This window comes from Verticiella alkaliphila, assembly GCF_018904615.1.
In the GTDB taxonomy this organism is placed as follows: domain Bacteria; phylum Pseudomonadota; class Gammaproteobacteria; order Burkholderiales; family Burkholderiaceae_B; genus Verticiella; species Verticiella alkaliphila.
This window is the reverse complement of the sequence record NZ_JADCNH010000008.1, coordinates 1-113,900: the sequence shown is the minus strand read 5'-3', so window position 1 is coordinate 113,900 and position 113,900 is coordinate 1. Positions and strand designations below refer to the sequence as shown.

Annotated in this window: 100 protein-coding genes, 1 tRNA gene and 8 pseudogenes (1 of these 109 running past the window's edge); 52 read left to right on the top strand and 57 right to left on the bottom strand. The window is 66.8% G+C overall.

Annotated features, from left to right (window positions below; translation table 11 throughout):
- From IMZ29_RS08240 to IMZ29_RS08185, 13 genes and pseudogenes are all read left to right on the top strand, one after another.
- On the top strand, positions 1-942 hold the 3' end of the coding sequence (locus tag IMZ29_RS08240; RefSeq protein WP_216182661.1) for a methyl-accepting chemotaxis protein. The gene continues 993 nt to the left of window position 1, outside the view; the window shows 942 of its 1,935 coding nt (coding positions 994-1,935); the start codon falls outside the window, past its left edge; it ends in the stop codon at positions 940-942.
- A gap of 19 nt (positions 943-961) precedes the next feature.
- Positions 962-2,680: a methyl-accepting chemotaxis protein gene (locus tag IMZ29_RS08235; RefSeq protein ID WP_216182659.1), complete on the top strand. Its 1,719-nt coding sequence runs from the start codon at positions 962-964 to the stop codon at positions 2,678-2,680.
- Between the two features lie 19 nt (positions 2,681-2,699).
- Positions 2,700-3,545 carry a CheR family methyltransferase gene (locus IMZ29_RS08230; protein WP_216182656.1) on the top strand — a complete coding sequence of 282 codons (846 nt, stop codon included), beginning with the start codon at positions 2,700-2,702 and terminating at the stop codon, positions 3,543-3,545.
- 8 nt (positions 3,546-3,553) lie between these two features.
- Positions 3,554-4,150 (top strand): annotated as a pseudogene (gene cheD / locus IMZ29_RS22660) (chemoreceptor glutamine deamidase CheD); the annotation flags it as partial.
- A gap of 78 nt (positions 4,151-4,228) precedes the next feature.
- The gene (locus tag IMZ29_RS22655) at positions 4,229-5,299 is read left to right on the top strand and encodes a protein-glutamate methylesterase/protein-glutamine glutaminase (protein ID WP_253206966.1); all 1,071 of its coding nucleotides are present in this window, start codon (positions 4,229-4,231) and stop codon (positions 5,297-5,299) included.
- A gap of 46 nt (positions 5,300-5,345) precedes the next feature.
- Positions 5,346-5,735 carry a chemotaxis response regulator CheY gene (cheY, locus tag IMZ29_RS08220; RefSeq protein ID WP_216182652.1) on the top strand — a complete coding sequence of 130 codons (390 nt, stop codon included), beginning with the start codon at positions 5,346-5,348 and terminating at the stop codon, positions 5,733-5,735.
- Positions 5,736-5,760: 25 nt separating this feature from the next.
- A complete protein-coding gene (gene cheZ / locus IMZ29_RS08215; protein ID WP_371820169.1) occupies positions 5,761-6,408 on the top strand; it encodes a protein phosphatase CheZ in 648 nt (215 codons plus the stop codon).
- A 103-nt stretch (positions 6,409-6,511) separates the two neighbouring features.
- Positions 6,512-7,264, top strand: a complete 753-nt coding sequence (locus tag IMZ29_RS23255; protein WP_216182650.1) for a response regulator transcription factor — start codon at positions 6,512-6,514, stop codon at positions 7,262-7,264.
- 166 nt (positions 7,265-7,430) lie between these two features.
- The gene (gene flhB, locus IMZ29_RS08205) at positions 7,431-8,573 is read left to right on the top strand and encodes a flagellar biosynthesis protein FlhB (RefSeq protein WP_216182648.1); all 1,143 of its coding nucleotides are present in this window, start codon (positions 7,431-7,433) and stop codon (positions 8,571-8,573) included.
- Positions 8,570-10,687, top strand: a complete 2,118-nt coding sequence (gene flhA / locus IMZ29_RS08200) for a flagellar biosynthesis protein FlhA (RefSeq protein WP_216182646.1) — start codon at positions 8,570-8,572, stop codon at positions 10,685-10,687. The genes flhB and flhA overlap by 4 nt, the downstream gene beginning before the upstream one ends.
- Positions 10,684-13,185: a flagellar biosynthesis GTPase FlhF gene (flhF, locus tag IMZ29_RS08195; protein ID WP_216182644.1), complete on the top strand. Its 2,502-nt coding sequence runs from the start codon at positions 10,684-10,686 to the stop codon at positions 13,183-13,185. The genes flhA and flhF overlap by 4 nt, the downstream gene beginning before the upstream one ends.
- A complete protein-coding gene (locus tag IMZ29_RS08190) occupies positions 13,182-13,517 on the top strand; it encodes a hypothetical protein (protein WP_216182642.1) in 336 nt (111 codons plus the stop codon). Before flhF ends, IMZ29_RS08190 begins: the two co-directional genes overlap by 4 nt.
- Positions 13,511-14,167 (top strand): MinD/ParA family ATP-binding protein, encoded by a 657-nt coding sequence (locus IMZ29_RS08185; RefSeq protein ID WP_216182640.1) that lies wholly within the window; start codon positions 13,511-13,513, stop codon positions 14,165-14,167. Before IMZ29_RS08190 ends, IMZ29_RS08185 begins: the two co-directional genes overlap by 7 nt.
- Positions 14,168-14,228: 61 nt before the next feature.
- On the opposite strand, the gene IMZ29_RS08180 is transcribed toward IMZ29_RS08185, so the two are convergent.
- The 3 genes from IMZ29_RS08180 to flgA all read right to left on the bottom strand — a co-directional run bounded on the left by IMZ29_RS08180 (position 14,229) and on the right by flgA (position 15,728).
- On the bottom strand, positions 14,229-14,675 hold the full coding sequence (locus IMZ29_RS08180) for a flagella synthesis protein FlgN (RefSeq protein ID WP_216182638.1): 447 nt from the start codon (positions 14,673-14,675) through the stop codon (positions 14,229-14,231).
- The gene (gene flgM, locus IMZ29_RS08175; RefSeq protein ID WP_253206959.1) at positions 14,672-14,950 is read right to left on the bottom strand and encodes a flagellar biosynthesis anti-sigma factor FlgM; all 279 of its coding nucleotides are present in this window, start codon (positions 14,948-14,950) and stop codon (positions 14,672-14,674) included. Before flgM ends, IMZ29_RS08180 begins: the two co-directional genes overlap by 4 nt.
- A gap of 91 nt (positions 14,951-15,041) precedes the next feature.
- Entirely contained in the window at positions 15,042-15,728 is a 687-nt protein-coding gene (gene flgA / locus IMZ29_RS08170; RefSeq protein WP_216182636.1) for a flagellar basal body P-ring formation chaperone FlgA, read from the bottom strand.
- Positions 15,729-15,925: 197 nt separating this feature from the next.
- Between flgA and flgB the strand changes: the two genes are divergently transcribed.
- From flgB to flgL, 11 genes are all read left to right on the top strand, one after another.
- The gene (gene flgB, locus IMZ29_RS08165) at positions 15,926-16,339 is read left to right on the top strand and encodes a flagellar basal body rod protein FlgB (protein WP_216182634.1); all 414 of its coding nucleotides are present in this window, start codon (positions 15,926-15,928) and stop codon (positions 16,337-16,339) included.
- A 12-nt stretch (positions 16,340-16,351) separates the two neighbouring features.
- The gene (gene flgC / locus IMZ29_RS08160) at positions 16,352-16,768 is read left to right on the top strand and encodes a flagellar basal body rod protein FlgC (RefSeq protein ID WP_216182632.1); all 417 of its coding nucleotides are present in this window, start codon (positions 16,352-16,354) and stop codon (positions 16,766-16,768) included.
- 14 nt (positions 16,769-16,782) lie between these two features.
- On the top strand, positions 16,783-17,451 hold the full coding sequence (locus tag IMZ29_RS08155) for a flagellar hook capping FlgD N-terminal domain-containing protein (protein WP_216182630.1): 669 nt from the start codon (positions 16,783-16,785) through the stop codon (positions 17,449-17,451).
- Positions 17,452-17,466: 15 nt separating this feature from the next.
- Positions 17,467-18,753 carry a flagellar hook protein FlgE gene (flgE, locus tag IMZ29_RS08150; protein ID WP_216182628.1) on the top strand — a complete coding sequence of 429 codons (1,287 nt, stop codon included), beginning with the start codon at positions 17,467-17,469 and terminating at the stop codon, positions 18,751-18,753.
- Between the two features lie 3 nt (positions 18,754-18,756).
- Entirely contained in the window at positions 18,757-19,512 is a 756-nt protein-coding gene (locus IMZ29_RS08145; RefSeq protein ID WP_216182626.1) for a flagellar basal body rod protein FlgF, read from the top strand.
- Positions 19,513-19,534: 22 nt separating this feature from the next.
- Entirely contained in the window at positions 19,535-20,320 is a 786-nt protein-coding gene (gene flgG, locus IMZ29_RS08140) for a flagellar basal-body rod protein FlgG (RefSeq protein WP_216182624.1), read from the top strand.
- Positions 20,320-21,033, top strand: a complete 714-nt coding sequence (locus IMZ29_RS08135) for a flagellar basal body L-ring protein FlgH (RefSeq protein ID WP_216182622.1) — start codon at positions 20,320-20,322, stop codon at positions 21,031-21,033. The genes flgG and IMZ29_RS08135 overlap by 1 nt, the downstream gene beginning before the upstream one ends.
- Positions 21,034-21,078: 45 nt before the next feature.
- Positions 21,079-22,179 (top strand): flagellar basal body P-ring protein FlgI, encoded by a 1,101-nt coding sequence (locus tag IMZ29_RS08130; protein WP_216182620.1) that lies wholly within the window; start codon positions 21,079-21,081, stop codon positions 22,177-22,179.
- 10 nt (positions 22,180-22,189) lie between these two features.
- Complete coding sequence (gene flgJ, locus IMZ29_RS08125; RefSeq protein ID WP_216182618.1) at positions 22,190-23,140, top strand: flagellar assembly peptidoglycan hydrolase FlgJ; 951 nt, start codon at positions 22,190-22,192, stop codon at positions 23,138-23,140.
- Positions 23,141-23,218: 78 nt separating this feature from the next.
- Complete coding sequence (gene flgK, locus IMZ29_RS08120; protein WP_216182616.1) at positions 23,219-24,883, top strand: flagellar hook-associated protein FlgK; 1,665 nt, start codon at positions 23,219-23,221, stop codon at positions 24,881-24,883.
- 11 nt (positions 24,884-24,894) lie between these two features.
- Positions 24,895-26,121, top strand: coding sequence for a flagellar hook-associated protein FlgL (gene flgL / locus IMZ29_RS08115; protein WP_216182614.1), 1,227 nt, complete (start codon positions 24,895-24,897; stop codon positions 26,119-26,121).
- Between the two features lie 85 nt (positions 26,122-26,206).
- Here flgL and fliR read toward each other — a convergent pair whose 3' ends face one another.
- The 13 genes and pseudogenes from fliR to fliF form a co-directional block, all read right to left on the bottom strand.
- The gene (gene fliR / locus IMZ29_RS08110; protein WP_216182612.1) at positions 26,207-26,992 is read right to left on the bottom strand and encodes a flagellar biosynthetic protein FliR; all 786 of its coding nucleotides are present in this window, start codon (positions 26,990-26,992) and stop codon (positions 26,207-26,209) included.
- Between the two features lie 13 nt (positions 26,993-27,005).
- Positions 27,006-27,275, bottom strand: a complete 270-nt coding sequence (gene fliQ / locus IMZ29_RS08105) for a flagellar biosynthesis protein FliQ (RefSeq protein WP_216182610.1) — start codon at positions 27,273-27,275, stop codon at positions 27,006-27,008.
- A 10-nt stretch (positions 27,276-27,285) separates the two neighbouring features.
- Positions 27,286-28,032 carry a flagellar type III secretion system pore protein FliP gene (fliP, locus tag IMZ29_RS08100; protein ID WP_216182702.1) on the bottom strand — a complete coding sequence of 249 codons (747 nt, stop codon included), beginning with the start codon at positions 28,030-28,032 and terminating at the stop codon, positions 27,286-27,288.
- Between the two features lie 49 nt (positions 28,033-28,081).
- Complete coding sequence (gene fliO / locus IMZ29_RS08095) at positions 28,082-28,507, bottom strand: flagellar biosynthetic protein FliO (protein ID WP_216182609.1); 426 nt, start codon at positions 28,505-28,507, stop codon at positions 28,082-28,084.
- A 40-nt stretch (positions 28,508-28,547) separates the two neighbouring features.
- Complete coding sequence (gene fliN / locus IMZ29_RS08090) at positions 28,548-28,961, bottom strand: flagellar motor switch protein FliN (RefSeq protein WP_216182607.1); 414 nt, start codon at positions 28,959-28,961, stop codon at positions 28,548-28,550.
- Positions 28,954-29,972, bottom strand: a pseudogene (fliM, locus tag IMZ29_RS08085) (flagellar motor switch protein FliM). Before fliM ends, fliN begins: the two are co-directional and overlap by 8 nt.
- A 2-nt stretch (positions 29,973-29,974) precedes the next feature.
- Positions 29,975-30,457, bottom strand: a complete 483-nt coding sequence (locus tag IMZ29_RS08080) for a flagellar basal body-associated FliL family protein (RefSeq protein ID WP_216182605.1) — start codon at positions 30,455-30,457, stop codon at positions 29,975-29,977.
- Between the two features lie 182 nt (positions 30,458-30,639).
- Positions 30,640-32,076: a flagellar hook-length control protein FliK gene (locus IMZ29_RS08075; protein ID WP_216182603.1), complete on the bottom strand. Its 1,437-nt coding sequence runs from the start codon at positions 32,074-32,076 to the stop codon at positions 30,640-30,642.
- Positions 32,073-32,531 (bottom strand): flagellar export protein FliJ, encoded by a 459-nt coding sequence (gene fliJ, locus IMZ29_RS08070; protein ID WP_216182601.1) that lies wholly within the window; start codon positions 32,529-32,531, stop codon positions 32,073-32,075. The genes IMZ29_RS08075 and fliJ overlap by 4 nt, the downstream gene beginning before the upstream one ends.
- Entirely contained in the window at positions 32,509-33,957 is a 1,449-nt protein-coding gene (fliI, locus tag IMZ29_RS08065; RefSeq protein WP_216182599.1) for a flagellar protein export ATPase FliI, read from the bottom strand. The genes fliJ and fliI overlap by 23 nt, the downstream gene beginning before the upstream one ends.
- A complete protein-coding gene (locus IMZ29_RS08060) occupies positions 33,942-34,688 on the bottom strand; it encodes a flagellar assembly protein FliH (RefSeq protein ID WP_216182597.1) in 747 nt (248 codons plus the stop codon). Before IMZ29_RS08060 ends, fliI begins: the two co-directional genes overlap by 16 nt.
- On the bottom strand, positions 34,681-35,676 hold the full coding sequence (gene fliG / locus IMZ29_RS08055; RefSeq protein ID WP_216182595.1) for a flagellar motor switch protein FliG: 996 nt from the start codon (positions 35,674-35,676) through the stop codon (positions 34,681-34,683). Before fliG ends, IMZ29_RS08060 begins: the two co-directional genes overlap by 8 nt.
- Positions 35,666-37,345, bottom strand: a complete 1,680-nt coding sequence (gene fliF / locus IMZ29_RS08050; RefSeq protein ID WP_216182594.1) for a flagellar basal-body MS-ring/collar protein FliF — start codon at positions 37,343-37,345, stop codon at positions 35,666-35,668. The genes fliG and fliF overlap by 11 nt, the downstream gene beginning before the upstream one ends.
- A gap of 260 nt (positions 37,346-37,605) precedes the next feature.
- Between fliF and fliE the strand changes: the two genes are divergently transcribed.
- The 3 genes and pseudogenes from fliE to IMZ29_RS08035 all read left to right on the top strand — a co-directional run bounded on the left by fliE (position 37,606) and on the right by IMZ29_RS08035 (position 40,865).
- Positions 37,606-37,914, top strand: a complete 309-nt coding sequence (fliE, locus tag IMZ29_RS08045) for a flagellar hook-basal body complex protein FliE (protein WP_216182592.1) — start codon at positions 37,606-37,608, stop codon at positions 37,912-37,914.
- Between the two features lie 34 nt (positions 37,915-37,948).
- Positions 37,949-39,564 (top strand): annotated as a pseudogene (locus tag IMZ29_RS08040) (methyl-accepting chemotaxis protein).
- Positions 39,565-39,608: 44 nt separating this feature from the next.
- The gene (locus IMZ29_RS08035; RefSeq protein ID WP_216182590.1) at positions 39,609-40,865 is read left to right on the top strand and encodes a putative bifunctional diguanylate cyclase/phosphodiesterase; all 1,257 of its coding nucleotides are present in this window, start codon (positions 39,609-39,611) and stop codon (positions 40,863-40,865) included.
- Between the two features lie 28 nt (positions 40,866-40,893).
- Here IMZ29_RS08035 and IMZ29_RS08030 read toward each other — a convergent pair whose 3' ends face one another.
- The 7 genes from IMZ29_RS08030 to fliD form a co-directional block, all read right to left on the bottom strand.
- Positions 40,894-41,634, bottom strand: coding sequence for a flagellar brake protein (locus tag IMZ29_RS08030; protein ID WP_216182588.1), 741 nt, complete (start codon positions 41,632-41,634; stop codon positions 40,894-40,896).
- Positions 41,631-41,960 (bottom strand): EscU/YscU/HrcU family type III secretion system export apparatus switch protein, encoded by a 330-nt coding sequence (locus tag IMZ29_RS08025; RefSeq protein WP_216182586.1) that lies wholly within the window; start codon positions 41,958-41,960, stop codon positions 41,631-41,633. Before IMZ29_RS08025 ends, IMZ29_RS08030 begins: the two co-directional genes overlap by 4 nt.
- Positions 41,957-42,145: a hypothetical protein gene (locus tag IMZ29_RS23250; protein WP_371820171.1), complete on the bottom strand. Its 189-nt coding sequence runs from the start codon at positions 42,143-42,145 to the stop codon at positions 41,957-41,959. Before IMZ29_RS23250 ends, IMZ29_RS08025 begins: the two co-directional genes overlap by 4 nt.
- Complete coding sequence (locus IMZ29_RS23110; protein ID WP_305852512.1) at positions 42,061-43,329, bottom strand: hypothetical protein; 1,269 nt, start codon at positions 43,327-43,329, stop codon at positions 42,061-42,063. The genes IMZ29_RS23250 and IMZ29_RS23110 overlap by 85 nt, the downstream gene beginning before the upstream one ends.
- On the bottom strand, positions 43,326-43,670 hold the full coding sequence (locus IMZ29_RS08015; RefSeq protein WP_216182584.1) for a flagellar protein FliT: 345 nt from the start codon (positions 43,668-43,670) through the stop codon (positions 43,326-43,328). The genes IMZ29_RS23110 and IMZ29_RS08015 overlap by 4 nt, the downstream gene beginning before the upstream one ends.
- A 26-nt stretch (positions 43,671-43,696) precedes the next feature.
- Positions 43,697-44,089, bottom strand: a complete 393-nt coding sequence (fliS, locus tag IMZ29_RS08010; RefSeq protein ID WP_216182701.1) for a flagellar export chaperone FliS — start codon at positions 44,087-44,089, stop codon at positions 43,697-43,699.
- Between the two features lie 111 nt (positions 44,090-44,200).
- On the bottom strand, positions 44,201-45,619 hold the full coding sequence (gene fliD / locus IMZ29_RS08005; protein ID WP_216182582.1) for a flagellar filament capping protein FliD: 1,419 nt from the start codon (positions 45,617-45,619) through the stop codon (positions 44,201-44,203).
- 294 nt (positions 45,620-45,913) lie between these two features.
- Between fliD and IMZ29_RS08000 the strand changes: the two genes are divergently transcribed.
- Positions 45,914-47,089: a FliC/FljB family flagellin gene (locus IMZ29_RS08000; protein WP_216182580.1), complete on the top strand. Its 1,176-nt coding sequence runs from the start codon at positions 45,914-45,916 to the stop codon at positions 47,087-47,089.
- Here IMZ29_RS08000 and IMZ29_RS07995 read toward each other — a convergent pair.
- Positions 47,086-47,628: a class I SAM-dependent methyltransferase gene (locus IMZ29_RS07995; protein WP_216182579.1), complete on the bottom strand. Its 543-nt coding sequence runs from the start codon at positions 47,626-47,628 to the stop codon at positions 47,086-47,088. The two genes, IMZ29_RS08000 and IMZ29_RS07995, sit on opposite strands and share 4 nt — an antisense overlap.
- A gap of 350 nt (positions 47,629-47,978) precedes the next feature.
- Between IMZ29_RS07995 and IMZ29_RS07990 the strand changes: the two genes are divergently transcribed.
- Positions 47,979-49,772 (top strand): DUF262 domain-containing protein, encoded by a 1,794-nt coding sequence (locus IMZ29_RS07990; protein ID WP_216182577.1) that lies wholly within the window; start codon positions 47,979-47,981, stop codon positions 49,770-49,772.
- Between the two features lie 172 nt (positions 49,773-49,944).
- On the opposite strand, the gene IMZ29_RS07985 is transcribed toward IMZ29_RS07990, so the two are convergent.
- From IMZ29_RS07985 to IMZ29_RS07975, 3 genes are all read right to left on the bottom strand, one after another.
- A complete protein-coding gene (locus tag IMZ29_RS07985) occupies positions 49,945-51,150 on the bottom strand; it encodes a DUF4214 domain-containing protein (RefSeq protein ID WP_216182575.1) in 1,206 nt (401 codons plus the stop codon).
- Positions 51,151-51,439: 289 nt separating this feature from the next.
- Entirely contained in the window at positions 51,440-53,041 is a 1,602-nt protein-coding gene (locus IMZ29_RS07980; RefSeq protein WP_216182573.1) for a class I SAM-dependent methyltransferase, read from the bottom strand.
- A 40-nt stretch (positions 53,042-53,081) separates the two neighbouring features.
- A complete protein-coding gene (locus tag IMZ29_RS07975; RefSeq protein WP_216182699.1) occupies positions 53,082-54,122 on the bottom strand; it encodes a DUF72 domain-containing protein in 1,041 nt (346 codons plus the stop codon).
- Positions 54,123-54,293: 171 nt separating this feature from the next.
- On the opposite strand from IMZ29_RS07975, the gene IMZ29_RS07970 reads away from it, so the two are divergent.
- Together IMZ29_RS07970 and IMZ29_RS07965 are read left to right on the top strand one after the other, a co-directional pair.
- On the top strand, positions 54,294-54,992 hold the full coding sequence (locus tag IMZ29_RS07970) for a carbonic anhydrase (protein WP_216182571.1): 699 nt from the start codon (positions 54,294-54,296) through the stop codon (positions 54,990-54,992).
- A 2-nt stretch (positions 54,993-54,994) separates the two neighbouring features.
- Positions 54,995-56,725 (top strand): solute carrier family 23 protein, encoded by a 1,731-nt coding sequence (locus IMZ29_RS07965; RefSeq protein WP_216182569.1) that lies wholly within the window; start codon positions 54,995-54,997, stop codon positions 56,723-56,725.
- 132 nt (positions 56,726-56,857) lie between these two features.
- On the opposite strand, the gene IMZ29_RS07960 is transcribed toward IMZ29_RS07965, so the two are convergent.
- Positions 56,858-57,853 (bottom strand): Bug family tripartite tricarboxylate transporter substrate binding protein, encoded by a 996-nt coding sequence (locus IMZ29_RS07960; protein WP_216182567.1) that lies wholly within the window; start codon positions 57,851-57,853, stop codon positions 56,858-56,860.
- 121 nt (positions 57,854-57,974) lie between these two features.
- Complete coding sequence (locus IMZ29_RS07955) at positions 57,975-58,904, bottom strand: LysR family transcriptional regulator (RefSeq protein WP_216182565.1); 930 nt, start codon at positions 58,902-58,904, stop codon at positions 57,975-57,977.
- A gap of 114 nt (positions 58,905-59,018) precedes the next feature.
- Here IMZ29_RS07955 and IMZ29_RS07950 point away from each other — a divergent pair, with 114 nt between their 5' ends.
- The 6 genes and pseudogenes from IMZ29_RS07950 (at position 59,019) to IMZ29_RS07925 (ending at position 65,838) form a co-directional block, all read left to right on the top strand.
- Positions 59,019-60,638, top strand: a complete 1,620-nt coding sequence (locus IMZ29_RS07950; RefSeq protein WP_216182563.1) for an ABC transporter substrate-binding protein — start codon at positions 59,019-59,021, stop codon at positions 60,636-60,638.
- Positions 60,639-60,671: 33 nt separating this feature from the next.
- Positions 60,672-61,649, top strand: a complete 978-nt coding sequence (locus IMZ29_RS07945; RefSeq protein ID WP_216182561.1) for an ABC transporter permease — start codon at positions 60,672-60,674, stop codon at positions 61,647-61,649.
- Between the two features lies 1 nt (position 61,650).
- Positions 61,651-62,565 (top strand): ABC transporter permease, encoded by a 915-nt coding sequence (locus IMZ29_RS07940; RefSeq protein WP_216182559.1) that lies wholly within the window; start codon positions 61,651-61,653, stop codon positions 62,563-62,565.
- Positions 62,562-63,593: an ABC transporter ATP-binding protein gene (locus IMZ29_RS07935; RefSeq protein ID WP_216182557.1), complete on the top strand. Its 1,032-nt coding sequence runs from the start codon at positions 62,562-62,564 to the stop codon at positions 63,591-63,593. The genes IMZ29_RS07940 and IMZ29_RS07935 overlap by 4 nt, the downstream gene beginning before the upstream one ends.
- Positions 63,594-63,617: 24 nt before the next feature.
- A pseudogene (locus IMZ29_RS07930) lies at positions 63,618-64,627 on the top strand (ABC transporter ATP-binding protein).
- Between the two features lie 80 nt (positions 64,628-64,707).
- Entirely contained in the window at positions 64,708-65,838 is a 1,131-nt protein-coding gene (locus tag IMZ29_RS07925; protein WP_216182555.1) for a M20 family metallopeptidase, read from the top strand.
- Positions 65,839-65,870: 32 nt separating this feature from the next.
- On the opposite strand, the gene IMZ29_RS07920 is transcribed toward IMZ29_RS07925, so the two are convergent.
- From IMZ29_RS07920 to IMZ29_RS23245, 3 genes are all read right to left on the bottom strand, one after another.
- Positions 65,871-66,824, bottom strand: a complete 954-nt coding sequence (locus tag IMZ29_RS07920; protein WP_216182553.1) for a Bug family tripartite tricarboxylate transporter substrate binding protein — start codon at positions 66,822-66,824, stop codon at positions 65,871-65,873.
- A 166-nt stretch (positions 66,825-66,990) separates the two neighbouring features.
- Entirely contained in the window at positions 66,991-68,370 is a 1,380-nt protein-coding gene (dbpA, locus tag IMZ29_RS07915; protein WP_216182551.1) for an ATP-dependent RNA helicase DbpA, read from the bottom strand.
- A 303-nt stretch (positions 68,371-68,673) separates the two neighbouring features.
- Positions 68,674-70,221: a hypothetical protein gene (locus IMZ29_RS23245; RefSeq protein WP_371820165.1), complete on the bottom strand. Its 1,548-nt coding sequence runs from the start codon at positions 70,219-70,221 to the stop codon at positions 68,674-68,676.
- Positions 70,222-70,340: 119 nt separating this feature from the next.
- Here IMZ29_RS23245 and IMZ29_RS23240 point away from each other — a divergent pair, with 119 nt between their 5' ends.
- The 4 genes from IMZ29_RS23240 to IMZ29_RS07890 are packed head-to-tail and all read left to right on the top strand — an operon-like array spanning position 70,341 to position 75,256.
- Entirely contained in the window at positions 70,341-71,282 is a 942-nt protein-coding gene (locus IMZ29_RS23240) for a PgaA family protein (RefSeq protein WP_371820164.1), read from the top strand.
- Positions 71,279-73,405, top strand: a complete 2,127-nt coding sequence (pgaB, locus tag IMZ29_RS07900; RefSeq protein WP_216182544.1) for a poly-beta-1,6-N-acetyl-D-glucosamine N-deacetylase PgaB — start codon at positions 71,279-71,281, stop codon at positions 73,403-73,405. Before IMZ29_RS23240 ends, pgaB begins: the two co-directional genes overlap by 4 nt.
- Positions 73,406-73,410: 5 nt before the next feature.
- Positions 73,411-74,682, top strand: a complete 1,272-nt coding sequence (gene pgaC, locus IMZ29_RS07895; protein WP_371820162.1) for a poly-beta-1,6-N-acetyl-D-glucosamine synthase — start codon at positions 73,411-73,413, stop codon at positions 74,680-74,682.
- Positions 74,672-75,256: a hypothetical protein gene (locus tag IMZ29_RS07890; protein WP_216182542.1), complete on the top strand. Its 585-nt coding sequence runs from the start codon at positions 74,672-74,674 to the stop codon at positions 75,254-75,256. Before pgaC ends, IMZ29_RS07890 begins: the two co-directional genes overlap by 11 nt.
- Positions 75,257-75,269: 13 nt before the next feature.
- Here the strand turns inward: IMZ29_RS07890 and gstA are convergent, their stop codons facing one another.
- Complete coding sequence (gene gstA / locus IMZ29_RS07885) at positions 75,270-75,878, bottom strand: glutathione transferase GstA (RefSeq protein ID WP_216182540.1); 609 nt, start codon at positions 75,876-75,878, stop codon at positions 75,270-75,272.
- A gap of 79 nt (positions 75,879-75,957) precedes the next feature.
- Entirely contained in the window at positions 75,958-76,449 is a 492-nt protein-coding gene (locus IMZ29_RS07880) for a LysR substrate-binding domain-containing protein (RefSeq protein WP_216182538.1), read from the bottom strand.
- 119 nt (positions 76,450-76,568) lie between these two features.
- Between IMZ29_RS07880 and IMZ29_RS07875 the strand changes: the two are divergent.
- From IMZ29_RS07875 to IMZ29_RS07865, 3 genes and pseudogenes are all read left to right on the top strand, one after another.
- Positions 76,569-76,769 (top strand): annotated as a pseudogene (locus IMZ29_RS07875) (haloacid dehalogenase); the annotation flags it as partial.
- 13 nt (positions 76,770-76,782) lie between these two features.
- On the top strand, positions 76,783-77,073 hold the full coding sequence (locus tag IMZ29_RS22640) for a tripartite tricarboxylate transporter substrate-binding protein (protein WP_371820161.1): 291 nt from the start codon (positions 76,783-76,785) through the stop codon (positions 77,071-77,073).
- A 7-nt stretch (positions 77,074-77,080) separates the two neighbouring features.
- Positions 77,081-78,225: pseudogene (locus IMZ29_RS07865) on the top strand (alanine racemase).
- Positions 78,226-78,312: 87 nt separating this feature from the next.
- Here the strand turns inward: IMZ29_RS07865 and IMZ29_RS07860 are convergent.
- Positions 78,313-79,203, bottom strand: coding sequence for a LysR family transcriptional regulator (locus tag IMZ29_RS07860; RefSeq protein WP_216182537.1), 891 nt, complete (start codon positions 79,201-79,203; stop codon positions 78,313-78,315).
- 98 nt (positions 79,204-79,301) lie between these two features.
- Between IMZ29_RS07860 and IMZ29_RS07855 the strand changes: the two genes are divergently transcribed.
- Both IMZ29_RS07855 and IMZ29_RS07850 read left to right on the top strand, forming a co-directional pair.
- A complete protein-coding gene (locus IMZ29_RS07855) occupies positions 79,302-79,949 on the top strand; it encodes an RraA family protein (RefSeq protein WP_216182535.1) in 648 nt (215 codons plus the stop codon).
- A gap of 38 nt (positions 79,950-79,987) precedes the next feature.
- Entirely contained in the window at positions 79,988-80,965 is a 978-nt protein-coding gene (locus IMZ29_RS07850; protein ID WP_216182532.1) for a Bug family tripartite tricarboxylate transporter substrate binding protein, read from the top strand.
- 103 nt (positions 80,966-81,068) lie between these two features.
- Here IMZ29_RS07850 and IMZ29_RS07845 read toward each other — a convergent pair whose 3' ends face one another.
- Positions 81,069-81,263: a hypothetical protein gene (locus IMZ29_RS07845; protein WP_216182529.1), complete on the bottom strand. Its 195-nt coding sequence runs from the start codon at positions 81,261-81,263 to the stop codon at positions 81,069-81,071.
- Positions 81,264-81,457: 194 nt separating this feature from the next.
- On the opposite strand from IMZ29_RS07845, the gene IMZ29_RS07840 reads away from it, so the two are divergent.
- Together IMZ29_RS07840 and IMZ29_RS07835 are read left to right on the top strand one after the other, a co-directional pair.
- Positions 81,458-82,162, top strand: a complete 705-nt coding sequence (locus tag IMZ29_RS07840; protein ID WP_216182525.1) for a tellurite resistance TerB family protein — start codon at positions 81,458-81,460, stop codon at positions 82,160-82,162.
- 51 nt (positions 82,163-82,213) lie between these two features.
- Positions 82,214-83,551: a DUF7256 domain-containing protein gene (locus IMZ29_RS07835; protein ID WP_216182522.1), complete on the top strand. Its 1,338-nt coding sequence runs from the start codon at positions 82,214-82,216 to the stop codon at positions 83,549-83,551.
- Positions 83,552-83,657: 106 nt separating this feature from the next.
- Here IMZ29_RS07835 and IMZ29_RS07830 read toward each other — a convergent pair whose 3' ends face one another.
- The 3 genes from IMZ29_RS07830 to IMZ29_RS07820 form a co-directional block, all read right to left on the bottom strand.
- Entirely contained in the window at positions 83,658-84,914 is a 1,257-nt protein-coding gene (locus tag IMZ29_RS07830; protein ID WP_216182519.1) for a quaternary amine ABC transporter ATP-binding protein, read from the bottom strand.
- The gene (locus IMZ29_RS07825; RefSeq protein WP_216182516.1) at positions 84,911-85,771 is read right to left on the bottom strand and encodes an ABC transporter permease; all 861 of its coding nucleotides are present in this window, start codon (positions 85,769-85,771) and stop codon (positions 84,911-84,913) included. Before IMZ29_RS07825 ends, IMZ29_RS07830 begins: the two co-directional genes overlap by 4 nt.
- Positions 85,772-85,894: 123 nt before the next feature.
- A complete protein-coding gene (locus tag IMZ29_RS07820; protein ID WP_216182693.1) occupies positions 85,895-86,851 on the bottom strand; it encodes an ABC transporter substrate-binding protein in 957 nt (318 codons plus the stop codon).
- A 512-nt stretch (positions 86,852-87,363) separates the two neighbouring features.
- On the opposite strand from IMZ29_RS07820, the gene IMZ29_RS07815 reads away from it, so the two are divergent.
- Positions 87,364-89,205 carry a phosphoenolpyruvate carboxykinase (GTP) gene (locus IMZ29_RS07815; protein ID WP_216182513.1) on the top strand — a complete coding sequence of 614 codons (1,842 nt, stop codon included), beginning with the start codon at positions 87,364-87,366 and terminating at the stop codon, positions 89,203-89,205.
- 58 nt (positions 89,206-89,263) lie between these two features.
- Here the strand turns inward: IMZ29_RS07815 and IMZ29_RS07810 are convergent, their stop codons facing one another.
- Positions 89,264-90,151 carry a spermidine synthase gene (locus IMZ29_RS07810; RefSeq protein WP_216182510.1) on the bottom strand — a complete coding sequence of 296 codons (888 nt, stop codon included), beginning with the start codon at positions 90,149-90,151 and terminating at the stop codon, positions 89,264-89,266.
- A gap of 91 nt (positions 90,152-90,242) precedes the next feature.
- On the opposite strand from IMZ29_RS07810, the gene IMZ29_RS07805 reads away from it, so the two are divergent.
- Positions 90,243-90,779, top strand: a complete 537-nt coding sequence (locus tag IMZ29_RS07805; RefSeq protein WP_216182508.1) for an acyloxyacyl hydrolase — start codon at positions 90,243-90,245, stop codon at positions 90,777-90,779.
- Here the strand turns inward: IMZ29_RS07805 and IMZ29_RS07800 are convergent.
- Positions 90,763-93,876, bottom strand: a complete 3,114-nt coding sequence (locus IMZ29_RS07800) for a UDP-N-acetylmuramoyl-tripeptide--D-alanyl-D-alanine ligase (RefSeq protein ID WP_216182506.1) — start codon at positions 93,874-93,876, stop codon at positions 90,763-90,765. The two genes, IMZ29_RS07805 and IMZ29_RS07800, sit on opposite strands and share 17 nt — an antisense overlap.
- Before the next feature lie 555 nt (positions 93,877-94,431).
- On the opposite strand from IMZ29_RS07800, the gene IMZ29_RS07795 reads away from it, so the two are divergent.
- Positions 94,432-97,365, top strand: a complete 2,934-nt coding sequence (locus IMZ29_RS07795) for an Ig-like domain-containing protein (protein ID WP_216182504.1) — start codon at positions 94,432-94,434, stop codon at positions 97,363-97,365.
- A 141-nt stretch (positions 97,366-97,506) separates the two neighbouring features.
- On the opposite strand, the gene IMZ29_RS07790 is transcribed toward IMZ29_RS07795, so the two are convergent.
- The 13 genes and pseudogenes from IMZ29_RS07790 to IMZ29_RS07730 form a co-directional block, all read right to left on the bottom strand.
- Positions 97,507-98,772 (bottom strand): nitrate- and nitrite sensing domain-containing protein, encoded by a 1,266-nt coding sequence (locus IMZ29_RS07790; protein WP_216182502.1) that lies wholly within the window; start codon positions 98,770-98,772, stop codon positions 97,507-97,509.
- Entirely contained in the window at positions 98,769-99,533 is a 765-nt protein-coding gene (gene cobA, locus IMZ29_RS07785; RefSeq protein WP_216182500.1) for a uroporphyrinogen-III C-methyltransferase, read from the bottom strand. Before cobA ends, IMZ29_RS07790 begins: the two co-directional genes overlap by 4 nt.
- A 74-nt stretch (positions 99,534-99,607) precedes the next feature.
- Complete coding sequence (locus IMZ29_RS07780; RefSeq protein ID WP_216182498.1) at positions 99,608-101,329, bottom strand: bifunctional protein-serine/threonine kinase/phosphatase; 1,722 nt, start codon at positions 101,327-101,329, stop codon at positions 99,608-99,610.
- 34 nt (positions 101,330-101,363) lie between these two features.
- Positions 101,364-102,176, bottom strand: a complete 813-nt coding sequence (locus IMZ29_RS07775; protein ID WP_216182495.1) for a formate/nitrite transporter family protein — start codon at positions 102,174-102,176, stop codon at positions 101,364-101,366.
- Positions 102,177-102,215: 39 nt separating this feature from the next.
- On the bottom strand, positions 102,216-102,560 hold the full coding sequence (gene nirD, locus IMZ29_RS07770) for a nitrite reductase small subunit NirD (protein ID WP_216182493.1): 345 nt from the start codon (positions 102,558-102,560) through the stop codon (positions 102,216-102,218).
- Positions 102,557-105,118: a nitrite reductase large subunit NirB gene (gene nirB, locus IMZ29_RS07765; RefSeq protein WP_216182491.1), complete on the bottom strand. Its 2,562-nt coding sequence runs from the start codon at positions 105,116-105,118 to the stop codon at positions 102,557-102,559. Before nirB ends, nirD begins: the two co-directional genes overlap by 4 nt.
- A 299-nt stretch (positions 105,119-105,417) precedes the next feature.
- On the bottom strand, positions 105,418-105,786 hold the full coding sequence (locus tag IMZ29_RS07760) for a RidA family protein (protein WP_216182489.1): 369 nt from the start codon (positions 105,784-105,786) through the stop codon (positions 105,418-105,420).
- Positions 105,783-107,260 (bottom strand): annotated as a pseudogene (locus tag IMZ29_RS07755) (N-acyl-D-amino-acid deacylase family protein). Before IMZ29_RS07755 ends, IMZ29_RS07760 begins: the two are co-directional and overlap by 4 nt.
- The gene (locus IMZ29_RS07750) at positions 107,230-108,546 is read right to left on the bottom strand and encodes a D-amino acid dehydrogenase (protein WP_216182487.1); all 1,317 of its coding nucleotides are present in this window, start codon (positions 108,544-108,546) and stop codon (positions 107,230-107,232) included. Before IMZ29_RS07750 ends, IMZ29_RS07755 begins: the two are co-directional and overlap by 31 nt.
- Before the next feature lie 7 nt (positions 108,547-108,553).
- Entirely contained in the window at positions 108,554-109,519 is a 966-nt protein-coding gene (locus IMZ29_RS07745) for a Bug family tripartite tricarboxylate transporter substrate binding protein (RefSeq protein ID WP_216182485.1), read from the bottom strand.
- A 115-nt stretch (positions 109,520-109,634) separates the two neighbouring features.
- Positions 109,635-110,519 (bottom strand): LysR family transcriptional regulator, encoded by an 885-nt coding sequence (locus IMZ29_RS07740; protein ID WP_216182483.1) that lies wholly within the window; start codon positions 110,517-110,519, stop codon positions 109,635-109,637.
- A gap of 134 nt (positions 110,520-110,653) precedes the next feature.
- A tRNA-Ser gene (locus IMZ29_RS07735) sits at positions 110,654-110,745 on the bottom strand.
- Positions 110,746-110,840: 95 nt separating this feature from the next.
- Positions 110,841-112,103, bottom strand: coding sequence for an aspartate kinase (locus IMZ29_RS07730; protein ID WP_216182480.1), 1,263 nt, complete (start codon positions 112,101-112,103; stop codon positions 110,841-110,843).
- 142 nt (positions 112,104-112,245) lie between these two features.
- Here IMZ29_RS07730 and IMZ29_RS07725 point away from each other — a divergent pair, with 142 nt between their 5' ends.
- Positions 112,246-112,671 carry a DUF1841 family protein gene (locus IMZ29_RS07725; protein ID WP_216182477.1) on the top strand — a complete coding sequence of 142 codons (426 nt, stop codon included), beginning with the start codon at positions 112,246-112,248 and terminating at the stop codon, positions 112,669-112,671.
- A 131-nt stretch (positions 112,672-112,802) separates the two neighbouring features.
- Here the strand turns inward: IMZ29_RS07725 and IMZ29_RS07720 are convergent, their stop codons facing one another.
- The 3 genes and pseudogenes from IMZ29_RS07720 to IMZ29_RS07710 all read right to left on the bottom strand — a co-directional run.
- Positions 112,803-113,165: a c-type cytochrome gene (locus tag IMZ29_RS07720; RefSeq protein WP_216182474.1), complete on the bottom strand. Its 363-nt coding sequence runs from the start codon at positions 113,163-113,165 to the stop codon at positions 112,803-112,805.
- 13 nt (positions 113,166-113,178) lie between these two features.
- Positions 113,179-113,532 carry a c-type cytochrome gene (locus IMZ29_RS07715; RefSeq protein WP_216182471.1) on the bottom strand — a complete coding sequence of 118 codons (354 nt, stop codon included), beginning with the start codon at positions 113,530-113,532 and terminating at the stop codon, positions 113,179-113,181.
- Between the two features lie 160 nt (positions 113,533-113,692).
- Positions 113,693-113,900, bottom strand: a pseudogene (locus tag IMZ29_RS07710) (23S rRNA pseudouridylate synthase B); the annotation flags it as partial.

Below are 113,900 nucleotides of genomic sequence, written 5' to 3'. Positions count from 1 at the left end.
GGGGGCGAGGCCGTGGGGCAGGTCGTCACCACGATGCGCGAGATCGCCAGCAGCTCGCAGAAGGTCGAGGAGATTGTCGGCGTCATCGACAGCATCGCCTTCCAGACCAACATCCTTGCGCTGAACGCCGCCGTGGAGGCCGCGCGGGCGGGCGAGCAGGGCAAGGGCTTTGCCGTGGTGGCAGGCGAGGTGCGCAGCCTCGCCCAGCGCAGTGCGCATGCCGCCAAGGAAATCAAGGATCTCATCGCCGAATCCACCCGTAAGGTGGGCGAGGGCTCGCAGCAGGTGGAGCGGGCCGGCACCACGATGCAGGACATCGTGCAATCGGTGCGTCGCGTGAGTGATCTCATCAACGAGATCTCCAGTGCGTCGGTGGAGCAGTCCGGCGGCATCGAAAGCGTGAACCGCGCCGTGGCGGACATGGACGACATGACGCAGCACAACGCGGCACTGGTCGAGCAGGCCGCCGCGGCGGCGGCCTCGCTGGAGGCCCAGACGCGAGCGCTGGACGTGGCCGTGGCTGCGTTCCGCCTGGAAGGGCGTGCTGGCGCGGGCATCACGATCGATGCCGAGGCGCCGGCGGCTGGCGCAGCGCTTTCACGTGCCACCCAGGTCGCGCTGCCGCGGACGGAGGCACCGGCTGAGCCTGCGCCGGCACCTGTGACCCGACGTGCCAGTGCCCTGGCACCCCCCGCGGCCAAGCCGGCCGCCACGCGCACCGCACGCGCTGCTGCGCCGTCGGCCACGCGCACCGTCGCTGCACGTGCGGCGACCCGCCCTGCCACTGGCACGGCCGCCGCTTCCAACGCCGGCACCATCGTCAAGACACCGAACCGGCCGGCTGCGTCTGCAGCACCTGCCGTCGAGCCCGCGCCCGTGCGCGCCGCAGCACGCCCCGCCGCTCGTCAGGCTCCGTCTGACGACGATTGGGAATCTTTCTGAACCACCCCGGACGGCGACAATGAAACTGAGAAAAAAGACAAACAAGGCGACACAGACCAACGCGGGTCCGCGCCCGCGCGGCTTTTCCGTGAAAGCCTCGCTGATGCTCGTGCTGGTGCTCTTCATGGGCCTGCTGCTCGTCGTGGGCGGCATGGCCGTGGTCTTCCTGCAGCAATCCTTCAAGTCGCTCGAGGAGCTCGAGTACGTCAACGGTCGTGCGAGCGAGGCGAATTCCATCAACGCGTCGCTGCAGAACGCCCGGATCGCCCTGCTGGCCTCGGCCCGCGAGCGCCAGGAGAACGACGCGCGTGCGGCCGAGACGTTCGTGAACAACGCCAAGGCCTCGGTCGATCAGGCCAAGAAGACGTTTGCGCAGTTCCAGGCCAATCCGCTGCAGGATGAAGTGGGCCGTCCGCTCTACATGAACGTGCTGCGTGCCTACCGCAGTTACATCGACGATGGTGTGGACACCATGGTGGATGCGCTCGCGTCCGGCGACTACGCGAGCTTCTACATGATCAACACCGAGTACGGTCAACCGCGGGGCGACGCGTTCGTGGCGGCGATCGGGCGGTTCGTGGCCTACATCGACCAGTACCGGACCGATCTGCAGACCACGGCTGCCGGCAATCGCGATCTCGCGATCGCCGCCGTGGGCGGTGCCATCCTTCTGGGCCTGCTGCTCACCATCTTTGCCCGGATGTTCCTGGGCCGTCGCGTGCTGAATCCGCTGAAGCAGGTGGGTGCGCAGTTCGACCGCATCGCCGCGGGCGATCTCACCTCGCGCGTGGAGGTGAAGAACCAGAACGAGATCGGGCAGCTGATGCTCGCCTTGCAGCGCATGCAGCAAGGGCTGGGTCGTACCGTGCTCACGGTGCGCCAGGGCGTGGAAGAGATCAACTTCGGCTCGCGTGAGATCGCTGCGGGCAACTCGGATCTGTCCAGCCGGACGGAAGAGCAGGCCGCCTCGCTGGAAGAGACCGCCGCGAGCATGGAGCAGCTCGCTGCCACCGTGAAGCAGAACGCCGACAATGCCCGTCAGGCCAACAAGCTCGCGGCCAGCGCCTCAGGCACGGCCGTGCAGGGTGGTGAGGTGGTCGGGCAGGTCGTCGAGACGATGGCGAGCATCGCCGGCAGTTCACGCAAGGTCACCGAGATCATCTCGGTCATCGACGGCATCGCCTTCCAGACCAACATTCTTGCGCTGAACGCCGCCGTGGAAGCCGCCCGCGCCGGCGAGCAGGGCAAGGGCTTCGCCGTGGTGGCAGGCGAAGTGCGCAGCCTCGCCCAGCGCAGCGCGCAAGCGGCCAAGGAGATCAAGGAGCTCATCCAGACGTCAGTCACGGAAGTCGATCGCGGCAGCGAGCTCGTGGCCCGCGCCGGTGCCACGATGCAGGAAGTGGTCAATGCGGTGCAGCGCGTGACGGACATCATGGGCGAGATCTCCGCCGCCTCGGACGAGCAGTCCAGCGGGATCGAGCAGGTCAACCGCGCCGTCACGCAGATGGACGAGGTGACCCAGCAGAACGCAGCGCTCGTCGAGCAGGCTGCTGCAGGCGCCGCCTCGCTGGAAGAGCAGGCGGGCCGTCTGCAGGCCGCGGTGGCCGCGTTCAAGGTGAACGAGTCCGAAGTCATCGACGTGGCGGCGCAGCAGTCCCTGCGCGGTGCGGCGTCATCCCGGTCCGACACGGGTCCCGGGGGGCTGCCCGGGGGGCTGACCCCGGCATTGGCTGGCTGACCTCACTGAGACTGGCACCATGTTCGACGCTGTCGTCGCACCAGGCGACACCCATATCGAGCGGCAGTTCGCCTTCACCGAGGCGGACTTTCGCCGGGTCCGCGCACTCATCCATGCGCGGGCCGGCATCTCGCTTGGCGAGCACAAGCGGGAGATGGTCTACAGCCGGCTCTCGCGTCGGTTGCGCTCCCTGCGCCTGACGGATTTCGACAGCTACCTCTCGCCGCTGGAGGCGCGTCCCGATGCGCCCGAGTGGGAAGCCTTCGTCAATGCGCTCACGACCAATCTGACAGCGTTCTTTCGCGAGCCGCATCACTTCCCCGTGCTCGCGGAGTACGTGGCCAAACTCAACCGGCCGGTCAATGTGTGGTGTTCGGCTGCCTCCACCGGCGAGGAGCCCTACACCATCGCCATCACGCTGCTCGAGGCGCTCGGGCGACATGCGGCGTCGAGCCGCGTGCTGGCCACCGACATCGACACCCAGGTGCTCGAGCGCGCGCGCGCCGGGGTGTACCCGGCCGAGCGGGTCGCCAAGATGGAGCCTGCACGCCTGCAGCGCTTCTTCCTGAAGGGGCGGGGGCGACAGTCCGGCATGGTGCGCGTGCGCCCGGAAGTGGCCGAGCTCATCACGTTCGAGCCGCTCAATCTGCTGCACGAGCGGTGGGAGCTCGACAAGCCATTCGACGTGGTGTTCTGTCGCAACGTGATGATCTACTTCGACAAGCCCACGCAGGCCCAGATCCTGCAGCGGCTTGCGCGCTGGACCGTCAAGGGCGGCCTTCTCTTTGCCGGCCATTCCGAGAACTTCACCTACGTCACGCAGGATTTCCAGCTGCGCGGGCAGACGGTCTACGAGCGAGTCTAGGTGTCGGCATGACTGAGGATATCAAGGCCTTGGCCACCCACCGCCACTACGACAGCCGGTTCGGCTGCGATGTGGTCAAACTCCTGCCCAACGAGTATTTCGTCACCCGCGAGCCGATCGTGCTGAGCACGGTGCTGGGCTCCTGTGTGGCGGCCTGCCTGCGCGATGCGCAGGCCGGTCTGGGCGGCATGAATCACTTCATGCTGCCCGGCAGCGACGAGCCCGACCGCATCACCTCCGCCTCGATGCGCTACGGGGCGTTCGCGATGGAATTGCTCATCAACGAGATGCTGAAGGCCGGCGCCCGGCGTGAGCGGCTCGAAGCCAAGGTGTTCGGCGGCGGCGCGGTCATCGACCAGATGCGCCAGCTGAACATCGGCGAGCGCAATGCGCAGTTCGTGCTCGAGTACCTCGCGCTCGAACAGATCCCGGTGCTCGCCCAGGACCTGCGCGGCGTGCATGCGCGGCGCATCAATTTCTTTCCCCAAACCGGCAAGGTCCTGCAGAAGAAGATCGTGTCCGAGCGCAGCGACGAGGTCGTCGCGCGTCGTGAGCAGGCGCTGCGCGAGGCGCTGCCCAAGGTCATGCCTGCTCCCCGGGTGGAACTCTTTGGCGCCGGCCAAGCCATCGTCTGCCCCGCGTGTCGAGTTGTTCGGCGTGCCTGCGAAGAAGGAAGCTTCCTGATGTCTCTGTCTGCCTCCCGAAAGATCCAAGTCCTCTGCGTGGATGATTCGGCCCTCGTGCGTGGCTTGATGACCGAGATCATCAATGGCCAGCCCGACATGGAAGTGGTCGCCACGGCGCCCGATCCGCTGGTCGCGCGCGAGCTCATCAAGCGCCACAACCCGGACGTGCTGACGCTGGACGTCGAAATGCCGCGCATGGACGGCCTGGACTTCCTCGAAAAGCTCATGCGGTTGCGGCCGATGCCGGTGGTGATGGTGTCCTCGCTCACGCAGCGCGGCTCGGAGATCACCTTGCGCGCGCTGGAGCTGGGCGCAGTGGACTTCGTAGCGAAACCCTCGCTCGGCATCCGCGATGGCCTGATGGAGTACGCGAACCTCATCGCGGACAAGATTCGCGCGGCCTCGCGCGCGCGTCCGCGCGCCGTCACGGCACCGGTCGCTCCTCCCGCGCAATTGAAGCGGCCGCTCTCGAGCACGGAGAAACTCATCATCGTGGGCGCCTCCACCGGCGGCACCGAAGCCATCCGCGCGCTCTTGCAGCCGCTGCCGCCCGACACGCCGGGCGTGCTCATCACCCAGCACATGCCGGCCGGCTTCACGCGCTCGTTCGCCCAGCGGCTGAATCAGGTGTGTGCACTCACGGTGGCCGAGGCCACGCATGGCGAGCGCGTGCTGCCGGGACACGCCTACATCGCACCGGGCGACATGCACATGCGGCTTGCCCGCAGCGGGGCGAACTACGTGATCGAGCTGGACCAGGGGCCACCCGTCAACCGTCACCGTCCCTCCGTGGATGTCCTCTTCGATTCTGCGGCCCGCGTGGCCGGCAAGAACGCCATCGGCGTGATCCTCACCGGGATGGGCAAGGACGGCGCCCACGGCATGCTCGCCATGTACGAGGCCGGCGCCCGCACCCTCGCGCAGGATGAAGCGAGTTGCGTCGTCTTTGGCATGCCCCGAGAAGCCATCGCCACCGGGGGCGTCAATGAAGTCGTGCCGCTGTCGGGCATGAGCGAGCGTGTGCTCGCCAATCTCGCCGCCTTCGGCGAACGCGCCAACCGAGTTTGATTCGTGGCGGGTCTGCCCCGCCACCTTATTTCTGGAGCAATACCCCATGGTAAGCAAGAGCCTCAAGATCCTGGTCGTCGACGACTTCCCGACCATGCGCCGCATCGTGCGCAACCTGCTCAAGGAACTTGGCTTCGAGAACGTGGACGAGGCCGAGGACGGCCAGATGGCCCTCGACAAGCTGCGCAACGGCAGCTTCGAGTTCGTGGTCTCGGACTGGAACATGCCCAATCTGGACGGCCTGTCGATGCTGCAGCAGATTCGTGCCGACCCGAACATGTCCAAGCTGCCGGTCCTGATGGTGACCGCCGAGGCCAAGAAGGAGAACATCATCGCGGCCGCGCAGGCCGGCGCCAACGGCTACGTCGTCAAGCCGTTCACCGCCGCCACGCTCGAAGAGAAGCTCAACAAGATCTTCGAGAAACTCGGCCAGTAAGGGCGCGCGCCCACAGGAGACCATCGTGACCCAGGACCAAGCCGGCATCTTTCAACTGAACTCGCCGGAAGCGGCCGACGACCTGTTGATGCGCATCGGTCAGATGACCCGGATGTTGCGCGACAGCATGCGCGAACTCGGGCTGGACCGTGCCATCCAGGAGGCCGCCCAGGCCATTCCGGATGCGCGGGACCGCCTGCGCTACGTGGCCAACATGACGGAGAAGGCCGCGCACCGCGTGCTCAACGCGACCGAGGTGGCGCAGCCCATCCAGGAGAAGCTGGCCAGCGACGCGAGCGCGCTCGACGCCCGGTGGCAGCAGTGGTTCGACAAGCCACTGGAACTGCCCGAAGCCCGTGAACTGGTGGACGACACCCGCGGCTTTCTGGGCAGTGTGCCGCAATCGGCACGGGCGACGCAGAGCCAGCTCATGGAAATCATGATGGCGCAGGATTTCCAGGATCTCACCGGACAGGTCATCATGAAGATGATGGACGTGATCGGCGCGATCGAGAGCGAGCTCCTGCAGGTGCTGCTGGACAACGTACCTCAGGAGAAGCGTCAGGAAGCCCAGGGTCTGCTTAACGGGCCGCAGGTCAACCCGCAGAAGGCCGGCGACGTGGTGACGGGGCAGGACCAGGTCGACGATCTGCTCGCGAGTCTCGGGTTTTGAGTTCGCCGCACCGATGGCGGGGGCCCCGACGGGCTGGATGCCAGGCACGGCAGCGCCTTTTGTGATTCGGGTGGCGTTTCTCACGCCAGACGTGCAGATGCGCGTGAGCCTCTTCACGGCGCTCACGCCGTTCGGGTTCGAGGTGTCTGCTGCCGAGTCGCCGGCAGAGCTTGGCACCATCCTGGCCCAGCGAGCGGTCGATCTGTGCGTACTGCACGCGGGTGCGGCACCGGAAGCGGTGCTCACCACCGTGGCGCGTCTGCGGGCGCGCAGCACGGTGGGCATCGTGGTGCTCACCGATGCGGCCCAGGCCGACGTGCGCGTGCATGCCCTCCTGACGGGCGCGGATGCCTGCGTGAATCTGCCGCTGGTCGCACGGGAGCTCGCCGCGGTGATCCTTGGGGTGAGTCGCCGCCTGGGCGCAGCACCCGCCGCGCAGGGCATTCTCGCGCCGATCCCGTCTTTCGGCGCCGAGCGTGGCATGGACATGGGCGCAGACGACGCATCCGCGTCGCGTCAGCGGCAGTGGTGGCTCACGACCGACGACTGGGTGCTCGTGTCGCCCTCGGGCGTGCAGCTGGATCTGAGCCAGGGTGAGCGCAGCCTGATCGCGTCGTTCGCCGAGGCTGCGGGCGACGTCGTCTCGCGCGATGCGATCGCCCGCGCGATCGACGGCGCCGCTCGCGCGGGCGAGGCGGGGGAAAGTGGCACGCACCGCATCAGCATGGTCGTGAGCCGCCTGCGCAAGAAGGCAGCGCGCGCCGGCGTGAGGTTGCCCTTGCGGGTCGTGCGCGGCACCGGCTACGAATTCTACGAGCGACTCACGCGCACCGGCATTGCCATGGTGCCCGCCTAGTCCCGAGGGCGCGAGCGGGCCCTTTCAGGCCGATCCCGGGAATTGTCTTGCATTGGGCGGCTTGTTCCCGCCATCGGCCGGCCGCGAGGCGGCCTAGAATCCGGCGCAGTACCTTGGCGGCCCGATGCCGCCGCGCCCGCGCGAGCGGGCGGCGCCCGGAACCCGCATGGCCGACGACAGCGACCTCGAGAAAACAGAACCAGCCTCAGAGCGGCGCCTGGAGAAGGCGCGCGAAGAAGGCCAGACGCCGCGTTCGCGCGAGCTGGTGACGTTCATGATGCTGCTGGCGGGCGTGGCCGGGCTCTGGCTTGGTGCCGACTGGATCCGCAGTGGTCTCACCCAGGTTCTGCACCATGCGTTGGCCTTCGATGCCCGTGTCGGGTTCGATACGCGGGTCATGCTGGAAGGTGCGGGAGCTCAGGCTTGGCACGCCTTGTTCACGATGATGCCGATCTTCGGCATGCTGGCTCTCGTCGCAATTGGCGCTTCCGTGGCACTAGGCGGACTGCTCTTTGTGGGCAAACCCCTGCAGCCGGACCTGAACCGGCTGAACCCGATCAAGGGTTTGGGCCGTATCTTCTCGGCGAACACGCTGATCGAGTTGCTCAAAGCGATTGCCAAAGCTTTGCTCGTCGGCACCGTGGCGTTCTTCACACTGCGGCATTTCATTGACGAAATGCTCTCGCTCATGCAGTTGCCGACCGCAGCAGCGCTCGCACAGTCGCTGCGCCTGGTGGCCATCTGCTGTGGCGTGATCGTGGCCTCGCTGGTGCTCGTTGCCGGGTTCGATGCACCCTACCAGATCTGGAGCCACAACAAGAAGCTGCGCATGTCCAAGGAAGACGTGCGTCAGGAGCACAAGGAATCCGACGGCGATCCTCACTTGAAGGCGCGAATCCGCCAGCAGCAGCGCCAGATGGCCCGAGGCCGCATGATGTCCGCTGTTCCCGATGCCGACGTGGTGGTGACCAACCCGACGCACTTCGCCGTGGCCTTGCGCTACGAAGAGGGCAAGTCGAGTGCGCCCCGCGTGGTGGCCAAGGGAACGGGTCTCATCGCCGCGCGCATCCGCGAACTCGCCGCGGAGCACCGCGTGCCGCTGCTGGAAGCGCCGCCGCTTGCGCGTGCGCTGTATCACCACGTCGAAGTCGAGGCCGAGATCCCGGCCTCGCTCTATACCGCGGTTGCGGAAGTCCTGGCTTGGGTGTTCCAGCTACGACTCTGGCGCAACGAAGGCGGCATTGAGCCGTCGCGGCCCACGGCGCTCGCCGTGCCCGCTGAACTCGATACCCGCATGGGAACGGCATGAACGCTTTTTTGTCCGCCTTTCGCGCCCATGGCGCGTCCAACGCCCGGCTGATCGCAGGGCCGCTGCTCATCGTCATGGTGCTTGCCATGATGGTGTTGCCGCTGCCGCCCTTTCTGCTGGACATGTTCTTCACGTTCAACATTGCCCTGGCCATCATGGTGCTTCTGGTGGCAATGTTCACGACCAAGCCTCTGGACTTCGCGGCGTTTCCCTCAGTGCTGCTCTTCGCGACGCTGTTGCGGTTGTCGCTGAACGTCGCCTCCACTCGGGTGATTCTGCTGCATGGACACACAGGGCCTGACGCGGCTGGCCAGGTGATTGAGGCCTTCGGCCACTTCCTGGTGGGCGGCAACTTCGCCGTCGGGATCGTGGTGTTCCTTATCCTCATCGTGATCAACTTCATGGTGATCACCAAGGGCGCCGGCCGGATCGCCGAAGTGGGCGCGCGTTTTACCTTGGACGCCATGCCTGGCAAGCAAATGGCGATTGATGCTGATCTGAACGCTGGCTTGATCGGTGAGGAAGAAGCCCGCAACCGCCGCCGTACGATCGCCGAAGAAGCGGACTTCTATGGTTCGATGGATGGTGCAAGCAAGTTCGTGCGTGGCGATGCCGTGGCCGGCCTCATCATCATGGCCATCACCATCGTAGGCGGCCTCATCGTGGGGATCATGCAGCACGGCATGTCCGCTGGCGACGCGGCGACCACCTATACGCTGCTTACCATCGGTGATGGCCTCGTCGGTCAGATCCCGGCGCTGGTCATCTCCACCGCGGCCGGCGTCGTCGTCTCGCGCGTGGCCACGGACACGGACATCGGCCAGCAGATGGCCAGCCAGCTCTTCTCGAACCCGAGCGTCATCTTCATCACCGCGGGCGTGCTGGGTCTGATCGGCATCATTCCGAACATGCCGCACTTCGCGTTCCTCACGCTGGCGCTCGGAATGGCGGCACTCGGACAAGCCGTGCGCAAGCGTCAGCTCGCCGCAGCCGCGGCGGCGGAAGATCAAGCCCAACCGCAGGCCGCAGCTGCGGCCGAGGTCGCGACGGCTGCAGCGGCTGAAGCGTCGTGGGACGACGTGGCGATGGTCGATCCGCTGGGCCTGGAGGTGGGTTACCGGTTGATTCCGCTCGTCGACATGACGCAGGGTGGCGAGCTCTTGCAGCGCATCCGCAGCCTGCGCAAGAAGTTCGCGCAGGACGTCGGTTTTCTGCCGCCCGTGGTGCATATCCGTGACAACCTCGAACTCAAGCCCGCTGAGTACCGCATCCTGCTCTCCGGCGTGGAAGTAGGGCGCGGGGAAGCGACGCCCGGCATGTGGCTCGCTATTGATCCGGGCGGCGCGAGCGCGCCGCTGCAGGGTACGACCACGACCGACCCGGCGTTTGGTCTGCCCGCGGTGTGGATCGACGAGAGCCAGCGCGACATGGCGCAAATGGCTGGGTACACCGTGGTGGATGCAAGTACAGTCGCCGCCACGCATCTGAACCACCTCATGCACCGCCACGCCGCGGAGCTCTTTGGTCGCACGGAAGTCCAGCAGCTCATCGAGCGCATCACCAAGGATGCGCCCAAGCTCACCGAGGACCTGGTGCCCAAGACGGTCACGCTCACCACGCTGCAGAAGGTGCTGCAGGGCCTGCTGCTGGAGAACGTGCCGATCCGTGACATGCGCAGCATCATCGACGTGCTGTCCGAGCATGCGCCGCGCCTGTCAGCCAACGGCGCGACGCCCGATCCGCAGGAGCTGATCGCGTTGGTGCGCCGCGCGCTGGGCCGCTCGATCACCCAGCAACTCTTCCCCGGGCATGGCGAGATGCGCGTCATCGCGCTCGATGCCCATCTGGAGCGCGTGCTGACCCAGGCCATGGGGGCGGGCGGTGCGCTCGAGCCCGGATTGGCCGAAAGCCTGCTGCGCGAGGCCGAGACCGCCGCGCAGAAGCAGGAAGCCGCGGGCGATCCCGCAGTGCTCATGGTGTCGCAGCCCGTGCGCGCGTCGCTGTCCCGCTTCCTACGCCTGCACCTGCCGCAACTCACGGTGCTGGCCAATGCTGAAGTTCCCGATGACCGCAGTATTCGCGTGACCGCCGTCATGGGCGGCAATTCCCGATGAGCCTGACCCGATTCCTGGGCGCCACCTCGCGTGAGGCCCTGCGCCGCGTGCGCGAGGCGCTGGGCGCCGACGCCATGATCGTCTCCAACCGCGAGGTGGACGGCGGCGTGGAGATTGTTGCCACGAACGACGATGCCGCGGCGGCCGCGGCCTTGCCACCGCCGCCGCGTCGCCCGCTGGGCGAGCCCGGTGCGGCGCCGGCCACAGCACCATTGATACCGGCGTTTGCGGCCCCGACGGCAGCACCCGCGATACCCGTCTCCCCGGCGCCGTCCCGGTTGCAGCAGCTGATCGCGGCGCAGGCCCAGGCAGAGGCCGGGGCCCAGCTCCCGCAGGCGCGCTCTGCGCCGCCTGCCGACGCTGAAGATGCCGACTTCCTGCCGCAGTTCCGCGTGCCGGGCATGCCACCACGCATGCGCGCGCCCGAGCTCGAGGCTGACGGACTCGCCCCTCGGTTCGGCGATATGGCGCCGGCCGCGCAGGCGGCACCGACGCTGCGTCCGACTCGGCCCGAAGCGGCATCCGGCGGCACGCTGCCTGGAAGCCGCGCTGCCGAGGCAGTGGACGATGCCGCTGGCGCCGGCGTCGTGGCAGCCCGGATCACGGAACCGCCGCCGTCCCCGCACCCAGCCTCACCCACGGCACCTGCAGCCATGGCCCCGGCCGCGGCTGCAGCCACGTCCGCATCCATCGCACCCTTCGCTTCGACAGCGCCGGTCCGGGCTCCGATGATGGCGCCCGCAGCCTCAGGCGCTGAGCCTCCTGCCGTGTTGCGCGCCATCGATGCGTTGCAGAATAGCCTCGGTGAGCGCATCGACGGCCTGCTGTGGCGCCAGCAGGCGCCTGAATCCCCCGTTGGCCTGGCGGTCTATCGCACCTTGCTCGGCGCCGGCTTCAGTGCGGCGATCGCACGGGCACTCGCGACCCGCGTGCCGGCGGGCTCGACGCGCGACGATGCCTTGGAATGGGTCCGGCATGAGCTCGCCAAGCGCCTGCCGGTGTCGCATGACGAGTCCGCCATGTTTGCCGTAGGCGGGGTGTTTGCGCTGATCGGGCCCACCGGCGTTGGCAAGACGACCACCACCGCCAAGCTCGCGGCGCGCTGGGTCATGGCCCATGGCGCCAATCGCGTGGCCATGCTCACCACGGACGGCTTTCGCGTCGGGGCGCATGAGCAACTGCGCATCTATGGCCGTATTCTCGGCGTGCCGGTGCTGGCGGTGAACGATAGTGAGCAGCTCCAGCATGCCCTGCGCGAACTGAAGGACAAGCATGTCGTCCTGATCGACACCGTGGGCATGAGCCAGCGCGACCGCAATCTGGCCGAGCAGGCCGCCCTGTTGTGCGCGGCGGGCCGACCCGTGCGCAGACTGCTGCTGCTCAACGCCGCCAGCCATGGCGACACGCTGGACGAGGTCGCACACGCCTATCGCCAGGACGAGGCCGGTGGCCTGTCGGGGTGCATCCTCACCAAGATCGACGAGGCGCGCCAGTTGGGTGCGGCGCTGGACATCGCGATCCGGCATCGTCTGCCCATTCACTACGTGTCCGACGGCCAGCGCGTGCCGGAGAACGTCGCCCAGCCCAATGCGCCCGCACTCGTCGCCCGTGCCTTGTCGGGTGCTGCATCCGCGCTCTTCGCGCCGACCGAAGCGGATCTCGCCGCAGTGTGGGGCCAGGCGGGTCAGGCGCTGGCCCCGGTGACAGACGATCCCGCGCGCCTGGCACGCCGGCAACGTCACCTGCGGGCCGCCCTGGGCGGCCTGGACAGTGGGGGCGACACGGCGGCGGCCCAGCGGCTCACCGAGCTGGCGGCGGATCGTACGACTGGACTCACGCGCCAGGTCTGGCGACATTTCCACGACAACGGCGAAGCCGGTGCGCTGACTGACCTGATGCTGGCGGACGTACGCGATCACGCTACGCAGGCAGCTGGGCGGTACGTCCTCGCCTGGCACGGCCGTGCACGCACCGCGCCCGTGTCGGGTGCCGAGCGGGCCACGCCGGGGTCCGTACTGTGGTCCGAGCAGGGCGCACCGCTCGCTGCGCCCGCCCGTCATCTCGTTACGGCCAACGGCGTCATGGCGACCTTCGCGACGGAAGCGTTGCCGCCGGCCCAGGGCGCGGAGTCCGCCACGGCGCGGGCCGCCTGGCTGGATGACGCCTTGCCGGACCTGCGCCTGGTGCATGGCTTTGACGGCATCTCGGTTGCCCAGGCGCAAGCGTGGCAAGCACATGGCTGGGCCTGGCTGGCCCGCTGTCCTGCGCCGCAGCGTGTGCTGTGGGAAGACACGCGCATCACGGTCGGCGCCCTGGCCAAGCTGCTGGGCTACGCCCCGGCGGGTGAGGTCTGGGTGGGCGACACGGCGTGCACGTGCTGGGTCGGTGGTACTTCGGTGGAACTTGCCGTTCCTGGGCAGTCGCCGCTTGGCCTGCGTCTGGTGTCCATGCGTTGCGTCGATGCCGACGGCAAGCTCCACGCCCAGGCCTGGCGTTGACCAACGTATCCGCCGATGACATCGAGACCGCCCGCGTGGGCCGCTGGCTCAGTCAGGTCGAGGCAGCCCGTCGGGCCGAGCCCTGGCTGCAGACGGCCATCGAGGCCTGCGTGCGGCAGGATGCGGATCTGCCGGCACTCACCCGTAGCCTGCTGGCCGGAGCGCAGCTTGGATTGTCGGCCTGGCATCTGAGCCAGGGCCCGGGCGCCATGGGCAAATCCCTGGGTCTGCCGCAAGGCACCGGGCCCCGCGCCCGCCGGCAGGTGCTGGATCAGATGGTGCGCGTGTTCGGCACGCTGGACATGCACGAGGATGTGCCAGCCGCATGCTGATCGATGACAATGGTTCGCGGGTAGACCAGGCGGCCGGGCTGCGCCGGCTCATGGCTCGGCCCGTTGTCCGCATTCTCGCCATGGTGGATGCGGCGGGCGACACGCTCGTGCATCAGCTCGCCGAGCGACTGGGTGAGCAGGCCTCGCCCAGTCTGGTGGTGACCCCGGCCCTGGGACTCGTCCACCAATACCCCGGCGGTGCGGTACTGCAGGCACAGACGCGCGCGCTCATCCAGGCCGACAGTGCCGATGCCGTTGCCTGGCTCTGCGGCGGGGATGTGCGCTTCGTACTCACGAGTGCGCCTGCGCTGCCGCCCGAGGGCATCGGCGCTTTCGCGAGTGAGATGGTGCTGGTGCTGGATGCAGAATCCCAGCACGAGGTCGCGGCCGGCCTGACGGCTGCCTACGGCACGCTCAAGCAGCTGCATGCGCGTGAACCTGCACCGCGCTGTCACATCCTCGTGCGTGGCGGCCAGGCCGCTGCCGCACCGGCGCTTTTCAGCCGGCTCGAGAGCGTGGCCTCGCGGTTTCTCGGGATGGGATTGGGGTTTGCCGGGCATATCGCCGGACGGGGTGAGCCACGCAGTGCCGTGGCCCACAATGCGCAGGCGGATGTCGCGCGGCGCCTGCTGGCGCTGGCTCCATACTGACAACGGCACTCGGAAAGCGCGCTGGCGGACTGGATAACCCGGCCGCCAGCGCAGACTTTCGTCAGCGGCGTGCGCCGCCGGGGTGCCGGCCGTCCGCGCCGTACAGATCGCTGCCGGTGACGGCGCGAATCGCGCGTTGTGCTGCCTGTGCGCCGCGCAGGTGCGTATGGATCATGTCGCCGTTGCGTTCGTTGAGCGCCTTGGCCATCGTCGCGGCGGACTGCAGCTCGGCCCAGGCAGTGAAAACGTCGGTGTCCTGTGCCGCGGCGGCGTCGCCGCCCGGGTGGCCCGCCACGTAGCCAGCGTGTTGCAGGGCGGCGTCACGGGCTTCGCCCAATGCCAGCAGCGCGTCGGCCGCATCATGCTTGCGCTGGGTCAGCGACTGCATCTCGGCCAACGAGGAACGCCCGGCGAGCGCCAGGCCTTCGTCCTGCAGTAGGTCGATGAACTGATGCACGGCGGCGGTTTCAGCGGCGAGGGCGTCGATCAGGCTGACCGGCGCATTCATTGCGTGAGCTCGCGCACGCTGTCGATCAGACCGTCGGCAATCCGCGAGGCGTCGATCCGCAGTTCGCCATTGCGAATCGCTTCACGCAGGGCCTCCACGCGGGCCATGTCGATGTCGCCGTCCGGCTTGGCCAGGCTGTTCGAGAGTGCACTGAGGGCGACCGGCGCGCCATCCGTCGTGTTGGCCGCCGGGGCCGCGGCGGGGCGGCGGCGCACGTCCTGCGAGCTCGTCGTGTCGGCGTCGGCGTAGGGCACGGCATTCGGTTGGATTTTCAAGGCAATCTCCAGCAGGTGGGCCGGGCAGGCAAGGCGCCAGCCACCGGTATGCTCAGATTAACGGACGCCATGCCGCAAACTTTAGCACCCCTCATAGTGGCACTACGACGGTCGTTGCATCGCGCACGATGCCGCTGACCGTCTGGCCCGAATCCGTGCGCACCTGCACCAGGCTGCCGGGCCCGGCAGCAGCGAGGACCTGGCCCTCGCTGGTGGCGACGAAGCCGGCGCCATTGACGAGCAGGCGTACGCGCTGGCCGCGCTGCACCGCATCGGCGCTGCGCAACGCGTCGGTACGCAACGGGCGTCCGGCGGGTAGGCGACGCGTGGCCACGCTGCCGAGCACGTCGTCTGCGCGCAACAGGGCGTTGGGCGGCAGGGTGAGCAGATCCGCTTCGCGCGTGGCCAGAGCGTCCTGCGTGATCACGTCGCCCACGTCGAGCGTGCGTGCGGTGACGACGTAACGACCCGGCACGGCGATGCTGGCCTGCACGTAGGCCGTCCAGGCCGAGGGCGCCGCGCAGCGCACGCCGATCGACATGCGGGGCCGCAGACGGGTGCCTGGGGCGAGAAACGGCTGGAGCGCGTCGCAGGCGGGCTGGCGGGCCGCGCTCGCCGCATCGACCGTGATCTGCGGCGTGGCGTCGAAATGGGTGGCTTGTTCGCGCAGATAGGCGGCCACGACCTGCGTGACGGCATCGGCCGATTGCAGCGGCGCGGCATGCGCCGAGACGGCGAGCAGCAGCGGCAGGGCGAGGAGGGAGGCTGAACGATGCATGGCGGCACGGGGAATTCGGCTAGCCAGATTGTAGGGAGGGCAGGGGGCCGGGCAACAACCGGATTAAGCCCTCAAACCGGGCTTTGTTCACGGCATTGATGAAGCGGGCACAAACCTAAGATGCGTGCAGTGAAAGAGTCCGCAGGCGCGCCGTCGCCAGCACCACGGTGCCTTTGCCGCACCAGGAGTTCGATGCCATGGCCGACAGGCTGGACAACGCATTTCGGTTTCACCAGCAGGCCCTGGCGTTGCGTTCGCAGCGTCAGGAAGTCCTGTCGGCGAACATCGCCAACGCCGACACCCCCGGCTACAAGGCCCGCGACATGGATTTCGCGAGTGCGCTGCGCAACGCCACCGGCGATTCGCGCGTGCCGCGGCTGCCCGACGTCTCGCTTGCCCTGACCTCGCCGGGCCACATCCCGGCCAAGGCGGTGTCCGCGGGGCCCACGGATCTCCTGTATCGCACGCCGCTTCAGCCGTCGCTCGATGGCAACACAGTCGACATGGACGCCGAGCGCGTGGCGTTCGCCGACAACACATTGCGTTATCAGGCCACCACCACCGTGTTGTCCTCTCGCCTCAAGTCGCTGATGAGCGCCGTCCAACAATAAGGAATCGATCCCATGTCCCTGATGAGTATTTTCCAGGTGGCCGGTTCGGCCATGACCGCACAGTCGCAGCGCATGAACGTGTCGGCGAGCAACATGGCCAACGCCGAGAGCGCGGCCGGCCCCGACGGTCAGGTCTATCAGGCGCGCCAGGTCGTGTTCCGTACCGTGCCGCAGGCTGGCCAAGCCTATGGCCAGCAGATTGGCGGGGTGGAGGTGGCTGCCGTGGTCAACGATACCTCGCCCGCGCGCATGGTGTTCGACCCGCGTCACCCGCTCGCCAACGGTGACGGCTACGTCGCCATGCCCAATGTGAACGTGGTGGACGAGACGGTCAACATGATCGCCGCCTCCCGCTCGTACCAGGCCAACGTCGAAGTGCTGAACACGGCCAAGGCGTTGATGATGAAGACGCTCACCATCGGCCAGTAGGCCGGCTTCCCACCATGACCACCGTCAACACTTCGAACTCTCTCACGGGCGCACTCGGCGCGGCCGCCGGCAGCAGCAATTCCTTCGCGGCCGAGACCGAGGACCGCTTTCTGACCCTGCTCGTGACGCAACTGAAGAACCAGGATCCGCTCAACCCGATGGAGAACGCGGAGCTCACCTCGCAGCTCGCGCAGCTCAGCACGGTCAACGGCATCACGCAGCTGAACAACACGCTGCTCGCGCTCTCGGGCCAGATGGACATCTCGCAATCGCTGCAGGCCACCAGCCTCATCGGCAAGGAGGTGCTGGTGCCGGGCGACAAGATCGCCGTGGGCAACGGCGTGGTCACGCCGCTCGGCGTGGACGTCGTGAGCCCGGCCGCCAACGTGACCGTGAGCATCGTCGACGGCGCCGGCGTGCCGGTGCGCAAGATCGACCTCGGTGCCCAGCCGGTCGGCGTGACGTCCGTCCCCTGGGACGGCAAGAACGATCTCGGCGAGGTGGTGCCGGACGGCGCTTATCGCCTCGTCGTGGCCGCCAAGGATGCCGAGGGCGCCTCGCTCACGGCCGGCGCCCTGACCTGGGGCAAGGTCAACAGCGTGGCGTACGGCGCTGACGGCATGAAGATGGACCTCGGCCTGGCTGGTTCGTTCGGCCTGTTCGACATTCGCAAAGTTCTGTAATCCAAGGAGAGCCACGTGGGCTTCGGACAAGCATTGAGCGGCCTGAACGCCGCTGCGCAAAACCTCGATGTCATCGGCAACAACATCGCCAACGCCAGCACGGTGGGCTACAAGACGGGCAGCATCGCCTTCGCCGACTTGTACGCATCTTCGAAAATCGGTCTTGGCGTGCAGGTGACCTCGATCAACCAGCGCTTCACGACGGGCAACATCGACGTCACCGGCAACCAGTACGACATGGCGATCGACGGCGCCAACGGCTTCTTCCGCCTCGTGAACTCCAATGGCGAGATCGTCTACTCGCGCAATGGCCAGTTCATCAAGGACAAGGAGAACTACATCGTCAACGCGCAGGGCCTGCGCCTGACGGGCTATCCCGCGGACGAGATCAATGATGACGGCTCGATCACGAGCGGCGTCGGCCGAGATCCGGTGGAGTTGATCGTGCCCGTGGGCAACATCCCGCCCAAGGAAACGAGCAAGATTTCCTTCATGCGTAACCTGGATTCGCGCGCTGATGCCATTCCCGACACGGTGCCGTTCAACCCGTCCGTGCCTACGAGCTTCACGAACTCCACGCCCATGACGGTGTACGACTCGCTGGGCAATCCGCATTCGCTGACGCAGTACTACGTGAAGCGTCCGGCGGAAGACGGGCAGAGCCAGTGGGACGTGTACTACACCGTCGATGGCAAGCCGGTGGCGCCCACCACCGCGGCGGGCAACGGCACGGCCGCCACGCCCTACACGGACTGGCAGACAACCGCACGCTTCACGTTCTCGCCTGATGGCCGTCTCACGTCCGACAATAACGTCACGTTGACGATTCCCAACCCGGGCGGCGACAACTCTCCCGCGGCCCAAATGACGGTCGCCATGGACTACACCGGCACCACGTCCTTCGGTAGCCCGTTCACTCAAAACTTCAACCAGGACGGCTTCCAGTCCGGCGAGTTCGCCAGCATTGCGGTAGGCACCACCGGCGAAGTGATCGCCAACTACACCAACGGCGAGACCCGCAACATCGGCACGCTCGTGTTGGCGAGCTTCAACAACGCCACGGGCCTGCAGGCCGTGGGTGGCAACAGCTGGAAGGAGTCGCCGGCCTCCGGTCAGGCCATTCTCGGCCAGCCGGGCAGCAACGGTCTGGCCACGGTCAAAGGCCAGGCCGTCGAAGCGTCCAACGTCGACATGAGCCAGGAACTCGTCAACATGATCATCGCGCAGCGTACCTACCAGGCGAACGCGCAGACGATCAAGACGCAGGACCAGATCATGCAGACCCTGATGCAGATGCGCTAAATCATGGACCGCATCCTCTTCACCGCGGCGGGCGGTGCCTCGCGCACCCTGGAGCACCAGGCCATCGTCACGCACAACATGGCCAATGCGTCGACGGCCGGCTTTCGGGCCGAACTCGCGCACTATCGCTCCGTGCCCCTGGTGGGCGAAGGCCTGCCCACGCGCGTGGGGACGGTGACGGCCACGCCGGGCTCGGATTTCTCGCCGGGCGCCATGCAGACCACTGGCCGGGACCTGGACCTCGCGATTCAGGGCGACGGTTTCTTCGCGGTGCAGGCCGTGGACGGGTCCGAAGCCTACACCCGCGCCGGCGGCCTGCATACGGGCGCCGACGGCACGTTGCAGACCGCGATGGGCCGGCCCGTTCTCTCTGAGGACGGCCAGCCGATCGCGGTGCCCGCGGGCGCACGCGTCACGGTCGGCGTCGACGGCACCGTGTCCGCGCTGGGCGCGGGCGATGCACCCGTAGGGCTGGCTGCGCTGGGCCGCATCAAGCTCGTCGATCCGCCGGTCAACGCGCTCGTGCGCGGTGCGGACGGTCTCTTTCGCACCACGGGCGAGAACGCCGGCCAGCCGCTGCCGCTCGCGCCGCAGGTCAAGGTGGCCAGCGGTGTGATCGAAGGCAGCAACGTGAATCCCATCGAAGCCATGGTCAGCATGATCGACAACGGCCGCCGCTTCGAGATGCAGATGAAGGTCGTGCAGCACGCCGATGCGAACGCCGACCGCGCCAACCGCCTGCTGTCTGCCAACGGCTGACGCAACGCACAGGAGAATTGCCATGATCCGCTCGCTCTGGATCGCCAAGACTGGCCTCGACGCCCAGCAGACCAAGATGGACGTGATCGCGAACAACCTCGCGAACGTCAGCACGAATGGTTTCAAGCGTTCGCGCGCCGTCTTCGAAGACCTGATGTACCAGACGATGCGCCAGCCGGGCGCCGCCGCCACCGACGCCAACCAGCTGCCCACGGGCCTGCAGGTGGGCACCGGCGTGCGCACGGTGGCCACCGAGCGCATCCACACCCAGGGCAGCCTGGAGAACACCGGTGGGAGCCGCAATGTTGCCATCAATGGCCTGGGCTTCTTCCAGGTCGAGATGCCGGATGGCACGCTGGCCTACACGCGTGACGGCTCGTTCGAGACCAACCAGGACGGTCAGCTCGTGACGGCCGGTGGCTATGTCGTGCAGCCTGCCATCAACGTGCCGGACAACGCGCTCGAGCTCACCATCGGCCGTGACGGCACCGTGTCCGTGACGCAGCCGGGCGCAGCTGGCACTTCGGTGCAGATCGGCCAACTCCAGCTGGCGCTCTTTGCCAATCCGGTCGGCCTGCAAAGCGCCGGCGAGAATCTGTACGTCGAGACGGATTCGTCCGGCCCGGCCAATGTGCTCGCGCCCGGCCTGGATGGCGCTGGCCTCGTCCTGCAGGGCTGGGTCGAGACTTCCAACGTCAGCGTGGCCGAGGAACTAGTCAACATGATTCAGACCCAGCGCGCCTACGAAATCAACAGCAAGGCCGTGCAGACCTCCGACCAGATGCTCTCGCGTCTCACCCAGCTCTGATGACTGCCGATCGTTCCGTCACGCGCCGACGTCAGGGCGCGCTGCGTTGGTCCCTGCTGGGTGCCGTCTCGGCCCTGGCGAGCGGCTGCGCCATCATTCCGCCCCCGCCGGTCGTGACCGGGCCGCTCACGGCGCCGCCGCCTGCGCGCGAGATGCCGATGGCCGTACCCAACGGCGCCATCTTCCAGCCCAGCGTGTACGGCAACTACCCACTCTTCGAAGATCGCCGCCCGCGCAATATCGGCGACATCGTCACCGTGGTGCTCAACGAGCGCACCAACGCCACCAAGAGTGTGGCGACCACGACGGCGCGCACAGGCTCCGTGGGGCTCGGGTTCGAAGCGGTGCCGCGCGTGTTTGGCAGCGGCCTCACCGGGCAGGATGCCGAACTCACCGGCAACAACGCGGCCAACGGTACCGGCAGCACCAACGCCAACAATGTCTTCAGCGGCACGATCACCACGACGGTCCTGGGCGTGCTGCCGAACGGGAACCTGCAGGTCGCCGGCGAGAAGCAGATCGCGATCAATCGCGGCAGCGAATACGTGCGCTTCTCGGGCGTGGTCGATCCGCGCTCGATCCTCGGCAACAACACCGTGTCCTCCACTCAGGTGGCGGATGCCCGCATCGAATACCGCAGCCAGGGCGTGATGGACGAAGTCCAGACCATGGGCTGGCTGCAACGCTTCTTCCTCATCGCCTCGCCGATGTGATGCTGTCAGTCCCCGGCATCGTTCCGGGGACGCTTGGAGTGCACCATGAAACGACTCGTCCTCGCCCTTGTCCTGGCCCTGGCCAGTGCGAGCGGCGCCCACGCCGAACGGCTCAAGGACCTGGCCAGCATCCAGGGGGTGCGCGACAACCCGCTGATCGGCTATGGCCTGGTGGTCGGCCTGGACGGCACGGGCGACCAGACGCGGCAGACGCCGTTCACGGCCCAGAGCCTGAACAACATGCTCTCGCAGCTGGGTATCACTGTGCCGCCCGGCACCAACATGCAGTTGAAGAACGTGGCTGCCGTCATGGTGACGGCGACGCTGCCCTCGTTCGCGCGTCCGGGCCAGACCATCGACGTGAACGTGTCGTCCATGGGTAACGCCAAGAGCCTGCGCGGCGGCACCTTGCTCATGACGCCCATGAAGGGCGCCGACGGCCAGGTGTATGCGATTGCCCAGGGCAACCTCGTCATCGCCGGGGCCGGCGCGGCCGCGGGGGGCAGCAGTGTGCAGATCAACCAGCTGAGCGGCGGGCGAATCAGCAACGGCGCCATCGTCGAGCGCGGCGTGCCCACGGCCATTGCGCCAGATGGCCTGCTGTACCTGGAGATGCGCAACTCGGATTTCGGCACGACGCAGAACGCCGTGCAGGCCGTGAACGCGCGCTTTGGCGCCGGCACCGCTGCTGCGATGGACGGTCGGGTCATCCAGGTGCGCGCGCCAATGGATCCGAGCAGCCGCGTGATGTTTCTGTCTGAGCTCGAGTCGTTGCGGGTGCAGCAGGCGCCGGTCAGCGCCAAGGTCGTCATCAACGCCCGGACCGGTTCGGTCGTGATGAACCGCAACGTCACCATCGACGAGGCCGCGGTCGCCCACGGCAATCTCTCGGTGGTCATCAGCCGCGGCGCGGCGGTGAGCCAGCCCGATACGCCGTTCGGCGGTGGCCAGACCGTGGTGGTGCCCACTACCGACATTCAGGTGCGCCAGGAGGGCGGCGCGCTGCAGCGCGTGCAGACCAGCACCTCGCTCGCCGACGTGGTCAATGCGCTGAACGCGCTGGGCGCCACGCCGCAGGATTTGCTCGCCATCCTGCAGGCGATGCAGACGGCCGGCTCGCTGCGCGCCGAACTCGAGATCATCTGACGAACCGATCATGACGCCTGTCACGCCCGATACCTTCTCGCTAGACGTCAACGCGCTCGAGGGCATGAAGCGCCGCGCGCGCGAAGCGCCCAACGACAATGCGCCCGAAGTGGCGCGCCAGTTCGAGGCCATGTTCCTGCAGATGGCGATCCAGCGCATGCGCGACGCCACGCCCAAGGACGGTCTTTTCGACAGCGACCAGACCCGCATGGTGCAGTCCATGTATGACGGGCAGATGGCGCAGGCCCTGGCCAACCCGGGCATGGGACTCGCCAAGGCCTTGCTCGCGCAGATGCAGCGCGGCGGTGGCGCAGGCCCGGATGACGCGGCCGATGTGGCGTTCACGCCGCTCTCGCAGCCTTCGCAAGTCTTCGGCGGCAGCAGCGGCGCCACGGGCGCGCCGCGCCGCCTGGCCGCGGGCGGCCTGATCGACGCCATCCGCGCGAGCGTGGCCGCGACAGATTCGCAGAAGGCCGGCAGCACGGGCGACTGGGGCGAGGACACCCCCGCGCACGTGGCGAGCTTCCTCGACAAGATGGGCGACGCCGCACGCGCCGTGGCCGAAGCCAGCGGCTTGCCGTTGCGCCTCATTCTCGGCCAGGCCGCCCTGGAATCCGGCTGGGGCCAGCGTGAGATCCGCACGGCGGACGGGCGCACCAGCCACAACGTCTTCGGCATCAAGGCCACGGGCGGCTGGTCGGGGGACGTGGCCAACGTCATGACTACGGAGTACGTGAACGGCGCGCCCGCCAAGATGACGCAGCCGTTCCGCGCGTACGACTCGTACGAGCACGCGCTGTCGGACTATGCGCGCCTCATCACGCAGAGCGATCGTTACCGCGATGTCGTCAACGCCCGCGACGAGAACGACGCGGCGCGTCGCATCCAGGCTGCCGGCTACGCCACCGATCCGGCGTACGCGGACAAACTCATCAAGGTGATGCGGCTTTTGCCCGTGTAACCCTAAATTTTTCCGCCTCGGCGCCGTTAATTCATTCGACGCGCCGCACTTGCCGGCTCTCTCCGTAGAAGATCACGCATGAGCTCTCTCTTCCAACTCGGCCGCTCCGGTCTGAATGCTGCCCAAGCAGGCCTGAACGTCACGGGGCACAACATTGCCAACGTGAATACGCAGGGCTTCAGCCGCCAGCAGTCGTTGATCTCCACCGCGGGCGGGCAGGGCTCCGGCACCGGCTACTTTGGCAGCGGCGTCAAGGTCGACTCGGTACGGCGCATCCACGACGGCTTTCTCACCAGCCAGTTCAATAACTCTGCCACGGTGGGCGCTTCGCTCACCACCTACGATCAACAGATCGGCCGCGTGAACCAACTGCTTGCGGATCGCACGGTGGGTGTCTCGCCCGCGCTGTCGCGCTTTTTCGAAGGGGTGCATGCGGTGGCTTCGGCGCCGGCCAGCCCGGAAGCGCGCCAGGAACTCATTGGCCGGTCCAACAGCTTGGTGAGCCAGCTGCAGTCGGCCCAGCAGTTCCTGGATGATCAGCGCGGCAGCATCAATGAGCAGATCGGCACTACGGTCGAGCAGATTAACAGCTATGCGCATCGCATCAGCGATTTGAACGATCGGATCGTCATCGCGCGTGCGAGCGTCTCTGGGCAGCCGCCGAATGACTTGCTCGATCAGCGGGATCAGCTTATTACAGAGCTCAACCAGCTCGTCCGCGTGAGTGTGTCAGAGCAAGGTGACACCTTGAACGTGTCGGTGGGCAATGGCCAGACACTGCTTGCGGGTGGCAAGGTGTTCCCCCTGCAGTCGATGGTGTCTGCCGCGGATCCGACGCGTACAGCCGTCGCATATACCGCGCCGGATGGCACCGTCGTCGAGCTCGGCGACTCGGTCATCGACGGCGGTTCATTGGGCGGGTTGCTGCGGTTTCGTCATGAAACCTTGGACGTCACGCAGAACGAGCTCGGCCGTGTTGCCCTGGGCCTGGCGCTCGCGTTCAATGAACTGCATGGCCAGGGCGTGGATCTCAATGGCACCGATGGCGGCGAATTTTTCTCGGTGGGCTCGCCGGCCGTGCTCGCCAATGCAAGGAATAGTGATCCCGCCCAGACGATCGTCGCTACCTACACCGAAGGGGCTGCGGGCGCGTTGACCCTGTCGGATTACCAAGTCACCTTCGACGGTACGGATTACGCCGTGACTCGCTATCCGAGCGGCAGCGCAGTGACGCTTCACGCTGACAGCGATGCCGCCAACGGCGTGCTCGTGTTTGACGGAATCCGCATCGAGGTGCCGGATACTGGCGATGTCGTCCGAAACGACAGCTGGGTCATTCAACCTACACGCTATGGCGCTCGCGATATTGGCGTGGGAGTAACGGATCCGAACGCCATCGCGGCGGCCGGCCCCGATGGCGGCTCCGCCAACGGTGAGAATGCGCTGGCGCTTGCGGGTCTGCAAACCAAGGGCATCCTCGCCAGCGGTACGGTCAGCATCAATGGCGGCTATGCGCAGCTCGTCAACAACATCGGTGTGAAGACCCAGGCGTCGCAGACGGCCGTGAAGGCACAGAACACGCTGACGCAGCAGAGTTTTGCAGCGCAGCAGGCGGTATCTGGTGTCAACCTCAACGAGGAGTACATCAACCTCGACTTCTACGTGCAGCATTACAACGCCAGCGCACGCGTCATCGAAGTCGCCACCAACATCTTCGACACCCTGCTGGGTCTGCGCACCTGAGGAGCACCACGATGAGAGTCAGCAATCAGATCTCCCAGCAGATCGGTCTGCGCACCATGGCAGACCAGGAAGCCCGCATGCTGCACACCATGCAGCAACTCGGGTCGGGCCGTCGCGTACTTACCCCGGCTGATGATCCGATGGCGGCTTCGCAAGCTGTCACAGTCGCTCAGACGGCGAGCATCAACACGCGCCTGGGTGCCAATCGCGACATCGCGATGCGCAATCTGACAACGCAAGAGCAGGTGCTCGGCGAAGTGACGACCATGCTGACCGGCGTGCTGACACGCGTCGTGGAAGCCGGTAACGGCACCTATTCCGACAACGAACTCAAGGTCCTCGCGAACGAGCTTCGCGAGACGCGGGAAAGCCTGCTGGGCCAGGCTAATGCCACGGACGGCAACGGACAATATCTCTTCTCGGGCAATCGGGGCGATCTCGCGCCGTACGACGCCGCAGGGCGCCTCTCGGATCCGCCGCCGTCGGGGGCTCGATCTGTGCAAGTCTCTCAGACGCGCCAGATGTCCTCGGGCGACCTCGCCACCGATGTCTTCGGTCGCGTCTCGCCGGGGGCGACCGGCTACTACGGTGAGACGGGCTCTCCGTATGCGGGCGCCGTCACGTTCGGCAGCGTGCAGACGGTCGACGTCAAGGCTGCGGGTTATGGTGCGCAGTTGAGCGTGACCTTCACCGAACGCGCCGGCGGGGGATTCGACATCACGGTGCGCGACGTCGCAGCGGATCCGGCTGACCCGGCGGCCTATGGCCCTGCCGAATACACCAGTGGCCAGACGCTGAGCTTCAATGGCGTGCGCGTGGCTTTCAGCGGCGAGCCGGCCGATGGCGATACGCTGACGCTGCAACCGACCGCCTCGGCACAGATCGATCTGTTCGATACGCTCGACAACCTGATCGCCGCTCTGGAAACGGGAAGCACCACGGCCACGGATAAAGCCGCGCTGTCCAATGCGTTGGCTACCGCCAACCGCAAGCTGAACCTGCACCTGGACAACGTACTCACCGTGCGTGCCTCGGGCGGTGCTCGGATGAACGAAATCGACGCCCTCCAAGACGACGGTGACAACCGCAAGCTCAACTACGATGCGCAGCTGATGTCGCTCGAAGAAGTGGACATTCGGGAGGCATCCAGTCAGCTCGCGTCGTACCGTGTCGGCCTGGAAGCCGCGCAACTGGCCTTCATGAAGATCCAGGGTTTGAGTCTGTTCAGCCGCGGCTGACGCAGCGCCTTAGAACTGGTAGAGCACAGGGGCCGCCGCTTAGCGGCCCTTGTGCTTCTGGGCCGCTGCCGTCACGCGCGTGTGCTCAGGGGCGCAAGCCCAGCACGATGCGTTCAAAAGCGCTGAAGGCGGCGCTGAAGAGTCGGTCGAAGAAGGGTGTGGATTGCGGCAGCACGATGGCCAGCATGACCAGGCCTGCCAGCAGTGACAGGGGAAAGCCCACGGCAAAGACCGACAGCTGGGGAGCCGTGCGATTCAGGATGCCCATCGCGAGGTTCATCGTGAGCAAGGCGGTGACCAGCGGCAGCGAGAGGACAAGGCCCAGGGTGAGCACCTGGCCGCTCCATTCGATGAGACTGCCGAACCCGCTGCGGCCGAGGGCCGCGTCGGCGATAGGTAGCACCTCGAACGTGTGCGCCAGCCCGGCGATCAGCATCAGATGCCCGTCCATGGCCAGAAAGATCAGCAACGCGATCCAGTACATCAGACGCGACAGCACGGACGTGTTGGCATTCGTGCCGGGATCGAAGAAGGTGGCGAACGATAGGCCCATCTGCAGGCCGATGAATTCGCCAGCCGTCTGCACCACAGCGAGCGCCATGCGCATGCAAAGACCCAACGCCACGCCGATCAGCACCTGCTGCAGCAAGATCCACATGCCGGCGTAGGAGCCGGGCGAGACGTCAGGCAGGGGACCGATGACGGGTGCGACCACGAGCGTGATCGCAATGCCGATGGCGAGTTTGGCGCGGGCGTTGACCGAGTTCTCGCCGAAGACCGGTGCCGTGGCCACGAGCGCCAGGATGCGCGCGAGCGGCCACAGGAAGGCCGAGATCCAGCCGTACCACTGGGCCAGCGTGAACGAGATCACGGCTCGTCCCCGCTTAGCCGATGAGAAACGGGATCGAGCTGAAGAGCTGACGCATGTAGTCCACCATCAGGCCGATCAGCCACGGTCCGCTCAGCACCAGGACCACCACCATGGCAATGATCTTGGGGATGAAGGACAGCGTCATTTCGTTGATCTGCGTCGCTGCCTGGAAGACGCTGATAACGAGACCCACGGCCAGCGTGACCAGCAGCAGCGGGCCCGCCATGGCCAGGGCGATCTTCATCGCCTGGTAAGTCATGGACATGATGGTTTCTGCCGTCACGTCGAGCCCCCTAGACGTAGAAGCTGCGGGCGAGCGAGCCCAGCAGCAGTTGCCAGCCATCGGCCAGCACGAAGAGCATGAGCTTGAACGGCAGCGAGATGGTCACCGGCGGCACCATCATCATCCCCAAGGCCATCAGCGTGCTCGCCACCACCAGATCGATGATGAGAAACGGAATGAAGATGGTGAAGCCGATCTGAAAAGCCGTCTTGAGCTCGCTGGTGACGAAGGCGGGCACCAGCACGCGCAGCGGGATGTCTTCAGGGCCCTGCATCTCAGGCGCCTGGGCAAGCTCGGCGAAGAGCTGCAGATCGCCTTCGCGCGTCTGGCGCAGCATGAACTCGCGCATGGGGCCTTCGCCGCGCGACAATGCCTCCTCGAAGGAAATCTCCCCGTCCGCGAGAGGCCGGTAGGCGCTGCTGTAGACCTGGTCGAAGACCGGCCCCATGGTAAAGAGCGTGAGAAAGAGGGCCAGACCCACCAGCACCTGGTTGGGCGGCGATGCCCCCGTCCCCAGCGCATTGCGCAGCAGCCCCAGCACGATGATGATCCGGGTAAAACCCGTCATCATCAGCAACGCTGCAGGCAGGAACGTCAGCATCGTGAGCAGCAATAGCGTCTGCACACTCAACGAGTAGATCTGGCCGCCGTCGGCGGAGGGCTGCGCGGTCAGGGCCGGCAGACCTTGCGTCTGCGCCACGGCAGGCAGCAGAGCGAGTCCGGCCAATGTCAGACTGTGCCATGCGCCCCTAGGCATCTGCTGGCGCAGTCGCGTCAACACGTCCCTCGGCAAAAGCGGCATCATCTCAGCGCTCCGGTCGCCGGCCCACGGCGCGCTGCAGGACGTCGCGCCAGACGGGCGCTGTGGGCGTCGTATTGGCTGGCGCCTCGGGGGTGGCCGGCAGCGTGTGCAAGGTCTGCATCCCCCCGGGGGTCACGCCGACGACGAGCCAGGTGTCTTCCACCTGCAACACGATCACGCGTTCGCGCGGGCCGAGCGCCATGCTGCCCACCAGGCGTGCCGGCATGCCCGCCGTGGCACGCGATGCAATGCCCATACGGCGGGCCGCCCACGCGCACAGGAGGATGAGGCCGATCACCACCGCCAGCCCGAGCATGGCGCGCACCATCATGGCGCCGCCCGCAAGTGGGTCGGTCTGGGCCAGAGCCGGCGTGGCAGTCAGAAGACAGGCCGCGGCGGTGCTGAGGCGAGAAAGCAGGTGCGAGCGCATGGCGGGAAGAAACCGGCCGGCAGGGCGCCGGCCATTGAGATCAGCGGCGGTTGAGCCGGTTGATGCGTTCCGACGGGGTGATGATGTCGGTGAGGCGAATGCCGTACTTGTCGTCCACGACCACGACTTCGCCCTGGGCGATGAGATAGCCGTTCACATAGATGTCCATGGGCTCGCCCGCGAGCCCGTCAAGCTCGACCACGCTGCCCTGGCCCAGCTGCAGCAGATTCTTGATGCTGAGCTTGGTACGCCCCAGCTCGACCGTGAGCTGTACCGGCACATCGAGGATGCGTTCGATGTCGCCGTTCAGCGTGGCGGCAGGCTGGGATTCGAGCGGTTGGAAGACCGAGGGGGCGGCCGGCCGCGCAGCCGCGGTCTGCTCGGCCAGCGCGCTCGCCCAGTCGTCGTCGGCAGAGCTCTGGTTGCCGTCGTTCTTGGAATCAGTGTCACTCATGATGGGCGGACTCGGGAGGGAAGGGGTCAGTATCCTGGGGTGGGGTCAGCTGCAGGATGCGCAGCGCGTGTCGCCCACGATGCGAGCCGTAGGCGCACTGCATGAGCGGCACGCCGTCGACGCGCGCCGTGACAACCTCGGGCAGCTCGATGGGCAACATGTCGCCGACCTGCATGGTGAGCAATTGCCGGACATTCGTGTCGACGATGGCGAACTCAGCCGACAGCCGAACATCCGCGCCGCGCACCTGGTGCGTGAGCAGCTGGCTCCAGCGCGCATCCACGGCTGCGAGCTGGCTCTGCTGCAATGGGCGCGTGAGCAGGTCGCGCACCGGCTCGATCATCGAGTAGGGCAGGCAGATGTTCAGGTCGCCACCGGTGCGCCGAACTCGATGTGGAAGGTCGTGACGACGACCGCTTCGTTCGGACCGGTGATGCTCGCGAACTTCGTGTGCATCTCAGCGCGCACGTACTCGAAATCCACGGGATACACCGGTTGCCAGGCGCGGCCATAGCAATCCAGCGTGAGATTCAGCACGCGGCGGATGATGCGCTGCTCGGTGACGGTGAAATCCCGGCCTTCGACCCGTGTGTGATAGCGGCCATCGCCACCAAACAGGCTGTCGATGATCAGGAAGACCAGGTTCGGGTCGAACACGAACAAGGCCGTGCCGCGCAGCGGCTTCATGTGAATCAGGTTGAGATTGCACGGCACCGGCAGGTTGCGCTCGAACTCGTCGTACTTCTGGATGCGGATGCCGCTGACACTGATGTCAGGACTGCGACGCATGAAGTTGAGCAGCGAGGAGCGCAGGTTGCGCGCGAAATGCTCGTTGATGGCTTCCAGCGCATGCATGCGCCGGCGCACGATACGCTCGGGCGAGCCGAGATCGTAGGGGCGGGTGCGGCCATCGGCCGCATCGGCCTTGGAGGGGGCGCTGTCCTCGCCGGTCACGCCCGCCAGCAGGGCATCGACCTCCTGCTGCGAGAGCATCGCCTCATACGCGGCCATGGTTACTGCACCACGAAGGCGTTGAAGAGGACGCTTTCCACGGGGGGCTTGTCGTTGCGGCCTTCGAATACGGTGTTGACCGTCTTGCGGATGTCGTCGGCCAGGCGACGCTTGCCGTCGCTCGTCTGGACGATCTCGGGGCTCTGCTCGGCGAGCAGCATGAGGAGCTGGCTGCGCACGATCGGAAGATAGGTGTCGAGCCGCTGGCGCGCGCTTTCCTCGGACAGCTTGAACGTCAGCCCCACGTGCAGCAGCCGTTCGCCGTCGGCCTTGTTCAGCGTGACAGTGAAGGGATCGGCCGGGTAGAAGAGGGGGATCGGCGGCGGGGCCGGCGCGGCTTCGGCAGCCATCGTGGCCTGAGGCCGCATGACGAAATAGGTGATGGCCGTGGCGGAGGCGCCGAGCACAGTCAGAGCGATCAGGGCGATGACCGGACGGCTCAGGCGGCCATGCTGGCGCGCACGCGATCCGGAGCGGTCGGACATCCGCGAGGCGAAGCGGGCAAGGCGCGAAGAGTGTGTCGGCATGGTGGTCGAGCTAACAGTCTGTGGAGCACGGCGGCGGGGACTTCGACAGTCGCCGCGTGATGGGATTATCCCTGGCGTGGCCGGGCAGAAAGGAGATGAACAACGGGGATATTCCCCGTCACCTCAGGGTATTGCGCGGCTCACGCGAAGGTGTCGATGAGTCCACGCGGGGCTGCGCGGGTAATCGTGGGCTCCGTGCCGGCCACGGTCTGCCCTGCGTCATCGCCTTCGCCATCGCGGCCACGCCCTTGTCCCTGGCTGGATTCACGCGCTTCCTGCCAAGATCCCTGATCGCCGACCGAGGTGTTGCCCAGCTGGATACCCGCTTCGGCCAGCGCCTGCTGCAATTGCGGCAGGGCGGCTTCCACGGCGGCGCGCACGGCAGGGTGGGGCGAGACGAACACCGCGGTGGCCTGGTCGCCAGACAGGTTCAGGCTGACGCGCAGCGGGCCGAGATCCGGCGGATCCAGGCGAAGCTCGGCGTGACGGATCGTGCCGCCTTCCGCGCTGCCGAGCAGGACCATCTGCCGGCCGAGGGCCGGGGCCCATTGCGGTGAATGCAGCGGTGCGCCCACGCCGGGCTCGAGCAAGCCGGCGCCCGCGGGCGCAGCGGGCATCGGGGTGACGCCCGCTGCCGGTGCTGTCTGGGGCAGGGCGGCAGAGAATGCGGTCGCCCAGGCAGGCGCCGTGGGTGTGGTGCTGGCCGTGTCGGCGCGAAGGTTGGCCGCGTCGGTGGCGGAAGCCGCGGCCGCGGTCAGGCGTGTTGAGCCGGGGAATTGACCTGCGCCCGATGCCGTGGGCAGCGCGGTGGCCCCAGCTGCGGGTGCATGTTCGGACGAACTGATGGCTGCACCCGCGGGGGCCGGGCGGGCGGCGGCCGACCCATTCAGCGCGGCCGCCGTCACGGCAGCGCCGTCCTGGGGTGCGGCCGCCTCGTTGCGCGCGTCTGCGCGCACCTGGGCGCGGTCATCGGCGCGATCACCGGACAGGGCCGGGCGCGTGGGCAAGGTTGCCGTGTCCGGCCGTGCAACGGTGCCTATGCCCGCTGGGGAGATGGCCTGCGTATCGTCGGCCACGGGCTTGGCAGCGAGGGCCGCCATGCGATCGCCTTGCACCGCCTCTGTACGAAGCTCGCGGCCGGGCGCCGCGCGCAGTGCTGGCAAGGCCGCGTCGTCGACCTCGACGTCTGTCGCGGTCTGGCTGCGGGCGGCCACGGCGCGGCTGGCGCTCGTGAGTTCGCGCACGAAGTCCGCGAACTGCATGCTGGCAGCGAGCGCCGGGTCGGTCATGGGCTCCTCGGCATCGACCTTGGCGGCCTTGTCGTCCACACCCGGGGTTGTCGCGGCGAGCGGGCCGTCTTGCGGCGTGTCGGCTTCACCCGCCGCGCCGTTGGCGGCCGTGTCGGTGTGCTCGGCAGGGCGGCGTTCGTGTCCGTCGGCGGTGCGACTCTGGTGGTGCGACTGACGTTGCGCGAGGGCCTGGGCAAAGCCGGTGTCGGGCGCGGCGGCATCCTGCGGCAGGCCGGCCGGGGCGGCGGGCGCCGCGGGCACGATGGCGTGGAGCGAAGATACGGTCATGACTGCGTCTCGGGTTGGAAGCGGCGGCGCATCTGTTGCGCGGCGAATTCGTCGGTGGCGCGCTGTTCGCGCTTGAGGGCCTGCTGGGCCTGCGCCTGTTCGCGGCGTTGCGCCAGGGTGTCGAAGGCGTTGAGCTTGCGCGTCTCCTGTTGCCAGCTGACGCGCCCGTCGTCGAGGCGGCCCTCGGCGTGACGCAGCACGTTGCGCTGCTCGCCGATGGCGCCCTCGAGGGTGCCGATGAAGCGTTGGTAGTTCTGCCAGGCGGCAGCCGACAGGCCGCTGCAGATGGCTTGTTGCAGGCGCACGCGGTAATCCTCCAGATAGCCCTCGAGCATCTGGAGCTGGCGCTCGGCCTGCAGACGCGTGGCCTGCAGCGAGCCGAGTTCGCGCGTCGCGGCATCCACCGCGTCGCGCGCGAGGCCGATCAGGACATCAAGCGGTTGCTGAGCTGACATGTCGGTTCGCCATAGGGAAGATCGAATCCAGGTGCGCCACGGCTTGCTCGTAGCTCACGTTCTGGTGCAGGTCCTGTTGCAGGAAGGCCGCCAGTTGGGGGTGCAGGGCAATGGCCTCGTCGAGCTGAGGATCGTTGCCGGGCGCGTAGGCGCCGACGGCGATCAGATCGCGATTGCGCTGGTAGCGTGACAAGGCTTGCTTGAATCGACTCACCTGCTGAAAGCGCGTGTTATCGATGAGCGCGGTCATGGCGCGCGAGATCGACGCCTCGATGTCGATGGCCGGGTAGTGACCGGATTCGGCCAGGCTGCGCGAGAGGACGACGTGGCCGTCGAGAATCGCGCGAGCCGAGTCGGCAATCGGATCCTGCTGATCGTCGCCCTCGGTGAGCACGGTGTAGAACGCCGTGATCGAGCCGTAGCTGCCGTCTTCGCGCACCTTGCCGTTGCCAGCACGCTCGACCAGCATCGGGAGCTTGGCGAAGACCGACGGCGGATACCCCTTGGTCGCGGGCGGCTCTCCGATCGCGAGCGCGATCTCGCGCTGTGCCATCGCGTAGCGGGTGAGCGAATCCATGATCAGGAGCACGTCCCGACCTTGATCGCGGAAGTACTCCGCGAGGCGCGTGGCGTAGGCGGCACCCTGCAGGCGCAGCAGGGGTGACACGTCGGCGGGGGCGGCGACGACGACGGAACGGGCGAGCCCCTCGGGCCCGAGAATGTTCTCGATGAAGTCCTTAACCTCGCGGCCCCGCTCGCCGATCAGGCCGACGACGATGACCTCGGCCTTCGTATAGCGTGCCATCATGCCGAGCAGCATGCTCTTGCCCACGCCGGAGCCTGCGAAAAGACCCATGCGCTGGCCGCGTCCCACGGTGAGCATGCCGTTGATGGCACGTACGCCCACGTCGAGCACCGAGTCGATCGGGCGGCGTGACAAAGGATTGACGGGCGGCGTATTGAGCGCGGCGCGCGGGGCGTCGTCGATCGGGCCGAGATCGTCCAGCGGGTGACCAGCGCCGTCGAGAACACGGCCGAGCAGCGCGTCGCCCACGGGCAGGCGACGCCCGCGCAGGGCCGCGTCGACTTCGGCGGTGCCAGCGGCGACTTCTTCGGCAAACACGCGAGCGCCCGGGGGCAAGCCGCTGATGTCCGTCTGCGGCATCAGGTACAGCGTGTGACCGTTGAAGCCCACGACCTCGGCGGCCGCGTACTCCGGATGTCCGGGATTGACCTCGATGCGGCAGGCCGCGCCCACCGGCAGGCGCAGGCCGGTGGCTTCGAGCACGAGGCCCGTGGCGCGGGTGACGCGACCCGAGGGCGTGCTGCTCGGCGCGGTGCGCAGGCGCGAGACGGCCTGGTCCAGCCCGGCCAGCCAGCCGTGCGTCAGCGGGTTCGCGGCGGCGTCGCTCAGGTCGGCTGCCATGGGTCGTCCATGCCGATGGCGGCGCACGCATAGCGCCAGCGCGTCTCGAGGGAGGCGTCGATCTCGCCCAGGCGGCTGCGCACGCGGCAACCGCCGCGCGCCACGGTGGCGTCGGGCACGATGCGCCAGCCGGCCTCTTTCAAGGCATCGCCCAGGTTGGCTTCGATGACGGCGGCGTCTTCCGTATTGACGAGCAGTTGCACGGGCAACGCATCGGCGGCGTGTTCCTGCAGCATCTGTCGCACCAGATGCGCCACGGCTGCAGGATGCTGGGCGAGCGTGTCGGCCACGACGTGGCGCGCGATCTGCAGGGCGAGCCGGGTGAGCGCGCCGGTCATGCCGTGCGCCAGGCCGTCGACCGCTTCGCGCGCCTGATGCACCACACCCTTCAGGAGTTTTGCCTGGGCGTCCAGGGGCGCCTGCGCCAGCCGAGAGCCCTCGGCATGGCCCGCGGCGAGCCCTTCGGCGTGGCCCGCTTCGCGACCGGCTGCGAGACCTTCCGCGTGTCCCGCGGCAAAGCCTTCGGCGTAACCAGCCTGTCGCGCGGCTTCGCGCAGCGCCTCGCGCTCGGCCTCGAGCGCGGCAGGGTCCTCGCTGGGATCCACGTCGTCGACGACCGGCTCGACGGCCTCGCCATCGGCGCGCAGCTCGGCCGTCTGCCAGCGCCGCCAGGTGCGCAGTTCGGCACGCGGGACGATCCGTGCGGCACGCGGCGGGTTGCGGTCAGACATACGCGTCGTCTCCGCGCACGCCCAGCGTGATCTGGCCCGTCTCGGCCAGACGGCGGGCAATCTGCAGGATCTTCTTCTGCTCGGCCTCGACCTGGGACAGGCGGACCGGGCCCATGCCTTCCAGGTCCTCGCGCAGCATCTCGGCCGCGCGGTTGGACATGTTGCGCAGGAACTTCTCGCGCACCGGATCCGGCACACCCTTCAACGCCATCGTGAGGACGTCGTTCTCGACTTCCTTCAGCAGCAGCTGAATCCCGCGATCGTCCACGTCGATGAGGTTCTCGAAGACGAACATCTCGTCCACGATCTTCTGGGCGAGGTCGTTGTCGCGATCGCGCAGGCTCTGGATGACGGCCTCTTCCTGCGTCGTGTTCATCATGTTGATGATCTCGGCCGCGGTGCGCACGCCACCCATGCGGCTGCGCTTGGCGCCCTGACCGGAGAACACTTCGTTGAGCACTTCGGTGAGTTCGTGCAGCGCCGAGGGCTGAACGCCGCCGAACGTCGCAATGCGCATGACGACGTCGTTGCGCAGGCGCTCGTTGAGCATCGACAGCACTTCGGCGGCACGGTCGCGCTCGAGGTGGACCAGGATCGTGGCGATGATCTGCGGGTGTTCGTCGCGGACGAGTTCGGCCACCGTGATGGGCTCGAGCCAGTTGAGCGCATCCACGCCATTGGTGCTGTTGTTCGCCTCGAGAATGTCCTCGATGAGGCCGGCGGCGCGGTCGCTGCCCAGCGCTTTGGTAAGGACTGAGCGGATGTAGTCGTCCGAGCCCAGGCTGACGGCCATGAACTGGTCGGCTTCCTGGCGAAAGTCCTCGAGCACGGAAGCCACTTCGTCGCGCGTCACCTGTTTCAGATTGGCCATGGCGCCGCCGACGGCCTGGACTTCGCGCGCGGACAGGTGCTTGAACACCTCGGCGGCGGCGTCCTCGCCGATCGACATCATGAGGATGGCGCTGCGGGTGAGGGCATCAAGACTCATCTTTTTCCATCCAGGTGCGGATCACGGCAGCCACGGCGCGCGGATCCTTGACTGCCAGGTCTCGGGCTGTCTGCAAGTTCTCGTCGTAGCGGCTCTGCTGGCGGGCCTTGGCGGCCGCGGCGATGGTGCGCTCGGCCTCTTCCGCTTCCTCGTCCGGTGGCAGGCCGGCCATGCCCGGCAGGCCGCCTGCGGCAATGCCTGCTGTACCGGCGCCCGCGGTGCCCGTCTGGCGGCGCAGCAGGGGGCGCGCGAGGCCGAACCACAGCCACAGCGCGATGACCAGGAAGAGCAGCCAGCCGCCTGCCGTCTTGGCGAGGTCGATGATGACCGGGTCCTGCCACATCGGCACTTCCGGTTCCACCGGAGTCACGAAGGCGCTGTGCAGCAGCTCCAGCGAATCGCCGCGCGCCTCGGAGTAGCCCATGGCCTGCATGACGAGACCACGCAGTCGCTCGAGCTGTTCGGCAGGCAGTGCCTGCAGATTGCCCTCGGCGTCCGGCAGGTGATTGACGATCACGGCCACGGACAGGCGAGCCACCGTGCCCGTAGCATGCCGCAGGTGCGTGATGGTGCGGTCCACTTCGTAGTTGACCGTGGCGTCGCGGCGCTCTGTCGTCGGAATGGCGGGGGCATTGGCGCCACCGGTGCCGACGGCGGCAGCCGTTTGCGCGCCCTCGGCGTTGGCTTGGGCAGCAGGATCCGTGAGCGGCGCCGTCGTCGCTGCGGGCGGCTGGTTCGTGAGGGCACCGGGCACGCCCTGCGGGCCGGGCGCACCAGATTGCAGCGAATCACTCGACTGGCGGCTGCGCACAGCGGCCTGGTCGGGGGATTGATTCGGACGATAGGCTTCCTGCGTTTCCTCGCGGCGGGAGAAGTCGACGTCCGCGGTGACCTGGGCGTGCGCGTTACCTGGGCCAAGCAAAGGTACGAGGATGGCTTCGATGCGCTGGGCATAGCCGCGCTCGATTTCGCGCAGACGACGGAACTCGGCCGGGTCGGCACCACGACCTTCGCCCACGGGAAGCGACAGCAAGCGGCCGAATTGATCCACGATGGAAATGTTGGCCGTGTTCAGTTCTGGCACGCTCGCGCTCACTAGATGCGCGATGGCCGCGACCTGGGCTTCGTCCAGGGCACGGCCGGGATAGAGCTGCAACATCACCGACGCAGTGGGTGGCTGGCGATCCCGCACGAACATCGATTGGCGCGGCAAGGCCAGATGCACGCGCGCCTCGCGCACGGACTGTACTGAGGCGATCGAGCGCGCAAGCTCACCTTCCAGCGCGCGTTGGAAGTTGACCTGCTCGGTGAATTGGCTGGCGCCGAACTTGGCATTGTCCAGAAGCTCGAAGCCGACCGAGCCGCCGCGCGGCAGGCCTTGTGCCGCCAGCGCGAGGCGCGTCTCATGGACCCGCTCGGCAGGCACCATGAGTGCCGCGCTGCCGTCCGCGAAGCGGTAGGGCACGTTCATCTGATTGAGCGCAGCAACGATGGCGCCACCGTCGCGCTCGGCCAGATTGGCGAAGAGTACCCGGTACTCCGGCCCACGGCTCCACAGCGCAAACGCCACGATGACGGCCACCAGCAGGGCGGCACCCACGAGCAGCAATGCCCGCGGGGCCGACTTCATGCGGTCGAGAAAGGGGTTGAGCGCGGCGGTCGTATTCATGGTCGTGCCGGACCTGCAGAGGCCGTGTGCATGGCGCGAAAGCGTTGACTGCGAGGTGAATCAGGCATGCGGGCCGGTCGTCGTCGTAAGAGAAGCGCGGGACGGTGCCAAAGGACGGACCGCCTCAAGGATGCCGGCGAATTATGGCCGGGCACCTCGTTGGGGCATGCGCAGAAAAACCCGGGTTTTCGCAGGCATTTCTCACTTATGACCGCCCCTCTCGTCAGGTAGCATCCCGTCACGATCAGGAGACTCTATTCATGGTGAACCCCATCCTCCAGCAGCTGCATGCCGTCGCCGGCCTGGCGTCGGGGCAGACGACGGAACGCGCCACGGCCACGATGGCCGGCGGCTTTGCGCAAGAACTGCAACGTTCGCTGGCCAAAGTGAGTCAGGCCCAGGAAGCGAGCTATGCCAAGGCGCAGTCGTTCGAGTTGGGCGAGCCGGGCGTGGCGTTGAGCGACGTGATGATTGACATGCAAAAGGCAGGCATCGCCTTCCAGACCGCACTCCAGGTACGCAATCGACTCGTGTCGGCGTATCAGGAAGTCGCCAGCATGCCGGTCTGACGCATTCCTTTCTTGTCACTCTTTCTGGACACCCATGCGCAATAACCAACCGATCGTCGATTCCGAGTACCTCCTGCGGGAGGACCAATACCTCATTTCCCGGACGGATCTGGACGGGCGCATCGTCTATGCGAACCCCGCCTTCGTCGAGGTGAGCGGGTTCGAGCGCCATGAACTCGTGGGCGAGCACCACAATGTGGTTCGCCATCCGGAGATGCCGCCCGCGGCGTTCGCCGACCTGTGGGACACGCTGCAGCGCGGCGACACCTGGGTCGGTCACGTCAAGAACCGGCGCAAGGATGGACGCTATTACTGGGTGCTGGCCACCGTGTCCCCGATCGTGCAGGACGGGCAGGTGGTGGGGTACGGATCGGTGCGGGTCAAGCCCACCGAGCAAGGCGTCGAGGAGGCCGAAGCGCTGTACGCCCGCATGCTGGCGGGCGAGCTGCGCGGCTGGCGCCTTTCGGGCGGTGAGCTCCAGGGCATCGGCTGGCGCGGCGCCTTGCGCCGTCTCATGATCTGGCGCACGGACAGCCTGCGCAGCCGCGTGTACATGCTGGCCGGCAGCGCAGTGGCCGGGGTGGCGGGCCTGGGTGGCCTGGCGCTCTATGCCGCCGCGCAACCCGCTGGTGCCACGCCGTGGCTCGTACCCGGCGTGGCCACGGCCATTGGCGTGGGCGCGCTCTGGCTCGCCTGGCAAGGGCATGCGCTGGTCCGTCATCTGGTGGAGCCGGTCCGCGAAGCCCTGTTGTTCTCGCGTCAGCTGGGCGCGGGCAACCTGACGGAAGCCCTCGAGACGAACGGCACCGCAGAGATCGGCGAGCTCACGTTCTCGCTGGACATCATGCGCAGAAGCCTTTTGAGCATCGCGTCAGACATGAACGCTGGCGTGCGTGGCGTGGTCGCGGGCGCCGAACGCATCGCGCAAGGCAATGCTGACCTTTCGGGCCGCACGCAGCAGCAGGCCGCCGCCCTGGAAGAGACGGCCGCGAGCATGGAAGAGTTCGCCGCGAGCGTCGAGCAGAACGCGGGCAATGCCCAGCAGGCCAGTCAGCTGGCGCGGCAGGTGTCCGACACGGCTGGCCGTGGCAGCGATGTCGTGCAGCAGGCCATCCAGCGCATGCATGCGATCTCGGCGAGCTCGCGCAAGATCACGGACATCATCGGCGTCATCGATGGCATCGCCTTCCAGACCAACATCCTCGCCTTGAATGCAGCGGTGGAGGCGGCCCGGGCGGGTGAGCAAGGACGCGGGTTCGCCGTCGTCGCAGGCGAGGTGCGCAGCCTCGCGCAAAAGAGCGCGCAGGCCGCCAAGGAGATCAAACAGCTCATGAGCGCTCGGTGGACGAGATCGAATCGGGCTCTGGCCTGGTAAGCGAGGCAGGCACCACCATGAACGAGGTGGTCTCGGCCATTCAGCGCGTCACGGCCTTGATGGCCGAGATCGCTGCCGCCTCGCAGGAACAGTCCAGCGGCATCAGCCAGGTGAAGTTGGCTGTCACCCAGATGGACGAAGTCACCCAGCAGAATGCTGCCCTGGTGGAACAGGCTGCCGACGCCGCAGCCGCGCTGCGTGATCGCAGCGGCCACCTGGGCGATTCCGCCGCGGTGTTCATGCTGCAGCACCGTCGTGTGCCGCAGGATACCTGATACAGTAGCCCGTCTCGGAACCGCGTCTTCTCGCGCCCTGCCTCATGTTCGACTTTTTCACGCTGCTGTTCGTCGTGCTGCTTCTGATGGAAGCCATCGGCGGCGTTTTGCTGGTCGGGTGGTGGATGCAGAAGCGCGGGGGCAATACCCTGGCCTGGTGGAGCCTCGCGCACGGCGTGGGGGTACTGATGCTGTGGGGCAGCTGGTATGCCGTGGGGCCTGCGCTCAGCAATCTGCCGTATGCGGATCTGCTGCTGGGCGGCTTTCTGCTGGTGGCCGTGGTGCCGGCCTTCGCCTATCTCATGACGCGCATGCTGCGCGCGGAAGCCAAGCTGCATGGCACGCGCAGCCAGAAGAATCTCTGGCATTACTTTGCTTCCGTCGATTCCGCCGAGACGGATCGTCTGGCCATCGAGCTGCGCATGGCGCTGGAGCGCCCCGAGAAGCAGCTGTCGGTGGAATACCAGCCCATCTTCAACGCTGCCACGCGCCACGTGGTGAGCTTTGAGGCATTGGTGCGGTGGCATCATCCGGTTCGCGGCGCCATCTCGCCCGCACAGTTCATCCCCATCGCCGAGGCATCCGGCTCCATTCTTCCGCTAGGCCAGTGGGTGCTCGAGACGGCCTGCGCCACGGCTGTGCGGTGGCCCCAGCCCTGGCTGGTGTCGGTCAATGTGTCGCCGGTGCAGTTGCGTCAGAGCCGCTTGGTCAGTCACGTGCGTGATGCGCTGCGACACAGCGGCCTGGCTGCCAATCGCCTGCAGCTGGAGATCACGGAAGGCGTGATGATCGATTCGGCCAGCCAGGTCATGGCGCGGCTGTCGGAGTTGCGAAGCCTCGGGGTGCGCATCGCCATCGACGACTTCGGCACGGGCTATTCCAGCCTGCGATACCTCGAACACCTCCCGTGCGACACCATCAAGATCGATCGGCTCTTCGTGCACGATCTGGAGCATGACCAGGCTGCACGCTCGATCACCAGTGCCGTCATCAATCTGTGCCACGAGCTGGGCCACGAAGTGGTGGCTGAGGGCGTGGAAACGGAAGGCCAGCTGTCCGTGCTCAACGCGCTCAAATGTCAGGCCGTGCAGGGATGGCTGTTGGGCAAGGCGATGCCGCCAGAGCGCATCGGGCCCGTGTTCGGCAACGACACCCTATACGAAGGCGGACGTGCCGCGCGCGAAGCCGAGCAGGCGCTTGTCGATGACGTGGTGTCTGCCGAGCTGCCCGCAGAGCCGGGATCCGACAGGGCCGAGATGGAGCCCCCGGCGTGGCAACCGTTGAGCCGACTGCCCGCTTGAGACCAGGCGGGCAGTCAGCACTACCTGATCAGATAGCCGCGTTGCGGCGAACGTCCAGCTGACGCACCAAGCGCTCCAGGAAGCGCTCGCGCTGGCGATCCACTTGCACGAATTCGCAGCCCACATGGGTGTAGCGCACTTTACCTTGCGTAAAGCTGTGTTCGACCAGGCTGTGGTGGGCCACCACACGCAGGCTCGCTTCCAGCGTGCCGTACTCATTGAAGTCCAGTGTGACGTCGTGCAGCACGTCTTGCGGCTGGGGCAGGTTGTCTGGCGTGAGCGGGCTACGCAGGCCGACGCCGCCCAGTGAGACATTCTGAATGCGCAGTTGCTGACGCTGCCCTGACGCGGCGCGCCAGCTCGCCGTGCGCGTATCTGGCGGCACAGCCGGCGATCGGTAGAAGGCACGTCGCTGCACACGATAGAGCTGCGTGGGAAAGTCGGCTTCCAGCACGGGCGCATCGAGCTCGGGATCGTCACGCTCGTCAATGAGACGTGCGTCGTGCAGCTCGAACGTCATCTGCGCGCCATGGGCCGAGCCCGTGAACGACAGCGTGTCGGCGCGCTCGAAGGCGGAGAGTTCACTCGATTTGAAGGGGTGAAAGCGCAGCCGCCTTTCGCGCAGGTTAACGCCACAGATCGCCACCCCGAGCGGGCCCGAGGGCCGGCTCACGCTCAAGCGCTCGGCGTGTCGCGCGAGCTCGTTGAGTGCCGACCCGATGTCGATGGCGTGGGTCAGGAGGAATTCGGGATCGGACGTGGGACTCACGATGCGTTCTTCTGAGGAGGAGTCGAGGGAGGCACCAGGCCGCCCGCGGCCGGTTCGGCCTCGAGCTGGTAAAGCCACGCCAGCAGTTCGGCGACGGCCTGATACAGGGCAGGAGGAATGCGGGAATCGAGGTCGACCTGCATGAGCAGGCCGACGAGCTCCGCGGATTCGTGGACGTACAGGCCGTGCTCGCGGGCGGTGCGCACGATGGTGTCGGCGAGCACGCCGTAGCCCTTGGCCACGACGCGGGGCGCGGAATCCCCTTCGCGATAGCTCAGTGCGATCGCGTGCTGGCGGGCGGCGGACGGGTCGTTCGGCATGCTCATGATGCCGGGGAGGACTCAGCCGCGTTGTCCTGGATGGCGAGTTCGCTCAGGACAAGGCCAACGCCCGATAACCGTTCGCGCAGCAGGCTGGCGCCCGCATTCAAGGGGCCGTGTGCGTGGTCGGAAGCAAGACGCAACACCAGCTGGCTCCCGGCGATCGACAGCCGGGCTTCGATGGGCCCCAGCCGCGGAAGATCCAGTGTGAGGCGCGTTGACCAAGTGGCTGGTGTCTCACTCTCGGCCCCGGGATGCTCAGCGACTTCCCATTGCATCGGCGCGCTTCCCAGGCCTGTCCTTGCCACTGGAAGTTCGCGTGGGCGAGCACTTCGAGTTGCTGGCGCACCATGGCGGTGGCGTCGGCATGTAAGCCGGGCACCGGTGCGGCAGGTGCCTGCGGGGCGGCTGTATTGGCTAGGGACTCGAAGGCGCGCAGTGGCGCACTTTCTGATCGGGCGGTAGGCGAGCCTTCGGCGCCGGCGCGGCCGGCGTCGGTGCCCGGCGTCTGGGGCGTGTCAGGGGTGGACGGCCGGCCCAGCAGCGCTTGCGGCTCGCGCAGGAGCGTTTCCGGCTTGCGCTGGCCGAATGCGAGCTGCGACAAATGGGATTCGTAGAAGAGACCGCTTTCGCCCACCGATCGCGCGAGCGCGGTAGCCAGGGCCTGTGCCATTGGGCTGCTGAACGCGGGCGCAACGGTGAGCGGTGCACCCGCGCCCACAGCGCTGCCGCCAGAGCCCGAGGGCGGTGCCCCGCGGCCCGTCGTGGCAGCGTCGGTCAAGGCCGTATCGAGAAGCGACGCAGCGCGTACGGCGGCAGAGGAAGCGGCGGTCGATGCCGAGCCGGGCTGAGCGCCGCCGGAGGCCGCGCCTGCGGCACCGCGTGCGCCTGCCGCTGCCGCGGACGCGTCACGTGCGCCGGTAGCCTGGGTCGGGGGGGCGCTGCCGCGTGTCGGCAAGCCACCGGGCGGTGGCAGATGCACGGACGCCGCAGCCAGCCGCAGCATGGGCACGGCACCGCGCACGCCTGGCGCGACATCCGGACGCGCCACCAGCAACGCCAGAATGGCCTTGGCAGGCTCGCTCAGAATGGCGCGGGCTGAAGCCGGGACGGTTGCGCGGTCTGCCCCGGGCGTGGACGCTCGGTCCTGTGAGGCCAGCTCGGCGCCCGCGCGTCGTGCGCCCTTGGCGGCCGCATCGGCAGCCGGGTCGGGGGCCCGACGGATCACGTTGTCTTGCGGGTGAAGCGCCGAGGTGGCGAGCGCCGCCTGATTCGGCCGCACGTCCAGCAGGGTGGTGTGCTGCGCCAGCGTGGTGCCGAGCACCGCGTCCAGACGCGTGGCCAGCAGCGTACTCAGCGGTGAGGTGGAGGTCACCGCAGCGCGGCCGCGCCTTGGCCGTAGGTCTTGTTCACCGTCTGTTGGCGCCGCAGCGTGCCGATGAGCGCGCCCAGGCGCTCCAGGCTCGGCACGACAAGGTCGCGAGTGGCAGCATCGTTTTCGACGATGTCCACGAGCAGCGCGTGCTTGGTCGCGAGATCGTCTGCATCCAGGGGAGGCACCTCGCCCAGCTGGCGGATCTGCTCGACGATGCCTTGATATTCGTTGCCCAGCGCCACGACACGGTCCCAGTCCGCTTCGCGCGCGTGATCCAGGATCTCGCGCGTGACAGAGGAGGCCATGCGGTATAGGCGCAGCACGTGATCAGCGGGAGTCATGGCTGGATTGTCTCGGTTCGTGGTGCCTACGCAGCGCGGGCTGCGCTCATTTCCTTCCACGCGCTGGCCAGATCGGACAGCAGGCGGTCGGCTTCGGCAAGCTTGTCGGCATCGGCGTGCAGGTTGGCCAGCAGCAGGCAGCGCTCGATGTAGTCGTACAGGTTCGACAGATTGGCGGCGACTTCGCCGCCAGCTTCATGATCCAGCACCGCACGCAGACCATTGCCGACGATGTCGATCGCCTTGGAGATGGCTTGGCCGCGGGCGGGAATGTTTCCTTGCTCGAGGGCAAGACGTGCCCGGCCGATGGCGCTCAACGCACCATCATAGAGAAGGGCAATCAACCGCTCCGGTGATGCGGCATTCACGCTCGTCTCGAGGCCCACTTGCGCATAGTGGCGCGCGCCTCGCGCATACATCGGTGCATTCATCATGAGAGTTGAGCGTTCAATTCACGCAGTCTATGCGAACCGGGTCAGGACAATCGCCCCAAATAGCGCGGGAAATCTGCCCGATTTCCCGGCGCTGCATCACTTGCTGTTCTTGGCCGTTGCAGCCAGCATGTCGAGTTGCTGCGCCAGATAGCTGCTGGTGCCGTTCATCTGCGAGATGAACTTCTCGAGCTGCACGAACTGGGCTTCGTAGCGACTCATCGTGTCTTCCACGCGAGCTTGCACGCGGACGGCCTGCTTCTCGATGTCCTTGACGGATTGCTTGAGCCCATCCTGCGCCGTGGTGATCAAACCGTCTTTGGACAAGAGCTGGTCGACGGTGGTGTTCAGTTTGGCGACAAGGCCCCGCTCGCCCGTGAAAAGCTTCATCACGCCTTCAGGGTCATCGGCGAGCACCTTGGTCAGCTTGTCCTTGTCCAGCTCAAGCTTGCCCGTGATGACGTTGGTTTTCACGCCCAACTGCGCCATGGTGGCCAGGCCGCCATTGTCGATGGCGTTGCCCAACACATTGCGCAATTGATTGTCGACTGAGCGCGGCACGCGATCGCCCGTGAGCGCGCTCGCCTGGTCCGTCTCGGCGTTGTAATTAGTGAGGTTGGTCAGCACCGTCTTCAGGGCGTTGTAGCCATTGACGAAGGCTTCGACGGCAGAGACGGCGGGGGTATCGTCCCGGGCGATGCGCAAGGTTACCGGCTTATCCTGCGTCTTTGCCGACAGGGTGATGTTGACGCCCTCGATCGCGCCTTCCAGGGTGTTCTTGCCGCTGGTGATAGCAATGCCATTGACCGTGATGCGCGCATCCTTCGCTTCGGCACCTTCGGGCTGCGTCACGTTCGTCGGGTTCGTGGCGGAGGTGGCTTCGTCGTAACCGAGCACATCTGCCAGCTCGGCGTTGCCGTGCACCGTGATGTTCGTCACGCGCGCATCCAGGCCGGTGTCCTTTGTCGAAAGGCTCAGAACAAACGGGGCATCCGGGTCGCCGCTATTGATCAACGTGGCCGAGACACCTAGCTTGCTGTCGGCATTGATGGCAGCGCGAATGCCTTCCAGCGAGGTGCCGTGATCCAGTAGATCCACGGTATGCGTGGTGCCGTCGCCCAAGGTGAACTCAATGGTCCCGCCGCTGCCGATGCTGGCGTCGCGGCTGGCCTGTCCAGCGACGGACAAGCTCTGATTGGTGGCGAGCTCCTGCACATGGATCGTATATTGCCCCCCGACAGCACCGCCATTGGCGGGCGCGGTGGCCGTCAAGACGTCCGTCTGGCTCGAGGTGGCCTTGAACGTGCCGAATGTCGATTCTTTACCGACGTTGGCGATCGTTGCCTTGAATGTCGACAGGGCGCTGCTGATGACGCCGTAGGCGGACACCTTAGCTTCCATCACGTCCGCACGCCTGGCGAGTGCGGTAAGTGGCGCTTCCTCTACTGTGCGCAGCTTGGCAAGGGTTTCTGCAAGAGGCAGGCCGCTGAGCCCGAGAGTGCCGCCAATGGACGCCATGACGTGGATCCCTTAAGGAATGATCGTATGCGTAGGATAACGGCAGCCGCGTGACGTTCTTTAACATCGCGCAGGCGGCTGCCCGGCAATGGGCAGCCGAGCAAGAGCAGCAGCTTTCCGGCCCCGTCACAACGCCTTTTTGTGAAGACGTCGAAAAAAGCCCTAAAGCTTGCGACGGTCGTTCCGTTAACTAGGTCAACGAGCCTTTACCGCTCTGCATCGACGGGCGGGAAGCCCGTTGTGGGTCGCCAGGCGGCGGCCCTCTCCAAGGCCTAACCCAATTCGGAGCTTACGATGTCTGTCATCAGCACCAACTACCTGTCGCTCGTCGCGCAGAACAACCTCCAGAAGTCCCAATCCGCCCTGGGCACCGCCATCGAGCGCCTGTCGTCGGGTCAGCGTATCAACAGCGCAAAGGATGATGCGGCTGGTCAGGCGATTGCTAACCGGTTCACGGCCAACGTCAAGGGTCTGCAGCAAGCTGCCCGTAATGCCAATGACGGCATCTCTATCGCGCAAACGACCGAAGGCGCCCTTAACGAGATTAACAACAATCTCCAGCGAGTCCGCGAACTGACCGTACAAGCACAAAATGGTTCTAATTCGGCTTCAGATATCGATTCGATCCAGCAGGAAGTAAATCAACGGCTCGAAGAAATCAATCGTGTTGCTGAACAGACGGACTTCAACGGAATTAAGGTGTTGAACTCGGCAGTCGCTACTAAGTTGAGCATTCAGGTTGGAGCAAATGACAACCAAACTATCGATATCGATATCGCTGGCAACACCGGTTGGAATTTTGCGTCGGGTGCTCCCACTGTCGCTAGCGGTGTAGTAAACGGAAATAGCCGTACGGGCACCATCAGTGGATTTGATGTGCTTCAATCGGCCGCCTCTACAGTTACTGCTGACATGCCCTCTGTTGCTACTGCAAACACCGCTGCAGTTACGGAGTCAGGGTTTACGGCTGCCCCGACTAGCTCGATCTACGCATATGGGGACGGCACTGTTTACGCTGCAGTTGTCACGAGCGGCACCGACTCTAAAGCTTATGCCGTGTCGTTTGACAGCGCGGGTGCGGCAGTTTTGGGCCGAGAACTTGACGCAGTCGGGACACAGGCTGCCGTCGCTGCTTCTGCAACGGCTGCCAACGAAGTGGCAACCGGACAAACGGAGAATGTTACGGTGAGGGGAACCAGCACGGCTTTGCAGACTATCGATGATGCACTCAAAGCCGTTGATAATCAGCGGAGTGCGTTGGGTGCCATTCAAAATCGTTTCGAATCCACGGTCACAAACCTGAACAACACCGTAACCAATCTCTCCGCCGCCCGTTCGCGCATCGAAGACGCTGACTACGCCGTCGAAGTCTCGAACATGACCCGCGCCCAGATCCTGCAACAGGCCGGCACGTCGGTTCTGGCTCAGGCCAACCAAGTCCCGCAAGGCGTCCTGTCGCTGCTGCGTTAATTCGTACAGTAGGCTCTTGCGAGGCAAGGGCGCCTTGCAAAAGGTCCCCAAGCCAAGCGAGAGTGCAGGAACTGCCTGGAAGCAGATACGCCGCCAACGCCATCCCGGGTTGGCGGCTTTTTTCGCTTTGAATGGATGACATCGCCCCATGTTGCCAGACACTTCATCTGCACCGCGATGATGTAGTCGAACTGGCCAAACTCGGGCGTGATATCCGTCAGGCTCATCGCGCGCAGGTCCAGATTCTTCGCGCCGACGGCGGCTGCCACCTGGCGGCCCGCTTCCACCTCTACCACAGAGAGATCGATGCCGACAACCTGGGCCTCAGGGTACGCCAGGGCGAAGGGCAGCAGATTGCCGCCCGCTGAGCAGCCCAGTTCCAACACGCGCGCCTTCGCCAACGGCACAGTGCTGATGCCATAGAGGTGCGCGGCAGCGCGCAGATGTCCGGGCGCAGCATAGAAGAAGGCGTTCGAGTTGTACGGACGATCGTCGTACGCTTTGGCAATCTGTTGGCTGGCGAGGTCGGGGGCGTTCACGTAGGTTCCTGGCGCAAAGGGCGATGGTGGCGCCAGCGTGCCTATGATCGATGGCTGTCAATTGCCTGATAAAACGGCGAAATCCTGCTTATTGTCCGAGACCTCCTTGCTGCCGAAACACGCCGTCTTGGACATGTCCTTCCATGCCCGCTGCCTAAGACTTGCGTGGAACACAAAATGTCGCTGTCAAGCCGCAGCCTGCTCACGCCGTTAGCCTCGCTACTGGCAGCCGTTGCGGACCCGAACAAGGGTTTGCCTAAACTCCCTGATCAGGGTAGCCGAAGCGGCAAAGTCTGTTGCGAAAGGACGCTCTGGCGGGCGGTCTGCCTGAACTCAAAGGAGATTTCCACGTGCTAGTCAAACCCGTTTCCCAGACCGTGGCCAAGCTGCTCGGCAATCCTAACGAGCAATATGTGGTTCCCGCCTACCAGCGCCGTTACTCCTGGCAAGCCAAGCAGCTGAACGAATTGCTGAATGACATCCTGGCGCTTGAGAACGGCGACGGCCATCTGCTGGGAACCGTGGTGTGTTTGGTCGGACCCTATGGCGCTGGTCTCAACCAGCTTGAAGTGGTGGATGGGCAGCAGCGCATCACAACGCTCAACATCCTACTGCACTGCATTTTGGAGAGACTGCGCCGAGAACGTGTAGCGGATCAGGCGGCTAAGGTGGCGGCGATGCTGGAATCGCGTGCTGAAGGCGGGGTGGCGCACCCCAAGATTCTGCTGGATACGATTGATGCCACCGAGTTCGAGCGGCATGTGAAGCAGCGCCCTGTCGACGGCCGACACAACGCGAATCTTGCCCTGGCGTTTGCGCTTTACCGCGAACGTGTCGATGCTATGACGCTGAGTGAACTCAACACCCTGCTGCAGCGTTTGACGCGACAGGCGACGATCATCCGGCTCGAAGTAGCAAACGCGAAGGACGCCTTCAAGCTGTTCGAGACGATCAACAACCGCGGTCTTCGCTTGAACGCCACGGACATCATCAAGAACTTCATCCTTGGCAACGCGGCGCGGTTTGGTGACTCGGAGCTCGCGGAGGCCCGCGTGCGTTGGGCCGAGTTGATCGCGCATCTGGACGGCACCAACTTCGAAAGCTTCTTTCGCCATTACGTGTCTGCCACGCTGACACGCCGCGTGACGCGCGCGTACGTAGTCACGTACTTCAAGGCGATCTTCCTGCGGCAAGTGCTGGAGGCGCGCACGTTGCCTGAGCAGACGGTGTACGCAGACGAGCCCGAGCTCGAAGATGCCGACAATGCTGCCGACACGGAAGCCGTTGCGGATGACGAGGAGGTGCAGATGGCGGACGTCGCGGCTGGCACGTTGACCTTCACGGCCTTTCTTGAACGTCTTGCGCAGCATGCCAAGATGTATGGCGCGATCGTTCGCGCCAAGACCGGCGTGCCAAAGATCGATCGACGGTTACGTCACCTGCGCATGATTCAATCATCGCAGACATATGGGTTCCTGATGGCGATGCGGGCAGGCGGTTGCTCAGACGCGAATTTCGTCGAGATCCTTGCGCTGACTGAAGCGTTCCTGATGCGCCGCCACATCTGTCGCGAGCGAGCCAACGAGAACGAGTCCATGTTTGCAAAGCTGTGTGGCGCAGACGCCAGCGATCCCGTTCCCGTCGTTCGTGCGGCGTATCGCGCGCTCTCGCCATCCGACGACCTTTTCGAGAGCCGCTTCGCTGAGTACCAGTTCACGGCCAACGTGATGGACCGAGCGCGTTATTGCCTGGAGCAGTTCGAACAGGGCGAACATAGTGCGTTTGCCGAACTCCACGTGGCTGGCACGGACGATGTGCATGTAGAACATATCATTCCGCAGAAGATCAAGACCCGAAAGGCCGTTGCAGACCACGGAGACTGGGTGGTGTACCTTGGTGATAAGGCTGTGGCGCGTCATCGCGATTACGTGTCGCGCATCGGAAACCTGACGCTATTTGCCGGCACGCTGAACATCAGCGCGTCCAACAACCCGTACGGCCGCAAGAAGACAGCCTACGAGCAGTCTGGCATCAAGCTGACTCAGCAGCTCCCCGCGGACTTCCCCGAGTTTCGGTTCGAGGAAGTCGAGTCGCGCTCTGCGGGGTTTGCGAAGCGTGCGGTTGGGCTGTGGCCGATGGCTTAGCCGTCGGGGCGAGCGGACATCAGGGCTGCGCCGGCTACCGCCCTCGTTCCCTGATTGCCAGACGTCCCTAGCGCTTGGCCCTTTGCGGCAAGCCCTTTCCGTGTCCTGAGTGATGGCGCCCGCTGCCACGCTATCGTTCAAGATGCGCGTGGCTGGCCACTGGTGGGGCAGGTCACCCCAGGAGATACGCCTCTGGGTCCGTGGCAGCCCCGATCACCTCGAGCGCTGCGGCGCTACTCACCGACGCCATTTCAATCCATTCGATGGGCTCGCCCAGCTCGTCCCACAAGAAAGAGTCGATGACATCGGGCCACGCGGGCTTCACCCCAGCCTGCATAGTGACGATGGCAGCGTGCGCAGACGCAGTGTCAGTTACCCCGTCGAGCACGGCGACCAGATCGATCGGTGCCGCGCCCTTGCCGGACACCGAGGCCTGGGCGGCATATCGCGCCACGGCCACGCGGGCCAACACATAGTCCGAGTCTCCTTGTGCGGCAAGCGCGGACGCCAGGAACACGGCGATGAATTCCGAGCGTGAACCGCCGGCGTCCAGGTACTGCGTCCAATAGGCATGTCCGGACGCTTCTGCCTGCCTGCCCAGCACACCTTGGTACAGGTGGTGGACGTACGCACTGTTGTCGAGATCGGTACCGGCCTCGCCATGTGCAGCGCCGGAAAAATACATGCTGGCTGCGACTTTCTTGACGGCGTCGGCATCGGGCAGGTGCGTCAATGCGTTTGCCAGGTCTCCTGCCCAGTAGTTCAAGCCGTCATGCTCCGGCGCGCGCAGGAAGGCGGCGACGTAAACGGCCGTGAGCAAATCAGCGTGGTCATCGCTGATGGGAAGGTTCAGTGACACCTCAGGCAAGACAATCGGCGGCAGGACGATTTCTCCGTCGTCCGGCAGCGGCGTGCTTGGCTGGTAGTAGCCGGTGTCGGCCAGGCCCTTCAGGATCTGCTCTGCACCTAGGCCGGCTCGCACCGGGCTGCCCATCGTGACCCACCCCAGCATCAAGTCCGCGATGCCGAGCGCTTTGTTCGTGATGGCGTCAACCATCGCAGCCGAGGTCTGCGCAGATGCGGCAGGCATCAAAGCGTGCACGAACTCGGTAGGATTGATCGACTCGATGTAGCGATCCAGAAACAGCGGAAAGAACTCCTCGAAGGCTTCGGCGCTGCTGGGCAGCTTGTGATCGAAGTGGAACGAGAAGATGAAACTTTTAACCCGATGCTCGTAATTAGCCTGGACCTCACGACTGATATCGACACCAAACCGGAAACTGTTGATCTCACCCCGGATCTGCGCGTCTGTGTAGTGGGTGTATTGCGCATAGTAAGCACGCAGATTGTGTTCGGCTTGTGCGAGGGTGATGGCCATGGCGTGTTGGGAGGTAGGTCCAGAACACGTCAAGCGTGTGCTCTAGACAAAGTTGCGAGAATTTGTGACTTTGCGATACGCAATGGATCTTAACGTGTCGCGAATCGCTTCGCCATGCCTATCGATTTGCGCCCAGGTTCTAGGACGTCTGCCCGCAGCATAGGCGGCCACCATCGCTCAGAAAACCTTGGCGCTTACGGAAGTCGCGGATTGGGTGGGCCTCCGTTTCCAGCGCGATTACGCCGATCACTGGCGGCGATGCTGCATCGACCGGTGGCGAGGCAACCCCTCACGCCACCCGCAACCCCGCCCGCCACAGCATCTCCAGCACCTGCGTCAGCACCTTTTCCGCCTTGGCCTCCAGATCCGGCCCACGCTGCTCGGTGAGCAGGGTGCCATCGAGATCCGGCACGCGGCCATGCTGCAGCGCTTCGCGCAATTGCGTGCGCAGCTCCACAAGCGTCAGCCGGCCGCCGAGCCGGCTGAGGATCCAGGTTTCGGTGGCGCCTAGCTGCTCGAGGTTCACGGCGTCGTGCCACAGGTTGAAGCCGACGATGCGTACGGCGGCACCTGCGGCCTGCTGGCGCTGGCGCAGGTGCACGATCCCGGGCAGGGCGCGCGGGGTGGCGGTCTGGGTGGCGGGCCGGGCGGTGTCGTCGCGGGCGATGTAGACGGTATTCAGGCGATACAGCGTCTGCACGGCGTGGCGCACGGTGATGCGGTGTGCGTCGCCGCTGGCGCCGGTCTTGCCCTCGGTGGCTGCGATCAGCGCTGGCAGCGAACATGCCTGGGGCCACGCCTGGGTCAGGGCTTCGACCACGGCGGCTGTTGCGGGCTCGCGCGTGCGCAGGATGCGGCCGCGCTGGTTTCGGTAATGGACAAAGCCGGGCGTGGAGGTCGCGGGCGCGTGTGCCCGGAAGTGGCCGGCAATACGCAGTTCGGCGAGCCGGTCAGGGTCCGGGCGCGGCGTGGCGTGGCTGGCGCGCTCGGCATGGGCGAGCAGGCTCATGCGCATGTTGCGTCCCGTGGCGAAATCCTGCCACTGTTCGTAGCGGCGGCGCTCGCCGTCGGCTTCGGAAGCCTGCGGACGTTCGCCCGGCGGTGCGAGTTCTCGGTGTGCCTCCGCGTCGCCCACGTAGTCGAGTCCGGCAAGCCGCGCGGCATCGATGAGTTCGGTGACGTACAGGGGCGTGCCGTGGTGGGCCTGGCGATGCAGGGCGCCCGATTGCGTGGACTGACCCAGTTGCTGCGCCGTGGCGCGCAAGGCGGGCGCGAGGGGGTTGTTCGGATCCAGGTCGGTGCCCAGCCGTGAGAGGACGGAGCGAGCGCTGGCCTCGTGCGCTGGGCTGCCCGGATCACCCTCGCTGAGCAGGCCGATGGCCTGCCGCACGATGTCAGCCGCCGCGGCGCCGGGGTAGGTCGGGTAGCTGATGCACACCACGCCGTCAGGCGACAGTTGGTCGCGGCAACGCTGCAGCAGGCTGGCGCGTGCATCGGCCGGCAGCTGCGTGAAGAGGCCATGAACGACGATGTAGTCGAACGTACCGAATGTCGGGCCGAATGCCTCCATCTCCACGGCCTGCAGCTGCAGGTTCGACGCGCCGACGCTGGCGGCGGCTTGCCGTCCCGTCGCGATGGCAGCGGGCGACGCATCGATGCCGACGACGGCAGCCTTTGGATAGGCGAGGGCAAAGGGCAGCAGATTGCCGCCGGCGGAGCAGCCGAGCTCCAGCACGCGCGCCTGCGCGAGCGGTACCGTGTCTACTGCGTAGAGGTGTGCCACGGCGCGCAGGTGACCTGGCGACGTCAGGAAGTTAGGCTGCGACAGGCTGGGCGGAGAAGCTTCAGACAGCGCCGTGCCGGACGGCAGAGAAACAGCAGGGACGGACATGAGGCTTTCAGGGTGACGGACGGGCCGTAGCGTACTGCGTTTAAGGCTCGAGGAGTTGTCTCGCCAGCCTCGCTATCGTCAACGGCGCACACCCTTCCGCATCATTGCTCACGGTCACGAACGCCGGCTGACCTCGGCTCGTCGTCCCACGAATCGTACGGGCGAGCCATCCCAGCGTGTGGGTATCCTCGCTGCGGATCTCGTTGAAGGGGTCATGCTTCTTCTGGGCGGCCTCGTAGCCGTAGGGGCCGAAGATGCGGTTCAGGCTCCAGCGGCAGACAAGTGGCCCTGGCCAGAGGCTGCGCAGCACGTCGAGTTGGTCTTCGATCGGCGGCATCTTGCTGTGAAGGCCCAGGCAGAAGGTGGCCTGGTGGGCTTTCAGCGTATGAATCAGCGCGTCGCCGAGCAGTGAGGCATCGCGCAATTCCACGGCGACGATGACCGGGCTGGCGTCGGGCAGGAAATCGCGCACGGCGGCCAGCAGCTGGCCCAGTCTGGCGAAGAGGGCGTCCGGGCGTTGCAGCCACTCGCGCGACAACGGGCTCAACTGGAAGACGAGCACGCCGAGCTTGTCGCCCAGGCCTTCGGTGGCAGGGCGCACGAACTGGTCGATCGCGAGTTGCGGATCGAGGAAGTCGGCGTTCGCCTCGCGGGCCTTGCCGTCTTCGGCGCGCACCTGCGCATCGGTGATGCTGGCGGGGCATTTGACGACAAAGCGGAAATCCTCGTTCACCTGACCTGCGTAGGTCTCGTACTGCGTGGTGGTGAGGGGCCGCCAGAAGGTGCGGTCGATGCACACGGTGCGCAGCAGCGGATGCTGGTGATAGGCGGTCAGTCCCTGGCGCGACAGCAGGCTGGGCTCGTACGCGCCATCCCAGACCAGGCCGTCCCAGCCGGGGTAGGACCAGGTGGACACGCCAAAGCGCAAGTGCGCAGGCAGCTGCGCGGCGATGGCCTGCAGGCTTGCGTCGACGGTGGCGGGCTGCACGCCCGCGCGTTTGGGGCGGCGCGACGGCGCCTGCTGGGCGGCGGGTTCGGCAGGCGCGCCGGCGTCTGCATCGCCGAAAAGATCGTCTTGCATCGGGTTCATGGCCGAATTGTCGCAGTCGCATTGCAACACGGCCAGGCGTTGCACGCCTTCGGGTAATCCTGTGCCGCGGCGATCGCCGTTTTTGTATCATCCAGACATGAACAGACACTCCTGTCCTGTTCTCCATTGCGCGTGCCGCCGGTGCGCCTGCGAGATCCAGCCATGACGCTCCAACCTGCGTGCGCCTGCCGCGACATCAGCCACTTCATCCGTGGCATCACCGACTTCAAGGAGCGCAACTACGGCCATGCGCCCTCGCTCATGCAGGAGCTCGCCCACGGGCAGGCGCCTGCCACGCTGGTGATCTCCTGCAGTGATTCCCGCGTGGATCCGGTGGCGCTGTTTGGCGCGGACCCTGGCGAACTCTTCTCGGTGCGCAACGTGGCGAACATGGTGCCGCCGTATGCGGCGCCCGCCGATGAGGGCTCGGCCCAGCACGGCGTGGCCGCGGCGGTGGAATACGCGGTGCGCGATCTGAAGGTCGATCACATCATCGTGCTGGGCCACGCGCATTGCGGGGGTATCAAGGCCATGCTCAACATGGCCGCGGGCGAGCCGCTGCCGCGCGAATTCATCGGGCGATGGGTGCGCATGGCCCTGCAGGCTTGCGAGCAGTACGTGAAGGATCCGGCGGATCCGTCCGGCCGGCACCAGGTCTCGCTCGACGTGCTGCGCGAGAACCCGGCACTCGTCGAGCGTGCGGCGATCCAGGGTTCGCTCGCGAACCTGATGCAGTATTCGTGGCTGCGCGAGCGCGTGGAGGCGGGCAATCTGCAATTGCACGGTTGGTGGTTCGATCTGGACACGGGCGATCTCTGGACGACGGCGCCGGGACAGACGCACCTGATGCCCGTGCTCTGACGATGGCACACAAGCCCCGAAAGCCCGCCAACATCCAGTTCGGCAGGGACGAGGCGCCGCCGCCCCGGGTCGCCCTGGCGCTCGCGGCCCAGCAGATGGCGTTTCTGGCCGCGCTGCTGGTGGTGCCGAGCCTTTTCGTGCGGCAGGCGCAGGTGCCGGCCTCGACGTTCTTTTCGCTGGCGGCGGCAAGCCTGTTGCTGTGCGCGGTCACGCTGGTCGTGCAGGCGCGTCAGCGCGGGCTCGTGGGGTCGGGTTTCTTCTACCCCGTACAGGCGTCGACCCTCGTCTTGCCCGCCTTGATGCTGGGCGTGCTCGGGCCGGGCGGCCCGGCGGGGGCGTTCACGATGGTGGTCGTGATGGGGCTGGTGCACTGGGCGGCGAGCTTTGCCGTGGAGCGCCTGCGCAGCGTGTTCACGGTGGAGGTGGCCGGGCTGTGTGTCCTGTTGCTTGGGCTCGGGCTGGGCAAGATGGGCATCGCGGTGGCGTTCAACGACGCCATTGCGTATGCCGGATTCGAGCCTGCCACGGGGGAGGAGCTCCTGGTGGGCCTCATTGCCTTCGCCACGATGGTGGGGTGCAACGTCTGGGGGCGCCGTCACGTGAAGTGGTTCGCCACGGTCATCGGGCTCGCCGCAGGCTTTGCTGCGGCCGTGTCCCTGGATCTGATCGCACCGGAGGCGTGGGCACTCATCGCGTCCGCCCCGTGGGTGTTCCTGCCCACGCTGCCCGTATTCGGGCTCGCCTGGGATGCGAGCCTCATCGGACCCTATGCGGTCACTGGTCTCATCCTGGCGCTCATCTCGATGGGCGTGCAGACGGTGGCCCAGCGCTTCAACGATGCCAACTGGGTGCGGCCAGATCTGAAGGCGATCGCGCGTGGCCTGCGCGCCGAGGGTACGGGGCTTTTCTTCGGGGCGGTGGTCAATGGCCTGCCGCAGGTGGCCAGCGGCGGGGCGGTGGGGCTGTCGGCGGCCTCGGGCTGCACCAGCCGGCTGCTGTCCTATTGGGTGGCGGGGCTGCTTGCGGTGCTCGCCCTCCTGCCCAAGATCATGGCGCTCTTTCTGGCGCTGCCGCTGCAGGTCACGGGCGCGCTGTTCCTCTTCCTGTCCGTCTTCACGCTCATGAGCGGCTTGCAGCTCATCGCCTCGCGCATGCTCGACAATCGTCGCATCATCGCGCTGGGCGCAGGTCTCGTGGTGTTTGTGAGCTACGAACTGCTGCACGCGCACGTCAGCATGCTGCCAGCCGCGTTCGCCGCCGTCACCTTCACCGGCTTCGCCTTGGCCGTGGCCACCACCGTCACGCTGTCGCTGATCGTGCGACTGGGCGTGCGCCAGCGCGCGCACGAGGCGTTTTCCGCACAGGGCACGTCGCTCGACGACGTCATGGATTTCATGGAGCGGCAAGGGCGCCTTTGGGGCGTGCCGCCCGACGTGGGCCGGCGTGCGCAATTCGCCGCGTGGCAGGCCTTCGAGATCCTGGCCGGGCAGGAACACGTGCAGGGCGAGGTGGACATCCACACCGCGTTTGACGAGTACACGTACGCAGTCACCTTGAGCTATGACGGCGAGGTGTTGACCTTGAGCGACAAACGCCCGGACGCGGAGCAGATGCTGGAGGACGACCTGAGCGAAGCCGCGCTGGCCGGCTACCTGGTGCGCCGATCGGCCGATGCCGCCAGTGTGTCGCGGCGCGGCAGCAAGGCCGTGTTGCGGCTCACGTTCAGCAACTGACGCTCAGCAACTGACCTTCAGCTACTGACGCTCAGGCCCTGGCCGTCAGAAAACGGCGGTGCCGCATGTGTTCCAGGCCGTGCGCCGCCGCCAACGCAGCGGGCACCCCCAAGGCGGCGCCCGCCATTCACCTCACTCCAGTGAAATGCCGGCCTTCGTGACCAGCTCGCCATACTGGTCGTACTTCACCTGGGCCTGCTTGCGGATGTCCTCGGGCGACCAGTTGAGCGTTTCGAATGCGAAGGTCTTGTAGCGGGCCTGGATCTCCGGATCGGCCACGGCCTTGGCGACGGACGCATTGATGCGGGCCGCGATGTCGGCGGGCACGCCCTTGGGTGCGACCAGCGACACGAACGAGTTCACATAGACACCTTGCGGGCCGCCAGCCTCGGCCACGGTGGGCACGTCCGGCTGCTGCGGGTGGCGCTCGGGCGCGGCAATGGCGATATAGCGGATCTTGCCGGTCTGGTAGACGCTTTGCGTGGACGGCAGGGTGCCGTAGGCCCAGTCCAGATCGCCGGTGGACAGGTTGGTATAGAGCTGGCTCACCTCGCGGTAGGGCACGTGCTCCATCTTCACGCCCGTCAGTGACTGGAGCTGTTCGCCGCCCAGGTGGCCCGGGCTGCCGACCGCCCACGAGCCATAGCTGAGCTTGCCCGGGTTGGCGCGCGCCTTCGCGACCAGGTCACCGACGGTCTTCAACTCGGAATCCGTCGGGACGGCGATGAAGAACGGTGTGCGGAACAGGATGGCGACGGGGTCGAAATGATCCAGCGTCACGAAATTGCGCGACTTGTAGAGGTGGGGCAGGGCGCCCAGGTGCTCGCTGTCCAGTTGCAGCAGGGTGTAGCCGTCCGGTGCGGCACGGCGCGCGGCCTCGATGGCGATGAAGCCGCCGCCTCCCGGGCGGTTCTCCACCAACACGCGCTGGCTCCAATCGCGCGAGAGTTTGTCCGCAACCAGGCGCAACACGGCGTCCGGGCCGCTGCCCGGGGCAAACGCGGTCATGATGGTGACGGGTTTGGACGGAAAAGCGCTGGCGTCTGAGGCAAATGCCGCCGGGGAGGCAAGGGCGGCCAGACTGGCTGCCAGAGCCAGGCAAGCCTGGCGACGGGAGAATGCGGTCATGGGATGTCTCCGAGGCGGGTCACGCCTTTCTAGGAATCGGTTTTGCATCCGATTATTTCGGCCACCCCATGCGGCGTAAAATGAGTTTTTCGTCTGATCCATACGATTCACCGTATGGCGTTCAGGGGGTGTCCATCCCCAGCTTCAGTTCGGCTTCGCGCAGCGCGTCCAGGGCGTGCGCCAAGCGCTCGATGAACGATTCGATCAACACCGGCAGCTGCCGGCCCGCCATCACCTGGATCTGCACGCTGCGAAACTGCATCTCGGGGTCGATCAACGGGCGGGCCACCAGGTTGTTGCGCGCAAGGCGTCCGGCCATCGACACGTAGCCCGCGAGCAGGATGCTGTGGCTCTCGCGCACCAGGGCGTGCAGCGTGCCCGAGTAGTTGCTGGTGACAGCCGCTTCGACATAGACGCCGGCCATGCCGCGCGAATGGTCGTACATGTTGCGCGTCATGGTGCCCTTGTCCGTGAGCGCGAGCGGATAGCGCTGGATGTCGTCCATGCTCAGGCTGGGGCGGGCGGCGAGCGGATGGTCGGCTGCCATCACGGCGTGGACTGGGGACTGCACACTGTGCCTCACCTGGATGCCGGGTGTCGGATCCACGCTGAAGGTGACCGCGACATCGGCCTCACCTTCAGCCACCAGTTGCGTGGCCACCGACGATTTGCCGACCCACAGCGCGAATCGCGTATCGGGATGCCGGTCGCGAAAGCGGGCCACTTCCGTGGGCACCAGATCATTGGCCAACCCCTGCGAACACGACACACGAATCAGGTTGCCGGGGATGCCGGCCAGATTGCCGATGGCAGTGAGCACCGATTGCGTTTCGAGCGCCGTGCGCCGTGCATGGGCCAGGAGCATGCGGCCGGCTTCGGTGAGCGTCATGCCGCGCGCAGCGCGTTCGAAGAGCGGGGCGCCCACGTCTTCTTCGAGCCGGGCGATCTGCCGGCTGATGGCGGAAATCGCCACGTGAAGGTTGACCGAGGCCGCGCTGAGACTGCCGGTATTGGCCACTTCCAGGAAGTAGCGCAGTGCCTGATTCAGCATAAGGGTTTACCCGAAATTTCTAAAATTGGCAAAGCAGCTGCGAAAGATTGTAATTGTTTGAGAAATCTCACGTCACTAGAATTTGCCGCTTTCCCGCACCAGGAATCTCGCATCATGTCTGTCCGTCTGTCGATTCTCGCCCGGCTGATCTGCAGCCTGGGCTGTCTGGCCGCCGCCGGCGCCGCCCATGCCGAGTCGCTGCGCATGGGTCTTGCCTCCGAGCCCACTGCCGCCGATCCGCACTATCACCAGGGCACGCCGAACGAGGCGCTGGCCAGCCACATCTTCGAGCCGCTCGTCGGCATGAACCCCGACATGCAGCTCGAGCCGCGTCTCGCTGCCTCGTGGTCGGCCGTGGACGACCTGACCTGGGAGTTCAAGCTGCGCGAGGGCGTGCGCTTCTCCAACGGCGAGCCCTTCGGCCCGGACGACGTGGTCTTCACGCTGTGCCGCGTGCTGAACAACGAGACCTCGCTGAGCTCGGGCTTCTCGAACGTGGCGCGCCGCATCGTGAAGGTCGAAGTGCCTGATGCCCAGACCGTGCGTCTCATCACGGCCACGCCGTATCCCGTGCTGCCCAACGAACTGGCCCGCGTGCCGGTGATCTGGAACGGCATCGCCGAACACGGCAAGCTCGAGTACACGCCCAAGGAAGGCTGCGGCGTCACCGGTGCCTGGCCCAACGTGAACGACTTCAACAACGGCAAGTCGGCCATCGGCACGGGCCCCTACGTCATGAAGTCCTACGTGAAGGGCACGGGCATCGAGCTCACCCGCAACGATGACTACTGGGGCGAGAAGCCGCACTGGGAGAGCGTGCGCATGGTGGCCGTGCCCGCGGCCGGCCCGCGCCTGACGGGTCTGCTCGCCGGTGACTTCGATATCATCGAGAACCCGGCCGCGCGCGATCTGCCGCGCATCAAGGCCGGCGGCTTCGGTCATGAGATCAAGCCGTCCGTGCGCGTCATGTTCTTCCAGCTCGACGCCGGCCGCGAGCAAAGCCCCATGGTGAAGTCTGCCAAGGGCGACAACCCGCTGCAGGACGTGCGCGTGCGCCGCGCCATCTCGATGGCCATCGACCGCAAGGCCATCGTCGAGCGCATCATGGACGGCGTGGCCACGCCGGCCTACCAGTTCCTGCCCGATGGCATGTTCGGCACGCTGGAGAATCCGCCCGAGCTGAAGTATGACCCCGCCGCTGCCAAGGCACTACTGGCCGAAGCCGGCTATCCGGATGGCTTCGAGCTCACGCTGTCGGCCACCAACGATCGCTACATCAACGACGCTCAAGTGACGCAGGCCGTGGCGCAGTACCTGACCCGCGTCGGCATCCGCACGCGCGTCGACACGATGACGCGTTCGGTGTACTTCCCGCGTCGCGCCAAGCGCGAATTCAGCGCCTCGCTGGGTGGCTGGGGTTCGGAGACGGGTGAGGCCAGCAACTTCATCCAGTACTGGACGACGACGACGCGCCAGGACCTCGGCCTGGGCAGCAGCAACTACGGCGCCTACAGCAACCCCGAGCTCGACGAGACCTTCATCGAGGCGATCCGCACGGTGGACGACGCCAAGCGCACGGAACTGCTGCGCCGCGTGCTGACGATCGCGCTGGATGAAATGCCCAACGTGCCCCTGCACTTCGAAAGCGGTCTGTGGGCGTTCCGCAAGGGCCTGGTCTACGAAGGCCGGGCGGATCAGCGCACCATGGCCACGGCCCTGCGCCCCGCGCAGTAATCCGGTCACCGGGTCTTCCAGGGAGAACAGGCTTTGGCGTTGTTCATTCTTCGCAGGTTCATCCAGAGCCTGTTCGTCATCCTGGCCGTCTCGGTCGTGGTGTTCTTCGCGGTGTATGCGGTGGGCGACCCGATCGAGCTTCTGGTCAGCCCCGAGGTGGGACAGGCCGAGCGCGACGCGCTGATCGCGCGGCTCGGCCTGGATCTGCCGATCTGGCAGCAGTACGGCCACTTCCTGTGGAACGCGCTGCACGGCGATCTCGGCAATTCGTTCGTGCACGGCATGCCGGCGATCGAGCTGATCCTGCAACGCATGCCGGCCACGTTCGAGCTGGTGGTCGTGGCCATCCTCCTCACCTGTCTGCTCGGCATTCCGCTCGGGCTCGTTGCGGGCCTGTATCGGGATGCCCCGCTGGGCCGCGGCATCATGGCAGGGTCCGTGCTGGGCTTTTCGCTGCCGAACTTCTGGCAGGGCATGGTCTTCATCCTGTTCTTCGCCGTGTGGCTGGGCTGGTTGCCAGCCTCGGGGCGCGGCCCCACCGTCGAGGTGCTGGGGGTGCCCTTCAGCGTCTTTACCACCGAGGGCTGGCGCCATGTCGCCATGCCGGCGGTGAACCTGGCGCTCGCCAACATCGCACTCGTGCTGCGGCTCACCGCCACCGGCGTCGTTGAGGCGCGTACCCAGGATTACGTGAAGTTCGCCCGCGCCAAGGGTGTGGCGCCCGCGCGCATCGTGCGCCGCCACATCCTGCGCAACATCCTTATCCCCGTGGTCACCGTGATCGGCATGGAGTTCGGCAGCCTCATCGCCTACTCCACCATCACGGAGACGGTGTTCTCCTGGCCCGGCATGGGCAAGCTCCTGATCGACAGCGTCTACCAGCTGGATCGTCCGGTGGTTGTCGCCTACGTGATGCTCGTCACCCTGATCTTCGTGGTGATCAACCTCATCGTCGACATCCTCTACGCCGTGCTCGATCCGCGCGTCCAACTTCTCGAACCGGCTCACTGACATGGCAGAACCGATCCGCACTGACCGGGTGCCCACGCGCCCGCCGCTGCAGGACACGCCGCAACGCCGGCGCATCCTGCGCAAGATCAACGCACGCCCGAGCGTGAAGGGCTCGCTCATCGCGCTGGCCCTGCTGCTGGGCTTCATCCTCATCGCACCGTTCTTCGCGCCGCAGAATCCGTACGACCTGATGTCGCTGGACATCATGGCCGGCCGTCTGCCGCCTGGGGGCGAGAGCTTCGACGGCACCCGTTACTGGCTGGGTACCGACCAGCAGGGGCGCGACATGCTGAGCGCCATCCTCTATGGCCTGCGCATCAGCCTGATGGTGGGCCTGGGGGCAGTCGCGCTTTCCACGCTCATCGGCAGCATCGCCGGCCTGCTCGCCGCCTTCAAGGGCGGCTGGGTCGATACGCTCGTCATGCGCCTCGTCGACTTCATCCTGGGCTTTCCGACCATCCTCGTGGCGCTGGTGCTGCTCGCCGTGATGGGGCGGGGCGTGGACAAGGTGGTGATCGCGCTCGTGGTGGTCCAGTGGGCGCACTACGCCCGCATCATGCGCGGGCGCGCCCTGCAGGAGCGGCGCAAGGAATACATCGAGGCCGCGCAGAACCTGGGCTTTCCGGCCTGGCGCATCATGCTGCGTCACCTGATGCCTAACTGCATGAGCCCGATCCTCGTCTTCGCCACGATCCAGATCGCCACCGCCATCGTGCTCGAAGCCACGCTGTCCTTCCTCGGTGTGGGCGTGCCCGTCACCGAGCCCTCGCTCGGCCTCCTGATCGCGAGCGGCTTCGAGTACCTGTTGTCCGGAGACTACTGGATCAGCATGTTCCCGGGGATCGCACTGCTGCTGCTCATCCTGTCCATCAACATCATCGGCGACCGCCTGCGGGCTGCCCTGGATCCGCGATGACTGACTCCGACGTTCTTCTGGACGTGCGCGGCCTGCGCACGGCCTTTCACACCCGCGAAGGCGCCTGGCCTGCGGTCGACGGCGTCGATCTGCAGGTGCGCCGTGGCGAGATCGTGGGCCTGGTCGGCGAATCCGGCTCGGGCAAGTCCGTCACCGGCTTCTCGCTGATCGGACTCATCGATCCGCCGGGCGAAGTGGTCGAAGGCCAGATCCGTTTCGATGGCCGCGAACTTCGCGGCATGTCCGAGACGGACCTGCGGGCGCTGCGCGGCAACGACATCGCGATGATCTTCCAGGATCCGCTGATGACGCTCAATCCGGTGTTGACCGTGGGTGAGCAGATGCGCGAGGCGATCTTCACGCATTTCCCGCGCACCTCGCGCGCTGACGCCGATGCGCGCTGCTGTGAGGCGCTGGCGATGGTGGGGATTCCCTCGCCCGAGAGCCGGCTGAAGGCCTATCCGCACGAGTTCTCGGGCGGCATGCGCCAGCGCGTGGCGATCGCCATCGCCATGCTCAACCAGCCTCGGCTGATCATCGCCGACGAGCCCACCACGGCGCTGGACGTGACGATCCAGGGCCAGATCCTGTATCAGATGCAGCGTCTGTGCCGCGCGCATGGCACGGCACTCATCTGGATCACCCACGACCTGGGGGTGGTGGCTGAGCTCGCCGACCGCGTGGCCGTGATGTATGCCGGACGCATCGTCGAGACGGGGACGGTGGAGGAGGTGCTGAGTGCGCCGCGTCATCCCTACACGCGGGGCCTGCTCGATTCCATGCCCGCCACGGCCGAGCCGGGTGAGCGCCTGTCGCAGATCGATGGCATGGCGCCCAGCCTGGCCGGGCGCGAGGCGGGCTGTGCCTTCCGGCCCCGCTGCCCGCGTGCCCAGGCGCGCTGCGCCGAGCAGTCGCCCGAGCCCGTGAGCGAGGACGGGCGCAGCTATCGCTGTTTCTTTCCGCTGGCCGCCGAGGTGGCCGCGAGCGTGACGGCCGGCACGTTGCCGCCCGTCGCGAGGAGTGTATAAGCCATGACTTCCTCATCTCCTGCCATGCCGACGGCCGAGCGCGCGAGCGTGCTCGACCTGAAAGGCGTGCGCAAACGCTTCTCTCAGCGCCCGGACCTGGCCCAGCGCCTGCTGAAGCTGGCGGCCGGCCGCAGTCGCTACGCACGGTGCACGCCGTCAATGGCGTGGATCTCACCTTGCAGCGTGGTGAAGTGGTGGGCCTGGTCGGCGAATCCGGCTGTGGCAAATCCACGCTCGGCCGCATCGCGGCCGGTCTGATCCGTCCGACGGAAGGCACCGTGCACTACCAGGGCCGCGATGCCGCGAGCCTGAAAGGTAGGGACAAACTGGATTACACGCTCGGCGTGCAGATGATCTTCCAGGATCCGCAGGCCTCGCTCAATCCGCGCCAGCGTCTGCATCAGATCCTGGGCGAGGCACTGCACGTGCATGGCCTGGCCGCACGCAGCGCCATTCCCGCCCGCGTGGACAAGGCACTGGCCGAAGTGGGCCTGGGCCGGGAATACCGCGAGCGCTTTCCGCACCAGATCTCAGGCGGCCAGCGCCAGCGCATCGGCATTGCCCGGGCGTTGATGGTCGAGCCCTCGCTGCTGGTGTGCGACGAGCCCGTGGCCGCACTGGACGTGTCCATCCAGGCCCAGGTCATCAACCTCTTCATGGATCTGCGCGAGAGCCACGGCTTCACGTATCTCTTCATCAGCCATGACCTGGGGGTGGTGCGGCACATCGCCGATCGCGTGGCCATCATGTACCTGGGCCGCATCGTCGAGACGGCGCCGGCCGCCGAGGTGTTCGCCCGCGCGAACCACCCCTACACGCAGGCGCTGCTGGCCGAAATGCCCGACGTGGGCCGCCGGCGGCGCGACTTCACGCCGATCCAGGGCGAGATCCCGTCGCCGCTCGCGCCGCCTTCTGGCTGCACCTTCCACCCGCGCTGCCCGCACGCGATGCCACGCTGCAAGACCGAGGTGCCGCTATTGCGCCAGATCGCGCCCGGCCATCAATCGGCCTGCCATCTGAACGACGCCGCCTGATTCCTATTCCCGCGGGGATATCCCCGGGCCATCACGGCCCGGGTTGCCCCGCGCGTCCCTATCTTCCTGGAGAACCCTGCATGTCTCATCCCGAGAGCGCCCAGACACTCGTCGACGGCATCAGCGAATGGGTGCGTTGCGAATCCCCCTCGCACGACCCTGCCACGCTGCGCACCATGGCCGAGCTCATCGCCACGCAGGCTCGCGCCGCGGGCTTGCGCGTGACCGTGACCGAGCTGGGCGAGCAGACCGGCCCCGCGCTGGTGTTGTCCAACCGCGCCAGTGATGACGAGCGCCCGGGCCTGCTGCTGCTCGCGCACTACGACACGGTGCACGCCGTGGGCACGCTCACGCAGAACGCGCTGCGCATCGAGGACGGCAAGCTCTACGGCCCCGGCACCTACGACATGAAGGCGGGCACCTATCTGGCGCTGAAAGCCCTGCAAGGCCTGACGCAGCCGGGCGATACGGCGCTGCCGGTGGATTTCCTGCTGGTGCCGGACGAGGAGATCGGCAGCCCCTGGTCGCGCCCACTGATCGAGTCCTGGGCGAAGCGGGCGCGCTACTCGCTGGTGTGCGAACCGGCGCGCGCCAATGGCGGACGTTGCGTGACGGCGCGCAAGGGCACCGGCCACGTGTGGATCACCGCGCATGGTCGCCCGGCTCACGCCGGCGTGGCCCACGAGAAGGGTCGCAGCGCGATCCGTGAGCTCGCGCATCAGGTACTGGCACTGGAGGCCATGACCGACTATGCGGCCGGCGTGACGGTGAGCGTGGGCACGATCGAAGGCGGCACGACCGTCAATGTGGTGCCGGGCACGGCGCGCGCGGTCGTCGACTTTCGTGTGCCCACGCCGGAAGCCGGCGAAGCCCTGCTCGCACGCATCCAGGCCCTGCAACCGAAGGATCCGGATGTCCGCCTGGAGATCGATGCGCGCCTGAACCGCCCGCCGATGCCGCGCACGGACGCCACCGGCGCGCTGCTGGCGCAGGTGCAGGCACTGGCAACGCAGGCCGGGTTCACGCTGGAAGAAGCGCCGATGACAGGCGGCGGCAGCGACGCCAACTTCGTCGCCGCCCTGGGTGTGCCCACCCTGGACGGTCTGGGCGCGGAAGGGGACGGTGCCCACACCCTGTGGGAACACGTGATCGTCGAGACGCTGCCGCAGCGCCTGGCGTTCTGGCGCCTGCTGCTCAAGCACGTCGCCTGATCGCGCAGCGGCGGCGTGCACGCCGCTGCCTGTCAGTTCAGTCCGATGTCGCGCACGACGGGCGCCCACGTCTGCAGCGTGTCCGCCAGATGCGTCTTGAAGGCTTCAGGCCCCTTGAAGTCGGGCTTGAGGCCGAACTGATCAGCGCATTGCGCGAACTGTGGCGTGCGCATGCCGCCCTCGAAGGCTGCAGCAAGTGTCGATACCACGCCCGGCGGCAGGTCGCGCGGGCCGACCACGCCGAGAATGCTGGGCGCGACGAGGTCATAGCCGGCTTCGCGCAGTGTCGGCGCTGCCTCAAAGCCGTCCATGCGTGCATCGCCGTAGGTGGCGAGCAGCCGCAGCCGCCCGTCACGCACGTAGGGCACCCACTCGGCAGTCTGTGACATCACCTGAACGTCGCCGCGCATGAGCGCAAGAATGGTCTCGGGCCCGCTCTTGTAGGGCACGTGCGTCCAGCGCACGTCCGCCATCCGTCCCAGGCGTTCCATCGTGAGGTGTTGCGGCGTGCCAGGCCCTGCGGTGCTGTAGCTGATCGCCTGGGGATCGGCCTTGGCGGCCGCGATGACATCCTCGATGCGCTGAAAGGGTGAGTCGGCACGCACGAGCAGGCCCATCTGGTATTGCGCCACCTGGGCAATGGCGGTCAGGTCCGTCGAGACGTCATAGCCGGTCTCCACGGGTAGGAGCTGATTCATCAGGGCGCCCGTCGAGAACGTCGCGAGCGTGTGGCCATCGGCGTTCTGCCGCGCCACGTAGGCGATGGACAGCGACGAGCCGGCGCCAGGCCGATTCTCGATCACCACGCTGTGTCCCAACGCCTCGGCCACGTGCTGGCCGAGCGCTCGCGCGCACATGTCGGTGCCGCCGCCTGGGCCATAGCCAACCACGAGCTGGATGGGTTGCCGGGGAAAATCCGCAGCGCTGGCGCTGGCGGCAACGAGGGTGCAGGCCAGGGTCAGGCCGGCCAGGGTGCAACGTGCCATCGGGTGTCTCCTGTGCGTCGTTGTTCACGACGACCAGGCTGGGCGGCCGGTGTGGCGGCCTGCCCGGGGGCGGGCTCACCACCATGCGGACGCCAGGCCTAGCCCGGCCGTCCTCGCGCCGCTCGATCGGCGGCTCCGCACCAGTATAGGGGGAAGGGCCCGACGCCTAGCCGACCACGCGGGCGCGCAGGGAGCGGCCCTTGATCGAGCCGCCTTCCATGCGGGCCACGGCGGCTGCCGCCTGACCGCGCTCCACCGCCGCATAGGACACGTGCTCGAAGACGTGAATGCGGCCCACGTGCTCGCCCGTCAGGCCGCCCGGACCGGTGAGCGCGCCCAGCACGTCGCCCGGGCGCAGCTTGTCCTTGCGTCCGCCCTGGATCGCCACGGTCACATAGCGCGCGCGCAGCGCGCCGCCCTTGGGCGAGAGGCGGCTGGCGTCTGCCCACTGGGCGCGCTGTCCCTGATAGGTCTCGATGCGTTCGATGTAGTGCATCTCGCGTGGCGTGCATAGCGTGAGGGCGAGGCCCTGTTCGCCATTGCGGCCGGTGCGCCCGATCCGGTGGATGTGCACCTCCGGGTCGCGGCTCACCTCGACGTTGATGACCGCGCCGAGTTGCTTGATGTCCAGCCCGCGGGCGGCCACGTCGGTGGCCACCAGCACGGTGCAGCTGCCATTGGCGAACTCCGTCAGTACGACGTCGCGGTCACGCTGTTCCATGTCGCCGTGCAGTGCGAGCGCGTCATGGCCTTGATCCTGCAGCGCCTGCGCCAGCACGTCGCATGCCGCCTTGGTGTTGCAGAAAGCGAGGGTGGATTCCGGCCGGAAGTGCCGCAGCAGCGTGTCGACCGTGCGGGTGCGTGCGTCCGGCGCCACCTCGAAGACGTGCTGCTCGATGGTGCTCGCGTCGTGCAGCGCAGCCACGCGCACCTCCACGGGATCGCGCAAGAGACGCGCGCTCACCTGCCGGATGTTGTCTTCATACGTGGCCGAGAAGAGCAGCGTCTGGCGGCGCTCCGGGCATTCACGGGCAATCGCGTTGATGATGTCCTTGAACCCCATGTCGAGCATGCGGTCGGCTTCGTCCAGCACCAGCGTGCGGATGCGCGAGAGGCTGAGCGTGCCGCGCTCGAGGTGATCGGCGATGCGCCCCGGGGTGCCGACGATCACGTGCGAGCCGTGCTCCAGCGTGTCGGCCTGCCGTCGCACGGACACCCCGCCGCCGCACAGCACCACCACCTTGATGTTGCCGGCGAACTTGGCCAGGCGCCGGAACTCGTGTGCCACCTGGTCGGCGAGTTCCCGCGTCGGGCAGAGCACCAGCGTCTGGGGGGCGAAGAACGTCGTGTTCAGGGCGTGCAGGGCACCGATCGCAAAGGCGGCCGTCTTGCCGCTGCCCGTGCTGGCCTGGGCGATGAGGTCGCGTCCCGCCAGGACTTCCGGCAGGCTTTTGGCCTGGATGTCCGTCATCTCGGCATAGCCGAGTTGGGCGAGATTGGCGAGCATGGCCGGCGAGAGCGGCAGGCTGGAGAAGGCGCGGTCCATGGCGTGGCCTCGAATTCGGGGGGTAACCTGCCAGTCTATCAGCCGTGTCAAGTCGGCTTCGCCTGACGACGGGGTGTTGCGCCACGACCGCACCGACAATGCGAATTGTCAGCGGGCGTCTCCATAGTTTACGTCCGCAGGGCGAGCGACTACGGCGGGCCTTGTCAAGGTAGGTGATTTGCACGCAAGACACAGAAACTCCCTTACTGGGCCTCACGCACTGTTTCAATCCTCTCAAGGATACTAGCCGCTTCGCAGCGTCTGTAGCAGCTCTTCCTTCGGTTAGGTCCGAGGACGGCAGGTTCACAGCCGATGACCTAACCCATAGGGGCCACGATGCAGGGCAGGGCGCAGAACCGGCGCAAGATTGCGTACAACGCAAAAAATAAGCGACGCACGCGGTATTTCTGGCTGGGATTGGCGCTGACGCTGAGCGCCAGCGCCAGCTTGGCAGCAACGACGAATTACGACCCCGCGACCCACGATGCCTTGATCGCCGACGTGCGCTCGGGCGAGCGCACGTGGCGCGAGGCCGTGCCTGTCCTGCGGCGATGGGAGGCCTCGGTCGCCGTGCCCGACGAGCGCCGGCGCGTGGCGGCCGATCTCGTCGTCGCCGCCTGGGAGTCCCGGGACGCGGCATCCGCCGTGGCAGCCGCACGGCGCCTGGGGCCGTCGGCATTGCCGACCTATGCGCTGCCCGCGGCCACGGCCGCCGCGCGGGACCAGGCAGACCGTGAACTCCAGGGCGCAGCCATCCAGGCGTGGCTGTCGCGGGCGCCTCAGGATTGGGATGCCCGCGTGCAGCTGGCCCTCTGGCAGATCGACCAGGGCCACTTCGCCCAGGCCGATACCACGGTTCAGCAGTTGGCGCAGGATGCCGGGGCCAGCCAGCCCCGCAAGGTGGCATTGCTGGAAGTGCGTGGCGCCCTCGCGGAGGCCCGATCGCAACCGCTGCACGCCCTGGCCATCTATCAGGCGGTGCGCACGCTGGCCCCTGCGCATGCGTACGCGAATCGGGCGCCGGCCTTTCTGCTGTCCGAGCTCGGCGCGCCGGCGGCGGGCGATGCCTATGCGCGAGACGCGATGGCGCGCGACACCGCCGAGTTCAGCATGCTCGAGGCGGCCGAGCTGGCCCAGCAGGCCCTTGGTCAGTCGCTGCGCTGGGCCGTGCGCGAGCGTGATCAGCGCACGGGCGAGGGCCCGGCACGCCATGCGGCGCTGCACGCGGTCTACGCCCGTATCGCCCCGTTGCGCGCACAACTTGTTCACGGCGAGGCGCAGGCCACGGCCACCGGGCAGACCGATCCCGCGGAATGGCAGGCGATTGCGCGCCGTCTGGACGACGACGAGATCGTGGCGCTGGCGGCCCTGGGCCGCTACGCCGACGTGCTCGCGCGCTATGAGGCCCGGGTCCAGCGCTGGGGCGCGGCGCCGTATTACGTCCTGTCGGCCGCCGCCGGCGCCCACCAATTCCAGCGCCGCTCGGATCTCGCCGTGCCGCTCTATGAGGCCGCGCTGCGCGATGGCGGTGAGGCGCTGCCCGTGCCGAGCGACGTTCACGTCGGCCTGGTCTTCGCCTATCTCGACACGGCGCGGTTCACGCAGGCCGAGGCCTTGCTGCGCGAGCTCGAGGCCGCAACACCGGCCTATCTGCGCCTCACGCCCGAGGCGGGGCGGGCAAACCCGGATCGCACGCAGGTCGAACATCTGCGCGCCCTGAGCCTGCTCTACGCCGACCGCGTGGCGCAGGCGCGCGCGCGCTTCGATCTGCTCGTCAGCCAGGCGCCGTTGCACGCCGGCCTGCGGGCCGGGCAGGCGCAGGTCGCGCAGCGTCAGGAACGCCCGGAGCACGCCGTCGCGCTCTATGAGTCACTCGCCACGGATCACCCGGACGACGTCGCCGCGCGTGCGGGGCACATCGGCGCCTTGCAGTCGGCGGCCATCATCGCGAGGCCCACGAGCGGCTCGCGGTGCTCCAGGCGGAGGCGCCCGAGGCGATCGCCGTGCGCAACGCCGACCGCTCGCTGCGCACCTACCGGGCGACGCGTCTGGAGGTCGAAGCCGGCGCCGCGCGCGATGGCGGCACGCTGTCCAACCGGGACGCCCGGGCGGACGTGCGGCTGTCCTCACCCCTGCTGGCCGACGGCTGGCGGGTCTTCGCGCGCCAGGTGTTTGCGCAGGCCACGGTGGACGAGGAGCGGTTGCGTTTGGCCCGCACCGGGTTGGGCCTGCAATGGGAATCTGGCCGCTGGATGGCCGCAGGCGAAGTCCATCACGCCAGCAGCGGCGCGCCGCGGCAAGGGGCTGCCGTCAACGTGTCGTACCGCGCCGGCGATGCCTGGCGCCTGTTGGCCGAGGCGGACACCCATAGCCTTCAGACGCCCTGGCGGGCCCGTGCGGCCGGCATCGGTGCCCGGGATGTGGGCCTGACGGCGCGTTGGCTCGCGAGCGACGAGCGCAACGTCTCCCTGCGCTATGGCCTGCTGGACTTTTCTGACGGCAACCGCCGTCAGGGCCTGGGGGTGGACTGGAACGAGCGCTGGGTGTCTGGCCCGCGCTTCAAGTTCGACACCACCGTGTCGCTGGACACGGGACGCTACGCCCAGCAGGACGTGCCGTACTTCAGCCCCTCGCGCGAGAGCGCCGCGCGCGTGACCGCGCGGGCCGAGTTCCTGACGTGGAAGCTCGACGACCGTCGCTTCGTGCAAGCTATCGAGGCCACGAGCGGGGTGTACCGGCAGGCAGGCTTCGGCGGTGGCGCGCTCTGGGAAGTGCGCTACGTCCACGAGTGGCGGGTGGGCGAGACCTTCGCCCTGCGCTATGGCATCGGTACCGGCAGTCATCCCTACGACGGCGTGGCCGAGCGCCGGCACGACCTCTTTCTCACCCTGACCATGCCGATCGCGCCATGATTGCTCGCCTAGCCACCCCGTTCCTCGCGGCCTGTCGCGAACTGCGCCGCGTGCTGCGCGCAGGCGTCGGCCTCTTGCTGGCCCTGGCGATACTCACGCCGGCCAGTGCCCAACGGCTGCCACCGCCGGATCCGGACGACGGCCAGACCTTTCGCGCCATCGCCTTTCATGACGTGCGCACCGACGTGCGGGCGACCTTTGCGACAGCACCCGAGCCCACCGCCATCGACGAGACCACGCTGGCCGAGTTCTTCGCATGGCTGCAAGCAGCGGACTACCATCCGGTGAGCCTGCAACAGATCATCGACGCACGCGCCGGCGGCGCGCCGCTGCCGCCCCGCGCCGTGCTGCTCACCTTCGACGATGGCTACGTCAGCACGTACGAGAAGGCCTTCCCGCTGCTGCGCGAGTTCGGCTATCCGGCCGTCGTCGCTCTGGTCACCGAGTGGATGCGCGAGCCGCAGGGCCAGCCCCTGGTGGCGAGCGGACTCCAGCAAGCGCAGCTCACCGCGCGCGAGAACTTCCTGTCCTGGGATCAGGTGCGCGAGATGGCCGCCTCCGGCCTCATCGAATTCGCGAGCCATAGCGATGGCATGCACCGGGGCGTGCCGGGCAATGCGCAGGGCAATGCCCAGCCGGCCGCGGCCACGCTGGCCTACGACGCGCAGACCGGCCGCTATGAAAGTGTCGAGGCCTACGCCGATCGTGTCGGGCAGGACCTGCGCCGCAGCCGTGCGCTCATCGAGGCGCAGACGGGCGTGCCCGTGCGCGTGATGGTATGGCCCTACGGCGCCTACACCGAATCGGCGCTGGCGCTGGCGCGCGATGCCGGCATGCCGATCACCTTCACGCTGCAGGAAGGCGCGAACACCCCTGACGTGCCGCTGCAGACCCTCCGACGCGGGCTGGCCACCTACGACATGACCGTGCCGGACCACACGCTCTTTCGCGCGCCGGCAGGCGACGGCAGCATCTTCCCGCTCAACCGCGCCATGCACGTCGATCTGGACTATGTCTATGACCCGGACCCGGCGCAGCAGGAGCGCAATCTCAGTGCGCTGCTCGAGCGGGTGCAGGCGGTGGGGCCGCGTTCGGTGTTCCTGCAGGCCTTTGCGGACCCGGATGGCGACGGCGCCGCGGACGCCCTGTACTTCCCGAACCGCCATCTGCCGATGCGCGCGGATCTCTTCAATCGGGTCGCCTGGCAGTTGCGCACGCGCACCGGGGTGCAGGTCTATGCCTGGATGCCGGTGCTCGCGTATCGCCTGCCTGCCGGGCATCCGCTGGCAGGTCGCACGGTCACGCACCGCGCGGGCGTGCCGCATGTCGACACGCCGACCCCGACGGCCGAGGGCGACGTGCGCTATCACCGGCTGACCCCCTTCGACCCGGACGTGCGCGCCATGATCGGGGACATCTACGAGGATCTGGGCCGGCATGCCACCTTTGCTGGCATCCTCTTTCATGACGACGCCCTGTTGGGCGATGACGAGGACGCGAGCCCGCTGGCGCTGCAGACCTACGCCGCCTGGGGCTTGCCGGCAGACATCGCGGCGATCCGGGCAGACACCGCGGCCAGCGAGCGCTGGGCCCAGGCCAAGACGCGGTATCTCACCGCCTTCACCCTGGCGCTCGCCCAACGCGTCGCCCAGTGGCGGCCAGGGCTCATCACCGCGCGCAACCTCTATGCAAGACCGGTGCTGGCGCCCGAGACGGGGGCGTGGTTCGCCCAGGATTACGCCGATGCCTTGGCGGCTTACGACTATGTTGCCGTGATGGCCATGCCCTACATGGAGCACGTGTCGGATCCGCACGCCTGGTTGCAGTCGCTCGTGGCGCGTGCCCACGCTACGCCCGGTGGCATCGAGCGCACGGTGTTCCAGATCCAGGCGCGGGACTGGCGCACGGGCCAGGCCGTGCCCGATGACGAGCTCGCACGGCAATGGTTCACGTTGCATCGTGCAGGCGCCCGGCATCTGGCCTACTACCCCGACGACTTCATTCTCGGACAACCGGGCGTGCCGGTGCTTCGGGAAGCCCTGTCGGTACGGGGGCTGTTGCCAGGCAGCGTCCACGGGCTGGACACGCCGCCCGCGCTGACGCTGTGGCCGAGCCAGAGGTAAGCGCCATGATGGCAAATCTTCTGGACAGCGGCTTTGCATCGTTCGTCTACGCCTACGTGTTCTATTACCCCTTCCTGATGGCCTACGTCTGGATCGGGGGTGGGCTCGCCCATGCGCTGGTCTTCGAGCGCCGGCGGCACGAACGCATCGATCCGCTCACCTTGCTGCCGCAGACGCCGCTCGTCACGGTGGTGGTGCCTTGCTACAACGAGGAAGCCGGCGTGCGCGACGTCATCGACCAGCTGATGCGCTCACGCTACCCGGCGTTCGAGGTCATCGCGGTCAACGACGGCAGCACCGACGCCACCGCGGCCATCCTCGATTCGCTCGCCGCGGTGTACGGCAACCTGCGCGTGCTGCATCACGATGGCAACCAGGGCAAGGCGGTCGGTCTGAACACGGCCACGCTGCTGGCCAATGGCGAATACATCCTCGGCACGGATGGCGACGCGTTGCTGGACGTCGATGCCATCGCCTGGCTCATGCTGCCCATGTTGCGCTCGGAGAAGGTCGGCGCCGTGACCGGCAATCCGCGCATCCGCACGCGCACCTCGTTGCTGGGTCGCATGCAGGTGGGCGAGTTCTCCTCCACGATCGGACTCATCAAGCGCGCGCAGCAGCTCTTCGGCCGGCTCTTCACCGTGTCAGGGGTGATTGCGCTCTTTCGCCGCAAGGCCTTGCTCGAGGCAGGCTTCTGGAGCCCCGATGTCATGACCGAGGACATCGACATCAGCTGGAAGCTGCAGCTCGCGGGCTGGCGCCTGCGCTTCGCGCCGCGGGCCCTGTGCTGGATCCTGATGCCGGAAACCTTGCGTGGCCTGTACCGCCAGCGGCAGCGCTGGGCGGTGGGCGGCGTGCAGACCATCCTGCGCTACACGAGCATGATCGTGAATCCGCGCCACGCCCAGATGTGGCCGATCTACCTGGAGTACGTGGCGAGCGTGGTGTGGGCGTACGCCATGCTCTTCGTGCTCACCGTCGGCTTCATCGAGATGGTGTTTCCCGTGGATTGGGAGACCGTGGGCTTCTGGCCCGAGTGGCATGGCGTGCTGCTGGGCATCACCTGCATGCTGCAGATGGCGGTGAGCCTGTGGATCGATCGCCACTACGACCGCCAGATCCTGCGCTACCTGGTCTGGACGATCTGGTATCCCTTCGCCTTCTGGACCCTCAACATGATCACCAGCGTGCTGGCGCTGCCCATGGTTCTTTTGCGCCGCGCCGGCCAGCGTGCGGTTTGGCGCAGCCCTGATCGAGGATTGACTGATGAACTCTGACAGTGCCAACGCGCACGCCACCGGCACCGCGTCACAGCCCGCCGTCACGCCCCCGGAGCGTCCGCGCTTCTGGGCCCAGCCGCATCCGGAGCCAATCCTGGACGCGGCCCGTGTGTCGCTCGCGGATTTCCGGCGCGCACAGCCCACCTGGAAGGCTTACGGCAAGTATGTCTGGCTGCGTGCCATACGGCCGGTTCTCTTCGCGCTCTTCTGGGCCGGCGTGCTGATCTACGCCTGGCGCCACTTTTTCACGTCGACGGGCGAACTGGGTGACGTCAGCTTGCTCGCGCTCTATGCCGTGATCGTGCTCGCCATCCTGCTCGGCATGCTGCTGCTTGCGCCGGTGCGGCGCGTGCTGCTGGCGGCCGAAGAAGGTGAGGCCGGCGATCCGCTCGACGATACCCGCCCCGAAGTGGCCGATTTTGCGCGCATGGCGCCGCGCCGTCTGTCCTTGTGGCGCCATACGCGTTCGCTGCGGATCCGGCATGACCGCAAGGGGCGGCTGCGCAACGCCGAAGCGGGCGAGGCCGCGGTGCCTGGCGCGGCCACAGCCACCGTCGATCAGGCGGCCTGAGGCCGCCCCGGCATCAGCCGAGCAATCCTTCTTCGCGCATGGCCTGCTGCACAGCGGGACGTGCCGCGACGCGCGCCTTGAAGGCCTGCAGCTTCGGATAGGCGCCGATGTCGATCTGCATGCGCTCGGCCCACGTCAGCATGACGAAGAGGTACGGGTCCGCAACGCTGAACTGCGCGCCCGTCAGGTAGTCCTGATTCGCCAGCTGTTGCTCCACGTAGGCAAAGCGCTTGCCGATCATGTCGCGCGCACGTGCCTTCATGTCGTCCGTGGAATCCGGCTTGAAAAGCGGGCTGAAGTTCTTGTGCAGCTCCGTGCCGATGAAGGTGAGCCACGCCTGGACCTGCGCGCGTGCCACGGACCCCGCCGGCGGCAAGAGGCCGGCATCGGGCTTCTGGTCGGCCAGGTACTGCACGATGGCCGGGCCTTCGGTGATGACCTCGCCGCCGTCCAGTTGCAGCGCCGGGACGTAACCCTTGGGGTTGATGGCATAGAAATCCGCGCCATCCTTGGTCTGATGGGCACGCAGGTCGACCTGAACAAGATCGACCGACATGCCGAGTTCGACGGCGGTGATGTGGGGCGAGAGCGAGCAGGCGCCGGGGCTGAAGTAGAGCTTCATGGAATCTCCTGGGAAACGAGGAAGCGCAGGCCTAGTGCCAGCGCGGTGTGAACCCATCATACTGCCGCTGCGTGTCGTCTCACGCGGGCCGCCAAGGGGGGCGAGGTCGGAATGCCTGCTTCAGCGCGGTGGTGAAGAGCCGCGCCCGCGTCGAGGCAATTCGAGACTGGGGCACCAGCGCCGTGATGTCTGCATCCGGCGCGCGGTAGTGCGGCAGCAAGGGTACGAGGGTGCCTGTCGCCAGCCCCTCGGCCACGTCCCACTCCGAGCGCAGCATGATGCCTTTGCCGGCAACGCACCATTGACGGATCGTCTCGCCGTCGTCCTCGGCGTTCTCGCGCAGCACCAGGCAGGCGTGTTGCACAAGATCCACCGGTATTTGCAGCGGCGGCGCCTGCCGCAGATAGGCGGGCGAGGCGCACAGGATGCGCCGACTGGGCGCGATGCGATGCGCGACCCAGCGCGAGTCGGGAATGGCCCCGATGCTCACCACGACGTCGAAGGCTTCGGTTCCCTGCGCAGCACGATCCAGTGCGGTGATGAAGCGCAGGTCGTCCACATCCAGGTTCATTCTTAACCCAACGGTGAATGAAGAAGTGATTTTTCATTAACCCATTATGGCACTCAGGTTCCTACACTGAACGCATTCACCTTCACCGAGTGCCTGCCATGACCCGCCGTTACGACGTTATGCTCTTTGATCTGCTGACCGCGTTGCTCGATTCCTGGACGCTGTGGAACGATGTCGCACAGGGAGAGGCCGAGGGACATGAATGGCGCGCGGCCTGCCTGCGTCTCACGTACGCTCGCGGGGCCCATCGTCCTTACGAGATCTTGGTGCGGGAGGCCGCCACACAAGTCGGACTGCCCGCGAGCGCAGCCGACGCGTTGGGAGACCGACTTCGTGTGTGACCAGACGACGACGGCGCAGCGCAGCGGCGCGACAGACATCGATTTCCGTTCCTGGAACGGACTCTTCGCGCCCGCGAGAACGCCACCCGCCGTCGTCCGGCAGCTCAATGACGCCATCCGGCGCGCCCTGAGCGACCCCGAACTGCTTCAGCAAATACGTGCCGTCGGGGTCACCTCCCCGAGCGCTCAGACCAATACGCCAGAGGCCTTGGCCACGCGCGTCTCCAGCGAGATCGCACGGCTGCGGCTCATTCTCGAGTCCAAGCATGTCAAAGTCGATTGAGTCGCCCATGTCCTTCTCGTTACACGATCTGGAGACGCCGTTTCTGGTGCTCGACCGCACCCGGATGGACCGGAACATTGCGCGTTTGCGTGAGCGCCTGCAGCCCTTCGGCGTGGTGTTCCGTCCCCATGTGAAGACGCACAAGTCGATCGATGTCACCCGCCGCCTGGGCCCGCCGGGGATGCCGATCACGGTGTCCACGCTGAAGGAGGCTGAGTGTTTTCTCGAGCAGGGCTGGCAGGACATCCTCTATGCGGTCGGCGTGGTGCCGACCAAGCTGCCGCACGTCGAGCGGCTGGTGCGTGCGGGCGCCGTCTTACCGTCGTTCTGGACAACCTCGAGGCGGCGACCGCCACTGCCACGCATGCCAGAGAAGCAGGTCTGTCGTTGCCGGTGCTCATCGAGATCGACACGGATGGTCACCGCGCGGGCGTCAAGCCAGAAGACGGGCAGTTGCTGGAGATTGCCGCAGCGCTGGGCCGGACCGAAGGCGAGGGCGCATGGCTGGCTGGGGTCATGGCGCACGCCGGGGATTCTTACCTCGCACGGTCTCGGGCTGCCATCGAAGCCTGCGCCGAGCAGGAGCGGGCGGGGGCCGTGCGGGCAGCGCAGCGCTTGCGCGAGGCGGGCTATCCGGCGCCTGTCGTGAGCGTGGGCAGTACGCCGACCGCCCACTTTGCGCGCAACCTCGACGGCGTCACCGAAGTGCGGGCGGGCGTCTTCGTGTTCTTCGATCTCGTGATGCATGGCATCGGCGTGTGTGAGGTCTCGGACATTGCCTTGTCGGTGCAGTGCACCGTCATCGGACACCAGCGTGACAAAGGCTGGCTCATCACCGATGCCGGGTGGATGGCGCTGTCACGCGATCGGGGCACCGCAAAGCAGCCCATCGATCAAGGCTACGGCATGGTCTGCGACGTCAAGGGTGAACTCCTGGACGATCTGGTGGTGAGCGACGCGAACCAGGAGCACGGCATTCTGTGCCATCGCACCGATCCGCACGCAACGCCCATGTTGCCGATCGGCACGCCGCTCAGGATTCTTCCCAACCATGCCTGCGCTACCGCCGCGCAACATAGCCACTACGTGCTGGTCCATGATGGCGAGTCTGAGGACGCGTGCACACGGTGGCCAAGGTTTGGAGGCTGGTGATGCGTGCCGATGCCTCATGCCGCATCACCCGGCCGTCCGTGCCTGAGCTGGCCGCGCCGCGCGGCCATTACGCGCACGCCGCAATCGTCACTCGGCTGCGTTTGAAGGGCGGCAATTGCGCGTCACCGTGTCATGCAGGGCCTGGACGGCGCGCGACGGTGTTTGCCTGCAGGCCACCACGAAGTACGGCAGGCGCGGCCACGGTACCGGCCCTTCGATGCGGCGCAGGCGCCCCTGGGCAAGATGTTCCCGATAAGGCTCAACGGGTAGGAAGGCAGCGCCGAGACCCGCCAAGACCAGCTCGCTGATGGCCACCAGACTGTTGCTGGCCAGGCTGCGTTGCAACGTGAGGCCATGCGTGAGCGCCCAAGCGTCGAATCGTTCCGTGAGTCCCGAGCCACCGGATTGCGCAAGAATGGGCCAGCGCGCCAGCGCGTCGTTGTCCAGGCGCGGGGGCGGGGACAGGGCGGGGCTGGCCATCAAGGCGAACGACACCTGTGCGATCTCCTCGCTGGCGAGCGTATCGTCCACGGGTGAAAGGGGCAGGACCGCCAGCGCGATTTGGCCGGCGCGCAGGCGCTCGATGAGCGCGCAGGACACGTCGACGTAGGGCTCCAGCTCCACACCCGGGTACGCCTGCCGCATGTGCGCCACCCAGCCGGGAAGCCAGGTGCTTGCCACGAGCTCGGTCACCCCGAAAGCAACACGCCCGGAAGGCGGCCTCACATCCACGCGCTGGCGCAGGCGTTCGCGCAAACTCAGCAGCTGCTCGGCGCTGGCCTGGATGTCCTGGGCGGCGGCGGTCGGCACCGCGCGCGTCCCGGCTCGGATGAACAGGGTGTCGCCCAGCGTGGACTCCAGCTCGGCGATGCGCTTGGACAGCGTGGACTGGGTGATGTGCAGATGCTGCGCGGCCTGAGCGAAACCGCGCAGACGCACGGCCCATACGAAGGCCTCCAGTTGCTTGAAGGTGGGCATGTCGAAAAGTTCATGAGTTGTTGTCGAAATTTATCGCTTTTTCGACGTTTCAAGGATGATTACAGTCGTCTCGCCACTTCCTTCATTGCGAGAGCTGCATGATTTCTTCCGCCGACGCCGCCAGCGCGCTGGACCTTTTCGAAGGAATTCCGACATCCGCCGTCAGTGACTGCCTCGGCCGACTCGCAGGCACCCATACGCTGCGTCCCCAACACGGCGATTCCTGGCTGCGTGGCACCGCGCTGACCGTGCGTGTGCGCGCAGGCGACAACCTCGCGATCCATGATGCGTTGCGACAAGTGCGCCCAGGTCACGTCCTCGTGATCGACGGCGGGGGTTCTGAAGAGCGTGCGCTGGTCGGCGAGATCCTCATGAAGCTTGCGCAAAAGCGCGGTGCCACGGGGTTCGTGATCGATGGCTCCGTTCGCGATGTCGCTGCGTTTCGCGCAGCGGCATTTCCCTGCTATGCCCGCGCGGTGACTCACCGCGGTCCTTACAAGCTCGGACCGGGGGAGGTCGGTGAACTCGTCGTCCTCGACGGACAGCCCGTGCATCCGGGGGATCTCGTTCTCGGTGACGAGGACGGCGTCGTGTTCGTGCGGCCACAGGATGCCGTGATGCTGGCGGGCGCCGCGCGCCGCAAGCTCGCGGATGAAGCGGCCACACTGGCGTCGATCGAACGCGGCGACTACGACGAGCGCTGGATCGACGCAGCATTGGCGAACAGCTTGCCTACGCGACCCTGATCGCGCTCGACTTCCCCACTAGAACTAGGAGACATCCCATGCGTTCATTCCTGGCACGCAGCGCAACGGCGCTGGCCATGCTCGGCTTGTTGTGTGCGCCGCTCGCATCGGCGCACGCCACCTATCCAGACAAACCCGTGAAGCTGGTGGTGCCCTGGCCGCCAGGCGGCGCCACCGATGCCCTTGCGCGCATCCTCGCACAGCATCTGGGCCAGCGCCTGGGGCAGCCTGTCATCGTGGACAACAAGGCTGGTGCCGGCGGCAACATCGGCACCGCGAGCTTTGTTCGCGAGCCCGCCGACGGCTACACCTTGCTGATGGCCACGAGCTCCACGAATGCCGCGAATCCGCACCTCTACAGCCGTCTGGGCTTTGACGCTGCAAAGGACTTCACGCCCATCGCCTTCGTTGCCTCGATTCCGAACATTCTGGAAGTCCCCAAGTCGTCCCCCTTTGCCAGCGCTACCGATCTGGTGGCCTTCGCCCGAGAAAATCCGGGCAAGCTGAACTATGCCTCTGGCGGCGTGGGTTCCTCCCAGCACCTTGCGGGGGCGATGTTCAATCATCTCATGGGCACAGAGATCGTCCACGTACCGTACAAGGGCAGTGGTCCGGCGGTTGCCGATCTGCTGGCAGGCCAGGTTGACCTCATGCTCGACACGGGTTCACTTGCCCAGGTGAAGGCGGGCGCGCTGCGGGCGCTGGCCGTGGCAGCCCCGGAACGTCTGCCCGCGTTGCCCAATGTACCGACCCTGGCGGAGGCGGGCCTGCCTGCCATGCAGGCGTCTGCCTGGTACGCCATCACCGCGCCGCGAGACACTCCCGCGCCGATCGTATCGCACCTGAACGCCGAAATCACTGCGGTTCTGGCGATGCCTGATGTGCGCTCCCGACTGCTCGACATGGGGGCGATCCTGCGCGAGCCGCAGTCTCCCGAGGCCCTCGGCGCATTCTTCCAGGCCGAGATAGACCGCTACCAGGAGATCGTGGCCGTCTCTGGTGCCCGCGTGGAGTGAGCCAGCCGAGCCCGGCGCTTGCAAGTCGTTACCGGAAAGCGACGGGCCGTTACACGGTGAGCTCAAACCGCCAGCATGGCTTGGCCGACAGACGTATCGCTGCTCAGCGCAGGTCGAAGCCCTGCGCGACGGCCTTGAACTTGTCGATCTCGGACCGGATGAATTCGATGCTGGCGGCGTGGCCGCTCACGTTCAACACGCCCCGGCCATCCGACTCGATCATCCCGATGACGGCCGGATCGCTCATGACGGCGTCCATGCCCTTGACCAGGCGTTCGCGCCCGTCGTCCGACATCATTGCCGCGGCAACGAGATGTCTGATTATTTCCCAGGTGCGGCGCCATAGGGGGGTACATTCCTGCCCCATCGCGCAGATCCGATCTGCTGCGTGCCTGCTTGCAAGTGGTCACGGGAAGTGGCACCGCCGTCACACCTGTTGCATGTCGTCTCCGATACGATCCCAACACCTTTGCCTGCGTATCGGAGAACCTCATGAGTGCACGTCAGTTACTCGATCAACTGTTGCAGTCCGGCCAGGGGCTGGTTCGCCAGGCGGCTGGCCAAGTCCAATCTTCGGGGGGCGGGAAAGGGGGCGGGCTCTCGCCCATGCTGTCCGGCGCCTTGAGCGGCGGGGCCATCAGCCTGCTGATGGGCAGCAAGGGGGCGCGCAAGTACGGCGGCAAGGCCGTCAAGTACGGCGGCATGGCCGCGCTGGGCGCGCTCGCGTTCAAGGCCTACCAGCAATGGCAGACCACCCAGAGTGGCCAGGCTGCGCCCTCGGACGCGCCGGCCACGATGCCGGCGGCCTTGCCGGCGCCCCGCACGATGGACCGTCTTCCCGCACCCGAGGTCGAGCAGCACAGCAAGGCCGTGCTCATCGCCATGATCGGGGCGGCCAAGGCCGATGGCCACATCGGCGACGCCGAGCGCGGCCTGCTCGAAGGCGAGCTGGTGCGTCTGGGCGAAGCTCAGGACCGACCGTGGGTGCAGGAAGAACTGGCTCGCCCGCTGGATCCCGCCCAGGTGGCCACCCATGCACAGACCCCGGAAATGGCGGCCGAGATGTATCTCGCGAGCCTGCTTGTCGTCGACGAGGAGAGCTTCATGGAGCGCGCCTATCTGGATGAGCTCGCGCGTCGTCTGAATCTTGCCCCCGAGTTGAAGTCCACCCTCGAAGCGCAGGTGAAGACCGTATGACGCCGCAGGGTTGCCCTACGCTGGCGGGCGCCCGAGGCAGGGGAGGCGCCGATGGCTGACACCTTGAAGCTCAATCGCCTGCGCCCTGGCGCGCCCCTGGCCGATTGGTATGCGGCCACAGGCAATACGCCCAAGCCGCCGGACCCGCACGACGAAGGCCATCTCTTCGGCCCCGAGTTGAGCGCCCGGGCAGGCGCGGATGGTCGGCTGGGCCTCGTGCGCTTCGGGATGAAGTTTCCTCAGCAGGAGCCGATCGCAGGCGTTTCCCTGGGCATGACGGCAGAAGCGTTGCGACAGGTGCATCCGCAAGGCAAGGCCGTTGCGGCGCTGCCCGAGCTCCAGAAGTACGGCTGGAGCCTCGTGGAGACGGTGCTGGAGGACGGCGTGGCGTTGAGCGTGGGCCTGCGCGATGGCGTGGTGGGCACGATCCAGCTCGAAGATCCGCAGGCCAGGTACCCGGAACGTCCCTTCCAGGATGCGGACCCGAGCCTGATCGAGGCCTTCGATCTCTCCATCGCACCGCCCGTGTCGCTCGATCGTCGTCCGGCTCAGGGCTGGTGCCTGGGCCTGCCGCCCGGCATCGAGCCCGCCCACTGGCCGCTCAGCCGGCGCAGTGGCCTGCCGATGCGGCATGCCTTCACCTTGCGGCTGCCCGAAGCCTACCGTACCCAGGGCCCGGATCTCGTTGCGATCACGCTCTTCGTGGACGATCCGCTGGAGCAGGACCGTCCGCTCGATGGGCTCTCGGCGTGGGTGGCGGGCCTGGGAGACGGCGCCTCGTCGGCCAGCGACCCCCGGTTCGGGCCCCTCGCGCCGTACTACGCATCGCTGCCCGCGCATCATCATCGGTTGCAGGGCGCCGTGGGGGAGGAATACCGGCTGGTGTGGCTGACGCAGGCGCAGTTCGATGCGCCGCTGGCCACGCCGCCCGCGGTGCCGCCGATTCCGGCACTGGCCGGGCGCGAGCCGGCGTGGCTGAAGGGCACCTGCGGCGACGTCTTCGGGCCGTATCACCTGCCTTTCTCGGATTCGTCTGCGGTGCAGGCCTGGAAGGCCTTGCCGGCGCCAGAAGCGCTGCACTTCGGCTGGCCGATCAGCACGACCGGGCGAGAGGGCGATCCGAACGTGGGGCGTCCACCCCGCGAATGGGAACATCAGAACAAGCGTAGCGGCTACGTGCCGGCCTACAGTGACGAGGGCCAGGCGATGGACCTGCCGCGGTTCGCCGGCGCGGTGGCGCACCTGGGTGGCACGATGTTCCCGATGCAGGGCTACCTCGATGCCTCGGCACACTATCTGGAGTTCGAGGAAGCGTTCGGCGCCTTCAACTTCGGGGGCGGCAATGCCCAGCTTTGCCTGCGCCAGATGATCTTCGACTGGGCCTGCTAGGGCGGTACGCGTGCGTTGCAGAGGTGGCGGGGTGGCCACCCGGGGGCCGTCGTGGGGTCAAGGGAGTGGGCCGCCAGCGCCAACATATGCCGGCTGCCCACCACCCTCAGGCAGCCCGTTCGGGCGTGGCTTCGGCGGTTGCCCCGACGTCTGCGTCTGCAGATGCCTCGGCCGCTTCCTCCACCGGCGCCTCTGGCGGCGTCACCAGCTCCACGACCTTCGCGCGCGACAGCATGCCGACGAATTCGTCGTTGTCGTCCGTCACGGCCAGCGGGGCATCCGTGCGCAGCAGGTGGCCGAGCACGTCCTCCAGATTGGTACCGGCCGGCACGGAGGCCATCTCGTCCACGTAGGCCGAGATGTCCCGGCTTGCCGCATCGACGGCGTCACGCGCGCGTTCTCGCGTGAGCACGCCGGCCAGCCGCTTGCCATCGAGCACCGGCGCATACGCATAGTCCAACGCACGCATGCGTTCGAGCACCTGGGCGGGCCGCGAGCGCATGGTGAGGGTGAGCCGCGAGGGGTTGGCCGCATGGGCTGCGTTCAACACCTTGCTGCGGTTCACGTCCTGCAGGAAGGACTGCACGTATGCATTGGCCGGGCTCAGCAGGATGTCCTCGGGCGTGCCTTCCTGGACCAGCTCGCCGTCCTTCAGGATGGCGATGCGGTTGCCCAGGCGCAGGGCCTCGTCCAGGTCGTGCGTGATGAAGACGATCGTCTTGTTCAGCTTGGCCTGCAACTGCAGCAGCTGATCCTGCATGTCCCGGCGGATGAGCGGGTCCAGCGCCGAGAAGGCCTCGTCCATCAGGAGGATCTCGGCGTCGGTCGCGAGCGCACGGGCAAGGCCCACACGCTGCTGCATGCCGCCCGAGAGCTGGTGCGGGTACTGGTGCGCAAAACCTGCCAGACCGACCTGGTCCAGCCAGTCGGTGGCGCGGCGCTCGCGCTCGGCTTTCGCCACGCCCTGCACCTGCAGCCCGTAGGCGGCGTTGTCCAGCACCGTGCGATGCGGAAAGAGGCCGAATCGCTGGAACACCATGCTCATCTTGCGCTGGCGGAACTGCTCCAGGCCGCGCTTGGAGAGCTGCGTGACGTCTTCGCCATCGACCAGGATGCTGCCGGCGCTCGGCTCGATGAGCCGATTGAAGTGGCGGATCAGCGTCGATTTGCCGGAGCCCGAGAGCCCCATGATGACGTAGATGCTGCCTTCCTCGATGGAGAGCGAGATGTCGCGCAGGCCGAGCGTGTGGCCGGACTTCGCGAGGAGCTCTTCCTTGCTCATGCCGGCCTGGGCAGCGGCGAGCCACCGCTCAGGCTTGGCGCCGAATACCTTGTAGATGTTGCGGACTTCGATCTTGCTCATCGCTGGCCTCCCACGCGCACGCGCTGACCATAGGATTGGGTGATGCGATCGAACAGCACGGCCAGCACCACGATGGCCAGCCCGGCGAGCAGGCCGCGGCCCACCTCCAGGCGATTGATGCCCAGCAGCACTTCATAGCCCAGGCCGCGTGCGCCGATCATCGAGGCGATCACCACCATCGACAGGGCCATCATGGTCGTCTGGTTGATGCCGGCCATGATGTTGGGCAGGGCAAGGGGCAGCTGCACGCCGAAGAGTTGCTGGCGCGGATTGGCGCCGAAGGCGCGCGAGGCTTCGAGCACTTCCTGGTCGACCAGGCGAATGCCCAGGTCCGTGAGACGAATGAGCGGCGGCACCGCGTAGATGACGGTGGCGATGATGGCCGGGATCTTGCCCAGGCCGAACAGCATCACCACGGGGATCAGGTACACGAAGCTGGGCATGGTCTGCATGACATCCAGCACCGGGCGCATGATGGCGCGCAGCCAGTCGATGCGGGCCATGGCGATGCCCATCGGAATCCCGATCAGCACCGACAGCAGCGTGGCCATGATCATGAGGGAGAGGGTCTGCATGCCTGCGTCCCACAGGCCCAGAAGACCGATGCCGCAGAGCAGGGCGCCCATGCCGAGGGCGAGGCCGACGCGTCGGCTCACGAGCCAGGCGATGCCGACGACGGCGAGCACGATGGCCCACCAGGGCGATTGGCGCAGCACGCCTTCGAGCCAGTTCAGCGCCAGCAGCAGGGGGCGGGAAAGCTCGGAGAGGGTGTCGGCGTAGTCGGTGACGAGATGATCGACGAAGGCGTCGATGCTGCCGCGCAGCTCGCGCGGGGCAATGAGTTGAGGAAAGCTCAAGGAACAACGGCTCCGGAAAGAGACCGCCGCGCAGGACAGGGCGATCGCCCCGGCGCGCGGCTGGCGGAAAGCCCCGGGTGCGTCATGCGCGCCCGGGGCCGGCGGAGTGCCGTGGAAGTCGGATTACAGCGAGGACTTCACGCGGTTGGCGACGTCTTCGGGGACCCAGGCGGTCCAGACGTCAGCGTGGTTCTCGAGGAACCACTCGGCCACTTGATCGGCGTCGTCGCCGGACTCGTCCATGTGGGCGAGCGTGGCGTCCATGACGGGCAGCGGCACGGACATCGACGAGAAGAACTTCGTCAGTTCCGGGGCGGCCTTCATGAAATCCGCATTCAGGGCGGTGAACACCGGGTTCTCCGGGTAGGCGCTGGGCTGGGGATCCTTGCACGTGGGCGAGGTCAGGCACTCGTGCGCCTTCGCGTCGTACTCGGGCAATTCCAGCTTGACCAGGTCCATGGCGCCCACGAGCGGCGTGGGATACCAATAATAGAAGGCCACGTCCTGCTTGCGGCGGTATGCCGAGGACAGGGCCGCCTTTTGCGCCGCGCCGGTGCCGGGCGAATAGAGCGTGAAGTCGTTGCCGAGCTCCAGCGCGTTGAAGAGATTGGTGCTCACGACTTCGCAGCCCCAGCCGGCCGGGCAGCCATAGAAGCGGCCCTTGTTGGGCTCTTCGGGGTCCTTGAAGGCTTCCTTGAACTTGGGCAGATCGGCCGCGGACTTCAGCTCCGGGTGACGCTCGGCGGTGTAGCGCGGGATGAACCACGCTTCGCCGCCCATGAAGACGTCGGCGACGCGCTTGACCTTGCCGGTGGACTCGGCCTTGGCCCAGGGATCGGCCACGCTGTTGAGCCAGACTTCGGTGTTCACGTCCAGATCGCCGCGCTCGAGCGCGGCCAGAGCGGGCAGCGTCTCGGTGGGCAGGACTTCGGTCTTGCAGCCGTAGCCCTTCTCGAGGATGGTACGCTGGACGTCGACGAGGACGAGGTTGGATTCCCAGTTCATGCCACCGAAACGCACGGTGCGATCGAGTTCGCAGGTGGCATCGGCGGCCTGGGCGGCGCCGGCAGCGCCGAACATCAGGGCAGCCGCGATGGCGGTGCGCAGACGCAGGGCGGGGGAAGCGGCACGGGCCGACAGAGAGACTTCGAGGGAACGCATGGCATTTGCCTCCTTAAGGTTCGTGGGTGTCCTTGCCGGCCCGCGAGGGCTGACGAGGAACGCCAGTGAGCTAAGGGGGTTGTGCGGAAGACGGACAGCGCCGCCAATACAAACCGACAACTAGCAGACGGGTGCGCAGGGGCACCCAGGCGATGCGCTTTGCGGATGCGTCGCGCGACGCATCGGCAAAGCACGCGAAGTGCGCTCCGGGAACCGGAGCGCGACCACGTTGTAACCGAAAAATGCCTGAGAAGACAAATCGCCCGGGCGAAAACCTTCGCGCGATTGGCCTAAACCGTCACGTTGGCTGGCCTTTTTTGACGGGGGCCTTACAATGTGCGCCCCGACACGATGCCCGCCCTACGCCGGCGGGAGCGTTGCGGTTCCCGCGTTGCCTGCGGTGGCCGCATCACCACGGAGATTTTTCGTTCATGAATGCTGCAGTCAGCCCCAGCACCCAGGACGCGAACGCGCCCACCTGGGTGCGCCACGCACGATTGAAGGCGTGGGTAGCCGAAATCGCCGCGCTCACCCAGCCCGATCGTATCGAATGGTGCGACGGCTCGCAGGAAGAGTACGACAGACTATGTGACATGATGGTGAAGGCCGGCACGCTGCGCCGCCTGAACCCGGAGAAGCGGCCGAATTCGTTCCTCGCCTGGTCCGATCCGTCGGACGTGGCGCGCGTCGAGGACCGCACCTACATCTGTTCCGAGAACAAGGATGACGCCGGCCCGACCAACAACTGGATCGAGCCTGCCGAGATGCGTGGCACGCTGAACGGCCTCTTCGAAGGCTGCATGCGCGGCCGTACGCTGTACGTGATCCCGTTCTCGATGGGCCCGCTGGGTTCGCCCATCGCCCACATCGGCGTCGAGCTCTCGGATTCGCCCTACGTGGTGGTGAACATGCGGCTCATGACGCGCATGGGCCGCAAGGTCTATGACGTGCTGGGCGAGGACGGCGAATTCGTGCCGTGCGTGCACACCGTGGGCAAGCCGCTCGCCGCCGGTGAGGCCGACGTGCCGTGGCCGTGCAACGACACCAAGTACATCGTGCACTTCCCGGAAACGCGCGAGATCTGGTCGTACGGTTCGGGTTACGGCGGCAACGCGCTCCTGGGCAAGAAGTGCTTCGCCCTGCGCATCGCCTCGAACATGGGCCGCGACGAAGGCTGGCTGGCCGAGCACATGCTGATCCTGGGCGTGACCTCGCCCGAGGGCCGCAAGATGCACGTCGCTGCTGCCTTCCCCTCGGCCTGCGGCAAGACCAACTTCGCCATGCTGATCCCGCCGGCCTCGCTGCCGGGCTGGAAGATCTCCACCATCGGCGATGACATCGCCTGGATCAAGCCGGGCCAGGATGGCCGTCTGTACGCGATCAACCCGGAAGCTGGCTACTTCGGCGTGGCCCCGGGCACGAACGAGAAGACCAACTTCAACTGCATGGCCTCGCTGCGCGAGAACGTGCTGTTCACCAACGTCGCGCTGACCGACGACGGCGACGTGTGGTGGGAAGGCATGGGCCCGGCGCCCGCGCACCTGGTGGATTGGCAGGGCAAGGACTGGACGCCGGACAGCGGTCGCAAGGCGGCGCACCCGAATGCCCGTTTCACGGTGTCCGCCGAGCAGAACCCGGCCATCGACGAAGCCTGGAACGATCCGGAGGGTGTTGCCATCGATGCGTTCATCTTCGGTGGCCGTCGCTCGAGCACGGTGCCGTTGGTGACCGAGGCCCGTGACTGGGTCGAGGGCGTCTACATGGCCGCCACGATGGGCTCGGAGACCACCGCTGCCGCCGCCGGCGCGCAGGGTGTGGTGCGCCGTGATCCGTTCGCCATGCTGCCGTTCTGCGGCTACAACATGAGCGACTACTTCTCGCACTGGTTGAAGCTGGGCGAGCGCGTCGAAGCCGCGGGCGGCAAGCTCCCCAGCATCTTCTGCGTGAACTGGTTCCAGACCGACGAGAACGGCAAGTTCGTGTGGCCGGGCTTCGGCGAGAACATGCGCGTGCTCAAGTGGATGCTCGAGCGTCTGCAAGGCCAGGCCCAGGGCGAGGAGAACGCCTTTGGCGTGACCCCGCGCTACGACGATCTCACGTGGGACGGCCTGGACTTCGATCGTGCGCGCTTCGAGCGCATCACACACGTCGATGCCAGCGCGTGGCGCAGCGAACTGCAACTGCACGATGCCTTGTTCGAGCAGCTCAGCAACCGTCTTCCCGCGCAACTGCGCGACGTGAAGCAGCGCCTGGCGCAGCGGCTGGAGAACTGATCCGCCGTGTGGTAACCCGCCCCGGCCTTGGCCGGGGCGTCGAGGAGCCGGTCCGGCGTTACTGCCGCACCGGCTCCTTGTCCGTCAGGATCCGTGCGCCCGCGGGCCAGTCCGGCTTGTCGCGGAATCCCTGCAACTGCGCGTTCACATCGATACCGTAGGGCGCGAGCCGCGGCGCGAGCGCTTGCGCCCGCGCACGCAAGGCCTTGGCATCCGGCAGGGTATCGCGCGCGGCGATGATGACCCGATTGCTTTCGCGCAGGTTGTAGAAGCGCCCGAAGACCGCGGCATACGTGCTCGACTCCTGGGCGTACAGCCCGCTCGCCGTGAAGGTGTTGGCAGCGAGAATGCCACCGGGGGCGAGCCGCTCGCGCACCAGGGTCAGGAATTCGCGCGTGAGCAGGTGCGGCGGAATATAGGTGACGTCGAATGCATCCAGGAAGATGAGGTCGTACTGCCGGCCCTGGGCCGCCGCCTGCTCGACGAAGGCCCGGCCATCGGCGATGTGCACCGTCTGACGCGGCCCCTGCGCGAACCCGAAGTGTTCCGTGGCCACCTTGAGCACCGCCGGGTCGATCTCCACGGTATCCACCTGCGCTTCGGGCAGCACGTCCACCAAGGCGCGCGACAGCGTACCGCCCCCCAACCCGATGACGAGAATGCGCCGCGGATCGGGATGCGCAAAGAGCGCACTCATCATCATGCGTGAGTAGGCGAACACCATGTGCTGCGGGTCGTTCAGTGCCTGGCAGGTCTGGCGGCCCGCGGCACGTACGGCGCCGAAGGTCATGCAGCGCTCGTCCGCCTCCTCGTAGACCACGATGGGCGAGAAGGTCGACGGTTCGACGTGGACGACCAGCTGAGCGTTGGCCGTGTGCAACGGCCCGCAGGCAGCGGCGAGCGCAAGCGCGAGGTGAGCGGAGTAAGATCCGGTACGGGCAGTCATTGACAGAGTGTAGCGTTGGATTGAAAAACGTATCGGGTGCATCTCTGACCCCTGGCGCCCCTCCCCGTAGCACCCTCCCTGGAGTCTTCTCATGTTCTCTCTGCTTCGCGCCTCTGCCGTCCTGGCGGCAGCACTCGCTTGCGTTCCTGCGCAGGCGCAGTCGCTCCAACCCGCCAGCCGCGGCGCCTTTGGCGTGCAGTACGGTATGGACGGCGATCTGCATCGCCTGACGCTCAATTACGAAACTGCCCCGGTCTGGTCCTACCGCCTGGGTGGCACGCGCATCGACCTCGTCGGTGAGTTCGGGGTGTCGCACTGGCGCCTGCGCGACAATGACACCGGCCGCAGCCGCCTCTGGCAGGCGAGCGCCATCCCGATGTTCCAGTGGTGGCTGACCGAGCGCTTCTTCGTGGAGGCCGGCATCGGTGCGACGGTGTTCAATCACACGAGCATCGGCGAGAAGAACATCAGCACGGCGTTCCAGTTCGGCGACCATATCGGCGTGGCTTATCAATTCACCGACAACGTGCGCTTCGGCATTCGCGCCTCGCACTTCTCGAACGCGGGCATCAAGCGTCCGAACCCGGGGCTGAATTCCTATCAGGCCGGTCTTACGATGCGCTTCTGAGCGCCGTGGCGTTCGCACCCGTCTGGCGCAGGCTCGCCGCGAGCGCGCTCAGACGGGTCGCGCCCGAGCTCTTGATGAGCACGTAGTCCGCCTGCGCCAGATGCGTGTGCCATTCGGCCTGCACCGCCTCCACGTCCGGGTACCAGGCCACGTCCAGATCTGCGAGCGCCTCCGCGAGTGCCTGCATCCGCTCGCCGCACAGCACCACACGATGCGCCTGCACGGCGCGCACCGGATCGCAAAGATCGCGGTGAAATCGGATTTCGTCCTCACCCAGTTCCAGCATGTCACCCAGGACCAGCAGCTTGGCCGCCGCGGGGTGCTCCCGGGCCGTGGCGAGCGCGGCTGCCATGGACGCCGGATTGGCGTTGTAGCTGTCGTCCACGACCGTGACGCGGCGCGCGTCCACCCGGATTTCGAAGGCATCGCCACGCCCGGCGGGCGGCGTGAACGTGGCCAGCGCCGCGATCACGGCAGGCAGTGCCAGGCCCAGCGCGTGGGCCGTTGCCAGCACTGCCAGGGCATTCATCGCCAAGTGGCGTCCCGGTGCGCCCAGGCGAAGCGCCACAGCGCGGCCGGCCACGTCGGCCATGACCTGGTGCGTGGCCGGGCGGTAGGCGCGCAGGCGTATGTCGGCAGGGCCCTCCGCCCCGTACGTGAGAATGCGCAGTTCGCGAGCGCGGGCGGCCTCGATGACGCGATCGGCACAGGCCATGTCGCGATTGATGATGGCCGCGCCCCCCGGACGCATGCCATCGAAGATCGCGGATTTGCGGTTCGCTACCGTTGCCAGATCCTGGTGATAGGTGAGGTGGGCTGCGGCGATATTCGTGAAGATCGCGACGTCGGGTCTGGCGAGCCGCGCATTCTCGCTCATTCTTCCGATGGCCAGCTCGAGCACGACATGGGCGGGATCCGCTGGCAGTGACGCCAGATTCCAAGCCACGCCACGGGGCAGGTTGGCATTCTGCCGGGTGAGGCCGACCGCGCCGAAAGGCATCAGAGCCTGCGCCAGCATGGCGACGGTGGTGGTCTTGCCCGCGCTGCCGGTCACGGCAATCACGGGTGCCGTGAGCGACTGACGTGCGCGCCGCCCCAGTGCCATCACGGCGCGATCCATCGAGGGTGCCCACAGGATGGGCATGCCGGCGGGAAAGGCCATGTCCGCCTCCTGCACGAGCCAGCCGCTGGCCGGCAGCACCGCCGCGGTTGCCGGTTGCAGGCCGAACCGCATGTCGCCCGTTCTCAACACCGCAAGATCACCGGCGCGCATGGCAGGGCGGGTCGTGCAGACACCGCTCGCACGCCAGCCGGCTGGCGGGGGGCGCAGCCAGCGTCCGCCCACCGTGGCGGTCAGGGTATCTGCGTCCCACGGACCGTCTGGCGCACCTCGCGCCGCCGAGTCGTCGGGCAGCGCGCGTGCGGTGGCAGGTCGCGGGAGCCGAGGTCGTCCGCGTCTCACGTACGCCAGATACGCAATGAGCCCGGACAGATAGTGCTCGACGTCATCGATGCGCACACGAAAGCCGTGATGGCGGATGAAGCACGCGCCAAGAATGCGATCAGGGTGACGCATGAACATGGCGAACTCAGGCCAGAATATGCCATCCAGCAGACGATGGGCACGTCGCTCCAGGGCGTGCTCGAAGGCGTCGATGTCGACCTGGGCGTAGAGTGCCGCGTGGGCAGGCTCGTCACCCAGGCGCTCCAGCATGTCGCGCGCGGCCATCATGAGCTCGAGGAGCGTCGGGAAGGTGGTGGCACGCTCGGCCACGAAATCCAGATAGCCGGCCACATTGCGCACGCCGAACTGCAGGTAGGGGATTTGCGCCCGCACGCGCGTGAGCTCGTTCACGCAGTAGCTCAACCAATGATCGTGCGCGCGCCAGTGCTCCGCCCGGATGAAGTGCGCAAAGGCTTTCTCGACCAGGGCCAGCCAGGTGGCCTCCTGGGTCGCGTGATAGAGACGCATCAGGGCGAAGGCCGCCTCGCCGTCGTAATAGATGATGCGATGTTCGGCCTTGACCGCCAGCGTCGGGTAATGAAGGACGTGCGTGAACCGGCCGCTTGCCGAGTCCTGCATGCGCCGTATGCCGCGGGCCAGGGCGCGCGCCAGATCCAGGCCTTTAGCGCGCCCCGTGACCTGTGCGTACTGCGTCAGCGCGAGGATGAGGACGGCGTTGCCGCCCAGCTTGATCTCGTCGCCGGTGTCCACGAGCACCGCCACCGGCCCGTCGGCGTCGTGAGCCACGACCTTCACCCACTCACGCTCGAGGTGCGCTAACGCGCGCTCAATGGCCGCCCCCAGCGTGGGGCAATGCGTGAGCGCCCACGCCTCGATCATGGCGTAGGTGGTGCTCGCCTGGCGCAACGTGTTGTAGCCCGCGACGGGGCGGTCAAAGCACGGGTAGTGCCCGTAGGTGAAGCGGCCCTGTGCATCCACCTGCGCAGCCAGATAGCCAGACGCATCGGACACGAGTCGGCGCACGTCGTGTTCGCAGAGTTCCTTCAGCACGCGCCGCCCGGCTGCGAGCCCATCGCTGTCCAGCGCGTGCAGCCCCTCGGCGTCGACGAATACCCCCGCGGTCGTGAAGCGATGCCACGGGCCTGTTGAGGGCAACGTCCAGGCAGGGTCGGCGAAGCGGGCTCTGGCACACGTCTGCAGGTTGTGGACGTTGAGCGCGGCATGCGGCGTGCCGCTGCCGGCGTACAGGGCGGCGTGGGCGTTGAGCTCCTGCTCCGTGATCGCGGTGCGCATCTGCGTGTCGAACGCCAAGCCCTCGCGCCAGTAGTTGCGCTTGGTCTGGCGCAGCAGGGCCTGCAGCTGCGCTGACGACACCGCTTGCGCTGTCGTGACCCAGTCCACTCGCAACCAACGCCCGGTCAATCGCCGGCGTGTCATGAGCTTGTGCAGCGCCTGTACCCCATCGCGCCAGGCCACGTCGAAACGGGCCGCGCTCGCGTGGGCCACTACCGCCCTTGCCGGCCCATCGCTCACGGCAAGGAAGAGCGTGCATGCAGGGTAGGGCGCGGGCATTGGCGTCCACGCCGCCATCGCCGCGTCGCGAGCCTGAAGCAGTCGGTCAGTGAAGGACATGTCAGCGAACGCGTGAGAGGGAATGTCCCCACTATACGTGCGCCGGGGCGCGATGCGAATGCTCCGGCTCGGCGGGTCTAATCTTGCGACGTGCGCAAATTTGTTTGTGGTGTCGAGCAGCTGAAGCCGGTGCTGATGATGACGGATGAGCACGAGATCCGCGCCCCTTCTTTGCTCGATCCGCGATGCCAGACGCAAAACCTGTTTGCAGGCCGGCGATGCCTGGGTTGGCTTGCGCGCCCGACGCCGAATAAGGCGGCGATCAGAGATGGTTAATACGAAAAACCAATCGGAAATCGAGATGCATTCATGGGGCTGCATTTGCGGCCGATTCTCGACCATTCAGTGATCACAGCTGTTCACGAATCTGTGAATACAGCAGGAGGAGCGGCTATGTACCGTCAGTTTCCCCTAAGGAGCCGGCAACAAGAGTAAGAGTTTTCTACCTCGAATTCTCATGAATCATTTTTATGCAAGAGTTCAAAAAACGATTTTCTGGATGCCTGTTTATTCGATTCCACTTCCGCAGAAATGCTGGACCATTAGGAGATATCCATGGCTGCGCCCTTCGATGCCGACACGCTGTATCGCTTCATCCTGCAACGCGAACCCGACCCCGGCGGGCGTGCCTACTGGAACGATCAGATAAGCCAGCGTGGAACCGCTGCCGTCGCCTGGGATCTGATCGAATCGGCAGAGGCGCGGGCCGACGGCTATGGCATCGTCTCCGCGTTCCAGTTCGTGTTCGGGCGCGTCCCCGATGTGGAAGGTTTCGCCTACTGGAAAGATGTGCTGGAGGATGATTATGGCGTCCCGGTCCTCATCGCCTCGCTGTTCACCTCCGACGAGTTCCTGCAGAGCCCGGCCGCCTCTGATCGCGGTGCGTTCGTCACCGATCTGTACCGCAATGGCCTGGGCCGTGAACCGGATGCCGCGGGCCTCCTGTACTGGGTCAACAGCGGCTTGAGCTATCCGGAGCTCGTGACCACGTTCATGACGTCCTGGGAGTGGCTGGAGCGCGCGAGCACCAAGATCGGCGAGTTTTACGACGATGTGAACAACGACACCCAGGATTACGAAGGTTCGCTCTTCGATGTGGACGTGCCGGTAATCACGAGCATCGGCGGTGCGCAGCCGGGCGAAGGCCAGATCGAACCGCAGGCTGAGTTCGCCGGCGAAGGCCGCCCGGGCCACACGGTCATCCTGCTGATTGACGGCGTCGAGCACGGACGGGCCGTCGTCGATGAGAACGGCAACTGGGTGCTGACGCCCGACGAGACAATCGCGACGGGTGAGCGCAATGTCACCGTCGTGGCTGAGGATGCGCTCGGCGAGCGCAGCGACCCCTCCGATGAGATCTCGGTGGTGGTCGGCGCAGATGATACTGACGCAGATGCAGATGCAGATGCAGATGCTGATGCTGACGCTGACGCAGATTCTGATGTGGAGTCCCCGCTCGTCGAAGAAGTCGTCAATGTCTTCGATGACGGCACGGTGACGGGCGCCATCGTCTCGGGGATCGCGGTGCCGGGTAGCCTCGTGGAGATCCGTGATGCTGACGGCTTAGTCGTTGGCAGCGACACCGCCGATGATGATGGTGCATTCGAGATCCCGACCAACGGCCCTCTGGCCGACGGCGAGACCTACGATGTGGTCGCCATCGTCGATGACGTCGAGAGCGATGCGGTCCAGATCGTGGGCGACCAGACTGCGCCGGATGCACCGATCGTTGGTGGTGTCATCGACGTTCTCGATGATGACGGCCAGGCCACTGGCACCCGCGTGACGGGGGACGCCGAGGCAGGCGCGACCGTGGAACTGCGTAACGAAGCGGGCGACGTCCTGGGCTCAGGGCTGACCGATGAGGATGGACGCTTCGAACTCATCACGGATGGCGCGCTGGAAGACGGTGTGTCCTATGACGTCGTGGCCATCGATTCGGCGGGTAACACCAGCGACGCGACGGAAGTGACGGGTGGCGTCACCGTCGTCGAGACGCCTGACGTGGAGAGCGTCGTCAACGTATTCGATGACGATGGTATTGCCACCAGCACCACCGTGACGGGGACGGCCCAGCCGGGGAGCACGGTTGAGATCCGTGAGGTGGGCGGCGCGGTGGTAGGCTCCATCGCAGTCGATGACGACGGTGGCTTCTCCATTCCGACTGACGGGCCTTTGGCCGACGGCGTGACCTATGACGTAGTCGCCATCGTCGGTGCGCTCGAGAGCGAGCCGGCACAAATCGAAGGGGACCTGACCCCGCCGGACATGCCGACGGTGGATGCCGTGACCAACGTGGCGGATGACGAAGGCACCGGCATCGGCACCAGCGTCACGGGCACCACGGACCCCGGGAATGTCGTGGAGATCCGTGACGCCGAGGGTGAGGTGATCGGGTCGACGCAGGCCGATGACGAAGGCAACTTCGAGCTGGTCACCGAGACGCCCTTGGTGGAGGACGAACCGTACGACGTGGTGGCCATCGACGGCGCGGGCAACACCAGTGAGCCCTCGGAAGTGACGGGGCCGGACACTGCCGAAGATGGCCTCAGCCCGGTCGCAAACGGCCTGGGGGTGACGGCCAACGTCGAGCTCAGTGGGGTGGAGACAACGGGTGAGTTGCCCGAGGCGTCCGACTCGGTTGCGCTTGGTCTCTACATCGGCACACCGTTCTCATCGTACGAGTTCTCTGTGCCCGCGGATGTCACCCGGTCTGTCGACATCTCGGCTGAGACAACAGGCGTCTTGACGCTCAGCGTGGCGCCGGAGGTGCGACTGCAAGTCTTCAATTCAGAAACTGGTACATGGGAGACGTTGGCGACCTCGGAGACCAGTGCGTTGATTGAAGTGGGCTTGCTTGGGAATCGCAACGTCGATATCAGCATCGATGATCTCGCCACCGGCCAGTATCGCGTCGAACTTTATGCTCCCGTCAATGTAGGTCTGCTTTCCGGGGTGGACTACAGCGGCACGTTCGTCGACCTTAGTGACGTCACCGCCGTAGGCCAGGATCTCACCGGTGTGCTGACTGAGGGTGACGATCTCGGCCCGGGCAATCTGGCTGTCGTGCACATCCAGAACGAGGAGGGCGACTTCGTGCCGGCAGACGGTAGTGCGATCGCCGGTTTGTATGGTGAGTTGACCATCGATGCGCAGGGTAACTACACCTACACGCCGAACGATGATGCTGATGTTGTCGGCGAGACCGATAGCTTCATCTACAAGCTCGTGCATCCGAATGGTCGGGAGAGTGACGAGGCTCAGTTGACGATCGTGATCGAGGCCGCTCCGGCTACAGATGACGGCGATGAGATTCAGGGCGACCTCGTGTTGCTGTCCGTCGAATCCTTCCTTGAGGGTGAGGACCTGGTCTTCGACGAGGGCGCGGATGGGGTGAGCGACACGGCCGATGCCCCCACGCCCGAACCCGACGTGCTCGCCGAGTTGGTCGGCGTGCCGCAGGACACGGGAGGTGAAGCGATCATCTGAACGCGGTGTAGGGGTTGCCTGGGACATCACCTCGGCACCCTGCAAGGCGACGCCCCAGACCGGTCAGGCTGGGGCGTTTTCTCTGCGATTTGAAGGGCAGGTGCCCCCAAAGGATGATGCGGATCAGTCCAGCTGGCGGAATCAGCGCTGCTTGCGCGCCTCCGTCAGGATCTCCTGCGCCACATCCGCCAGCCGCCGGCCACTTTGCATGGCGGCCTGCTGCAGGCGCTCGTGGGCGGCGGCTTCGGTCATCCGCAGATGACGGATCAGCCAGGCCTTGGCCTGCTCCACCGTCTTGCGTTCGGCCAGGCTGCTGCGGGCCTCGTCGAGTTCGTGCGATACCTGTTGCAGGCGTTGCGCCTGCGTCTGCACGAGATCCAGCAGCGAGCGCGCCATCTGGCTGCCAACGCCATCCTGTGGCGCGGCGTCCAGCACATGCTCCTGCAGGCTGAACACGCGGGGCAAATCCGGCTCGTCGACCTGTTCGGCCAGGCGGCGCGACAACACGCGGTGATTCTCGAGTTCCCGCCGGGTCTGCACGAGCCGCGCCTGGCTGCGCTGCAGCAGGGTCTGCACGAGCAGGTTGTCCACCGTCTTCATGGCGTCGATGCGCTCGGTGAGCAGATCGAACCACGTCTGGGCAAGGCCAGGATCGACGGGCTGTGCAGGCGACGTGCGCCAGGCGATATCGCGCAACGGCTGCACTCGGGACTGATCTGCGGCGATGGGTGTCCAGGCCCGCAGGACGTCGTCGCCCGCGTGCTGGGCGAACACCGCAAAGCAGCGTTCCTGCGCATCGCCCAGATGCCGCAGCTGCGCCTTCTGGGCGTCGGTGAAATAACCCGCGCTGAAGCCTGCCGTGCCGCAGGCCCGTTCCTGCCCGCTCAGCTCCTTGCCCTGGAGCAGGTTGAACAAGGCCACGAGGGTGCGTGTGAGTTCCGGGTCGAGGGCCGTGTCGGCCGCCTCGAAGACCAGCGAGAGCAACGCGGCGATGAGCCGGGTGAAGGACTGGGTCGCGCTGTCGCCATCGACGCCCTGATCGCGGATGCGCCGACGCAGGCGCGGCAGTTCGTCCAGTCGATAGAGGACGTCTGCCACGCGGCTCAGCAGGCGCGCCTGATCCGGACCATGCTCGGCCGCGGGGTCCACGTGCTGCAGGCAGTGCCGCACGTGTGTCTCGTGGGCCTGGGCCGCGTCAGTGAGCCCGTTGAGTGTGTTGAGCAGCGGAGTATGCGGCTGTCCGAGGTACAGGTTGGCGTAGCCGCGCTCCTTTTGCAGGGCGTGTACGAGCTGGCTGGTCACGCCGACGAGCTCGCAGGTGCGGGCAAGTTCCTCCAGCCCGCGCAGCTCGCTGCGGCGGGCTGCCAGCAGGTAGCGCAGCGGCAGGGGCAGGTGATCGTCGGTCATGCCGCCATTGTCGCGGTTTTCTCGGACGCGGCGGGGGCGGTCTCGCCCAGCACTTGGTAGGCCGCGACCTCGCCGATCACGAGCACGGCCGGGCTGCGCAGGCCGAACTGCCGGGCGTCCGCCGCCAGCCGGCCGAGCGTGGAGCGCGTCTCGCGCTGATCGGGCAGTGACGCGCGCTCGATCATGGCCACCGGCGTGTCCGCCGGCATGTCGGCCGCGAGTAGCTGACGTTGCGTCTCGGCCAGAGTGGCCACGCCCATGTACACCACCAGCGTGGTGCCCGTGCGCGCGAGCGCTGCCCAGTCCGGCGTGGCGTCGTCCTCTGTGTGGGCGGTGACCAGAGTCACGCCACGGGCTACGCGGCGCTGCGTGAGCGGAATGCCGCAGGCCGTGGCTGCGGCCAGCCCGGCGGTGATGCCGTTCACGATCTCACAGGGCACGCCGTGCGCGCGCAGCCACAGCGCCTCTTCGCCCGCTCGGCCGAAGATGCACGGGTCACCGCCCTTGAGCCGCACCACGCACTTGCCCTGGCGCGCATACCGCAGCATGAGGCGCTGGATGAAGGCCTGCGGGGTGGAGCGGCAGCCGCCGCGCTTGCCCACGCGGACGATGCGTGCCGTGGGGGCATGCGCGAGGATCTCCGGGTTGACCAGGTCATCCACCAGGACGACGTCGGCTTGCGCTAACGCGCGCACAGCCTTCAACGTGAGCAATTCGGGATCGCCGGGGCCTGCGCCCACCAGCCAGACGGTGCCAGTCATGAGGTTCTCCAGAGAAGCGGATGTGTGTGAATGCAGCAAAGCGGGCGCGGCCCGGGTGTCGATCGGCCTTCCATTCAGGTGGCCAGCAGGATGAGGTTCAGGACGGCCAGCGCGAGACACAGCCCTTTCCAGAACAGGAGCGGATCGCGCTCGATCCAGGGCGGCTGGCTGCGCCGCACGTATGTCGGGCTCGGCTGCCGGAACGCGTGCACGAACTCCGACAGCTCGCCGTAGCGGTGTGCCGGGTCGGGATGCACGGCGCGGCGCAGCACATCGTCCAGCCACGCGGGAATCGCGCGATCGTTGTCCTGTGCGCTGGCATAGGCGAGCCGACGCAGCCCTGCGCGCCCGCGCAGGCGCGCGATCTGGTTGCCGTAGGGCAGCCGGCCCGTGAGCATCTGGTAGGCGAGCACGCCCAGCGAAAAGATGTCCGAACGCTGGGTGCCGGGCTCGCCCAGCAGGTACTCCGGCGCCATGTAGGCCGTGGCCCCGAGCGGCAGCCCCGGATCGCCGGGCAGGGCGCCATCGTGCATGCCCGCCACGCGCACCGCGCCAAAGTCCAGGATGCGCACGGTGCCGGTGGCGTCGATGAGCAGGTTGGCCGGGCGGATGTCCTGGTGCAGCATCTCCAGGCGGTGAAAGGCCTGCAGCCCGCGCGCCACCTGTTCGATGATGGCCCGCACCTGGGCGATCTCCGGACGTGGGTGATCGAGCATCCACTGGGCCAGCGTCTGCCCCGGCACGTACTCGCTCACGGTGTAGAGATGGGCGCGTGACCGCGTCGAGGGCCAGGCCTTGACGACGTGCGGATTGTCGAGGCGCCGGGCCACCCATTCTTCCATCAGGAAGCGCTCGCGATAGCCTGCGTCGTCCTGCAAGTCGATCGATGGCGTCTTCAGGGCAACCTGCGCGCCCGAGTCTTCGTCCACGGCCAGATAGACATGGCTACGGTGGCTTGCGTGAATCTCGCGCACGATGCGATAGCCCTCGAACACCGTACGCGGCGAGAGCAGGGGCGGGCTGGGCAGGTGCTTCGACTGCGCCGGAAGATCGGCCGCGTCGGCAGCAGGCAGCGCATCGACGCGGACGATTTGTGCTGTCAGATTGTCGTCGCTGCCGGCAGCCAGCGCATCGGTGACCAAAGCCTTGGCAGCCCCATCCAGGTCGTCGCCATGTTCGGCCACGCATCGCACGATCTGCCGCGCGCTCAGGTGCTCGTAGACGCCGTCCGTGGCGCACAGGAAGATGTCGCCCACGTCCAGGGCATGCGCCTGGTAATCGAGTTCCAGATGCGGGCCCAGTCCCATGGCGCGCGCCAGATAGCTCTGGCCGGGGGCGACGGAGACGCGATGATCGGCCGTCAGGGGCTCGAGCGAACCGCCGCGCAGGCGATAGATCCGGGTGTCGCCCGCATGAAAGAGATGCGCGCTCGTCGCCTTCAACACCAGGGCGCTCAAGGTGCAGACATAGCCGCGATCGCGGTCGTAGCGGTGCTCGCTCTGGCGTGTCTGCGCGTACAACCACGCATTGGTGGCCGCGAGCACGCGCTGCACCGCCGTCTTGACCGACCACGTATCGGGCGTACTGAAGTAGTCTGACAGAAAGCTCGCCACCGCCGTCTCGCTGGCGATGTGGCTCACGTCACTGCTGCTGATGCCGTCGGCCACGGCCAGGGCGATCCCCTTGCTGCCAAGCTGTGGCTCGAGCGGCACGCAGGCGCCGTGGAAATCCTGCTGGACGGGCTTGCGGCCGCGGTCGGCGTGCTGACCCAGGGTGACGCGCAGCGTGTGGCTCATGGCAAAGAAGGCCGGCGGACCGGCTCGGGTCCGATCAGGGAAAGGCGCGCTTGGGCGCGGTCTTCACGTGGGTGGTGTAGAGCGTGAGGCCCGTCAGGGTGAGGCCGCCGATGAGGTTGCCCAGCACCACGGGCAGCTCGTTCCAGATCATGTAGTCCATGATGGAGAAATCCGCGCCCATGATGAGGCCGAAGGGGAACAAGAACATGTTCACCACCGAATGCTCGAAGCCCATGGCAAAGAAGAGCATGATCGGCATCCACATGGCGATCACCTTGCCGCCCACCGTGGTGGAGATCATCGCGCCCACCACGCCCAGCGAGACCATCCAGTTGCACAGCACGCCGCGAATGAAGATCGTCAGCATGCCCGCTGCACCGTATTCCTTGTAGCCCAGCGTGCGGTCCTCGCCGATGTGCGAGATCATCTCGCCGATCTTGCCGCCGTCGGTGGAAAAGCCGTAGGTGAAGACGATGGCCATGAGCAAGGCCACGGTGAGCGCGCCCAGGAAGTTGCCGACGAACACGACGCCCCAGTGACGCAGGATGCCCGACAGCGTGACCCCCGGCCGCTTGTCGAACCAGGCGAGCGGCGTGAGCACGAAGACCCCGGTGAGCAGATCGAAGCCCATGAGGTACAGGATGCAGAAACCCACGGGAAAGAGCATGGCGCCCAGGATGGGATAGCCCGTCTGCGCGGTGACCGTGACCGCGAACACGGCCGCGAGCGCCAGGATGGCGCCAGCCATGTACGCGCGGATCAGCGCGTCGCGCGTGGCCATGGTGAGCTTGGATTCACCAGCATCCACCATCTTGGTGGCAAATTCCGAGGGGACGAGGTAGGACATGGGCGTTTCCTGAGTGCTGCGGGATGAAAGGGGATAGGGTCAGGCGATCTCGACGACGTCGCCCTGCACGCGGACGCGCCAGGTGCGAAGCCGCTGCGTGGGGTCGTCCAGGCAGACGCCATCGGCAAGCCCGAAGCGTTGCTTGTACAGAGGGGCAGCCACGTACAGGACGTCGCCTGCCTGGCCGATGAGGCCGCGGCCGATCACGTTCGCACCGGAGCGCGGGTCGCGATTCTCCAGGGCGTGGACGGCGCCGTCCGGGGTCTGGAAGACGGCCACCTGCTGGCCGTCGAGCAAGGCGACGATGCCTGAGCCGCGGACGAGATCCTGACGCGCGCACAGGCGTTGCCAGGCCAGGGTTTCAGGGGAGGCAACGGCATTCATGACAGGGACTCCTCGATGAGGGGAAACACGCGGCGCTCGTCGGTACGGGCCGGGCGAGGCTGGCCGCGCTCGTCGACGAACTGGATGTCCGGATCGCCGCCCGGCGCGTTCACGAAGGTGCGAAAGCGCTTGCGCTTCTCGGGGTCGTCGATGGCGTTGGCCCACTCGCATTCGTAGCGGTCCACGACCAGCTGCATCTGGGCTTCGAGCTCGGCGGCCAGTCCCAGGCTGTCGTCCAGCACCACGGCCTTGAGGTAGTCGAGCCCGCCGTCGAGCGATTCGCGCCACACGGAGGTGCGCTGCAGCTTGTCGGCCGTGCGGATGTAGAACATCAGGACGCGGTCGATGATGCGGATGAGGCTCTCATCGTCCAGATCGGTGGCGAAGAGCTCTGCATGGCGCGGCCGCATGCCGCCATTGCCGCATACGTACAGGTTCCAGCCGCGGTCCGTGGCGATCACACCGATGTCCTTGCTCTGGGCTTCCGCGCACTCGCGCGTGCAGCCGGACACGGCAAACTTGAGCTTGTGCGGCGCGCGCAGGCCCTTGTAGCGGTGCTCGATGGCGATGGCCATGGCGACGCTGTCCTGCACGCCGTAGCGGCACCACGTGCTGCCCACGCAGGATTTCACCGTGCGCGTGGATTTGCCGTAGGCGTGGCCGGTCTCGAAGCCCGCGGCGATGAGCTCGGACCAGATGTCCGGCAGCTCATGCAGCTGCGCCCCGAAGAGATCGATCCGCTGGCCGCCCGTGATCTTGGTGTAGAGCTTGTACTTCTTGGCCACCGCGCCGATCGCGATGAGGCCGTCCGGCGTGATCTCGCCCGCTGGCACGCGCGGCACCACCGAGTAGGTGCCGTTCTTCTGCATGTTGGCGAGGAAGGTGTCGTTGGTGTCCTGCAGCGGCACCAGATGCGCCTCGTGCACGGGGCGGTTCCAGCACGAGGCCAGGATGGAGCCCACCGCGGGTTTGCAGATCTCGCAGCCCACGTGCCCGCGGCCGTATTGCGCCAGCAGGTCGGAGAACGTCTCGATGCCGTGCACGCGCACGATGTCGTAGAGCTCCTGGCGGGTGTAGGCGAAGTGCTCGCACAGGCTCTTGTCCACGGTCACGCCGCGCGCCGCCAGTTCGTGCTCGAACACCTGCTTGACGAGCGCTGCGCAGCCGCCGCAGCCGGTGGCCGCCTTGGTGCAGGCCTTGATGCCTGCCAGGTCGGTACAGCCGCCGTCCACCGCGGCGCACACCGCGCCCTTGGTGACGTTGTGGCAGGAGCACAGCGTGGCGGTGTCGGGCAGTGCGTCCACGCCCAGCGCGGGAGCGCCGTCGCCCACGGGCAGGATGAGGCCGGCGGGGTCTGCCGGGGCGGCAATCCCGTTCTGCACGTACTGCAGCAGCGTGTCGTAATAGCTGTTGTCGCCCACCAGCACGGCGCCCAGGATGCGCTTGCCGTCCTCGGACACCACCAGGCGGCGGTAGCTCGACTGGGTCTCGTCGATGAAGCGGTAGCTGCGCGAGCCCGGCGTCGCACCATGCGCGTCGCCAATGGAGCCCACGTCCACGCCCAGGAGCTTCAACTTGGTCGACATGTCCGCGCCGGTGAAGGGCAGCGGATCGGCGGCACAGACCTGCGCGGCCACCGTGCGTGCCATCTGATAGCCCGGGGCGACCAGGCCATAGACCATGTCGTCGAAGACGGCGCATTCGCCGATGGCGTAGATGTGCGCATCGCTGGTGCGGCAGTTTTCATCGATCACGATGCCGCCGCGCGCGCCGATCGCGAGTCCCGCGGCCCTGGCGAGCGCATCCTGGGGGCGGATGCCGGCAGAGAACACCACCACGTCCGTCTCCAGCGGCTCGCCGTCGGTGAAGTTCAGGCGCCAGCGATAGCGCACGCCTTCCTTGACGTTCTGCGTCGAGCGCGAGGTGTGCACATGCACGCCGAGCCCTTCGATGCGGGCCTTGAGCGCGGCGCCGCCCAGGTCATCGAGCTGCACGGGCATCAGGCGCGGGGCGAACTCCACCACGTGGGCCTCCAGGCCCAGCAGGCGCAACGCATTCGCGGCTTCCAGTCCGAGCAGCCCGCCGCCGACCACCACGCCGCGCCGCGCGCCCTGGGCCGCTTCGCGAATGGCATCGAGATCGTCCAGCGTGCGATACAGCAGACGCGAGGTGCCTTCTGCGCCGGCAATGGGTGGGACAAAGGGGTAGGAGCCGGTGGCGAGAATCAGCGTGTCGTAGGCGTAGCGGCCTTGCGCGGTGACGATCTCGCGGCGCTGGCGGTCGATCTGCAGCACGGGCTCGTTCAGGTGCAGCGTGAGCCCGGGTTGGTCATAGAAGTCTGCCGCGCACATCGCCATGGATTCGGCATCGCGACCGGACAGGTATTCCGAGAGGTGCACACGGTCATACGCGCGGCGGGGCTCGTCACCGAACACCGCGATGCGATAGGCCGCGAGCGCGCCCTGGGCCACGAGCTGCTCGACACAGTGATGGCCGACCATGCCATTGCCGATGACGACCAGGGTGGGCAGTGGAGATGGGGAAGTGAAGGGGTTCATGGTCTCGGCTCGTCCGTACGCAGTCCATCGAAGACAAACGAAAAGGCGCCCTGAACCATGCGGTCCGGGCGCCATTGCCATTCGTCGAATTGTGGGCCGGGGCGATCACTCGCCGGGGCAGACGTCTTTATGCGAGATCCATGCCAGTGTGAGATTGCTGGCGAATTTCCCTGGTCGATCAGGGGGTTGCCGCGCGTTCGACCGCGGGGGCGCGCGGCCAGCGTGCACGCTCATGACGCGCGGTGGGGGCGCGGCCATGGTGCATGGCGATCACCATGCACCATGCGGGGGCGGCGCCGTCAGCCGCGCCAGGCCTGGACTTCGATCTCGACCTTGGCGCCGCGATTGAGGGTGGCCTGTACCGTGGAGCGTGCGGGCAGCGTGTCGCCAAAGTACTCGGCATAGGCTGCGTTGAATCCGGCGAAGTCGGCCAGGTCCGCCAGCCAGATGGTGGCGCGCACGACATCCTGTCGGCGTGCACCGAGCCCTGTGAGCACCTCGTCGATCTGCCGCAGCACGGCGCGGGTCTCCTCCTCGATCTTGCCGCGCAGTGGCTGGCCGTCCGGGTGGGCGGGCAGCACGCCGGACAGAAAGAGAAAGCCGCCGGCCTGGACGGCGCGCGACAGGGGCAGGGGTTTGGTGCTGGGGTGGCGAACGAGGGCGGTCATGCGGTTCCTGGAGAAAGGATGGCGGGGTTGGCCTGGCGCGTGAGCACGCGCCCGGTGCGGGTGTGTCGATGCTGGCCGTCGCGATAGGCGAGCGTGCCGTTGACGATGACGGCGACGATCCCGTCGGCGGGCCGGGCGGGGTCGTCGTAGTCGGCCACGTCACGCACGGTGCCTGCATCGAACACGGTGATGTCGGCGTGAAGCCCGACCGCCACCCGGCCGCGGTCGGGCAGGCCGAACACCTCGGCCGTGAGGCCACTCATCTTCCAGACGGCGGTCTCCAGCGGGAAGAGGCCGATGTCGCGACTGTAGTGGCCCAGCACCCGCGGAAACGTACCCCACAGCCGGGGGTGAGGGCGATCGCCTGTGGGCACGCCATCGGACCCGATCATGGTGGGCTCGAAGGCCAGGATGCGCTGCACGTCCGCTTCGGCCATGCTGTAGTACACGGCGCTGGCCGGTTGCAGGCGGCGCGAGGCCTCCCCGAGCGATACGCCCCAGGCGTCGGCGATATCCTGCAGATCCTTGCCCTGCAGCTCAGGGCGGGCGCCGCTGGAGGCAATCGTGATGCGGCCCTGCAGACGCGCTTCGTCCAGGTGCAACATCGTGGAGCTCGCCGTGTACGGGTAGCAGTCCAGGCTGATGCACTGGCAGCGCATCTGCTCGCGGATGCGCGCGAGCGTCTGTACGGACTTGCCGTGATTGGCCGCGCGCATCAGCTTGTGGTGCGAGATCAGCACGGGAATGGCGGCTTCCCGCCCGATGGTGAAGGTCTCTTCGAGCGACTGCAGGCAGGCATCGGCCTCGTCACGCATGTGCGTGACGTACAGCGCGCCGTGCTCGGCCAGGGGGCGCGCCACGTCGATCAGTTCCTGGGTGGTGGACGATGCCGCCGGCGGGTAGTAGGGCCCTGTGGACATGCCGACAGCCCCGGCCTGCAGCGCCTCGCGCAAGAGCCCCTGCATCGCGGCGATCTGGTCCGGGGTGGCAGGCACATCCAGATCCGGCATCGTCATGACGCGCAGGGTGGTGTGGCCCACCATCGGCACGACATTCACGGCCGGTGGCTTGGCGCGCAGGGCCGCCACGTAGGCGGCGAACGTGCCGAAGCGTTCATCGCCAGGGCCCTCGAGCAGGTTGAGCGGTGCTGGCATGGCCTTTTCGGTGGCCAGCGGCGCGAGGCTGATGCCGCAATTGCCGGTGACCACCGTGGTCACGCCCTGCGACACCTTGAAGGGAAGATCAGGGTCGGCCAGCAGCGCGCGATCGTCGTGCGTGTGCGAATCGATGAAGCCGGGCGCGACGATCCGGCCCGTGGCGTCGATGATCGTGTCCGCCGTGGCGCCGGACAGATCACCGAGCGCCACGATGCGAGTACCCATGACGCCGACGTCGCGTCGAAGCGGGGTTGCCGGGTGCCGTCGATGACGGTGCCGCCCCGGATCAAGAGGTCGTAATGGCGGGATTCAGACATGGGCGTCCTTGGGTGGGGGCCAGCGCGGCATCGAGCGCGTCGACCAGCCGGCGGGCAGCGCCGAAGGCCAGGGTCAGGCCGAGCGCGCCGTGCCCGATGTTCAGAAAGAGATTGCGTACGGGTGACTGGCGAATGATGGGCACCGAGTTCGGCGTGGCAGGGCGCAGGCCCGTCCAGGGCGTCGCGTTGCCGATGTCCACGGCGTCGCCGAACGCCTCCCGTGTCTGCGTCGCCAGCGTGGCGACGCGGTGCGCGTCCAGCTGGTGGTCATGGCCGCGGATCTCGGCCATGCCGGCCACGCGCAGGTGCCCGCCGATGCGGGCGTACACGAGCTTGCGGGCCGCGTCCGTCACGCTGACGCGCGGCACGGCCGTCGGGTCGCGCAGCGGCACGGTGAGGCTGTAGCCCTTCAAGGGATAGACCGGCACACGAAAGCCGAGTTGGCGGGTCACGGCGGCACTGTGGGCGCCCGTGGCGAGCACGACGGATTCGACGTCCCGGTGGCCGCGCGAGGTCTCGAGCCGCACGATGCGATCTGCGCGCCGTGCAAAGCCCGTCACCTGCGTGCCGAGTTCGAACTGCACGCCGCGCGCGCGCAGACGCATCTCCAGATCGCGGCACAGGGCGGCGCTGTCGATGGCGCAGTCGCTGGGGGTGTAAATAGCCCCGGCCATGCGGTGGCGTAGCTCATGCAAGGCTGGCTCCAGGTCCAGACACGCATCGACGCCGACGGCATGCTGCACGGGGCCGAAGGGCGCCTGCAGCGCCATCTGCCGCCGGGCTTGCGCCATGGCGTGTTCGCTGGGCATGACCACCAGTTTGCCGTGGTCAGAGAAGCCCAGCGAGGCGCGATCCGCATCGCGCAGCCAGGCATCGGTCTCGGCGCGGCTCAGACTGGCCAGGGCCAGCAGCGCAAGCGATCCTTCGCGCGCGCGCCGGGATCGGCAGGCGGCCAGGAAGCTGAGCAGCCAGCGCCATTGGGCCGGGTCCCACCGCGGCACGATCTTCAGGGGCGCATGGCGCGACAGCAGCAGTTGCGGCAGCTCGGCCAGCACGCCTGGCTGCGCGAGCGGCGCAACATAGGCATACGAGAGTTGGCACCCGTTGGCGAGGCTGGCGCCTTGGCCCACCTCGGTGTGCGCATCAAGCACCGTCACCGTGCGGCCTGAGCGCACGAGGGCTGCGGCGCTCGTGAGTCCGATGATGCCGGCGCCGATGACCGTGACGTGTCCCGTGCGCTCGGCAGGGGCCGCATCCCAGTAGGTGGCAGTCGCAGGGGAAGTCATCGGGCGATCAATCCACCTTCGCGCCGCTCGTGCGCACGACCTCGCCCCACTTCACGCGCTCGGCCTGCATCCAGGCCGTGAGATCCGCCGGACTGCCGCCGGCCGGCACGAAGGCGAGCTGACCGAGCTGGGCCTGCACCGCCGGATCCTTGAGGATGGCGTTGAGTTCGGCGTTCAGGCGCTGCACGACGGGCTCGGGCGTGCCGGGCGGCGCGACGATGGCCGCCCACGCCTGCATGTCGAAATCCGTCAGGCCGGACTCGTGCAAGGTGGGCACATCCGGAAAGCGTGGCGAGCGTTCGCGCGACGTGATGGCGAGCGCGCGCAGCTTGCCGCCGCTCACGCTGGGGCCCACCGACGCGAGATTGTCCAGCATGAAGTCGAAGCGCGCGCCCATGAGATCGCTGATCGCCTGGGGAGCGCCCTTGTACGGCACGTGCATGCCAGGCACGTCGACCAGCGTGCGAAAGAGCTCGGCGCCCAGGTGGCCCGAGGTGCCGGTGCCGCCGGATCCATACGAGAAGCCGTGCGGCTGGGCCTTGCCGTAGTCGATGAGCTCGGCGATGCTGTGCACCGGCAGTTGCGGGTTCACCACCAGCAGGCTGGCGGTGCGCGCCAGATAGATCACTGGGGTGAGCGCGGCCGGGTCATAGGGCAGTTGGCTGAAGAGGAACTCGTTGGTCGCCAGCGTGGCATTGTTGCCAAAGCCCAGCGTATAGCCGTCGGGCGCAGCCGTCATCACCGTCTGCATGCCGATGTTGCCTGCTGCGCCCGGGCGGTTCTCGATCACCACCGGCTGGCCCAGGCGTTCGGACAGCGGCTTGCTCAGGAGGCGCGTGACGATGTCGGGGCTGCCACCCGCAGCCGACGGCACGACGATACGCACAGGCCGTTCTGGCCAGGCAGCGTGAGCCGCGGACATCGACAAGGTGGCAAGGACGAGAGGCAGCAGGCGAACGAGACGGGCAGACATCGGATATTCCCCGGAGAGGCTGCGCGACGGTTGACGCGCCACGGCCAGTATCGGACTGCCAGGCACCTGCTGCCTATGGAAAAAAGTCCGCGGGGGTAGTCGTTTTCGACTGCCCTCAGGGCGCCGGAAGCGCTGCCTTGAGGTCGCCAACGAACGCATCGAAGGCCAGCGAGCGCACGTCCGCCGTCGCGTGAAAGACCACCGCCCGCACACTCACGGCTGGAGCGATCGGCGTGATGCGCATGTCGTGGCCCAGCGCACGGGCGCTGATCTCATCGACCAGGGCGAAGCCCAGGCCTTCGCGTGCCAGCGCGGCTGCCACGGAGTAGGTGCGGGTCTCGAGCAACGGCGCGGCCTCCGGTGCATGGGACCCTTCCCAGGCGTCACGGATGGCGTGGGCCAGCGGATCACTGCCGCCCACACCGATGCCGTGTTGCGGATCGAGCGAGGCCAGCGGAATGGGCGTGTCCGGGGCAGCGTCGCCTCCCGCGGGTGCCAGGTGCACCACGCGGATATCCCCCAACGGGAGCCGGGTGAGCGCCGGGCGCAGCGGCACGTCGAAGCACACGACCAGGTCGAGCTCGCGCGCCAGTAGCCGGTCCAGCAGCTCGTCGCCATTGCCCGTCAGGACTTCCAGGGGCACCTTGGGAAAGCGCGTGCGAAACGTGCGCACGGCACCGGGGATGAGGCCCAGCCCGAGACTGGGCAGGCAACCGATGCGCAACTGGCCGTCTGGGTTCTGCTGCAGATGGCGCGCCAGGCGCCGGACCTGATCGACCTGCGCGAAGAGGGCCGCGGTTTGTCCATACAATTGCTCGGCCTCGCGCGTGTGCACGAGCCGGCCTTGCACGCGATGGAACAACGGCAGGCCCAGGGCATGCTCGGCCTGCGCGAGCGCCTTGCTCGCTGCCGATTGCGACAGGTGCAGCAGTTCGGCCGCGCCACTGACGGACCCAGCGCGCATGACAGCATGGAAGATCTCGAGGTGGCGCAGGCGCATGGGACGGAGGCTGGCGGACGATCGCAGCAGTATAGCGACGGGCTCGCCAGACGCTTGCGCTGCGAGCGGCCATGAAAAAACCCGCGGCTCTTGCGAGCAGCGGGTTTTTTCAGCCGGTGATGCGCCGGCGAATCTGGCGGAGACGGTGGGATTCGAACCCACGATGCAGTTTTAGCCGCATACTCCCTTAGCAGGGGAGCCCCTTCGGCCACTCGGGCACGTCTCCGAAGAAGATCAGTATTCTAGCACGACTATCGAGCCGTTGTGACCGCCTTTCGGCAGGTCGCGTGCGCAAGCCGAGGGCTTGCGCACCTCAGGCCATCAGAGGCTGCCGCCGGGCTGATCCAGGCCGAACGCCTTGTGCAAGGCGCGCACGGCCAGTTCCATGTACTTGTCGGCGATGATCACGGAGGTCTTGATCTCGCTCGTGCTGATCATCTGGATGTTGATGCCTTCCTGCGACAGCGTCTGGAACATCAGGCTGGCGATGCCCACGTGCGAACGCATGCCGATGCCCACGATCGAGACCTTGCACACCTTGTCGTCGGTGACCACTTCGCGCGCGCCAACGGCAGGCTGGACTTCCTTGGTCAGCACCTCGACGGCGCGGTTGTATTCGGCGCGGTTCACGGTGAAGGAGAAGTCCGTCGTGCCTGCCACGGACTGGTTCTGCACGATGACGTCGACGTCGATGTTGGCCGCAGCGATCGGGCCCAGGATGCTGTGGGCGATGCCGGGCTTGTCCGGCACGGCGAGCAGGGTGAGCTTGGCTTCGTCGCGGCTGAACGCGATACCCGAGACGGCGGCGGTTTCCATTTTTTCGTCTTCCTCGAAAGTGATCAGGGTGCCCGACGCCATTTCCTCGGCCAGCGAGCCGGTGGGGTCGGTAAGCGATGACAGCACGCGGGTGGGCATGCGATAACGACCGGCGAATTCCACCGAGCGGATCTGCAACACCTTGGAGCCCAGCGAGGCCATCTCGAGCATCTCCTCGAAGGAGATGACGTTCATGCGGCGTGCCTCGGGCACCACGCGCGGGTCCGTCGTGTAGACGCCGTCCACGTCGGTGTAGATGAGGCACTCGACGGCGCCCATGGCAGCGGCCACGGCCACGGCCGAGGTGTCCGAGCCGCCACGGCCGAGCGTCGTGATGTTGTTCTGGTCGTCCACGCCCTGGAAGCCCGTGATGATCACGACCTTGTTGGCATCCAGGTCGGCGCGCACGCGCGCGTCATCGATCGACTGGATGCGGGCCTTGTTGAAGGCCGAGTCGGTGCGGATCGGGACTTGCCAGCCCGCGTAGCTGCGCGCGGCAACGCCCAGTTCCTGCAGGGCCATGCTGAGCAGGGCGACGCTCACCTGTTCGCCCGTGGAGGCGAGCATGTCGAGTTCGCGAGGATCCGGATTTTTCTGGATCTCGCGGGCCATGCCGAGCAGGCGGTTGGTCTCGCCGGACATGGCCGAGGGAACGACGACGACCTGGTGACCGGCCTGGTGCCACTTGGCGACACGCCGGGCCACGTTCTGAATGCGCTCGACCGAGCCCATCGACGTCCCGCCGTATTTGTGTACGTATAGAGCCATTGCGATGCCTGCGGAAAAGATGTTGAGCGCCGGGGCGCACAAAACCGAAAACTATAGCGGTAACGGCGCGGATCGCCAAATCTTGCGTCTGCCGCAGGAAGCCGGCGCGGTAAAATCGGGGCTTCGCAAGGCGAGGTCCTCTATGTTCAATCCTTCCCGAGAGCAGGTGCGCAGTTTCTTCCGGGAAACCTGGCGCAAGCACCAGCAGGACGAGATTCTCACGCCGCTGGAAGCCATGGCGCTCGACTGGGTCATCGAGCACCCCGAGTATCACGAGACCCTGATGTCGGACGAAGCATCGGCGGCGGACTACGCGGTGGAGGCGGGCCAGACCAACCCGTTCCTGCATCTGTCGATGCATCTGGCGATTGCCGAGCAGTTGTCCATCGACCAGCCGCCCGGCATCCGTGACGCCTATCAGCGTCTGGCCGCGCGCACCGACGCACACCATGCCGCGCACGAGATCATGGAGTGCCTGGGGCAGATCGTCTGGGAAGCCCAGCGTAACCGGCAGCCGCCTGATTCGGACAAGTACCTGGAACTGATTCGTCGGCGCGCCACGAGCTGAGGCGGGACGCGCGCCTCACGCGAAGGCGTCATCGGCCAGGGCGAACCAAAGCCGGGCGACCTCGTGAAAAGACCCGGCCAGGCCGGGTCTTGACAGCACTGCCAGCACACCGGCGTCAACCGGTCGCGGCCTCAGCGGCGCGTGGCCAGCGGGCCGGGTTGCGAGGCAAGCCAGGCTGCCACGTTGTTGATGTCCTGATTCGATAGCTGCACGGCGAAGGCGCCCATCACGGCGTTCTTGCGCACGTTGGCGCTGGCGGGCAGACCCGCCTGGCCGCGCTGGTAGGCGCGCAGAGCGTGCGCGAGGAAGTCCTCGTGCTGGCCGGCCAGGATCGGGTAGGCCGGATCCACGGACGTCTTGGCGTCCGCGCCGTGACACGACGCACAGTTGAATTTTTCCCACACGGCGCGGCCTGCTTGCAGGTCGGCGGCGAGGGCTTGACTGGCCGATGCGGCCAGGGCGATGCCCGCAAGGGCGAGAGTGATGCGCTTCATCGTCTGCCCCTGGTCACTTCTGATTGGCGTAATAGGCCGCGAGGTCGGCGATGTCCTGCTCCGACAGGCTCTTGGCGATCGCGTCCATCGTGGGATGCGAGCGGGCGCCAGTGGCATACGCATTGAGGGCTGCGGTGATGTAGGCAGCATTCTGGCCGCCGATCTTCGGCACGTGGTAGACCTCCGGGAAGCTTGCGCGATAGCCCGGAATGCCATGACAGCCGATACACATCGAGATCTTGTTCTTCGCGTCGTCGATGTTGCCTTCGATGGGCGCCGCGGCGTCCGCTGCGCGTGCGGTGCCGAAAATCGAACAGGCTGCCAGTACTGCCAATGCGGGCACCGCCCGCCGTATGCCTAGTCTCATGGGTTGTTCTATATCTTCGAAAGCTGACGGAACGCGGCGCTGCGCGACGCGGCAAACTTGCAGATTGTAATGGACATGCCCGGAGGGCGTCCAACCCGGGCAAGCCCGGGTAGGCGCGCGCGCAACCCTGACGCGCGCACCTGGCTGCATCCAGGCGTGATCAGCCGCGGCGGTTGCCCCGGACGGCGGACATGACGAGGTGCGACTCGTGGGCGCGAGCACCACGCGGCTGGCGGTCTTCGCTGCGGCCCCGAGGCGCAGCCGCGTTGCCGCCTGCGCCATTGCCCGGACTCTTGCGGGCGGCGCTCTTGCGCGGGCCGCGCGGCCCCGCGGACCTTTGGGGGGCGTCCGTATTGCCGTCGACGCTG

Bases quoted from the DNA above. Each gene is read 5' to 3' on its own strand.
- IMZ29_RS08235 (WP_216182659.1), top strand. From the start codon at position 962: ATGAAACTGAGAAAAAAGACAAACAAGGCGACACAGACCAACGCGGGT.
- IMZ29_RS08230 (WP_216182656.1), top strand. From the start codon at position 2,700: ATGTTCGACGCTGTCGTCGCACCAGGCGACACCCATATCGAGCGGCAG.
- IMZ29_RS22655 (WP_253206966.1), top strand. From the start codon at position 4,229: ATGTCTCTGTCTGCCTCCCGAAAGATCCAAGTCCTCTGCGTGGATGAT.
- cheY (WP_216182652.1), top strand. From the start codon at position 5,346: ATGGTAAGCAAGAGCCTCAAGATCCTGGTCGTCGACGACTTCCCGACC.
- flhB (WP_216182648.1), top strand. From the start codon at position 7,431: ATGGCCGACGACAGCGACCTCGAGAAAACAGAACCAGCCTCAGAGCGG.
- flhA (WP_216182646.1), top strand. From the start codon at position 8,570: ATGAACGCTTTTTTGTCCGCCTTTCGCGCCCATGGCGCGTCCAACGCC.
- flhF (WP_216182644.1), top strand. From the start codon at position 10,684: ATGAGCCTGACCCGATTCCTGGGCGCCACCTCGCGTGAGGCCCTGCGC.
- IMZ29_RS08185 (WP_216182640.1), top strand. From the start codon at position 13,511: ATGCTGATCGATGACAATGGTTCGCGGGTAGACCAGGCGGCCGGGCTG.
- IMZ29_RS08180 (WP_216182638.1), bottom strand. From the start codon at position 14,675: ATGAATGCGCCGGTCAGCCTGATCGACGCCCTCGCCGCTGAAACCGCC.
- flgA (WP_216182636.1), bottom strand. From the start codon at position 15,728: ATGCATCGTTCAGCCTCCCTCCTCGCCCTGCCGCTGCTGCTCGCCGTC.
- flgB (WP_216182634.1), top strand. From the start codon at position 15,926: ATGGCCGACAGGCTGGACAACGCATTTCGGTTTCACCAGCAGGCCCTG.
- flgC (WP_216182632.1), top strand. From the start codon at position 16,352: ATGTCCCTGATGAGTATTTTCCAGGTGGCCGGTTCGGCCATGACCGCA.
- IMZ29_RS08155 (WP_216182630.1), top strand. From the start codon at position 16,783: ATGACCACCGTCAACACTTCGAACTCTCTCACGGGCGCACTCGGCGCG.
- IMZ29_RS08145 (WP_216182626.1), top strand. From the start codon at position 18,757: ATGGACCGCATCCTCTTCACCGCGGCGGGCGGTGCCTCGCGCACCCTG.
- flgG (WP_216182624.1), top strand. From the start codon at position 19,535: ATGATCCGCTCGCTCTGGATCGCCAAGACTGGCCTCGACGCCCAGCAG.
- IMZ29_RS08135 (WP_216182622.1), top strand. From the start codon at position 20,320: ATGACTGCCGATCGTTCCGTCACGCGCCGACGTCAGGGCGCGCTGCGT.
- IMZ29_RS08130 (WP_216182620.1), top strand. From the start codon at position 21,079: ATGAAACGACTCGTCCTCGCCCTTGTCCTGGCCCTGGCCAGTGCGAGC.
- flgJ (WP_216182618.1), top strand. From the start codon at position 22,190: ATGACGCCTGTCACGCCCGATACCTTCTCGCTAGACGTCAACGCGCTC.
- flgK (WP_216182616.1), top strand. From the start codon at position 23,219: ATGAGCTCTCTCTTCCAACTCGGCCGCTCCGGTCTGAATGCTGCCCAA.
- flgL (WP_216182614.1), top strand. From the start codon at position 24,895: ATGAGAGTCAGCAATCAGATCTCCCAGCAGATCGGTCTGCGCACCATG.
- fliP (WP_216182702.1), bottom strand. From the start codon at position 28,032: ATGCCTAGGGGCGCATGGCACAGTCTGACATTGGCCGGACTCGCTCTG.
- fliO (WP_216182609.1), bottom strand. From the start codon at position 28,507: ATGCGCTCGCACCTGCTTTCTCGCCTCAGCACCGCCGCGGCCTGTCTT.
- fliN (WP_216182607.1), bottom strand. From the start codon at position 28,961: ATGAGTGACACTGATTCCAAGAACGACGGCAACCAGAGCTCTGCCGAC.
- IMZ29_RS08080 (WP_216182605.1), bottom strand. From the start codon at position 30,457: ATGTCCGACCGCTCCGGATCGCGTGCGCGCCAGCATGGCCGCCTGAGC.
- IMZ29_RS08075 (WP_216182603.1), bottom strand. From the start codon at position 32,076: ATGACCGTATCTTCGCTCCACGCCATCGTGCCCGCGGCGCCCGCCGCC.
- fliJ (WP_216182601.1), bottom strand. From the start codon at position 32,531: ATGTCAGCTCAGCAACCGCTTGATGTCCTGATCGGCCTCGCGCGCGAC.
- fliI (WP_216182599.1), bottom strand. From the start codon at position 33,957: ATGGCAGCCGACCTGAGCGACGCCGCCGCGAACCCGCTGACGCACGGC.
- IMZ29_RS08060 (WP_216182597.1), bottom strand. From the start codon at position 34,688: ATGTCTGACCGCAACCCGCCGCGTGCCGCACGGATCGTCCCGCGTGCC.
- fliG (WP_216182595.1), bottom strand. From the start codon at position 35,676: ATGAGTCTTGATGCCCTCACCCGCAGCGCCATCCTCATGATGTCGATC.
- fliF (WP_216182594.1), bottom strand. From the start codon at position 37,345: ATGAATACGACCGCCGCGCTCAACCCCTTTCTCGACCGCATGAAGTCG.
- fliE (WP_216182592.1), top strand. From the start codon at position 37,606: ATGGTGAACCCCATCCTCCAGCAGCTGCATGCCGTCGCCGGCCTGGCG.
- IMZ29_RS08035 (WP_216182590.1), top strand. From the start codon at position 39,609: ATGTTCGACTTTTTCACGCTGCTGTTCGTCGTGCTGCTTCTGATGGAA.
- IMZ29_RS08025 (WP_216182586.1), bottom strand. From the start codon at position 41,960: ATGAGCATGCCGAACGACCCGTCCGCCGCCCGCCAGCACGCGATCGCA.
- IMZ29_RS08015 (WP_216182584.1), bottom strand. From the start codon at position 43,670: ATGACTCCCGCTGATCACGTGCTGCGCCTATACCGCATGGCCTCCTCT.
- fliS (WP_216182701.1), bottom strand. From the start codon at position 44,089: ATGTATGCGCGAGGCGCGCGCCACTATGCGCAAGTGGGCCTCGAGACG.
- fliD (WP_216182582.1), bottom strand. From the start codon at position 45,619: ATGGCGTCCATTGGCGGCACTCTCGGGCTCAGCGGCCTGCCTCTTGCA.
- IMZ29_RS08000 (WP_216182580.1), top strand. From the start codon at position 45,914: ATGTCTGTCATCAGCACCAACTACCTGTCGCTCGTCGCGCAGAACAAC.
- IMZ29_RS07985 (WP_216182575.1), bottom strand. From the start codon at position 51,150: ATGGCCATCACCCTCGCACAAGCCGAACACAATCTGCGTGCTTACTAT.
- IMZ29_RS07980 (WP_216182573.1), bottom strand. From the start codon at position 53,041: ATGTCCGTCCCTGCTGTTTCTCTGCCGTCCGGCACGGCGCTGTCTGAA.
- IMZ29_RS07975 (WP_216182699.1), bottom strand. From the start codon at position 54,122: ATGCAAGACGATCTTTTCGGCGATGCAGACGCCGGCGCGCCTGCCGAA.
- IMZ29_RS07970 (WP_216182571.1), top strand. From the start codon at position 54,294: ATGACGCTCCAACCTGCGTGCGCCTGCCGCGACATCAGCCACTTCATC.
- IMZ29_RS07965 (WP_216182569.1), top strand. From the start codon at position 54,995: ATGGCACACAAGCCCCGAAAGCCCGCCAACATCCAGTTCGGCAGGGAC.
- IMZ29_RS07960 (WP_216182567.1), bottom strand. From the start codon at position 57,853: ATGACCGCATTCTCCCGTCGCCAGGCTTGCCTGGCTCTGGCAGCCAGT.
- IMZ29_RS07955 (WP_216182565.1), bottom strand. From the start codon at position 58,904: ATGCTGAATCAGGCACTGCGCTACTTCCTGGAAGTGGCCAATACCGGC.
- IMZ29_RS07950 (WP_216182563.1), top strand. From the start codon at position 59,019: ATGTCTGTCCGTCTGTCGATTCTCGCCCGGCTGATCTGCAGCCTGGGC.
- IMZ29_RS07940 (WP_216182559.1), top strand. From the start codon at position 61,651: ATGGCAGAACCGATCCGCACTGACCGGGTGCCCACGCGCCCGCCGCTG.
- IMZ29_RS07935 (WP_216182557.1), top strand. From the start codon at position 62,562: ATGACTGACTCCGACGTTCTTCTGGACGTGCGCGGCCTGCGCACGGCC.
- IMZ29_RS07925 (WP_216182555.1), top strand. From the start codon at position 64,708: ATGTCTCATCCCGAGAGCGCCCAGACACTCGTCGACGGCATCAGCGAA.
- IMZ29_RS07920 (WP_216182553.1), bottom strand. From the start codon at position 66,824: ATGGCACGTTGCACCCTGGCCGGCCTGACCCTGGCCTGCACCCTCGTT.
- dbpA (WP_216182551.1), bottom strand. From the start codon at position 68,370: ATGGACCGCGCCTTCTCCAGCCTGCCGCTCTCGCCGGCCATGCTCGCC.
- pgaB (WP_216182544.1), top strand. From the start codon at position 71,279: ATGATTGCTCGCCTAGCCACCCCGTTCCTCGCGGCCTGTCGCGAACTG.
- pgaC (WP_371820162.1), top strand. From the start codon at position 73,411: ATGATGGCAAATCTTCTGGACAGCGGCTTTGCATCGTTCGTCTACGCC.
- IMZ29_RS07890 (WP_216182542.1), top strand. From the start codon at position 74,672: ATGAACTCTGACAGTGCCAACGCGCACGCCACCGGCACCGCGTCACAG.
- gstA (WP_216182540.1), bottom strand. From the start codon at position 75,878: ATGAAGCTCTACTTCAGCCCCGGCGCCTGCTCGCTCTCGCCCCACATC.
- IMZ29_RS07880 (WP_216182538.1), bottom strand. From the start codon at position 76,449: ATGAACCTGGATGTGGACGACCTGCGCTTCATCACCGCACTGGATCGT.
- IMZ29_RS07860 (WP_216182537.1), bottom strand. From the start codon at position 79,203: ATGCCCACCTTCAAGCAACTGGAGGCCTTCGTATGGGCCGTGCGTCTG.
- IMZ29_RS07855 (WP_216182535.1), top strand. From the start codon at position 79,302: ATGATTTCTTCCGCCGACGCCGCCAGCGCGCTGGACCTTTTCGAAGGA.
- IMZ29_RS07850 (WP_216182532.1), top strand. From the start codon at position 79,988: ATGCGTTCATTCCTGGCACGCAGCGCAACGGCGCTGGCCATGCTCGGC.
- IMZ29_RS07845 (WP_216182529.1), bottom strand. From the start codon at position 81,263: ATGATGTCGGACGACGGGCGCGAACGCCTGGTCAAGGGCATGGACGCC.
- IMZ29_RS07840 (WP_216182525.1), top strand. From the start codon at position 81,458: ATGAGTGCACGTCAGTTACTCGATCAACTGTTGCAGTCCGGCCAGGGG.
- IMZ29_RS07835 (WP_216182522.1), top strand. From the start codon at position 82,214: ATGGCTGACACCTTGAAGCTCAATCGCCTGCGCCCTGGCGCGCCCCTG.
- IMZ29_RS07830 (WP_216182519.1), bottom strand. From the start codon at position 84,914: ATGAGCAAGATCGAAGTCCGCAACATCTACAAGGTATTCGGCGCCAAG.
- IMZ29_RS07820 (WP_216182693.1), bottom strand. From the start codon at position 86,851: ATGTTCGGCGCTGCCGGCGCCGCCCAGGCCGCCGATGCCACCTGCGAA.
- IMZ29_RS07815 (WP_216182513.1), top strand. From the start codon at position 87,364: ATGAATGCTGCAGTCAGCCCCAGCACCCAGGACGCGAACGCGCCCACC.
- IMZ29_RS07810 (WP_216182510.1), bottom strand. From the start codon at position 90,151: ATGACTGCCCGTACCGGATCTTACTCCGCTCACCTCGCGCTTGCGCTC.
- IMZ29_RS07805 (WP_216182508.1), top strand. From the start codon at position 90,243: ATGTTCTCTCTGCTTCGCGCCTCTGCCGTCCTGGCGGCAGCACTCGCT.
- IMZ29_RS07800 (WP_216182506.1), bottom strand. From the start codon at position 93,876: ATGTCCTTCACTGACCGACTGCTTCAGGCTCGCGACGCGGCGATGGCG.
- IMZ29_RS07795 (WP_216182504.1), top strand. From the start codon at position 94,432: ATGGCTGCGCCCTTCGATGCCGACACGCTGTATCGCTTCATCCTGCAA.
- IMZ29_RS07790 (WP_216182502.1), bottom strand. From the start codon at position 98,772: ATGACCGACGATCACCTGCCCCTGCCGCTGCGCTACCTGCTGGCAGCC.
- cobA (WP_216182500.1), bottom strand. From the start codon at position 99,533: ATGACTGGCACCGTCTGGCTGGTGGGCGCAGGCCCCGGCGATCCCGAA.
- IMZ29_RS07780 (WP_216182498.1), bottom strand. From the start codon at position 101,329: ATGAGCCACACGCTGCGCGTCACCCTGGGTCAGCACGCCGACCGCGGC.
- IMZ29_RS07775 (WP_216182495.1), bottom strand. From the start codon at position 102,176: ATGTCCTACCTCGTCCCCTCGGAATTTGCCACCAAGATGGTGGATGCT.
- nirD (WP_216182493.1), bottom strand. From the start codon at position 102,560: ATGAATGCCGTTGCCTCCCCTGAAACCCTGGCCTGGCAACGCCTGTGC.
- nirB (WP_216182491.1), bottom strand. From the start codon at position 105,118: ATGAACCCCTTCACTTCCCCATCTCCACTGCCCACCCTGGTCGTCATC.
- IMZ29_RS07760 (WP_216182489.1), bottom strand. From the start codon at position 105,786: ATGACCGCCCTCGTTCGCCACCCCAGCACCAAACCCCTGCCCCTGTCG.
- IMZ29_RS07750 (WP_216182487.1), bottom strand. From the start codon at position 108,546: ATGACTTCCCCTGCGACTGCCACCTACTGGGATGCGGCCCCTGCCGAG.
- IMZ29_RS07745 (WP_216182485.1), bottom strand. From the start codon at position 109,519: ATGTCTGCCCGTCTCGTTCGCCTGCTGCCTCTCGTCCTTGCCACCTTG.
- IMZ29_RS07740 (WP_216182483.1), bottom strand. From the start codon at position 110,519: ATGCGCCTGCGCCACCTCGAGATCTTCCATGCTGTCATGCGCGCTGGG.
- IMZ29_RS07730 (WP_216182480.1), bottom strand. From the start codon at position 112,103: ATGGCTCTATACGTACACAAATACGGCGGGACGTCGATGGGCTCGGTC.
- IMZ29_RS07725 (WP_216182477.1), top strand. From the start codon at position 112,246: ATGTTCAATCCTTCCCGAGAGCAGGTGCGCAGTTTCTTCCGGGAAACC.
- IMZ29_RS07720 (WP_216182474.1), bottom strand. From the start codon at position 113,165: ATGAAGCGCATCACTCTCGCCCTTGCGGGCATCGCCCTGGCCGCATCG.
- IMZ29_RS07715 (WP_216182471.1), bottom strand. From the start codon at position 113,532: ATGAGACTAGGCATACGGCGGGCGGTGCCCGCATTGGCAGTACTGGCA.